The sequence below is a fragment of the Okeania sp. SIO2C9 genome, from assembly GCF_010672455.1.
In the GTDB taxonomy this organism is placed as follows: domain Bacteria; phylum Cyanobacteriota; class Cyanobacteriia; order Cyanobacteriales; family Microcoleaceae; genus Okeania.
This window is the reverse complement of record NZ_JAAHGO010000002.1, coordinates 173,014-284,129: the sequence shown is the minus strand read 5'-3', so window position 1 is coordinate 284,129 and position 111,116 is coordinate 173,014. Positions and strand designations below refer to the sequence as shown.

General features: G+C 34.5%; 77 protein-coding genes and 3 pseudogenes (1 of these 80 running past the window's edge). 44 read left to right on the top strand and 36 right to left on the bottom strand.

All coding sequences use genetic code 11. The features are described from left to right. Window positions 1–223, top strand: a pseudogene (locus F6K23_RS02460) (IS5/IS1182 family transposase); the annotation flags it as partial. A 603-nt stretch (window positions 224–826) separates the two neighbouring features. Here the strand turns inward: F6K23_RS02460 and F6K23_RS02455 are convergent. Together F6K23_RS02455 and F6K23_RS02450 are read right to left on the bottom strand one after the other, a co-directional pair. Next, entirely contained in the window at window positions 827–1,822 is a 996-nt protein-coding gene (locus F6K23_RS02455; RefSeq protein ID WP_293150168.1) for a pentapeptide repeat-containing protein, read from the bottom strand. Window positions 1,823–1,975: 153 nt separating this feature from the next. Beyond that, complete coding sequence (locus tag F6K23_RS02450) at window positions 1,976–3,598, bottom strand: hypothetical protein (protein WP_293150166.1); 1,623 nt, start codon at window positions 3,596–3,598, stop codon at window positions 1,976–1,978. Window positions 3,599–4,766: 1,168 nt separating this feature from the next. On the opposite strand from F6K23_RS02450, the gene F6K23_RS02445 reads away from it, so the two are divergent. From F6K23_RS02445 to hpnA, 4 genes are all read left to right on the top strand, one after another. Next, window positions 4,767–6,266, top strand: a complete 1,500-nt coding sequence (locus F6K23_RS02445) for an NAD(P)/FAD-dependent oxidoreductase (protein WP_293150164.1) — start codon at window positions 4,767–4,769, stop codon at window positions 6,264–6,266. A 51-nt stretch (window positions 6,267–6,317) separates the two neighbouring features. Then, the gene (locus F6K23_RS02440) at window positions 6,318–6,497 is read left to right on the top strand and encodes a hypothetical protein (RefSeq protein WP_293150162.1); all 180 of its coding nucleotides are present in this window, start codon (window positions 6,318–6,320) and stop codon (window positions 6,495–6,497) included. 1,735 nt (window positions 6,498–8,232) lie between these two features. Then, entirely contained in the window at window positions 8,233–9,201 is a 969-nt protein-coding gene (locus F6K23_RS02435) for a ribonuclease T2 (protein WP_293150160.1), read from the top strand. A 3-nt stretch (window positions 9,202–9,204) separates the two neighbouring features. After that, window positions 9,205–10,173, top strand: a complete 969-nt coding sequence (gene hpnA / locus F6K23_RS02430; RefSeq protein ID WP_293150158.1) for a hopanoid-associated sugar epimerase — start codon at window positions 9,205–9,207, stop codon at window positions 10,171–10,173. 429 nt (window positions 10,174–10,602) lie between these two features. On the opposite strand, the gene F6K23_RS02425 is transcribed toward hpnA, so the two are convergent. After that, window positions 10,603–10,944 carry an NfeD family protein gene (locus F6K23_RS02425; RefSeq protein WP_293150156.1) on the bottom strand — a complete coding sequence of 114 codons (342 nt, stop codon included), beginning with the start codon at window positions 10,942–10,944 and terminating at the stop codon, window positions 10,603–10,605. 300 nt (window positions 10,945–11,244) lie between these two features. Here F6K23_RS02425 and F6K23_RS02420 point away from each other — a divergent pair, with 300 nt between their 5' ends. The 4 genes from F6K23_RS02420 to F6K23_RS02405 all read left to right on the top strand — a co-directional run bounded on the left by F6K23_RS02420 (window position 11,245) and on the right by F6K23_RS02405 (window position 15,181). Continuing rightward, window positions 11,245–11,487, top strand: a complete 243-nt coding sequence (locus tag F6K23_RS02420; protein ID WP_293150154.1) for a hypothetical protein — start codon at window positions 11,245–11,247, stop codon at window positions 11,485–11,487. Window positions 11,488–12,161: 674 nt separating this feature from the next. Further along, window positions 12,162–12,896, top strand: a complete 735-nt coding sequence (locus tag F6K23_RS02415) for a tRNA1(Val) (adenine(37)-N6)-methyltransferase (RefSeq protein ID WP_293150153.1) — start codon at window positions 12,162–12,164, stop codon at window positions 12,894–12,896. 25 nt (window positions 12,897–12,921) lie between these two features. After that, window positions 12,922–13,677 (top strand): carboxy-S-adenosyl-L-methionine synthase CmoA, encoded by a 756-nt coding sequence (gene cmoA / locus F6K23_RS02410; RefSeq protein WP_293150151.1) that lies wholly within the window; start codon window positions 12,922–12,924, stop codon window positions 13,675–13,677. Between the two features lie 841 nt (window positions 13,678–14,518). After that, window positions 14,519–15,181 carry a glutathione S-transferase family protein gene (locus F6K23_RS02405; RefSeq protein ID WP_293150149.1) on the top strand — a complete coding sequence of 221 codons (663 nt, stop codon included), beginning with the start codon at window positions 14,519–14,521 and terminating at the stop codon, window positions 15,179–15,181. Window positions 15,182–15,511: 330 nt separating this feature from the next. Here F6K23_RS02405 and F6K23_RS02400 read toward each other — a convergent pair whose 3' ends face one another. After that, window positions 15,512–16,807 (bottom strand): glutamate-5-semialdehyde dehydrogenase, encoded by a 1,296-nt coding sequence (locus F6K23_RS02400; RefSeq protein ID WP_293150147.1) that lies wholly within the window; start codon window positions 16,805–16,807, stop codon window positions 15,512–15,514. Between the two features lie 963 nt (window positions 16,808–17,770). Between F6K23_RS02400 and F6K23_RS02395 the strand changes: the two genes are divergently transcribed. Both F6K23_RS02395 and F6K23_RS02390 read left to right on the top strand, forming a co-directional pair. Next, window positions 17,771–19,549, top strand: a complete 1,779-nt coding sequence (locus F6K23_RS02395) for a mechanosensitive ion channel family protein (RefSeq protein ID WP_293150145.1) — start codon at window positions 17,771–17,773, stop codon at window positions 19,547–19,549. Window positions 19,550–20,335: 786 nt separating this feature from the next. After that, a complete protein-coding gene (locus tag F6K23_RS02390) occupies window positions 20,336–20,845 on the top strand; it encodes an LptA/OstA family protein (RefSeq protein ID WP_293150143.1) in 510 nt (169 codons plus the stop codon). A 327-nt stretch (window positions 20,846–21,172) separates the two neighbouring features. On the opposite strand, the gene F6K23_RS02385 is transcribed toward F6K23_RS02390, so the two are convergent. Beyond that, window positions 21,173–21,565, bottom strand: coding sequence for a hypothetical protein (locus F6K23_RS02385; RefSeq protein ID WP_293150190.1), 393 nt, complete (start codon window positions 21,563–21,565; stop codon window positions 21,173–21,175). A gap of 174 nt (window positions 21,566–21,739) precedes the next feature. After that, window positions 21,740–21,931 (bottom strand): transposase, encoded by a 192-nt coding sequence (locus tag F6K23_RS02380; protein ID WP_293150141.1) that lies wholly within the window; start codon window positions 21,929–21,931, stop codon window positions 21,740–21,742. Between the two features lie 646 nt (window positions 21,932–22,577). Here F6K23_RS02380 and lptB point away from each other — a divergent pair. The 3 genes and pseudogenes from lptB (at window position 22,578) to F6K23_RS02365 (ending at window position 24,190) form a co-directional block, all read left to right on the top strand. Then, complete coding sequence (lptB, locus tag F6K23_RS02375) at window positions 22,578–23,306, top strand: LPS export ABC transporter ATP-binding protein (protein WP_293150139.1); 729 nt, start codon at window positions 22,578–22,580, stop codon at window positions 23,304–23,306. Then, window positions 23,303–23,740, top strand: a pseudogene (locus tag F6K23_RS02370) (IS5/IS1182 family transposase); the annotation flags it as partial. The gene lptB and the pseudogene F6K23_RS02370, both read left to right, overlap by 4 nt. 186 nt (window positions 23,741–23,926) lie before the next feature. Continuing rightward, the gene (locus tag F6K23_RS02365) at window positions 23,927–24,190 is read left to right on the top strand and encodes a transposase (RefSeq protein WP_375340725.1); all 264 of its coding nucleotides are present in this window, start codon (window positions 23,927–23,929) and stop codon (window positions 24,188–24,190) included. Window positions 24,191–24,502: 312 nt separating this feature from the next. On the opposite strand, the gene F6K23_RS02360 is transcribed toward F6K23_RS02365, so the two are convergent. The 5 genes from F6K23_RS02360 to F6K23_RS02340 form a co-directional block, all read right to left on the bottom strand. Continuing rightward, window positions 24,503–25,282 (bottom strand): PP2C family serine/threonine-protein phosphatase, encoded by a 780-nt coding sequence (locus tag F6K23_RS02360; RefSeq protein WP_293150137.1) that lies wholly within the window; start codon window positions 25,280–25,282, stop codon window positions 24,503–24,505. A 246-nt stretch (window positions 25,283–25,528) separates the two neighbouring features. Further along, a complete protein-coding gene (locus F6K23_RS02355; RefSeq protein ID WP_293150135.1) occupies window positions 25,529–26,191 on the bottom strand; it encodes a VWA domain-containing protein in 663 nt (220 codons plus the stop codon). 167 nt (window positions 26,192–26,358) lie between these two features. Next, on the bottom strand, window positions 26,359–26,553 hold the full coding sequence (locus F6K23_RS02350; protein ID WP_293150188.1) for a zinc ribbon domain-containing protein: 195 nt from the start codon (window positions 26,551–26,553) through the stop codon (window positions 26,359–26,361). A 320-nt stretch (window positions 26,554–26,873) separates the two neighbouring features. Beyond that, on the bottom strand, window positions 26,874–27,260 hold the full coding sequence (locus F6K23_RS02345) for a transposase (RefSeq protein ID WP_293150133.1): 387 nt from the start codon (window positions 27,258–27,260) through the stop codon (window positions 26,874–26,876). A 331-nt stretch (window positions 27,261–27,591) separates the two neighbouring features. Continuing rightward, complete coding sequence (locus F6K23_RS02340) at window positions 27,592–27,876, bottom strand: helix-turn-helix domain-containing protein (RefSeq protein ID WP_293150131.1); 285 nt, start codon at window positions 27,874–27,876, stop codon at window positions 27,592–27,594. Between the two features lie 456 nt (window positions 27,877–28,332). Between F6K23_RS02340 and F6K23_RS02335 the strand changes: the two genes are divergently transcribed. The 4 genes and pseudogenes from F6K23_RS02335 to F6K23_RS02320 all read left to right on the top strand — a co-directional run bounded on the left by F6K23_RS02335 (window position 28,333) and on the right by F6K23_RS02320 (window position 33,125). Then, window positions 28,333–30,645 carry a hypothetical protein gene (locus tag F6K23_RS02335; RefSeq protein ID WP_293150129.1) on the top strand — a complete coding sequence of 771 codons (2,313 nt, stop codon included), beginning with the start codon at window positions 28,333–28,335 and terminating at the stop codon, window positions 30,643–30,645. 32 nt (window positions 30,646–30,677) lie between these two features. Continuing rightward, window positions 30,678–30,959 carry a hypothetical protein gene (locus F6K23_RS02330; RefSeq protein ID WP_293150127.1) on the top strand — a complete coding sequence of 94 codons (282 nt, stop codon included), beginning with the start codon at window positions 30,678–30,680 and terminating at the stop codon, window positions 30,957–30,959. 9 nt (window positions 30,960–30,968) lie between these two features. After that, complete coding sequence (locus F6K23_RS02325; protein ID WP_293150125.1) at window positions 30,969–32,195, top strand: hypothetical protein; 1,227 nt, start codon at window positions 30,969–30,971, stop codon at window positions 32,193–32,195. Window positions 32,196–32,522: 327 nt separating this feature from the next. Continuing rightward, a pseudogene (locus F6K23_RS02320) lies at window positions 32,523–33,125 on the top strand (Uma2 family endonuclease). A 10-nt stretch (window positions 33,126–33,135) separates the two neighbouring features. On the opposite strand, the gene F6K23_RS02315 reads toward F6K23_RS02320, so the two are convergent. Both F6K23_RS02315 and serS read right to left on the bottom strand, forming a co-directional pair. After that, window positions 33,136–33,660, bottom strand: coding sequence for a hypothetical protein (locus F6K23_RS02315; protein WP_293150123.1), 525 nt, complete (start codon window positions 33,658–33,660; stop codon window positions 33,136–33,138). Between the two features lie 206 nt (window positions 33,661–33,866). Then, window positions 33,867–35,144, bottom strand: coding sequence for a serine--tRNA ligase (gene serS / locus F6K23_RS02310; RefSeq protein WP_293150121.1), 1,278 nt, complete (start codon window positions 35,142–35,144; stop codon window positions 33,867–33,869). A 1,025-nt stretch (window positions 35,145–36,169) separates the two neighbouring features. Here serS and F6K23_RS02305 point away from each other — a divergent pair. Next, on the top strand, window positions 36,170–36,445 hold the full coding sequence (locus F6K23_RS02305; protein WP_367267593.1) for a transposase: 276 nt from the start codon (window positions 36,170–36,172) through the stop codon (window positions 36,443–36,445). Window positions 36,446–36,824: 379 nt separating this feature from the next. Here the strand turns inward: F6K23_RS02305 and F6K23_RS02295 are convergent, their stop codons facing one another. The 5 genes from F6K23_RS02295 to F6K23_RS02280 all read right to left on the bottom strand — a co-directional run bounded on the left by F6K23_RS02295 (window position 36,825) and on the right by F6K23_RS02280 (window position 40,057). Then, window positions 36,825–37,037 (bottom strand): hypothetical protein, encoded by a 213-nt coding sequence (locus tag F6K23_RS02295; protein ID WP_375340724.1) that lies wholly within the window; start codon window positions 37,035–37,037, stop codon window positions 36,825–36,827. Window positions 37,038–37,054: 17 nt separating this feature from the next. Next, window positions 37,055–37,396: a pentapeptide repeat-containing protein gene (locus F6K23_RS02290; RefSeq protein ID WP_293150117.1), complete on the bottom strand. Its 342-nt coding sequence runs from the start codon at window positions 37,394–37,396 to the stop codon at window positions 37,055–37,057. Between the two features lie 120 nt (window positions 37,397–37,516). Next, a complete protein-coding gene (locus tag F6K23_RS41385; RefSeq protein WP_367267592.1) occupies window positions 37,517–37,648 on the bottom strand; it encodes a pentapeptide repeat-containing protein in 132 nt (43 codons plus the stop codon). A 194-nt stretch (window positions 37,649–37,842) separates the two neighbouring features. Beyond that, window positions 37,843–38,064, bottom strand: coding sequence for a pentapeptide repeat-containing protein (locus tag F6K23_RS02285; protein ID WP_293150115.1), 222 nt, complete (start codon window positions 38,062–38,064; stop codon window positions 37,843–37,845). Window positions 38,065–38,836: 772 nt separating this feature from the next. Continuing rightward, window positions 38,837–40,057 (bottom strand): mechanosensitive ion channel family protein, encoded by a 1,221-nt coding sequence (locus F6K23_RS02280; protein ID WP_293150113.1) that lies wholly within the window; start codon window positions 40,055–40,057, stop codon window positions 38,837–38,839. A 244-nt stretch (window positions 40,058–40,301) separates the two neighbouring features. Here F6K23_RS02280 and F6K23_RS02275 point away from each other — a divergent pair, with 244 nt between their 5' ends. Then, window positions 40,302–41,489: a M20 family metallopeptidase gene (locus F6K23_RS02275; protein WP_293150111.1), complete on the top strand. Its 1,188-nt coding sequence runs from the start codon at window positions 40,302–40,304 to the stop codon at window positions 41,487–41,489. Window positions 41,490–41,838: 349 nt separating this feature from the next. On the opposite strand, the gene F6K23_RS02270 is transcribed toward F6K23_RS02275, so the two are convergent. Next, window positions 41,839–41,997, bottom strand: coding sequence for a hypothetical protein (locus F6K23_RS02270; protein WP_293150109.1), 159 nt, complete (start codon window positions 41,995–41,997; stop codon window positions 41,839–41,841). Window positions 41,998–42,457: 460 nt separating this feature from the next. On the opposite strand from F6K23_RS02270, the gene F6K23_RS02265 reads away from it, so the two are divergent. Beyond that, window positions 42,458–43,378 carry an Hpt domain-containing protein gene (locus tag F6K23_RS02265; protein ID WP_293150107.1) on the top strand — a complete coding sequence of 307 codons (921 nt, stop codon included), beginning with the start codon at window positions 42,458–42,460 and terminating at the stop codon, window positions 43,376–43,378. A 211-nt stretch (window positions 43,379–43,589) separates the two neighbouring features. Here the strand turns inward: F6K23_RS02265 and F6K23_RS02260 are convergent, their stop codons facing one another. The 7 genes from F6K23_RS02260 to F6K23_RS02230 all read right to left on the bottom strand — a co-directional run bounded on the left by F6K23_RS02260 (window position 43,590) and on the right by F6K23_RS02230 (window position 57,818). Continuing rightward, on the bottom strand, window positions 43,590–44,261 hold the full coding sequence (locus tag F6K23_RS02260) for a hypothetical protein (protein WP_293150105.1): 672 nt from the start codon (window positions 44,259–44,261) through the stop codon (window positions 43,590–43,592). A gap of 625 nt (window positions 44,262–44,886) precedes the next feature. Next, complete coding sequence (locus tag F6K23_RS02255) at window positions 44,887–46,509, bottom strand: CocE/NonD family hydrolase (RefSeq protein ID WP_293150103.1); 1,623 nt, start codon at window positions 46,507–46,509, stop codon at window positions 44,887–44,889. A 921-nt stretch (window positions 46,510–47,430) separates the two neighbouring features. Beyond that, complete coding sequence (locus tag F6K23_RS02250) at window positions 47,431–47,859, bottom strand: cupin domain-containing protein (protein WP_293150101.1); 429 nt, start codon at window positions 47,857–47,859, stop codon at window positions 47,431–47,433. Window positions 47,860–48,287: 428 nt separating this feature from the next. Beyond that, window positions 48,288–49,058 (bottom strand): cysteine hydrolase family protein, encoded by a 771-nt coding sequence (locus F6K23_RS02245; RefSeq protein ID WP_293150099.1) that lies wholly within the window; start codon window positions 49,056–49,058, stop codon window positions 48,288–48,290. A 758-nt stretch (window positions 49,059–49,816) separates the two neighbouring features. Beyond that, window positions 49,817–52,729, bottom strand: coding sequence for an ATP-binding protein (locus F6K23_RS02240; RefSeq protein WP_293150097.1), 2,913 nt, complete (start codon window positions 52,727–52,729; stop codon window positions 49,817–49,819). A gap of 1,684 nt (window positions 52,730–54,413) precedes the next feature. Beyond that, entirely contained in the window at window positions 54,414–56,228 is a 1,815-nt protein-coding gene (locus F6K23_RS02235) for a sensor histidine kinase (protein WP_293150095.1), read from the bottom strand. Between the two features lie 228 nt (window positions 56,229–56,456). Next, the gene (locus tag F6K23_RS02230) at window positions 56,457–57,818 is read right to left on the bottom strand and encodes a hybrid sensor histidine kinase/response regulator (RefSeq protein WP_293150093.1); all 1,362 of its coding nucleotides are present in this window, start codon (window positions 57,816–57,818) and stop codon (window positions 56,457–56,459) included. Between the two features lie 460 nt (window positions 57,819–58,278). Between F6K23_RS02230 and F6K23_RS02225 the strand changes: the two genes are divergently transcribed. From F6K23_RS02225 to F6K23_RS02210, 4 genes are all read left to right on the top strand, one after another. Further along, window positions 58,279–59,499 (top strand): glycosyltransferase, encoded by a 1,221-nt coding sequence (locus F6K23_RS02225; RefSeq protein ID WP_293150091.1) that lies wholly within the window; start codon window positions 58,279–58,281, stop codon window positions 59,497–59,499. A 986-nt stretch (window positions 59,500–60,485) separates the two neighbouring features. Further along, window positions 60,486–61,583, top strand: coding sequence for a GTP-binding protein (locus F6K23_RS02220; protein WP_293150089.1), 1,098 nt, complete (start codon window positions 60,486–60,488; stop codon window positions 61,581–61,583). Window positions 61,584–62,377: 794 nt separating this feature from the next. Continuing rightward, window positions 62,378–62,848, top strand: a complete 471-nt coding sequence (dtd, locus tag F6K23_RS02215; protein ID WP_293150087.1) for a D-aminoacyl-tRNA deacylase — start codon at window positions 62,378–62,380, stop codon at window positions 62,846–62,848. Between the two features lie 617 nt (window positions 62,849–63,465). Beyond that, window positions 63,466–63,789, top strand: a complete 324-nt coding sequence (locus tag F6K23_RS02210; RefSeq protein WP_124142980.1) for a DUF1825 family protein — start codon at window positions 63,466–63,468, stop codon at window positions 63,787–63,789. Window positions 63,790–65,090: 1,301 nt separating this feature from the next. Here the strand turns inward: F6K23_RS02210 and F6K23_RS02205 are convergent. Then, window positions 65,091–67,025 (bottom strand): transglycosylase domain-containing protein, encoded by a 1,935-nt coding sequence (locus F6K23_RS02205; RefSeq protein WP_293150085.1) that lies wholly within the window; start codon window positions 67,023–67,025, stop codon window positions 65,091–65,093. Between the two features lie 1,401 nt (window positions 67,026–68,426). On the opposite strand from F6K23_RS02205, the gene tyrS reads away from it, so the two are divergent. The 6 genes from tyrS to F6K23_RS02180 all read left to right on the top strand — a co-directional run bounded on the left by tyrS (window position 68,427) and on the right by F6K23_RS02180 (window position 74,696). After that, window positions 68,427–69,644, top strand: coding sequence for a tyrosine--tRNA ligase (gene tyrS, locus F6K23_RS02200; protein WP_293150083.1), 1,218 nt, complete (start codon window positions 68,427–68,429; stop codon window positions 69,642–69,644). Between the two features lie 1,292 nt (window positions 69,645–70,936). Then, window positions 70,937–71,641 carry an orotidine-5'-phosphate decarboxylase gene (gene pyrF, locus F6K23_RS02195; RefSeq protein WP_293150081.1) on the top strand — a complete coding sequence of 235 codons (705 nt, stop codon included), beginning with the start codon at window positions 70,937–70,939 and terminating at the stop codon, window positions 71,639–71,641. Window positions 71,642–72,300: 659 nt separating this feature from the next. Next, the gene (locus F6K23_RS02190; RefSeq protein ID WP_293150079.1) at window positions 72,301–72,966 is read left to right on the top strand and encodes a hypothetical protein; all 666 of its coding nucleotides are present in this window, start codon (window positions 72,301–72,303) and stop codon (window positions 72,964–72,966) included. Window positions 72,967–73,766: 800 nt separating this feature from the next. Next, window positions 73,767–73,904, top strand: coding sequence for a hypothetical protein (locus F6K23_RS41380; protein ID WP_367267584.1), 138 nt, complete (start codon window positions 73,767–73,769; stop codon window positions 73,902–73,904). Then, window positions 73,879–74,043, top strand: coding sequence for a DUF167 domain-containing protein (locus F6K23_RS02185; protein ID WP_367267583.1), 165 nt, complete (start codon window positions 73,879–73,881; stop codon window positions 74,041–74,043). Before F6K23_RS41380 ends, F6K23_RS02185 begins: the two co-directional genes overlap by 26 nt. Window positions 74,044–74,462: 419 nt before the next feature. Further along, on the top strand, window positions 74,463–74,696 hold the full coding sequence (locus F6K23_RS02180; RefSeq protein ID WP_293150077.1) for a DUF167 domain-containing protein: 234 nt from the start codon (window positions 74,463–74,465) through the stop codon (window positions 74,694–74,696). 97 nt (window positions 74,697–74,793) lie between these two features. Here F6K23_RS02180 and F6K23_RS02175 read toward each other — a convergent pair whose 3' ends face one another. Further along, window positions 74,794–75,522, bottom strand: coding sequence for a uracil-DNA glycosylase family protein (locus tag F6K23_RS02175; protein ID WP_293150075.1), 729 nt, complete (start codon window positions 75,520–75,522; stop codon window positions 74,794–74,796). A gap of 475 nt (window positions 75,523–75,997) precedes the next feature. On the opposite strand from F6K23_RS02175, the gene F6K23_RS02170 reads away from it, so the two are divergent. The 5 genes from F6K23_RS02170 (at window position 75,998) to F6K23_RS02155 (ending at window position 83,849) form a co-directional block, all read left to right on the top strand. Further along, the gene (locus tag F6K23_RS02170; RefSeq protein WP_293150073.1) at window positions 75,998–76,666 is read left to right on the top strand and encodes a phosphoribosyltransferase; all 669 of its coding nucleotides are present in this window, start codon (window positions 75,998–76,000) and stop codon (window positions 76,664–76,666) included. A 1,267-nt stretch (window positions 76,667–77,933) separates the two neighbouring features. Next, window positions 77,934–78,248, top strand: coding sequence for a hypothetical protein (locus F6K23_RS02165; protein WP_367267582.1), 315 nt, complete (start codon window positions 77,934–77,936; stop codon window positions 78,246–78,248). Window positions 78,249–79,204: 956 nt separating this feature from the next. Next, window positions 79,205–79,306 carry a hypothetical protein gene (locus F6K23_RS41375; protein WP_367267581.1) on the top strand — a complete coding sequence of 34 codons (102 nt, stop codon included), beginning with the start codon at window positions 79,205–79,207 and terminating at the stop codon, window positions 79,304–79,306. Window positions 79,307–79,720: 414 nt separating this feature from the next. Then, a complete protein-coding gene (locus F6K23_RS02160; protein WP_293150071.1) occupies window positions 79,721–81,799 on the top strand; it encodes a dynamin family protein in 2,079 nt (692 codons plus the stop codon). A 379-nt stretch (window positions 81,800–82,178) separates the two neighbouring features. After that, the gene (locus F6K23_RS02155) at window positions 82,179–83,849 is read left to right on the top strand and encodes a dynamin family protein (protein ID WP_293150069.1); all 1,671 of its coding nucleotides are present in this window, start codon (window positions 82,179–82,181) and stop codon (window positions 83,847–83,849) included. Window positions 83,850–85,364: 1,515 nt separating this feature from the next. Here the strand turns inward: F6K23_RS02155 and F6K23_RS02150 are convergent. Both F6K23_RS02150 and F6K23_RS02145 read right to left on the bottom strand, forming a co-directional pair. Next, entirely contained in the window at window positions 85,365–86,033 is a 669-nt protein-coding gene (locus F6K23_RS02150; RefSeq protein WP_293150067.1) for a pentapeptide repeat-containing protein, read from the bottom strand. 1,048 nt (window positions 86,034–87,081) lie between these two features. Further along, window positions 87,082–87,867, bottom strand: a complete 786-nt coding sequence (locus tag F6K23_RS02145) for an amino acid ABC transporter substrate-binding protein (protein WP_293150065.1) — start codon at window positions 87,865–87,867, stop codon at window positions 87,082–87,084. 606 nt (window positions 87,868–88,473) lie between these two features. Between F6K23_RS02145 and F6K23_RS02140 the strand changes: the two genes are divergently transcribed. Further along, entirely contained in the window at window positions 88,474–88,908 is a 435-nt protein-coding gene (locus tag F6K23_RS02140) for an ArsC/Spx/MgsR family protein (protein WP_293150063.1), read from the top strand. Window positions 88,909–90,065: 1,157 nt separating this feature from the next. Then, the gene (locus F6K23_RS02135) at window positions 90,066–90,881 is read left to right on the top strand and encodes a PEP-CTERM sorting domain-containing protein (RefSeq protein WP_293150061.1); all 816 of its coding nucleotides are present in this window, start codon (window positions 90,066–90,068) and stop codon (window positions 90,879–90,881) included. 448 nt (window positions 90,882–91,329) lie between these two features. Here F6K23_RS02135 and rsmG read toward each other — a convergent pair whose 3' ends face one another. The 3 genes from rsmG to F6K23_RS02120 all read right to left on the bottom strand — a co-directional run bounded on the left by rsmG (window position 91,330) and on the right by F6K23_RS02120 (window position 99,889). Next, window positions 91,330–92,097 carry a 16S rRNA (guanine(527)-N(7))-methyltransferase RsmG gene (rsmG, locus tag F6K23_RS02130; protein WP_293150060.1) on the bottom strand — a complete coding sequence of 256 codons (768 nt, stop codon included), beginning with the start codon at window positions 92,095–92,097 and terminating at the stop codon, window positions 91,330–91,332. A 696-nt stretch (window positions 92,098–92,793) separates the two neighbouring features. After that, window positions 92,794–98,487 (bottom strand): hypothetical protein, encoded by a 5,694-nt coding sequence (locus tag F6K23_RS02125; RefSeq protein ID WP_293150058.1) that lies wholly within the window; start codon window positions 98,485–98,487, stop codon window positions 92,794–92,796. A 46-nt stretch (window positions 98,488–98,533) separates the two neighbouring features. Next, window positions 98,534–99,889, bottom strand: coding sequence for an ATP-binding protein (locus tag F6K23_RS02120; protein ID WP_375340723.1), 1,356 nt, complete (start codon window positions 99,887–99,889; stop codon window positions 98,534–98,536). A 429-nt stretch (window positions 99,890–100,318) separates the two neighbouring features. Here F6K23_RS02120 and F6K23_RS02115 point away from each other — a divergent pair, with 429 nt between their 5' ends. From F6K23_RS02115 to thiD, 5 genes are all read left to right on the top strand, one after another. Continuing rightward, window positions 100,319–101,155 (top strand): cell division protein FtsQ/DivIB, encoded by an 837-nt coding sequence (locus F6K23_RS02115; RefSeq protein WP_293150054.1) that lies wholly within the window; start codon window positions 100,319–100,321, stop codon window positions 101,153–101,155. A gap of 571 nt (window positions 101,156–101,726) precedes the next feature. After that, a complete protein-coding gene (locus tag F6K23_RS02110) occupies window positions 101,727–102,650 on the top strand; it encodes a transposase (protein WP_293150052.1) in 924 nt (307 codons plus the stop codon). A 21-nt stretch (window positions 102,651–102,671) separates the two neighbouring features. After that, window positions 102,672–102,986: a hypothetical protein gene (locus tag F6K23_RS02105; protein WP_367267580.1), complete on the top strand. Its 315-nt coding sequence runs from the start codon at window positions 102,672–102,674 to the stop codon at window positions 102,984–102,986. Between the two features lie 98 nt (window positions 102,987–103,084). Next, window positions 103,085–104,356, top strand: coding sequence for a cell division protein FtsZ (gene ftsZ / locus F6K23_RS02100; protein WP_293150050.1), 1,272 nt, complete (start codon window positions 103,085–103,087; stop codon window positions 104,354–104,356). Window positions 104,357–104,665: 309 nt separating this feature from the next. Next, on the top strand, window positions 104,666–105,472 hold the full coding sequence (gene thiD, locus F6K23_RS02095; RefSeq protein WP_293150048.1) for a bifunctional hydroxymethylpyrimidine kinase/phosphomethylpyrimidine kinase: 807 nt from the start codon (window positions 104,666–104,668) through the stop codon (window positions 105,470–105,472). Window positions 105,473–105,577: 105 nt separating this feature from the next. Here thiD and F6K23_RS02090 read toward each other — a convergent pair whose 3' ends face one another. Then, the gene (locus F6K23_RS02090; protein WP_293150046.1) at window positions 105,578–106,006 is read right to left on the bottom strand and encodes a late competence development ComFB family protein; all 429 of its coding nucleotides are present in this window, start codon (window positions 106,004–106,006) and stop codon (window positions 105,578–105,580) included. A gap of 234 nt (window positions 106,007–106,240) precedes the next feature. Further along, window positions 106,241–106,633: a DNA sulfur modification protein DndE gene (gene dndE, locus F6K23_RS02085; RefSeq protein WP_293150044.1), complete on the bottom strand. Its 393-nt coding sequence runs from the start codon at window positions 106,631–106,633 to the stop codon at window positions 106,241–106,243. Between the two features lie 1,875 nt (window positions 106,634–108,508). On the opposite strand from dndE, the gene F6K23_RS02080 reads away from it, so the two are divergent. After that, entirely contained in the window at window positions 108,509–110,242 is a 1,734-nt protein-coding gene (locus F6K23_RS02080; RefSeq protein WP_293150042.1) for a hypothetical protein, read from the top strand. A 349-nt stretch (window positions 110,243–110,591) separates the two neighbouring features. Here F6K23_RS02080 and F6K23_RS02075 read toward each other — a convergent pair whose 3' ends face one another. Then, window positions 110,592–111,116 carry the 3' portion of a hypothetical protein gene (locus F6K23_RS02075; protein ID WP_293150040.1) on the bottom strand. The gene runs 171 nt beyond the window's last position, so 525 of the gene's 696 nt are visible here — the last part of the coding sequence; its start codon lies beyond the right edge, outside the window; the stop codon is at window positions 110,592–110,594.

The window sequence follows — 111,116 nt, the reverse complement described above, 5'->3', positions numbered from 1 at the left end:
CCCTTTAGTCGTTGGAGCCATTGCTGGGAGCTGGGAAAGAGTATTTCATGCTTTAGCTGAGGATGCAGATCATGAATATGCCATGATCGATGCCACTATTGTTCGTGCTCATCAACATAGTGCCGGGGCCAAGGATAGTAGTGCACAACAGGAAGATATTGGCCTAAGCATTGGGGGATTGAGCAGTAAAATACATGGGGTAGTAGATGCTCTAGGTAATCCAACTCTTTTTTTTAACTACTCCTCAAACTTCAATCTGGGATGGAGCAGATGTCCTATTACCGAATAATTAATAATTAATAATTAATAATTAAATAATTCGCGCCTTGAAGCCTCCCTTTGGATAGGGGAAAAAAAGCGGTCGAGGGATGGCGAGGTCTCTGAGCCATATCCAATGGACCAAGAAAAGAAATAATATCTCCTGATATTCAATTGCGCAGCGGTTAAAACCCGAGGTAATTATCAATTATCCATTATCAATTAATGAACGATGGTAGAAGCAGAAGCAGTATTAGGGGATAAAGCTGACGATGCTCAGGAGCGGGTGATTTAACTTATGACCCACACAGGGATAGAAGTAGTGATTCCCCCGAAAAAAAACCGCACGTGAACTCCGTGCACCTGTAGTGATCGAAAATTTCTTCGCGCCTTCTCAAACAGTAGCGATCGCGATCGCTACTAGATACGATCAACGTTGAGTTAACTTTCTAGGAGTAATTCCTACAGGTAGCCTCAGTCATTTTATGAGCATAGCGTACGCCATTGACCTAGATCATACAACACCCATTTTGTCAAATTTTTAATTGATGACACACCCTATCAAAAATTAACCGTGAATATCTCCATTAGGCATTACAGCACCTTGCATTTGAGCACCACTTAAATTAGCTGTACTTAATTCAACCCTGGTTAAAATTGAGTCATTCAAACTGGAATTACGGAAATTTGCTTTTGCCAGATAAGCGTCAGTTAGGTCTGCTTTAGTGAGATTGGCCTGACTTAAATTGGCTCTGCTAAGATCGGCCCTCACCAAATTTACTTGAGTGAGATTTGCTTTTATTAACTGAGCTTTGCCCAATTTTACGTCTGCCATGACCGCGCCAGTTAAGTTTGCTTCATTCAGCCGTGTGTCCATTAATCCTGCCCTTTCAATTTTGGCATTAATTAAACTTGCCCCAGATAAGTTAACTCCTGCCAAATTAGATTCTGTTAAAAATGCCCCATCCAAAATTGTTTGAGCTAAGTTTGCTTTTGCTAATTTAGCACCTCTAAGTAAAACTTCACTTAAGTTTGCTCCTCTTAAATCAGCTTTTGTTAAATCTGCCCCAGTCAAATCAACACCACGTAAATCAGCTCCACGCAAGTTTACCCCTCTAAGGTTAGCTATTGCATAAGCTCGCTTTTCATGACGGAGATTTGCTCCACGCATATAAGCACCACGCAAGTCAGCACCCTGTAGATTAACTCCTCGCATATCTGCCCCACTCAGATTAGCATCAATTAAAGTTGCTAATTCTAGATTGGCCTGCCGAAAGTCTGCATTCTGTAAGTTTGCGCCATGAAGATCGACATCAGCCATTTTCACAGATTGCAAATTTCCTTGAGTTAGATATGCACCACTGAGTCTGGCAGTAATTAGGTTAGCACGTTGTAGATTAACTCGGTTAAGGAAAGCTAATACAAAGTCTGCTCCCTGAAGATCTGCTCCAGAGAAATTTGCACCAATTAAATCTGCTCCATTTAACTGTACACCTTTAAGACTAATGCCATGAAAATCAGTATCTCCTGCTGCATATCTTCTCAGAATTTCACCACCACTCATTATAATTTTCCTTTCCTTACTTAAAAAATTAACTCGAAGGAAGAAGTTAGAGGGAATAAGGAAGAAGGTTAGTTAATTGTTTGAAATCAATTCTTACGTCTTACTTCCTTCAGGTTTTACTTCTTATTTCTTACTTCTTTTCATCAAAATATTTTAGCATTCAATTGTTTGCGTCCAAGCAATTGATTTTTCTCCTAGTTTTCTACCATGAATTTTGACATTTTTCAGAGATTCTGATTTCAAACTAGCGATTTTTTGTTGCACTAATGAAGTTACCATTTCTTGATTTGGGATTTGCTCAGATTCTAGGATAAGATGTAGCCAACCATTTCTTCTACCAGCTATTATTTTAATGTCTTGTTGCTGAAGTAATTGATGAATTATTAAGGCAACTGCTTTTGGATTACCTTGGGTTGCTAATTCTATAACTTTTTGTTGATTCTCATCAACACTTTCTTTTTTTTGTTCTAATTCTGTAGCGGTAGTATTGCTAGAATTACTGAAGTTAAGTTTTTTTCTTTCTTCTATTTCTAATTGTTTCAGAATTTCTTTGAATTTTGTGGACTGGTCTTGTATATTACTAATTAAATTTTCTAACGCTGTATATTTTAATAATAAACGTTGTTCTTCTGGCTCAGATTGTAAAAGGTGATTTAAAGTTTCCTCTAAGGAAATAAATTGTGTTTCTACAGTATCCATTACAGTATCTACCCTCTGATTTACCAATGTAGAAATTTCATGCTCTATTTCTAATTTTTGTTTGATTGAATCTAGGATATTTTTTCTTTCTATAGAATCTGTTTGCTCTTGGCCTTGACTATCTATTTTTGGTTGAATAGCAACAGAAGGTATTATTTGTTGTGGATCAATTGAATCGGTAAGATTTTTGGCTTCTTGTTGATTATTATTTTGGTAAATTCTTTTTATTTGGGAATTTTCAAATGAACTTATAGACGATGATTCTTGAGTAAAAATTTCACCTTTCTGAAAAGCACTGTTATTTTCTGGAGCGCTGATTTTTTGCTCTGAATCTTCAACTTGTACTTGACTATTTGTAGGTAGAATAATTTCTGATGAATAGCAAGTACTTAAAGCATTGATAATTACATTTGCTACTTGAGCATATTCATCTGGATCTTCAAAATTATTAGCCGTACTATATAAAGAAGATTCTAAATCTGTAATAGATAGACATAAATTAAATATTTGCCTGATTAGACTATCTAAGTTTTTTGTTTTCAGCAATAACCAATCTCTTTCCCCAAAATTAAATTGATGTTCTACGATTGAAAAAATCAGAATTTTTGTCTTTAATGGATTAGTTCCTTCCATGATTTTTTGCCGCACATCAAACAATTTTCCAGGGTCTCTTTCATAAGATTCTTCTACTACTAATCTCTCTTTAAGAATTGTTTGTTCACCTGAATCTTCCTGAAGACCCCAAATGGGACTAGATTCCATAATTGTCATGTCTTCTTCTTCTTCAGGATATAGTTTACCTACACTGTCAATTATTTTCTGTGCTAATAAACCATATTCTGTTTTTTTGTTAACTTTAGAAACTATTCTAGATAAGCGATGATCTAAGGTTTCTATATTTCCGGTTTTTTTATATAATTCTTCTATTAATTCCTTGAGATTAATTTCTTCTAATTTAGTTTCATCATTTTCCCACCTGCCTTCGCAAGCACAATAGATTACTTTCTTGATTCTGATTAAATCTGCATCTTGTTTGAGTTCATTAACTACTGTATCTATGATTGAAAATGATTCCATACTTTTTATCCCTGAATAATTTGTAATTTTTTTTCTAAGTTATTGAAACTTTAAAATGATTTACTGATAATAGTCAGCTCTTAAACATCAGTTTGGGCAAAAAATAATACTCAAATTGCTGTTCATCAAAAATAGGATTTTATTGGATAATTCAAGATGCTGTGTTTGATTTAGCTCTAGTCATGGATAATAATCAGACCATTATAAATTATATAGTAGTCCTATTTGAGTTGTGCAGAAAATATCTCGAAATTAGGGAACAGGAGTAAGGCTTTTCACTTTTTTATCTACTATTCGATTGTTTACAAATTATTTAAGCTACTATATTACTGTGGTTATAGAATTATTTGAAATACAAAAGTAATATAGTCATCAACTCTACTAGAATATCAAGTCAATTTGTAATTAATTCAGTCACTTTGCTACAGTAGAAAATTATTAAGCTGTTTAAATATTGAACAGCTTATATCAATTTTGGCAAAGGGAACGAGATGGGGAGATGGGGAGATAGTCCGATTTACAGCGGTTTTCATTTGGGTAGACCACAGTAGGGGCGATTCGCGTTTGCGGAGCATTCCGTAGGAAATCGCCCCTACAAAGTTTGATGTGTGAAGATGTGGTTCATCAAGAGCGAAAAGCGCTGTAAGCTTGAAGTGTGGATAGAATTTTAACGAAGTCAGAAGTCAGAAGTCAGAAGCGAGTGTGTAATTCTGAGGGGACCTCAGAATGTAAGACACACATCTGACAGTCAGAAGTTATTTTTGTAACGGGGATTTGAGCCCCGCTCCAAAAATATTTCGCCTTAAAAGGCGAGGTTTTAGACCCAATTATTTTGATAAACATATACTGTATAACCATATTTCATATTAAACGGAACTTACGCAAATGTACTATATATAGTAGATCAAAACTATAGCACTATGGTACATATAGTGTTTTTCTCGGAAAAATGGGTAATATCATGTTTAGCTTAATAACTTTTATAGCGCTACGCATTAAGGTTAGGACATAAATAGCAGCTGAAACCCTTTTGTATATCCTCATGTTGCCTATTGCCTCTCTTGATGCGCTACCAGGTGCGTCTTTCGCCGACGCGGGGTCGCACCGCTGTTGCCTGTTGCCTTGCGTGTAGCACCACAAATATATTTTCAAAAAAAAATAGTATTATATGAAAAATTTTGATGTAATTGTCATTGGTAGTGGTATTGGAGGATTAGTTGCAGGAGCAATGCTAGCCTACTATGGCAAAAAAGTATTAGTTTGTGAAAGCCATGCTATTCCTGGGGGAGCTGCTCATTCTTTCTCCCGCCAAGGCTTCCACTTTGACTCTGGCCCCTCATTTTATTGTGGACTAGCTGACCCCAATAGTCTCAATCCTTTACAAAAAGTCCTAGAAATTTTGGGAGAATCTATTGAGACAGTTGTTTATGACCCTCTGGGACACTATCATTTTCCTGAAGGTAGTTTGCCTATCTATTCCGATGCGTCATCCTACATAGAAGCTGTTGCTAAATTCACAACTCAAGGTGCCCAAGAATTAGAACAATTTCAAGAGCATCTTTTGCAAATATATGACGGCCTCAAAGAAATTCCCACTACAATTTTAAGAGCTGATTTTTGGTTAATTCCTATTTTATTGGGAAAATATGGATTATCTTTGCTGAAGTTGTTGCCTTTTCTACGAGATATTGGAGGTTCTGTTGGGCAAATAATGGACAGATGGGTGCAAGACCCATGGGTACGTCGTTTAATTGACTTGGAATGTTTTCTCCTCTCTGGTTTAAAAGCTGATGGTACTGTTGCTCCAGAAGTGGCCTTTATGTTAGGAGAACGTTCTAATTCGGTTGTTGAATATCCTACGGGTGGTAGTGGTGCCATAGTTGATGCTTTGGTTAGAGGTTTAGAACGTTGGGGTGGTGAGTTACGTTTGAATGCTCATGTGGAACAAATATTGATAGAGTCTGGCAAGGTAATAGGGGTGCGGTTGCGTGGGGATGAAGTTGTCAGGGCGAATATTGTGATTTCCAATGCTACGATTTGGGATACCTATACTAAGTTGTTGCAATTAGAAGATTTACCTCTTTCTTACCGCGAAGCTGCTTTGGCGACTCCTGCTGTAGAGAGTTTTATGCACTTACATTTGGGTATTCGTGCTGATGGTTTGGAGGATTTGACGGGACATCATGTGGTTGTGCTTGATGGGGATGTTGATATTAGCACTCCTGGCAATACTTGTATGATTTCTATTCCTTCGGTTTGGGATTCTCATCTTGCTCCCCCCGGTCATCATGTGGTTCATGCTTATACTCTGGAATCTTTTTCTGGTTGGCAAAAGGATGACTCTTATCAACAACGCAAACGAGAAAAGGCTGAGTCTTTATTTTTGGCTCTGGAAAGGGTTATTCCTGATGTCCGACAACGTATAACTCTGGAGTTAATTGGTTCGCCTCTGACTCATGCTCGTTTTTTACGACGCGATCGCGGTTCTTATGGGCCTGCTATTGTTGCTGGTGATGGTAGTTTCCCTGGGCCTCATACTCCTATTCCTGGTTTGTATCGAGTGGGTGATAGTACGTTGCCTGGTATTGGTGTTCCGGCAGTGGCTGCTTCTGGGATGATTTGTGCTAATACTTTGGTTTCTGTCGATAAGTCTGTGTCTTTGGTTTAACTATTTACTTTTTTCAATTATGGAGAGAGGAGCTATCGCTTGAGAATTTGATTGAATAAAAAATCAAGAGTACGGGCGAACTTCACCCAACAATACAATCTTACTAGGGAAAAAATCTCCTGTCAAATCTTTTTCCCATCCATGGCGCGGATTTTTTTGGGATTTGAATTAGTGGTTTGGATTGAGCGAGCGATCGTAATTATGCTTGGTGTTATTCTTCGTTATCTGTAGCTATTTACTTTTTTCACTTATGGACAGAAGAGCGATCGCTTAGGAATTTGATTGAATAAAAAATCAATAAAATAGGCGAACTTCACCCAACAATACAATCTTACTAGGGAAAAAATCCTTTGTCAAGTCTCTTTCCCATCCATGGCGCGGATTTTTTTGGGGATTTGAATTAGTGGTTTGGATTGAGCGAGCGATCGTAATTATGCTTGGTGTTATTCTTCGTTATCTGTAGGGGCGAATACCATTCGCCCTCATATATAGAATCTGGTGCGTAAGTTCTTTTATAGGGAGAAGAGCGATCGCTTAGGAATTTGATTGAATAAAAAATCAAGAGTACGGGCGAGCTGCACCCAATAATACAATCTTACTAGGGAAAAAATCCTTTGTCAAGTCTCTTTCCCATCCATGGCGCGGATTTTTTTTTGGGGATTTGAATTGGTGGTTTGGATTGAGCGAGCGATCGTAATTATGCTTGGTGTTATTCTTCGTTATCTGTAGGGGCGAATACCATTCGCCCTCATATATAGAATCTGGTGCGTAAGTTCTTTTATAGGGAGAAGAGTGATCGCTTAGGAATTTGATTGAATAAAAAATCAAGAGTACGGGCGAGCTGCACCCAATAATACAATCTTACTAGGGAAAAAATCCTTTGTCAAGTCTCTTTCCCATCCATAGCGTGGATTTTTTTTTGGGATTTGAGGAATCTACGTCAAAGAATTTTCCATGCCAGACAACTTGCTCAGTGGAAGCAGTGGCGATCGCTTTTTTTTAGGTAACGAAAAACGATAAGAGTTTGTGCTTAGTTACTTTTGTTGCGTATGCCGCAATAAGAATTTATGGTTAGTTACTTTTGTTGCGTATGTCTCAATAGGAATTTATGGTTAGTTACTTTTGTTGCGTATGTCTCAATAGGAATTTATGGTTAGTTACTTTTGTTGCGTATGTCTCAATAGGAATTTATGGTTAGTTACTTTTGTTGCGTATGTCGCAATAGGAATTTATGGTTATAGAACCCATTTGAGATCTATATAATTATGGTAGTCAAGTCTTTTCGCGCATCAATTTTGACCGAAAATCTTGGTGTTGGTGTGTTGAATTTTTTGTATTATCTCTCCCCACATCTTCCCTCTTCCCTTTTCCCTCTTAACTCCTGTCTCCTGTCTCCTGTCTCCTGTCTCCTAACTCCTGACTCCTAGCTAAAAAAACTTGATATTTATCAAGATACCAAATGGGTTCTATAGTGCTACTTAGACATTTTTTGGTAGGAAAAATGCGTCAAAGTCAGTCTAGACAAGGGAATTACGTCAAAGCCTTAAAAATGGCTAGAACCCTTGGTAATTCAGGATTTATCCCTTTTCGACGTAAAATCCTCTGCCCATCTATGATTTGAGCCTATTTTCTGCCTTTATTTTGTGTAAGTCCCACTAATCCCTACTTAGGGATTGAAACCTAGTATTGCATGAACGGTTTTGTCTGAACTTGTGATTTCTGGAAACCCTAATCCCTACTTAGGGATTGAAACTCTTTGTGCCATCCAACGGATCAGCACAGAAATATGCTCTGGAAACCCTAATCCCTACTTAGGGATTGAAACGCATAGGGCGAATGCCATTCGCCCCTACAAAAAACCTTCTCAGCAAACCCTATTTTGTTGCCTATTTCTGATCCTTGTGCCCTGTCCCTTTGTTCCGATATATTGAAATAGTTCTGCGACCAAAATAATAAAGGAGACTCAATGAGATTAATCATCGCATTCCTATTATCTTTTCTACTGTTGGGACAAAATCCAGCTTTCGCCTTCTATCAAATTGATGGGGATTTCACAATAAACAATAATTGTGAAGCCTACACCAGCTTCAGAAAGAAAACTGGACCTGTCACTCTTGAAACGGGAAAAGTTTACCCAGTCTTAGGACTAAATAAAGAAACTGGAAATTACCTTAATATCAAAGTAGATGGACAAACTAAATGGGTAAACAAGAGCTGTGGTGAATTTAATCCCGACGGACAAAGTATCAGTGAAGCAGAAGGAGACGACACAGAAACACTCACTGGTCAAAGTTGCCCTATAGAACGTTGTATAGATAAATATGTTCTTGCCATTAGTTGGCAACCTAGTTTCTGTCAAACAAAGCAAAGTAAACCAGAGTGTATTTCCCAAACGGCAGACCGCTACGATGCGACTAACTTTACTTTACATGGCTTATGGCCTGATAGAGTTTCCTATTGTGGTGTGTCTTATGAAGACAAAAGTGATGATAAGCAGGGAGACTGGGATGATTTACCCCCATTGGATCTGGATGAACAAACAACTTCTGAGTTGGCAATATTAATGCCTGGGGTACAGTCTTATCTACATCGTCATGAGTGGGTCAAACATGGTACTTGCGATGGGCGAGATGAGGATACTTATTATGATATTTCCCTAGATTTACTTCGAGAAGTGAATGATTCTGAGGTACAGGAGTTGTTTGCGGAAAATATTGGTAAAACTATTACTCGGTCTCAAATTGACAAAGCTTTTGAAAATTCTTTTGGAGAAGGATCTGCTAAAAGTGTGAAGGTTAGATGTAGGGATGGCTTGTTTTCTGAGTTTCAAATTAAAATGCGCAGACCTCTAGTGGGAGACAAGTTAGCAGATATTGTGCTGCCGACAAAGAGAGGATCTTGCGATGATGTGTTAGTTGATGCTGCTGGGTTTTAGAAGTTGAGAGCTTTTGTTACTGGTAGCAGTGGTTTTGTTGGGGCGAATTTGGTCCGGTTGTTGTTGCAGCAGGGTTATGCTGTTCGATCGCTTGTTCGCCCCACAAGTTGTCTGGATAATCTCTATGGTTTGGATGTGGAGCTTGTGGTAGGTGACTTAAATGACTCCCACTTATGGGAGTTGATGGTGGGGTGTGAGGTTTTGTTTCATGTTGCTGCTCATTATTCTTTGTGGCAAAAAGATGGAGAGTTGCTTTACAGAGATAATGTGTTTGGTACACGCAATGTTTTGGAGGCGGCACGACGGGCAAAAATTCAACGGACGGTTTATACGAGTTCTGTTGCTGCTATTGGGGTGGGGGTTTCTGGTGCGGTTGTTGATGAGGGTTATCAGTCTCCACTGGATAAATTGATTGGTGATTATAAAAAGTCGAAGTTTTTGGCGGAGCAGGAAGCGGTGAAGGCGGTTAATTTGGGACAAGATGTGGTGATTGTTAATCCTACTACTCCTGTTGGTGCTTGGGATATTAAACCTACTCCTACTGGTGATATTATTGTGCGATTTTTGCGTAGGCAAATGCCTGCTTATGTAGATACTGGTTTGAATATTATTGATGTTCGGGATGTAGCTTGGGGACATTTGTTGGCTTTGGAGAGGGGGAAATGTGGCGATCGCTATATTTTAGGAAATGAAAATCTGACACTTAAGGGGTTACTAGATTTATTGGAGGAAATTACGGGTTTAGCTGCTCCTAGACAAACTGTTCCTGTTTGGTTGCCTTTAACTGTGGCAATAGTTGATGAAATAATTTTGGGAAGTTTGGGGAAACGACCTTCTATTCCTGTGGATGGTGTTCGGATGTCTCAGCAACGAATGTATTATGATGCTTCTAAGGCGGTGAAAGAGTTGGGTTTACCTCAGTCTTCGATTAGAGTTGCTCTTCAGGATGCTGTTGATTGGTTTCGGGAGTGAGGGAGTAGGGGCGAATGGCCATTAGCCCTTACACATTGTATGACAAGTATAGCGCTGTGCGCAGGCAACAGGCAACAGGGGCAATAAAAGGCTAATAATATAAGATTTTAGCTATTGGACAGTTCTTGTAATTTGTAAATATTCCAGCGCACATTGCTATAACTGAATTATATTACTGCGAAGCCAACGGATTTGATATTATATCAAATCCGTTTAATTCGGCACGTAAAAAATGTTCCATCTTCAACCATTACCAAATATTTCCCCATCTCCCCATCTCCCCATCTCCCCATCTCCCCATCTCCCCATCTCCCCATCTCCCCATCTCCCCATCTCCCCATCTAATTACACCGATGCTACCGGATTTGATATTATCCCTTCTTCCCTCTTCTTCCCTCTTCTTTCTTCCTTCTTCCTTCTTCCTTCTAATTACAACAAAATAAATAATAGTAGTAAAAATTTACCAGCAAATAATAAAGGTGTTGGTAATGGTAATTTTTTATCGCTTATATCAGGACTGATATTATCGTTATTGGGAATAGTATCTACAATGAGAGTGATACCATCATTACCTAAAACATATACAACTTCTCCTGTATTAACTGTAAGTTCTTGGATACATTTAGCATTCCATAAACTACCCCGATAACGAACTCTACCAAGTTGATTTGGTCGAATTATTTCATCAACTACTGCCTCTTTAGACATAGCTAACAAATATGGGTTATTTGCACTAGAAGTTTTGACAGCACTATTAAAATTCTTTAACATTTATCGCTCCTCTCCTATATATAAAGTTAATTGTGATGATTACCTGTAGAAAAATAGTAATTATTAGTTGATCTATGACTTTTGGTTGAAAGTTTTTAGTATAATATTCTTCTGTAGTCTGTAGTCTGAGTCCGCTAAAAATTTATTTTTTACTTTTGACTTATTCAATATAGATAGTCTTCACCAAATGAAACCTCTAATTGCCAACTACTATTGTTAATTTTTTCTACATTTGAAGCTTCAGTCGTCTAGGTAGTAAATCTGGAACTTTTAGTCAAAATTAGAAATTTTATAAATTCCTTGCAGAAGGAAGAAGGAAGAAGGAAGAAGGAAGAAGGAAGAAGGAAGAAGGAAGAAGGAAGAAGGAAGAAGGAAGAAGGAAGAAGGAAGAAGGAAGAAGGAAGAAAGAAGAAGGAAGAAGGAAGAAGGAAGAAGGAAGAAGGAAGAAGGAAGAAGGAAGAAGGAAGAAGGAAGAAGGAAGAAGGAAGAAGGAAGAAGGAAGAAGGAAGAAGGAAGAAGGAAGAAAGAAGAAAGAAGAAGTAAGAAGGAAGAAGGAAGAAGGAAAAATCTTGAGTTGTCTGAGTTTTAAGTTTTTTATATGTCCGCGTCCTCTTCTTAGACTGCTATACTAGGCAATCAGAATTGATAAATTTCCAGAATGAAGAAAAAATAAATATTTTGCAGGTTAATCCTGAAAAATATAAACTTAATAGATATTATTTGTATTTTTCCGAAATATGGAGATAGTAAGCTGATATACTAGATATTATTTTTTATATTATGTTTGGTTAAATATTTATACTTTGGTAAAATAAAGGCAGTAAAGTAAAAGAAAAGTAGCAAGTTTTTAACGGAGTCAGAAGTCAAAATTTAGATAGAGGAGCCTTCGGTAGTGCAACGTACAGAAGTTATTTTTGTAACGGAGATACGCGAGCAACCCTCCAAATATATTTAGCTAATCAAAGCGGGTTTTACACCCAATTATTTTGATAATGGAGAAAGTTTTCGATCACTAATTATCTAGAATTAATTAGAATTTACGCATAAATACCAAATAAATATAGTAGGGATTAACGGCCGTTAACCCCTACAAATGGTGTATAATTTCGTCTTCTGCATAAGTCCTGTTCAATCCAAAATTTTGGTCAATTTTTTTACCTACCACCTAAAACCTACCAGCTTCTTCAATGATATATATTAAGGAGAGAAATTAGAATATGGGAGGAAATTTATTTCGATTTAAACAGTTTACTATCCTACAAGACCGATGTGCAATGAAAGTCGGTACTGATGGTACTTTATTAGGAGCATGGGTAGATATTTCTGGAGCAGAAAAAATTTTGGATATTGGTACTGGTACAGGCTTAATTTCTCTAATGTTGGCACAGCGTTCGTATCAGCGGTGCAGAACACTATCTCTTGCTCAAATTGATGCTGTAGAAATTGATGTTAACTCATCTATTCAAGCTAGAGAAAATGTGGAACGATCGCCATGGTCAGATAGGATTAAAATTTACAATTCCTCTATTCAGAAATATACGGAATATTGTCAAAAAAAATACGATTTAATAGTATCAAATCCACCTTTCTTTGAAAATGCTTCTAAAGCTGCTAAAAAAGCCAGGACAGTTGCCAGACATACAGACTTTCTTTCGCAAACTGATTTATTACAAGCAGCAGTTAAACTTTTATCTGAAACAGGTAAAATAGCTGTAATTTATCCGGTAGAGCAAGCTAAAAATTTTATGATAAAAGCACGATATTTTGGATTATTTTGTCACAAAAAAATATATGTAAAACCCATGCCAAAAATTCCGACCAAGCGAATCTTGATGGAACTAAGTAAAAATCAATTACCCCCTCAAGAAAATACTATTATTATTGAAGCCACACAATATTTATACACCCCTGAATTTATCGCATTAATCAAAGACTTTTACCTAAAATATTAATCTCCTTCCTTCTTCCTGATTTAATATGACTGAACCACTAGAGACAGAACTATATTTAAGTTCAGAAAAAGACGAATTATTTGAAAAAAGCCCCTGGCCGAAACCTTTTACTTTTAATGCCGAAGTAGTCAAAGTTTTTGATAATATGGTATCTCGTTCAGTGCCTCTATACAGAGAAGTTGTAGCAGGTGCAGTGCATTGGACGCGGGCATATTACCAACCAAAAACACGCATTATTGATGTGGGGTGCTCCACAGGTACTTTCCTAGAATTATTGGGGCGATTTTTGAAACAGCCAGCAATTTTAGTAGGAATTGATAATTCTCAAGATATGCTGGATAAAGCTAAAGAAAAATTAGCTCAAATTCAAGGTTTTCATCAGATAGAGTTAATTTGTGAAAATGCAGAAAATTACTCTTTTGAAAATAGTAGTGTGGTAGTGATGAACTACACCTTACAATTTTTATCTCTCCCTCAACGACAAAAATTATTGCAGGCAATTTATCAAGGTTTAGTTCCTGGTGGTTTGTTATTTATAAGTGAAAAAATCAGGTCTAATTGTCCTCAGTTTCAAGAACAAATTGCCCATCATTATGAAGCTTTTAAAGCTAAAAATGGTTATGCTCAGAATGAAATTGAACGAAAAAAAGAGGCTCTGGAAAATGTATTAGTTCCTTTGACAGAAATTCAACAATTGCAAATGTTGAATGACAGTGGTTTTCAACAAGTAGAATCGCTGATTAAATTTCATAATTTCATCTCGTTTGTGGCATTAAAATAGTTGGATTAAATTAAAAAAGGGAGTAGGGGAGTAGGGGAGTGGGGGAGTGAGGGAGTGGGGGAGTAGTAAACATAAGAGTAATTAATACTAAATGGCTAATAATTATCAAAAATGCTATTCCACCTGTGTTATATCATGTCCGGTTGAATACTTATAAATAAACGACGGAGGAGTCAGGAGTCAGGAGGACCGAGTCAGGAGGGAAGAAAGAAGCAAGAAGAAAGAGGAGGAAAAGGAAAAAGAGGAGAAAGTTTTTTGATCGCTAATTATCCGGACATGATATTAATTACTTAATAATTGAAGTTCCACCTAAGAAAAGCATTCTTTTTTCACCCTTAGTAATCTATATAGACGTTGCATAAGGGCGTCCCTACTATTCTCTGTTCCCTGTTCCCTGTTCCCTAAGCAGGAAAATCATAGCTAAATTCACCAACGCCAATTTTTCCTACTTATTTAGGCTGACTATTAAATATACAATTAAATATACAATTAATTTTATACCAATTTCATCAACTTAGGCTACACTACTTATCTTATTCTTTGTGTGAAATAATTCCCTGAAATTACTGTAGCGTCAAAGTTTTAAGCTTATAAAATCTTACTTTTAACTTTTGACTTTTGACTTTTGACTTCCGTGAAACGGTATTACTTGACTACTTACAGCGTATTTCAGGTTTATGAGGTACACTCGCAACAATTTTACAGCACTTTTTAAGATGGTGAGGTACAGTTCAATATTAATCTATATCCCCTCTTCCCTACTCCCTACTCCCTACTCCCTACTTCCAAAATGTTAATATTAGCAGAACATATACTATTCATCAAACTGTGAGGTTTTCTGATGTTGACCCTTTATCACACCCCAATATCTCCTAATTCCCGTCGCGTCTGGGTGACATTGCTAGAAAAAGGACTTGAGTTTGAGCTGGTAGAACTCAAACTGAGTGATGGAGAACAATTTCAACCGGATTATTTGGCAATCAACCCTTTCCACCACATTCCTGCTTTGGTAGATGATGGCTTTAATGTAGTGGAATCTTTAGCAATTCTAGACTATTTAGAAGCGAAGTACCCTACCCCTACTATGTTACCTCAAGATGTCAAAGACCTAACAGTTGTGCGAATGGTACAAATGGTCAGTGTTAATGAATTATTGCCTTCCATCGATGCATTAGTACCAAGAATCTTTGATTTACCAGGAGAGAACTTAGAAAAAGTTGAGAAGGCGCAACAGAAAATTGCTACAACACTAACGTTTTTTGAGAAATTATTGGGCGATCGCTCTTATTTTGGTAGTGACAATTTAACCTTAGCTGATGTTGTTGCTGGAACAATTATTCCTATCTTCTTAATAAGAGGTAGTATTTCCTTGGATGAATATCCTAAAGTAAGTGCTTGGTGCGATCGCTTAATGGCACGTCCAACATGGCAAACTTCTAAGATTACACCAGAAGCATTTGAAAACTTCAGGTCTATTCTGGTAGCTCGAATGCAAAAAAATTGAAGAAGATGGTAGGTTTTAGGTTTTAGGTGGTAGGTTTTAGGTGGTAGGTGGTAGGTTTTAGGTGATAGGTGGTAGGTTTTATATAGAATCCAATAGAGTTGTCGCTAAATAAAGGAAAAAAATCACTCTCACCTAGACAGAGCAATAATTCCAACCATTTTTATTCTCCAATAGCTACAATCCTTACAGAACAAGGTTTTTGGGGATTTTTTAAGTTATAAAGCGACAAGTCTAATATACAGTATATGTTTATGATTCTATCCACACTTCCATATTCAATCTCCCCTACTCCCCTACTCCCCCGCTCCCCTACTCCCCACCTCTGCCATATTACAAATCTCGGTGAGTAAATGCCTTAGCGCGATCGCCAGAATAAGTAGCAGCAATATGACCATCACCTACAACTTGATATTTATAAGTCACTAACCCTTCTAAACCTACTGGACCTCTTGGTGGCATTTTCTGTGTACTAATTCCTACTTCAGCTCCAAAACCATAACGGAAGCCATCAGAAAACCGAGTCGAACAGTTATGGAATACTCCTGCCGCATCTATTTGAGCCAGAAATAATTCTGCAGTTTCTCTATCCTCAGTTACAATAGCATCTGTATGTCCAGAACCATAAGTATTGATGTGAGCGATCGCTGAGTCTAAATTATCTACCACCTTAATTGACAATACTAAATCGCTATATTCTGTTGCCCAGTCTACTTCTGTCGCCACTTTTACCGACGGTAAAACCTTCCGAGTAGCTTCATCACCTAGTAACTCTACCTGATGCTTTTCCATCATTGGGAAAACCTCTGTCAAAAACTTGTCAGCAATATCAGTGTGAACTAACAAAGTTTCCACTGCATTACAAGCAGCAGGATACTGAGTTTTGGCATCCACAGTAACAGCAACTGCCTTTTGAATATCCGCTGACTTATCTACATAAACATGACATATTCCTTCAGCGTGACCCAAAACAGGAATTTGAGTATTTTCCTGTACAAATTTCACAAAAGAATTAGAACCTCTGGGAATAATTAAATTGACATATTTATCTAACTTCAGTAACTCCAGAGTTTCCTCCCGCGTAGTTAACAACTGTACTGCATCAGGATTAACAGAAGTTGTTGCCAGTCCTTGGCGAATTGCTGTAACTAACTCTTGACATGAATTAGTTGCTTCTTTACCTCCTTTGAGAATGACACCATTTCCTGATTTAATTGCCAAAGCTGAAATTTGAATTACAGCATCAGGACGAGCTTCAAAAACTACACCAATAACTCCCAATGGACAAGTAATACGTTTGAGAATTAATCCTTCATCTAGTTCTCGATGTATTTGCACCGTACCAACTGGGTCAGCCAAAATAGAAACATTCCGTAGACCTGCGATCGCGCCGTTAAGTTTGGCCTCGTCCATTTTCAGTCGATTATAAAGAGGTTTAGCAATTCCATCGGTTTGAGCTATCTGACAGTCAAGTTTATTTGCTGCGAGAATTTTTGGTGCTGCGGTTTCTAGTGCTTGAGCGACTGCTTCAATTGCTTGATTTTTTGCTTCTGTGGATAAACCTGCTGATTTTTGTGCTGCTTGACGGGTTGTTTTGGCTATTTCAGTCAAAGAAACTTCTATAATCATCGTCTTTTTGGGATTTTTTTACGACTTATTTTATCATTATACTGCTTTGGTCTAATAATTATTAATGATATTGTGATTGACATTAATTATTAAATTTGCATATATATTTTCAAGTTAATTTTATCGCAATTCCCATATTGGTGAGGTACAAAATTCGTTTGTTTTAGGGAGCAGGGAGCAGGTAGCAGGTAGGGAGGTTGTATACAACCTCCCTACAGGGTAGTAATCCGAGAAACAGGGGATAGAAAAGAATAAAAACAACTATATCTCACGCTTTTTCAGAAAGGCTATTTTAAGCAAAAAACATATTGATGAAGCATTGAAAAAAAGTGTATTTTCTGTCAAATTACAACATTGATATTGATCGATATTTCTACTCCATATAACTTCAAATTAATCAATAAATATATCTTATTTTTTTTGATAAATACATTATCAATGTACTTGATATACCAAGATTTTACTAACTTATTTTCTACTTAATATATTTGTTGATTAGTAAAAAGCATTTTCTGGAAAAATTTAGAACATATAATTTGACATTTTTATATATATTTTATTCAAAAATAATTAGAGGATAATAATTTCAAAGTCAAGGGATATCATTGAATAGTAGTCTTTGATCCGTAGCATTGCATTAGTAATAGACTGATATGTGATTTGCTAATTGTTATATACGATTAACTAATTACTAAAATATTACAATTTCTGTCCGGATATCTCTCCTTTCAGGCAGAAAGCAATCAATAGACTAATTTTATCTTCAATAACCAAAAAAATCAGTTCTCAAGCCTCCCATTTTAATGGGATAAAAAAGAAAATTCTGCTTTCTATTGCAGCAGGTACTGATAACGCAATTCCTCTCTAAAAAGGCTAAATTTTAACGTTTGCGTAGCATTCCGCAGGAAATTTCCGACCCAGGAGGCTAACTGATAACTGATAACTGATAACTGTAATTGACTTATGCAAATTTATAAATTTATTTCATTCAAACAACTACTCATCAAGCAAAATAACTTCTTTCGTCACTATAAAATCTCAAAAATTATAACTGCGATAATTTTTAGCCTCTTAATCTTGATTCTGATAACTAATCAAACTTTATTAGCATTAGGCCAGACTTCAGAAACATTACAGAATAATAATATTGAAAATATTACTCAACTTCAATCATTAACACCTATCAGTAATATAGTTTATAAACCAATCAAAATCGACAGTAGAGAAATTTTCAAAGTAGCCGCAGTAGCAGGAAAAGAAATCCAAGGAAATAGCAATACATCTCCCCTAAATATTAGAGTTAGACTGTATGAAAATAATCTTAAACAAACAATTAAAAATTGCTTTGATGCTGATACTTTAAAATTAACTATTGAAACCTTAGAAAACCAGACTTTAGTATTTGCCTCAGACGCAGAAGAACTAAAAAATCAATTTATGATTGCCATCACAGATTTAGATGCTCAAATTCATGGCATATCTAGAGAAGATTTAACTAATGAGATTATTGGTTTTATGAAGGATGCCTTAATTAGAGCACAGATAGAGCGACAACCAGACTATTTGATCGAGCAGCTTTTAATTTCTTTCGGAATAATATTAGCTTTGATTCTGTTGAGCTTTCTCATATCAATTTGGCAAAAATACTGCTTAAAAAAGTACCAAAAAATCCAAAAATCTATAGAAAATTTAATAGTCTCTCGTCCACAGATAGATGAATTTAGAAATTATCAAGAATTAACTACAGCAAAAACAGAATTAGCTTTAGGGCAAAAACAACAGTTAATATGGGAACAACAACTACATAAAAATTCTTTTTTGAGAAGTTTTCTGCAAGTAAATCACTTGATTTTATGGTTGTGTAGCATTATGTGGATTTTAGGTAATTTTCCTTATAGTCGTTGGCTACAGATTTTCTTAGTTTCTCACGCCATAGTTATAACCATTATAATTGGTACTTATTTAGCAATTAAAGGCAGTCCGGCGATTGTCAACTGGTTCGCTATCAATAGTTTTAAAAGATTAGAAAATCAAAGTTATGATCATAGAAAAATACCACAAGCAATTACTTTTTCTCATACATTGAAAGGAATTGTGATGTTTACATTAGGTTGTATTGGTATACTTGGGATATTTCAAAATTTTAATGTTTCTATAACTATCGTATTATTAGGTTTAGGTATTATTAGTTTGACAGCTTCTTTAGGTAGTCATAATCTAGTTAAAGATATAATCAGTGGAATGTTAATTTTACTAGAAGATCGGTATGCCATTGGCGATATGATTGACCTAGATTTTACTATGGGCTATGTAGAAGATATGAGTTTTCGTGTAACACAATTACGTGATGCAGGAGGACGTTTAAGTTCAATTCCTAATAGCAAAATTTCTATAGTCCATAATTTCACGAAAGATTGGGCAAGTATTGATTTAAGAATAAAAGTTAATTTAGATTCTAATTTAAGCCAAGCAGTACAATTAGTTAAACAAGTTGCTAATGAGTTAAAAAATGATGCAGAGTGGGGAGATAAAGTTTTAGATTCTGCCAGTATTTTAGGTGTCAATAGTGTTTCTCAAACTGAAGTAGAATTTATGATTAGAATGAAAAGTATACCAAGAGAACAATGGAATGTAGCTCGTGAGTTTTGCTACAGGTTGAAACAAATTTTTGAGTTGAAAAAGATTGCCTTTAATGCCACAATAACTTCAAAATATAGAAGTTCAAATATTTGGCATTGGTAAAGCGCGGGTATGATATTAATCTTAATTACTTAGGAGTCAGGAGTCAGGAGAGAAGAAAGAAGAAAGAGGAGTAGAAGGAGAAAGTTTTTTGTTTGCTGGCACACAACGCATCCTATCGGAATGAAGGGCGCAAACGTTAACGCGGAGCGCGGAAAGAATTTCTATCACACTCTTAGCCGGACATGATATCATACCTCAAATCACCAACGCCAAATATTTTAATTGGTAATTAGCAAACTTTTCAAATAGCTTCAATCTTTAATTTACAGGCTGTTTTTTACCGAATAATTAAGGTTGAAAGCCTCTCCTTTAAAGGAGAAACAAGTGGTCGATCTTCGGAGCTTCCCGTAGGGTGGGATGGCGAGGTCTCCTCGCCATATCCAATCGACCAAGAGAGAAAAAATTTTCACGCTCCGCGTTAATCCTCTTCTGTTCAAGGAGAGGTAATTGTTAATAATTAATAATTAATAATTATTAATTATTAATTGTTGAACTCCTAATATAAAATCCGGTTGAATACTTATTATATAGTTGAGAGTAGGGGGAGTGGGGGAGTAGGAGAGATTAAATATTGAAGTAATTATAGAATGATCAACAGATATTATATAACTGGATTCTATGTGCAATTAACTAGATTTGATATAATACCCAACCCCAAAGGAACGTAGCAATAACAAATAGAATTTCTCAACCATTTTGCGAAGTAAAGTAAAATAATATAAGTACCTAACTTGATACCCAATAGTCAAGACAAACAAACTCTTAACAACTTTCACCCAATTAAAAATGATACTAAACAAAAAAATATCAAAATTACTGATATTAAAAGGATTTGCCCTAATCATACCTTTGGCTGTAAATGCCATAACATATCCTACATCTGCCCAAATTAACCCTAACCCACCCCCACAAAACTCCTCAGGGCGCACTATGACTGTTCGCTCCGACATTCAAGAAGCAGACTCTCGAACAGGAGTTGTTACAGCTCGTGGTAATGTCCAAATTAACTATCCAGCTCGCCAAATTCAAGCTACAGCAGCTCAAGCTCAATACTTTAGCAGAGAACGTCGAATTGTCCTCAGTGGAGATGTATTTATCCTACAGGATGGCAATACAATTCGTGGAGAAACAGTTACTTATCTTATCGATGAAGGACGCTTCATTGTTCTACCACAATCTCAAGGACAAGTAGAATCTGTATATTTGGTGCCTGCAGGTCAAGGTACAGATGGGGGCAGCGATGTTACTGCTCCATTCAATCCAAAACCTGCCTTCAAAAGTCCAATAAGCCCCTAATTATATATAATTAAAAATTATCGCATATTGCAAATTAATGTGATATGCCTTATTTTTGTGTCTGTTCAATGAATGCGTTATTTTTTGTACAATGGGTGTCAATTTCTCAACGTTTATCTTATACATTATCTGGCTAATTAAAATTGTTAATAATGAATAATTAATTATCTGGTAATGATTTTTTTCATCTTTAATATATGGCAAATATCTATATAAACTATGATAATTATTGAGAGCTAGCTTCTAACCCAAATTTGACACTCCACGGGATAAATCCACGTGGATTCTTAAGGGTAACAAATTTACCGGAGTTTAGTCGGGTCAAATTTAACCCTTAATGGTATAGCCAAAGATGCCTAAGCCTCTGTCCAGGGTAAACCCATTCAGGTTACTTTTAATTCCAATATTTGCAGCACCGTTACAGTCAGCATTTATCAATTTTCCCTGCTTAGTTTTATACAAACCTCGCTGAATTCGTTGATAACTAAAACTATATTCAGTAGGGTTATCAGCATTGTAAACAGGTATTTTATCGTTATCTAAAAAGCTAGCTTTAGAAGTATAAGACTCCTCCTGTTCTAAATAAGTTAAGCCATACCTATTACACATAGCTTTTAGCTTTAATCTCAAATTATTGTGTGGTATTTGCACAAACTTTTGATTAGTTTTTTTACCGAAATTGATATTTTGTTTCATCCCTGGATTAACACCTACAACAATAGTAGATATTTTTTTTCCCTACACCAGTTGATTAAATATCGAGCTGCTTGATTTAAGTAATTTCTAACTTTATTGTTTCGATTTACTGTAATGCGCGCCTTGCTTTTTCGTTAAACCTTTAATACCTTCTCTATCCTTTATAGACTCCAATCTAGAATTTTCTTTGTTGTACCACTAGTTAATTGATTTAAGTTTCCTACCGTCCAAAATAAACGATGACCCAGTATTTGATACACAAGTTGCTAGATTGCCTAAACCAAGGTCTACTCCTAGTGCATTATCAGATTTTACTACTGGCTGTGGTTCCTCTTCTGTAATAAATTCTACCTCAAAAAACCTAACATCAAAGCGAGGAATTATCCTCACTTGTTTCAGGTTTTTACCTACTAAATCTTTCTGGGAATAAAATTTTTACTATACCATACTCAGTCTTAAATTTGGGAGACATTGGAATATTAAAATACCCATTTATTACCTTAATTCGAGGTATTATTAGAGGAAAATAGCCTTCTTTATTTAGATATCTAGGTAATCATATTTGTTCAAACCCATATAGACCTTCTTTAGCCTTCTGAATTAAGTTGAAAAATGACTGAAAAGACCTATCTACAACTTTTAAAGTTTGCTGTGCGATGTCAGTTTGAAGTAGCTGGTAATTTGCCTCTGACAGAGGAGCTTCGCTTTCGTTATCTTTGCAGTAATGTTAATTTGACTAGTCTCTTAGATATTCGCCCTCAGCAAAATATAATTTTGGAAACCCTTATATCTACAATTATGAAAATAAACTATACTTTATATGAGTTATGATGATTTTATGATTCAGGCGATCACCTAAATTAGTAAAGACTATACAATTTGTCGTTGCGTAAGTCCTGATCAATATAAGCGCTTATAATGTATGTTATGGCGAAAAATTCTAGGAATATCAAGCTAACTAGGGGTTAAAACCCGCCCTTGTTGTTTTCATCCAGCCGTTAAAACTGGCACTTTTCCAACTACCTGAATTTTTACGATGAAAATTTTTCTTGAGAATATTCACAAAAACTATGGTAAACGCGCCATAGTTAGTCGAGTTAATCTATTCATTGCCCAAGGAGAAATTGTTGGCCTCCTCGGTCCTAATGGTGCAGGTAAAACTACTACATTCTATATCGCAACAGGTATAGAAAAACCTTCCCTTGGCACTGTATTTTTAAATGAGTTAGATATCACAACTCTACCAATTCACAAGAGAGCAAAACTGGGTATTGGCTATCTAGCTCAGGAGCCAAGTATTTTCCGCAACCTTAGTGTTAGAGATAATATTCTCCTAGTCTTGGAACAAACAAAAATTCCTCGTCGCCAGTGGAAAAAGTTCTTAGATTCTCTATTGTATGAGTTTCGTTTAGAAAAGGTTGCTTATACTTTAGGTTCCCAAGTTTCCGGTGGAGAACGGAGGCGAACAGAACTCGCAAGAGCTTTGGCCTCTAGCAAAGATGGACTAAGATTCTTATTTTTAGATGAACCATTTGCAGGAGTAGACCCAATTGCCGTTTCTGAAATTCAAAAGATTGTTGCCAAATTAAGAGAACGAAAAATGGGCATCCTTATTACCGACCATAATGTTAGAGAAACTCTAGAAATTACTGATCGAGCCTATATTATGCGCGATGGACAAATATTGGCATCTGGAACAGCAGAAGAACTTTATAATAATCCTTTAGTACGTCAGTATTATTTGGGTGATAAATTTAAGTACTGAAATACATCTCGAAAAATTTAGCTAGTATAGAGCTTCTCATAGAGAAAGGCGCGAGTCTAGAAAATTTGAGTAAAAGACAGTATAAAATGCTGTGAGTAGTGAGTGAAGTTGATCGTCAGCAACAATGGATGTGGGAGAACAAAAAACATCGAATAGATCACCGCATAGTAAGCTTTAATCAACATCATGTGCGTCCAATAGTTAGAGTAAAAGCAGGAATTAATACAGAATTTGGAGCAAAACTGTCTGCAAGCTGTATAGATGGATATGTATTTTTACACCGATAATTGTTGGTCAACTATAATGAATCAGGAGATTTAAAATCTCAAATAGAAGAATTTAAAAACTACACAGGTCATTACCCAGATTCGGTTCATGCAGACAAGATTTACAGAACAAGAGAAAACCGAAAATTCTGTAAAGAAAGAGGTATTATATAGAATCCGGGTAATTAGTTATCGTATTACTGAGGAGTAATGAGTAATGAGTAATATCAAATCCGGTTGAATACTTAATTGTATTGTTGGGGGAGATGGGGAGATTGAATAATGAACATATACTATATAACCGGATTCTATATTAGAATTAGTAGTCCTCCCAAGGGATGACCACCAAAAAATATTGATAAAAAAAAGAAGAAACAAGGTCAGTTGGATGAAAGATTACGCAACTATATTGAGGCTAAATTTGGTCAAGCAAAAAGAGGATTTAGCTTACAGAAAGTGATGGCCCAACTTTCTGAAACTTCCATGACTGCCTACGCAATTACTTTTTTAGTAATCAACCTTTTCACCCTCTTAAAAGAGGCTTTTTCTCTTTTTTTGTACTTTTTTGCAGAAAAAACTGTTTTTGCGGTGTTTTTAATAACTTCAAATTATACTTGAATTAATAATCATAATAAAAAATCATCTCACGCTTTATTTGAATAAAAATTCAACCAGATTCAGATTTATTCAGCAAACCCTAAGTAGACATCTCCACAAATCCAAAATAAAATCAATTATTATCCATAAACTGGAGAGTACAAAGTTCTGCTAAAAAACAGTTGGCTCTCAAGATTGAAAGTGTTACTGGGAAAGGCTTACAGCACCTACTGTTCTGAATGGATATTTTTTAACCTTGAGTCCGTGAAAGCCTTAGCTAGCAATAGTTATTCCAAGAACTTTGCACTGTCTAGTCCATAAATTATCAATTATTTATTCCTGTTCTTTGTTAAACTGCGCTAATAACAAAGTTAAATCGTCATCAGTTCTACCTGTAACTTTAGGCGATCGCAAAAATTCCTCCAATTGTTTAGTCGCCTCTTGTTCATCTGTCACCACAGTCATAAACTTAAACAATGGTGCAAAAAACGGACAATGAGGCAACCCCCTTGGCATCTTTAAAGCCAGCATTTGTAACCCATCGGAAAAAATTGCTAAATGAACAGGCTTTCCTTGCCAAATCTTGACTTGAGCAGCTTCCACACCTTGCTCTGAAATCAAAAAAGTTGTCTCATTAATATATTCTCCACTTTGAGGAGCAGTCAGCGGAAAGATATTTTCTTCACCATCTCCCACCACAGCCGCACCATCTCCCACCTGAGCAGCAATAGCAAACTCTGGTGTCGCCACCACCAAAATTAAAGTTGCAGCAAACTCCCGTGCCTCAACCTTCCTCACTTGAGACTCAGCCAAAACTGCTGTTCTCGCCGCTCTCAAAGCATCAATTAATTTATACTGCCAATCAACATTATTATCTTTAGACAGCAATTTTTGTTTAGAAATAGTTTCTACTGCAGCACTGACAGCGATTTTTGCTCCTACCTCCCCAAAATTGGATGAACCAGCACCATCAGCAACTGCTGCAACTAAAATATCTTCCGGCAAAATCTCCCAATGATTTGCATCCTGACATGGTTGTCCACGTTTTTCGTGACTCGTACCTGCCACTGACACCGATACCACTCGCCAATGACTTTGTTCTTCTGTTGACATAACCTAACTTTTGTTCAAGAATTAAGAATTTAGAATTAAGAATTTAGAATTACCTCTTCTTATAAACAGGACTTACGCAAATTATTAGACAATGTGCTATTTGTAGGGGGCGTTATTCGGAGCTTTGCAGCAAATGCCATTTGCTTCGCATAACTATCGTTAACGCCCCTACTACATAAGGCGGTTGGTGCGTAAGTATGGTTGAGGAGGAGCTGAAAGCTGACTGCTGACCGCTGAAGTGCTTCCTTAAACTGTTCCCCATCCAGGGGGAGGCAGCGCCACTTGTTCGTCAACTTTAGAATGGGAAACCTGCTGCATACTGGCAGATAACCAAATAAACATTTCTCGAAAGTCAAGTCCTCTCAGTTTTAGCGGTGTTCTCAGAACAATTTCTCCAAGCTTATCCATATTTGCCCCTTCTACACCCACCGCAAAAAAGGCAACGTGCTTGTTATCTTCTTCTTGTCTAATGCGTTCTGCTGCTTCCTTAACAACTTTTTCTGACTCTCCTTGAGGTTCACCGTCAGTAATCAAAAAAATCCAAGGTCGATAGTAAGTTATGCCATTATTCCGATATTCTAACTTCCGAGCTGCAATCATATCTAACCCTTTGTTAATAGCTGTACCCATATAAGTTTGTCCTTGAGCTGTTAATACCGGGTTTTCAAATTGGTCTGCAGTGATAAAATCTTGCACAATTTTTATTTGGTTATCAAAGGAAATAATTGCCACCTCTACTCGTTTTTTAGCCAAATCATCGGTAATTAAATTATCTCTAAAAGTTTCTAACCCGTCATTCAAAGCTTGGATAGGTGTCCCTGTCATTGATGCAGAGGTGTCCAATAGTAGGACACAAGGACAGCGGGGTTCAGGATTTTCTGCAAATTCTACTGCTTCATCAAGTCTCATAGTCGTTTTTTGGCCTTATATTAATATTAGCAATTTATATTTGTTTTCTTTATCTCTGATTCTAGAACTATATTTCTAGTAGCTGTGAAGTTCTCTCCCGTTAAATAAGAGCGATTATAAGGGGAGCTTCTCAAACAAAGAAGTTTCTTGCGAGTGCTGACGCAACGCTACGCGAACACAGGCTGATTAACATCTAAGCCTCCACAAGCAGACAAGATGATACCCACCTTGTTTAACCCTTTATTTAATATGTTAATTGCTGCATTCTCGTCCCTATCCAAAACTGTTTTACATTTAGGGCAAGAATGAGTTCTAACTGATAAAGTTAATGGTACTTTTTGACCGCAATTACTACAATGCATGTGATGTATTATGAGGGTGTAGGGGCGAATGGCCATTCGCCCCTACTTACATGAACACCTTAAATAATTAATAATTAATAATTAATAATTAATAATTAATAATTAATAATTAAAGAATCATATCAAATTCGGTAGTATCGGTGTTATTTAATCTTTAAAGATAAGAGTCTATATTGTCGGGGCTAATGGCCATTTGCCCTTACCGATTGTATGACGATCAACAGAATGATACTACTGTGAAGCCAACGGATTTGATATCATTCATTATTCATTATTCATTATTCATTATTCATTATTCATTATTCATTATTCATTATTCATTATTTACCTACATCATAAATTGATTTTGATAGTTTTGTGTTTTTTGCTAAACCTCTAATATTTAAGTTTTCCACTGCAATTAGGTCATATTCTTTAACTAATTTATGAGCAGTTTTTAAGTGAAAATCTTCTCTTTGTCTAGCTATATGTTGATGTAGTCTAGCTATTCTATTTTGTGCCGCCCTCCAGTTGTTAGACCCAACTTCTTTTCTAGATACTTTTTTTTGCTTTCTTGCTAAATTAGATTGAGATTTTCTATAAAATTTAGGTACAGAAACAGTCTCACCAGTATTAGTAGTCAAAAATTCTTTTAACCCTACATCAATGCCTGCAGCAGTTTTGATATTTTCTGTAGGAATTAAACTAGGTACTGACTTATCTTCCAAACTAAAACTTATATAATAACCATCAGCTTCTTGAGTGCGTCTTACATTCTGGGGTTTCCCCAGAATTACGCACTCGCTTTTTTGGTTATAGTTGCAGTTTTAATCGTAAAACCATCTGGAATTGGTCTATGAACTATGATTGGAATAGCACCAAACCTCGCAGTAATTATTTGTTTTCCATCAAATTTTATTGCTGATGAGCGGATGATTAACTCTACTAAAACACAATGACCTTAACTTTCCTGATTTTTTAAATCTTGGCCTTCCTCGACGTTTACCCTTTTTGTCAGGTATTAGCCAACGTTTCCAAGCTTTATCTAGTCTTTGTAAGTTAATTTGTTGAACTTCGTATGGATATTTCTTTGTAGTCGGGAAATAACTGTTTTGTCTGTAAGAGTGCTGATTGTTGAAAATAATAATCTGGTCTAGTAAAAATTTCACCAATAGGACATGAAATTAATGAGCAACGGCCAACTTGACATCTAGTTCTATTTAACCAATCTAGTCTTTGACCAAGAGCATAATTGTAATGCCTTCGTAACAGTTCTAGCCAATAATCAATTTTGACTGACTGTTCACAAGTGGGCTTAATTTTGTAGCAATGAGTAATTATCATAATTTTATACTACTCTTTAGTGCTGCATTTGAACAGCAATCGACACCCTTTTAATCTACTGTCGGCAATTCCCCTCTCGTTAAATCGAAGATTATAACGGGAGACCCCTTGCCGAATCAAGTTGGAATTAAATACAACTAACATTCAGATGACATAGTATACCATAAGGCATTTTCCGACTCATATAATATCTAAAATGGACAGATAATTCTGGTTTGAGGGCTAGATGAATCAAAGTTTTTCCTAATCTCTATTTCTAGGCTCAAAGATAGAATATAGCAGAAGAAAAAGGGAAGAAGTGAAGTTAGAAGAAGCTTGATTATTGATATTCCCAAGTTTGCAGATATTTTATAAGTTAAATACAGTAATGGCGACTGCTATAACTTAAGTCATGGGAAGAATATCAAATATTTTTTATATAATGTGTATTTAATACAGTAGATATAAGTACCACAAATGACAAAATTTTTATCTAAGAAAAAAAACTGGTTTGAACATTTAGCGGAGGGGGTAAGCGATATTTTTTGGGGAACTAAGTCTGCAAGAATTTCCTCGGAAAGTATGCAGATAAATAATGAGAATTTAATTGAATATTATGAAAGACGGGATAGTATTCAACAACAAATGGAAGCTGGTAAAATGCAGTTACAAGCTTTAATGCAACAGAGGAATTTTGAATTTCAGTATGAGCAAAGTCATCTTAATAGACATTTTCAAGGTCAACAAGGAGAATTAAATCGTGAATTACAAGCTGAGTTAGCAATTATCAATAGTTTATTTCAAGCTCAAGAAGGAAAATTAAACCGGGAGTCACAAGCTGAGTTAGCAGGATTAAATAGAAAGTTTCAAGCTCAGGAGGGTAAATTAAATCGGGAATTACAAACTGAGTTAGCAAGATTAAATAGAGAATTTCAAGCTAAGGAAGGGAAATTAAATCGGGAAAATGCTGTTCAATTAGAAATTTTTCGTGCTAAATTACAAATATTTTTACAGGAAAAACAAAAAGATTTACAATTTCAGCTAAAAGAAATTGATGTGGCATTAGCTAGAGAATTAAAAGCTATTGACTTGCAAAATAATCTCACAGTTATTCGTCAACAACGTCGATTAAATAATTGGCCTCTTACCCTAGACGATGAACAAATTAAGGAAATTATAAAATCTGATAATTTACTAATTTTATTCGTTCCACCTATTCTGAAATATGACCGTGCTGGTGCTGGTGCTAATAATCCCCCTAATACTTTTCCTGATATTGAACAAGGATTATATAGACGGTTAAGAGCTTTTCTAGAAAAGTACAAACAAAGTGGTAGGAAAGTAGATTTTTTAACAGGTTGGACGACAAAAGCTTTATCTGGAGAGGGAGCTTTTAAAACTATTTTTAGTGGTTTAAAAAGTAAACCAATGTTGGTTATTAATGCAATAGTTGAAAGAACTTACTATCACCTCGAATATAGTTATTGGAGTCAAAATTTTGCAGAACCTTATATTGATTCTTTGCCTAAAGAAGAACCTTTATCTTGGCTAGATTTATTATATTTTGCTGCTAAGAAAAGGTTACTAAAATGGGAAGCACAACGAAATCAGGAAAAAATAGAAACAGGAACAACAGAAGAGTTTGATGGAGATTGGGGTGGAGAAGTCGTTAATAAATTTTTGGCAGATTTACAATTAATAAAACGAGAAAATAGACTGCTAGAAAGAGGTCAAGACCCGAACAATTTACCTAATCTTAACTATACGGTTCTAGATTCAGATAAAGAAACTTTTTCTCGTCTCATTGCTATTCAAATTTGTCTATTGATAGGTAGAACTGCCGATGAATATTTTCTCTTAGATGTTCCACCTCAAGAACGTCAACGTCCTTTACTACCTGAATTGTTACCTAATCTTTTAGAGGAAATTCCCTCAGAACATCGAGAAAAAATTATTGAGTATATTGTTGGTTTTTATCAATCTTTATATCAGCAATTAGAAGAAGAGGAGTCGGCTTGGGTGCCAGAAATGCTGATAGATTTGGCGAGTAGTTTGATTCATCTAGATAACAAGTTCTGGGCAAAAGAGCAGATAGAAAAATCTGTAGAATCTTGGTTATTAATGCGTGGGATTAAATCTTTGGAACAGGTTAGTAATTTAGAGATGATGAAATATGTTTTAGCCCCAGGAGATGACGAATATTTAGACAGACTAAACCAATGTATCCCATTACTTGGAAGAGAAAATTATGTAGTTCCAGCAGAAACTTTACTAAACACTTGGCGAAAACTGAAGATTAAGGGTTATATAAGAGTAGACAAGCACGGAGTTAATCCGGCCATCATTCGTGCAAGGCGCACTCGATTAACCTATGGTGCTTCATGCTCTGAGCCATTTGATGAATTGATCGATCCAGAAAGTAAAAAATTTTGGGCTAAAGATGTAGGACGTTATCAATGCGACGATCGCTTTTATACTCTTGTTACTATCGGAGATAGTGTACCTGTCAATAAAGAGATTGTAGTTCAGTACACACAGATAGAAGCAGAAGGTAAAAGTATGTATTTTGAGTTTTATGCAACCTCCAAAAAAGAGGTTCGTTACATAGATGAAAAAGGTCTTGAAAAAATAGGCGAAATGACAGTAGAAATGCCATCTACAGAAGGTGGTGTTAACAGGGTAGTAGACCTATTTTGTTACTTTGGAGATACAGAAATTAAAGTTAAGGCAGTTGACCGTACATCAGGTTCTAGCTGCAAAAGGGTTCTTCGTTTTTTATCTCATTATTAATTTACATATAAATTTGAAGAAGGTTAGTTAATATGAGTTCTTTGCCACCAGAAAGTCAAAATCAAAACCAACTATCTTCAAGCAATAGGGATAGCGTTACAGGACAAGATGAACAGAATGATAATTATGAAAAATGGCAAATTTCGTTGAAAGCATTTCAAAAAGAGCATAGAAATGATTGTTTTTCTTGGTTATTAAAAAAATTTGATATTCCCGAAAAAAAAGACCAGGAAGAAGAGCAAATTAATGATATTCAAAATGCAATTAAAAATTCTCAAGTTTTTCTAGAAACATTTTTGAAAATCTACAAATAAATTTTAAACTTGCAACAGAGTTATCAAATACTGGAAAGAAAGAATCGCGATATAGAGGAAAAAAACCGCTCTCTAAATAATTATAATCCTCATCGAAACCAGAGCAATAATATCAGCAAAGAAAACCAATATCTGAAAAATCTAGTTAACGACCTAAAAGAAGAGAAAAAAAGTCAAGTAATTCAATTACAAACACGAATAGATGACCTTGAGAGTGACAATCAAAAACTCCATAAAAGGGTGAGTTCTCTTTTGAGTAAATTAGACAATCGCGATCGCGACAAAAGTAGCACAATTACTTCTAATGACTCACGCCGTCAAAGAGATGTATTAACTCAGGAATTTATCCAACTTAATACTCAAGAAATCACAGGTCTTGGCAATGAAATATTCAATCATTTATCTCAAATAAATTCAGATTTAAAAGCTCACCGTAAACGAGAGATTGCCAAAATTAAATCTGTATTTTCTAAACACATATTTGGCGAAGGAAGTCAATGTTTTACTCCCGATAATTCAATAGAAGAAGATAAAATTCCTCAACTTATCGAAGACTTTACAAAATCCATCCTAACCGATTTAAAAATTCCAGAAACAGCTAAGATTCCAGAACCTATTCCCACAAATTTAAAGAACTTAGTAGAAAAAGGATTAAAGTTAGTAAAAGAAATTGTTAATGATGACCCTCCTGGTCATTTCTTGATTGCTAACCAAGGAGATGCCTTTAATTCCGAAAAGCATCAACCTGTTGCTGGTTGTGAACCCAATGGAAAGATTGTTTATACAACTTATCCAGGCTACTGTGTAAACGACCGTATTATTGGTGAATCACTCAAAACTTTTGTCTTTACTGAACCTGAAGAAGAAACTTCTCCTGAACCACAAAAACCTTTCGAGACTAATCAAACTAATCAACAGGCAAATTCTACAGATAATGAAGAGCAGCATTCTACAGATGATCAACATCAAAAACAATCAAATTCCACAGATAATCACATTCATTTAAAGTTATTTAGGGGTCAAGTTGTGCAAGGAGCAACTAGTTTATACTATCGCAATAGCTGGAAGTGGCAAGACAAGAATAAGATGAGTGTAATTAATAATGAAGTTATACAATTTGATGCTTGGACTGAAGGAGAGATCGTAGAATATAGAGGACAGAAAAATAATATTTGGTATAGGGAAGTCCACACTCAACTATGGTTGCCCAAAGTTTATATTCAACTCTGTCAATAGATTTTTAGGAAGCGATCGCTCTTTATTTTATTCAAACTCTTTTTCAAAAGCGATCGCTCTTTTTCCACCCTAAGTTCATAATCTGGAAATAAACACAATATTCGGAAGAATGATTGAAGAATATAAAGCAAATATTTAACATTAATTATCAATATAAAATTCAACTATTAGCAAAAAATAAGGTCTCAAGCCTCCCCTTGAAAGAGGATTAAAAAAAATAAAGTTCAATATTTTAATCCCAATACTTTCCTACGGAATGCTGCGCAAACAGGCAGAGGTATTAATAACTGATAACTGATAACTGATAACTGATAACTGATAACTGAAATGACCACAGCACAAACACAAAAACTAACTTTTGATAACTTCTTAGAAAAATGTCCTGAAAAAGGTATTTATGAATTTGTGAATGGAGAAATTATAGAAGTGAGAGCAACCCGAAACCATGATGATGTAGCTAACTTCCTTTTATTCTCTTTTAATGATGAAATTAGAAGACTTAATCAAAATTTGGTTGTCACTAATACAGCAGTCATCAAAACATTAAGAAAAGACGGCCTAGAACAAGGAATAAATCCTGACGTTAGTGTAATTGATCGAACTATTTGGCGTTCCAATCGTTCTGATTATAATGCCTTATAAATGCCCATTCAATTAGCAGTAGAAGTTACTTCTACAAACTGGGAAGATGACTATGTAGATAAATTAGATGAATATCAACGTTTAGGAATTACTGAATACTGGATTGTAGATTATTTAGCTATTGCCTCAAGAGCATATTTAGGAAATCCTAAAGTTCCGACTGTCTTTGTTTTTTCTCTGGATAAAAATGCTAAGTATAGACAAACTCAATTTAGAGGTGCTGAACAAATTACATCACCCACATTTCCAGAATTATCTTTAACAGCAGAACAGATATTAACGGCTTAAAAAAATTGACTTAAGAAACAGCGTTTTTTTGTAATTTACCCTTGATATTTTTGTAAGGTTGCCTAGCAGTCACAGGTTTAAACTGAGTATCGACAAACTGCACCGGATGATATGTCTCAATCCACAAATGAGCTCCACAGCGCAATGGTTTTAGTGGTCTATAAACTATACGACACGGACCATGAATTTCCATTTGATGACCCATATCGTTATGATTTGTTTGCTTCAAAGAGACTACAGGTATCAATTCCTCAATAGACACTTGAGGATTTTCTTTGATTATGTCGATATTTGCTTTGATGATATGTTGATTTACATGAATGATCGTCGGGTTTTCTCGCTTTCTATGACACCATACACCTTTAGGTCCTCTAGAACCTGGTATAACAATAGGCATCTTGCCATAAAGAGGAATTCGCCAAAATCCATTATGTTTATAAGCGCCTTTAATTCTATTCTGAGAAAGTAAAACCCTAACTCGTTGGCAACAGATACCCAATAAAAAAGCTGCTTCTCTAGTTCCAATAATAGTCATTTGCACTATAGCACTATAGTTTTTATTCTTCTAAATTCAATTATAATTTGAACTATACTATATATAAAGATAATCATAAATTAAATAAATTTTGTTACTTTGATTACATTATCTCAATAAAGTTGGGTAACTTTAGGCACATATAATTTTAGGTAAAAAATATGGCGAAAGTAGGGAGCGTATAATCACACCCTACTCGATCGCAATTACAAAAATTCACGCCCCATAAAAGCTTGCAAGACCTCCGGTATTTTCACACTACCATCAACCTGCTGATAATTTTCCAAAATAGCCGCCATAGTTCGTCCCACAGCTAAACCAGATCCATTCAGAGCGTGAACATACTGAGTACCTTTTTTCTTTCCTTCCTTAAACCGAATATTTGCCCGACGTGCCTGAAAATCTTTCACATTAGAACAACTAGAAATTTCTCGATATGTTCCCGATGATGGTAACCACACCTCCAAGTCATAACACTTAGCCGCAGAAAAACCTAAGTCCCCAGTACACAATTCTATAATTCGATAAGGTAACTTCAGTGCTTGTAAAATAGCTTCTGCATCTGCCACAAGTTTTTGATGCTCTTCTTCAGAGCGATCGGGATGCACAATTTTTACCATTTCGACCTTATTAAATTGATGGAGTCGAATTAACCCCCTAGTATCTTTGCCATAAGCACCAGCTTCTCGACGAAAACAAGGAGTATAAGCACAATGATAAATAGGTAATTGTTCCGCAGTCAAAATTTCATCCCGATACAAGTTCATCGTTGAAACTTCCGAGGTAGGTATTAACCATAGATCGTCTGCTTCACACTTAAAACTATCCTCAGCAAATTTCGGCAGTTGACCTGTAGCTGTCAAAGACTGACTATTTACCAATAATGGGGCCATAACTTCAACATAGCCAACTTGAGTATGGCGGTTGAGCATAAATTGAATTATGGCACGTTCTAATGCTGCTCCTGCTCCCATTAATGCCACAAAGCGACTTTGAGCAATTTTTACCCCTCGTTCAAAATCTAGAATACCTAGTTTTTCCCCAATTTCATAGTGGGGAATAATTTTTGGATTTTGGGGAATATATTCATCCCCCCAACGTTTAACTTCGATATTTTCTGCTTCACTTTTTCCTAAAGGTGTAGACTCACTAGGCAAATTAGGAAGAGGTAGGAGCAAAGCTTCTATTTTGGCCTTTATTTCTTTTTCCCTTGGTTCTAATTCGCTGAGTTGGATTTTGATTTGATTTCCCTCATCCTTTAAAGCTTGAACTTCAGCCCCCTTCGGGTCACTGCCTGATTTAATTTTTTCTCCTACCTGTTTACCGATCTGGTTACTACGAGCTTGGAGTTGCGATCGCTCTGTTTCCAGTTGTCGCTGTTGCTCATCCAATTCTAGAATTGGCTGTAAGTCGTAGTCTCCACGACGGTTGAGTAATTCTTGTACAGTTTGCAGATTTTCTCGAATTTGTCTAATATCTAACACAATTTTTCCCTAGACCCTTAATTTATCCCACTTAACAAAATATTACTTTAGCTCAACTATTATTCAAAAAGTAAAAATTTGAAAATCAAAACTCAAAAGTCATAATATCTATATTAATCTGTCAAAGTGAATCCCCACTGTTTTTGTCCGTAGGCAGTGATGACCACAATCTTGACACCAGTATTCGTGATGTCCTTTTCTTATATTACTGCTTCCGCACGCTGGACATTGCAATTTTCGGAAAGTTTTATAAATCTTCATCGGCAACATAAATTTTGGTGTAAGGTCGATAGTTTAAATGTTCTTCTAAAAAGCTCTCTATGTCTCCAATATAAGTGCAGTGACTATTCATGTGTCGGAGAAGATTTTTATCCTTACCGAAAAGCGACGTTGAAAGCCCCCGTATTTTAACCGGGGGATGAAAACAAGCGAGTCCTTTAGACTAGACAACTTTAGTTGTCCTGTGCTATTATTACCTACAATAACTTTTCGGTCTGCCCGTTTCAAATGTACTGTTGTCAGCAAGTTTTAGTAGGTAAAAATCCTGAATTAATTGCTATTTTAACATTCTTATGTGAACAGTCTCACAAGCTTACTAACATGGGAATATATTATGGTCGGCAATTATTTTTTAAGTCTCACAAAACTCTCGGCAAGTTTGACGCAGGAAAAAGTTTATAAGCACAACTATCATTACAAAGTTTTATATTCGCTCTTCAGCACAACAAATATTGAGAACTGTAGCTGAATCATTTCTCTCTTCAGGATGGTCTCATTATTGCCTATAGTTCAGGAAAAATCTCAGACAGACCAAGGATTTCTAACTATAGAAAAAAAGGGGTAATGGCTACAGTTAGTTACCCCAAGCAAGCATTAAAACTTAAAGATAATCAAATTAGAGTACCACGCTTAGAATACCTGTAAACGCTGGTTTGGTTTGGATTGCTGTTTAATTCCAATGCCTAGTATAAGAGCATTTTCTGCTATTAAAGAACTGAGAATATTACCGAGAAACAGATGTTTTTATTGGGAAGCGTGTCTATGAAAAAGAAACCGTAGTTAAACCTCAATTAAATCAAGATAATGTCTTAGGAATAGACCACGGTGTAAATAATTGGTTGACCTGTGTATCTAATGTAGGTACTAGCTTGATAGTAGACGGTAAACATCTCAAATCAATGAATCGTTGGTACAATAAACAGGTATCAACTATCAAAGAAAATAAACCGAATGGATTTTGGTCAAATAAACTAGCTGCAATTACAGAAAAGCGTAACCGCCAAATTCGATTTGGGTATTAATAAAGCAGCCAGAATAGTAATTGGAAGACTGTTTGTAAAACAAATCTTAAGAACAGCCAGATTTTGTAGCACCAAGTCTTCGTAACATGGTAGTCCTGTATAGTAATGGTGAATGGTGGCTGAAATGCTTGCTATACAGTTACCGAAAAAATTACAATGCACCACTACCAATTAGAGATGTATTGCATCTCTCTTGTACGCTGCTCAGGTAAAAAAAACCAAATGGACAACTTTAATAATCATTGATTCACAGGCGGTAAAAAATACTTGTAATGCCAGTATCAAGTCTAAAGGGTTTTGTTTTTACAAAGCTACCAACGGCATTAAAAGACATCTAGCAGTAGATAGTCTGGGGTTTCGTTCTTGCTCCGTCCTGTCCTTACTGTGAGGAAACCGAGAGAGCGGGCGGTGCGCTTTTTTTACTCATTGTACCTACCCATCTCCCCATCTCCCAATCTCCCAACCCCCCCCTCTCCCCATCTCCCCATCTCCCCCTCTCCCCATCTCCCCATCTCCCCATCTCCCCATCTCCCCATCTCCCAATCTCCCCATCTCCCCATCTCCCCATCTCCCCATCTCCCCATCTCCCCATCTCCCCATCTCCCCATCTCAAATGGGTTCTATACAGTCATGATCGCTGATACTTCCATGAGGTAAAATTGTATTGCACAGTTGTATTGTATCCCAGGAAATATATTCTGCTTCAATTCCTTGAAAATTTGCACCCTCTAAATGTGCTCCCTTAAAATTAACACCTGCTAAATTTGCGTTCTCAAAGTCAGCTTTTTCTAAAATTTCTCCCTGTAAATTAGCTCCTCTGAGTATTGCTCCTGTCAAACGACTGTTGCTTAACTCAGCATTTGCTAAATTAGCACCTTCCAAATTTGCATAAGTTAAGTTTGCACCTTGGAAATTTCCATTAATATCATGTCCGGATAAGAGCGTGATCAAAAAACTTTCTCTTCATTTATAGCTTAAAATTCCCTCCTCATAACTCATAACTCATAACTCATAACTCATAACTCATTACTCATAACTCATTACTCATTACTCCTCCATTTTTATTTATAACTATTCAACCGGACATGATATAACCATCTGAGCTGCCTGAAATTTTGCATCTTGAAGATTAGCGTGTTTTAGATTAGCTCGTGTCATATCATGTCCGCTGGGGCGCGTTTGTGTAAATCCAAGGGTGAATATCTACAGGAAATTTAGGTTTTTTCAACAGGACTTACCCAGAGACTCTACATATAGCGAGAAAGAATACTATTTACTCTTACAAATGGTGCTTAAAAATCAATTTGCGTAAGTCCTGTTCAAGCTTTTAAGCCTTCTTCCCTCTTCCTTCTTCCTTCTTCCTTACCTTCGCTAAAATCAATTTGCGTAAGTCCTGTTCAAGCTTTTAAGCCTTCTTCCCTCTTCCTTCTTCCTTCTTCCTTACCTTCGCTATACAATACCGATGCTACCGGACATGATATCAGTTTTGCACCTTGTAAATTTGCCAACATTAAATCAGCATTTTGGAGGCTAGCATCAGTCAAATTAGCCTCTCTAAAATCAGCATCAGGACTTACGAAATTGACCTTTAAACCACCATCTGTAGGGGCAAATGGCATTTGCTAACGCAGAGCTGCTGCTTTATAGCAGAAGAAAGAAGGAAGAGGGAAGAAGGAAGAAGGAAAAGTATTACGTTATCTGAGTTTTAAGCTTTTTATCTGTCCTAACCTTTGCTTCGACTGCTTTATATGTTGCGGAGCAAAACGCCCTCGCTATATGCAGAGTCTCTGCGTAAGTCCTGAGCATACTGAAGTTTCGATTAATTAGGGCTTGCTGATTAAATCTAAAAGCATTGATATATAAAAACTTTAGGATTTTTTGGGTCAAAAAAAGTGCCTGGTATCACGTCTAAAACGCTCAAAAAGCTAGTATTTTGGGACGATTATGGGAGAAAAATCATTCTTACAATTCTTACCCCTACCTCTTCGCTCCCAAGCCATTTATCCCCTCCTGGGAGGGGCGCGCGGGTGGGTTGTCTCTTGTCTCCTGTCTCCTGTCTGCTAGTCCTACTAAAAGACTAGTGAAGCGCAAACCCTAATTATTTGGTAATATTTTTTCTAATAGTTAATCTGAGTTGAAAACATTGAAAACTATGACTCCTGACTCCTGATTCCTGATATCATGTCCGCACTTTATCGTTTGTGTAAACCCAAGGGTGAATATCTACAAAAAATTTCAGGTTTTTTGGACTTTTAAGTCTTCTATTCTAGATAACTAAAGCCTTCTTCCCTCTTCACTTCTTCCCTCTTCCTTCTTCCTTCTTCCTTACCTTGACAATAACGATGCTACCGAACTTGATATGACTCCTAGCTGCCAGGAAAATATTACAACTTAAATAGGATTTATATATTCTCTATTCCCTTGTTCAATCCCTAAATTTTGACTAGACTGCCAACTTTTATAAGTTTCTGTATCACTAATAATATTAATATTAAATAAATCTATTCCCTCTTGCTCCAATAAAGCCAAAATTGCCAAATTTAATTTGTCATAAGAGCTATAATACTTATCTAAATTGTTAGTATATCCAATTACTCTAATCACGCGAGCATTTCTGTCTAATCCATCAAATCTCACCAGACAAGAATCATCTAAAATGTCAATTGATTTAGGAATTTGTCGAATTTTCTCATTAATATCGGCTATTTTCTGAGCTGAAATTCCGTCAATTTTAATGAATAAATCAATAGCTGCTTTCCGATTTTCAATTGGCTGTTGGCAGAAATTTTTGATGTTGCCATCAATCATTTTAGAGTTAGGAACTTTCTGGATAGCTCCCTTAAACTTTAAATAAACTGTTGTACTTCTAATACCAATTTTCGTAACCTGCCCCAAAACACCACTTGGTAGTAAAATCAAATCATTTTCACGATACAAGCTGTCACTGTAAATTACAATTGTAGCTAACCAATCACTAATAACATCCTTAAATAATAAACCTAACGTTAAACCAGCGCCACCGACTAAACCAAAGATTGCAGTAACAGAAGTTCCTAGTAATAATTCTCCTGCTTTTAAGCCAAAAATCAGGATAGCAGTAAACCTAAATAATATCGGCAGATAAGGGCTAATAATATCATCTAATTCAGTCTCAGTTTGAGCTGATAAATTACTAAAAAATTCTCCTAATATCGGAGAGATACGGTAGATAATTAGTGAAAAATTACCTACTATTGCTAAGTTAATAATTCCTGTGACTATTTGATTTAATTGGGGAGAAATAGAATCTGTTAATATTAATTGTAGAATCCACAATCCAAGTATATAGATAAACCACCCTATCGGCTGTTTAACAGATGCAATTAATTGATCGTCAAGGGTAGTTTTTGTATGACGAGTTAAAGCCTCAACTTGCTTAATTAATATTATGCTGAATAGTTCTTTTAATCCTAATATTCCTATTAAAGCCAGAGCAATAAAAAATATTTTTCTTGCTGGTATATCTAGAATTGTAATATTTATCAGACTTTGCCAAAATTTTTCCATGATTAATAAAGTCAGATTCCTTGAATAATTTAGTAGTTTTTCAGTTAATAGATAAGTATTTAGCATTCAGCTATTTTTTAGTTTTAGGCAAACGGTTGGCGATCACTCCTATCTAAATAAAACAAATTTATCTCAAAGTTAAGTAGGATTCAAAAGACACTCAGAGATCGATCCTCATATAATACAACGGTCGGCGATCGCCATTTCCAGCAAAACTTATTGCTTAATAATTTCCAAGGATAATTCCCCTTTGTTATCATCATTTAATGTACTTGAGATAGACTCTATACTACACAAATATAAATTATCTATGCTAACTAAAATTAAAGATTTAACAGCTACCCTGGCCCCCCGTATGATTGAAATTCGTCGTCATATTCACTCTCACCCAGAATTAAGTGGCCAAGAGTACCAAACGGCTGCTTATGTTGCAGGTGTGCTGTCTTCCTGTGGTCTTCATGTACGAGAGTCTATAGGTAAAACTGGTGTTCTGGGAGAACTCAAAGTTAATAGTAATAATCAATGGTTGGCTATTCGTACCGATATGGATGCTTTGCCGATTAAAGAATGTACTAATTTAGATTTTGCTTCCCGTAATACTGGCATTATGCACGCTTGTGGTCACGATGTCCATACAACTGTAGGACTAGGGGCGGCAATGGTATTATCTGAATTGGGAGAACCCTTACCAGGTAATGTTCGGTTTCTGTTTCAACCAGCAGAGGAAATTGCCCAAGGTGCAAGTTGGATGATTGAAGATGGGGCACTTGAGGATGTACAGGGAATTTTAGGAGTCCATGTTTACCCAACTATTCCAGCAGGTTCGGTGGGTATTCGTCACGGGGTACTAACTGCTGCTGCTGATGATTTGGAACTGACAATTATTGGGGAGTCTGGTCATGGTGCCCGTCCCCATGAAGCTATTGATGCAATTTGGATCGCTTCCCAAGTAATTACTAATTTACAGCAGGCCATTAGTAGAACTCATAATCCTTTAAGACCTGTAGTGTTAACAATTGGTAAGATTAGTGGCGGAAGAGCGCCAAATGTGATATCTGACCAAGTAAAAATGTGGGGAACTGTGCGATCGCTTCATCCAGATACCCATAAGGTTTTACCTGCATGGATTGAAAATATTGTGGCTAATATTTGTCATTCTTATGGCGCTAAGTATGAGCTGAATTATCGTCAGGGAGTACCATCTGTGCAAAATGACCCAGCATTGACTCAATTGGTCGAGTCAGTTTCTTTGGAAGCTTGGGGTAGCGATCGGGTTTGTATTTTACCTGAGCCTTCCCTCGGTGCGGAAGACTTTTCTATGTATCTGAAGGAAGTTCCAGGTATGATGTTTCGTTTAGGAGTGGGACACAAAGACAAACCTAACTATCCTCTGCATCATCCTCAGTTTGAGGTAGATGAATCTGCTATTGTAACTTGTGTGGTTACTTTGGCTTATGCTGCTTATAAATATTGGCATAATCGCTATTTAGGCCATTAAGGTCCTGGTTGGGGAAGAGGGAAGGATCAATTTATTATCACCAGAGAAAAAAGGGATGGGGAGTGTGGGGTAGTGTGGAAAGCACAGGATATCAAAAAAATATAGGGTTTTCAATAATGGATAATTGATAATGGATAATTGATAATTACCTCTCCCTTCCCTAAAAGGAAGAGGATTGACCAACTCCGAAAAAATTTATTTTTTTCCCCTTGAAAGGGGAGGCTTCAAGGCGCGAATTATTGAATTATTGAATTATTGAATTATTAATTTTTCGGTAAATATTCTCTAACGACAATGAATTAGCCCTGAGGGAGGAGGGAAGAAGGAAAAATATTGTGTTGTCTGAGTTTTAAGCTTTTGGTCTGTAATAATACCATTTCTGAATAGTAATGCTATATTTTAGCATATCCCTACTCCCCTTAGCCCCCATATCCCCATCTCTCCATCTCCCATCTCCCCATCTCCCCATCTCCCCATATCCCCATCTCCCATCTCCCCATATCCCCATCTCTCCATCTCCGTATCTCCTTCTCCTCATTACAAGATTTGACATAATGTAGGGCACAAAAATCAAAGGGGTTTCCTGACGGAATGCTCCGCAAACGGCAATTGCTGCAGTCAGCATTTCCTCAAAGGAATGCTCGCCAAACAGGGAGCGATCAATAGCTGAAACTGAGATAAATGCACTTGAAAAGGGAATTTTAACCCTTCTTAAATTATCCTACTTGTACAAGTCAGGGATTTCAACCCAAGCTGATAACTGACAGCTAGTTAACATTAAATTATCTGCTAACTCTCAGTCAAAAAAGGATTAAAATAGATGTAGTTAATTACATATAAGATGCTTTTAGAACTCCAGTTATTAATGCTAGAATAGAAGTAGTAACTTCAAGTCAATGGAGTTTTATACTGAACTCCTTTTTTTCTTACTTAATTAGTGAATAATTGTAATTTTTAGGAGAAATATTGTGTCAACAGAACAAGATGATCGGATTAAACAATTATTTATATTAGAAGCAGAAGAACATTTAGTTACCCTAGAAAATGGGTTGGTAGATTTGAAGTCTACAATGTCAGATTCTGAAACTATTAATGATATGTTTAGAGCAGCTCATTCTGTCAAAGGTGGGGCTGCTATGTTAGGAATACACAGTGTACAAAAGGTAGCTCACCGTTTAGAAGATTGTTTCAAAATAATCCGCGAAAATCCTGTTGATATTGACCAAACAGTAGAGTCTCAATTTTTAAAAGGATATGATACTCTCAAAGATTTAGTAGAACGTCTGCAAGGTCCCTATGGTTTGAGGGAAGAAGAGGGACAAGAAATTGTTGATAATGCTTTGCCTATTTTTTCAGAATTAGAAACTAATTTGAATACTTTGGTGAGTGGTGGCACTGTTTCTCAATCTACTGCTTCTGGAAATGGGAAGACAATATCTAAATCTAAATTTGCTCAACAAGTTAAGAGTAAGTTAAAAGAAATGTTGGAAGTGTTTAAACAGGCTGACTCTCCTGATTCGAGAAAACAGCTTACAGAGGTTTGTAATGGTTTGTTGAAGTTGGATAAAAATACAGAAATTTGGAATACTTTAGTTACATATTCTCGACAGGCGATCGCTAGTTCTAAATTGTCTTATCAAATTCTAGCTCCTGTAATTATTAAAGAACTTAATCAAGCAGGTGAGTTGATCCAAGCAGGAAAAGTACAGGAAATAGTGGAGAGTCAAGACCTTAAGGAAATAGCAACAGCTTCTGAACAGAAAAAAGTAACTTTGCCAAAAGACCCTAAAGAGGTAGTTAAATTAATTATTAAAAGTTTTAATCATAAACAGCTCGAAGCGATCGCTCGATTATTAGTTAAGCACGTTAAGTCGTCAAGAAATAATTGATTGATAATGATAATTTTCAGGGGTATCTTAAATTTTATGATATTAATATCTGGAAGATTATTGGCAATTACTTATTTCATTGTTGAGATCTTATAGATGATCATCGAAAAGGGAATAGTCAAATTATAATTAATGATTTAGGATTGCTATATCTTGAAGTTTATTATCTAGTATTGTGAATCTCAATTTAGATTCAATCTGGTCTTTCATATTACAATTGGTTGTAGTTTGAGTCCCCATCCATTTCTTCCTTCTTCCTTCTTCCTTCTTCAACAGTTTCCCTTTTTCCTTCTGCAATACTTTCCTCAAGTTTATGCAAAGCATGATTAACTTTTTCTTCTAACTTTTGAAACTGATGTTGTCGTAGGTCGCTCCACTCTGGTAATTTATTAATAAACTGCTGTAAATCAATAATTACACTTGTTAAATCATTAATTTGCTGTAATTCTGGTCGTTGTTTAAACTGCTGAGAAATCATTTCTAGCTCTGTTTGTAACAGTTTAATAGTTTGCTCCTGAATATTAAATCGATTAGACAAACTTTTCATCGTTTCCAGCAAAGGTTTAATTTTGAGATTTTCCCGATCTTCTTCTAAGTTTTTAGCAGTAGATTCAAAAAAAGCTATACTATTTTGTAACTGGGAAATCATTTGGGAAATTGACTCTTGATATTGCTCTAGTTTTCCAGTAGTATCAAATTTAATTACTTGAATTTGTGCTGCTAATTTATGTCGGTTAGCTAAATTAATTAACAGAGAGATTAAAACACATCCTACTGCATAAATAATTGGTTTATCGAATATATAATTTGCAAAAATTCCTACAACAGAAGCAGTAATAAAAATATATTCAGCAATTTCTAAAAGACTACGATGATAGAACATATTTATATATTTTTTAGTTTACTTCTCAAAATTATTATATAGCAGAAGAAAGAAGGAAGAAGGAAGAAGGAAGAAGGAAGAAGGAAGAAGGAAGAAAGAAAAATATTACTTTATGTGAGTTTTAAACTTTTGAACTGTCTTAACCTTTGCTTCGACTACTATAATAACAGTTCCCAAAAATAATGCTTTACTTCATTAAAGCTTCAGTTCTTAAGCAAGAATAATGGTTCAGCGTTTGTAACGATTATCGGTATTAAACCAAAATATCTTATGTCTTTGAACCCTATTCCCTACCATTTGTAACAAATATTTATCAAATTGGTATGATAAGGTTATGTTTTTGATAATCAAGGAATAATATTATGTCCCCACTTTATTGTTTGTGTAAACCTAAGTGTGAATATCTAGAGGAAATTTAAGTTTTTTTTCAGACTTTTAAGCCTTCTTTTATCTTCCGTCTTCCCTCTTCCTTCTTTCTTACCGAAAAATTCTGGGTATGCGCCTCCCCTTTTAAGGGGATAAAAAAAGAGAATATTTCAGATTTCAAGCCTCCTTATTGCAGAGGTACTGATAACTGATAACTGATAACTGATAACTGAAATGACCCTTACCTTAAAATTATCCCCTAATTTAACTTAGATAAAGAAATTTGTGAAGGATTATTTTTTCCTGAACTAACAGTTATAGTAATAATTTTTGCATCAATTAATCGTACTTCTTTTGGCGGTTTATCTATGCCAGGATTAATTAAATATGCAGGAAAACAAGCTGCACTTAAACTCAGTCTAAGAGCATTACCTTTCTCAATTTTTATACAAGTTGGCTGTAAAGATATTTTCACTGGTAGATCGTTAGAAATAACCTTGATATAACCTTGGGTAAAATTATAAACATTGCCGTTTGGTTTAACTTCAGATAACACAGCCGAAAGGTCAAAACTACTGGTATCTGCTGTACAATATACTTCTACATAAATATCTCCAGCTATGTGTAAATCTTCTGTTAAAAATTCAGAAGTATAAGTCAAAATATCGGTACGACAATCTAATTCTGAACGTTCAAAAGAACCTGCTGGAAATGTGGCATGACCACCTAATGCTGGAACGGGTCGCCAAGGGTCATGTACGAATATATCATCAGTAGAAATGTCAGGACAATTATCGTTGAGTTTCCCTGAATCTTCTCTCATATTTGCAAGTCCTGTACTAGCTAAATAATAAAACTGATCGTTATTACTCGGCCAGGAATTAAAATTACGCCATTCGTTACTTCCCATCTCAAATAAAGAAACAGGCGATCGCTCTAATATTCCTGTATTTATTCCTTTGAGAAATTGGTCAAACCATAATATTTGTAAATCATCTATGGGGTTAGAAGCTGTTAAACCATAATTTATAGTTCCTAGTTTTCTTCCCCAAGGAATATGAGACCAAGGACCTACTATTAATTTTTGCAGGAATTTACTACGACAAGATATTTTTTGATAAAAATTAATTGTACCTCGTAAATAAGTATCAAACCAACCACCAATATGTAGCATTGGTAGGTCTATATTTTCTAAATTTGGTGACAGATTTTGCCAGTATTCACCAGGTTGATAATTTTCTAACCATTGATGATAAAAAGAATCTGGTGCATACTTATTCATTACTTCCAATAAAGCAGGAATTGGAGTAGAAAAAGACAAATTTTTAGCAGCTCGATAGAGTTCTTGATAAGCTTGTTCATCTCCTCGTAAACGGGCAGTTTCTGTTGCTAGTTGAATTGCCCAACCCAAGTTAGTTTGTAAACGAAATGCTCCTCCTTCATAAGCCCATTCTGAATATAAATTATCAGCAATCATAGCAGGACAAATTGTTTTTAAAGCAGGAAGTTTAGCACTAGCAGCATATAGTTGAGTCATGCCTTGATAAGAGAATCCATACATCCCTATTTTGCCATTGCTACCTGGTAAATTTGCTGCCCAATTAATAGTATCAATTCCATCTTCAATTTCATGGGTAAATAGTTGAAATTCTCCTTCAGATGTACCTCTACCTCGTACATCTTGAATAATCACAATATAACCATGAGAAGCATACCATTTTGGATGAGCATAGACTACTGTGGAAGCGATCGCTCTACCATAAGGTTGTCGCATTAATAGTACTGGAAATTCACCTTTTGCATCAGGACGATAAATATCAGCATCTAGACGTACTTCATCTCTGGTAAATATTGAAGCTGTTTCTTTGGGTAAAACTTTCATTTTGGGAGTAGGCAGTAGTTCAATTCAGTTATCAGTTATCAGTAGGGTGCGTTAATGAAATGTAACACACCACCTAAATTTTAATTTTCTTAGTAATTAACAATTAATAATTGCTTCTCTTGAAATATAAGAGAATTAAAAAACAATATTTTTATTCTTTTTTATCTTTTATTCTGTAAAGTTTACCGAAAAATTGTGGGTATGCGCCTCCCCTTGGATAGGGGATAATAAGCGGTCGTTTGTGCAGCATTCCGTAGGATGGGATGGCGAGGTCAAAGGAGCCATATCCAATCGACTCCTGTGAAGAAAAATTTTCATCTCTTTGTCAATCCTCTTCAATTCATGGAGAGGTAATTATTCATTATTCATTATTCATTATTCATTATTCATTATTCATTATTCATTATTCATTATTCATTATTCATTATTCATTATTCATTGTTGAATGTAGATAAATACAGATTTTATTTTTTATTATTGGAGATGTCTTAGGAAAAAAGTATTTTTGCAAATATGAGATGCACCCTTTAATTTCTACTACATTCTCAACCAGATATTCGTACTCTGAAGCTTTGATAAAATTGCCTTTTTCTCCTTTAAAGGTAATAAAGCTGATAGCTGACTGCTGTTTGCGCAGCATTCCGCAGGAAATGCTTACCGAATAATTAATAATTAATAATTAATTATTAATAACTAATAATTAAATAATTCTGGTTTAAAGCCTCCCCTTTTAAGGGGAAAAAACGGTCGATATTCGTAGCTTCCCGTAGGGTGGGATGGATGGGTTTCCTAACCATATCTAATCGACCAAGAGAAGAAATAATATTTCCTTATATTCAATTCCGTAACGGTTTTAACCAGAGGTAATTATCCATTATCCATTATCCATTATCCATTATCCATTAATGAACTTCTTCCTTCTTAAATACAACTTGAGCGAGAAAGAACTTGCATATCTTCTTCGTCTAAATCTACTGGTATTCCACTACGAATTAGTTCGGCAAAATCTTCATTGGGTACCATAATACATAAAGCATAGAGACGAGTTAAGCCAGTATTTTCTATGACATGAATCCCTGTTGGTGGTACTAGAATACTATCACCAGCACGAATATTAACAGATTTTCCATCACATATTGCCCTTCCTTCTCCTTTAATAATAAAGAACATTTCTACCGCTAAATTATGTCGATTTGGAGGAGTTTTTCCCCCCACATCAAAAATTTCTAAACATACAGTTAAAGAAGCATTTGCAATTACAGGGTCGAAAATAATTGCTAATCGATTACTATCATGGGGACTAATACGATATGCTTGATAATCTTGGGGAGACTTAAGGACTGGAATCATGCATTGAGTAATCATTTTCTTATAGGTAATAGTGTTAACTTATTCAGGAAATTATTAGATTATCTAGCTGTGGGTTTGTTTAGACACCAGTGGCATCATAACTACTTATGTTGGCATGAAAAATTATGGTTATTATCAGGCAGGGAAGAAAAGGTTTTTGGCAATTTTATTTTTTGTTAGACCTTGATTTTTTTTTGCCTTCTTAACTTATATATATTTTTGAGTTTCATCTCTTTTTAACCTCCGTTACAAAGTGCCAATTTTTCATAATTAGTATTTGACCGAACATGAGACTTTTCAGAAAAATATTTATCTTTTGATTTTTGCTTTAATACCCCGCCCTCTACACGGTTTTACAATTGGTTGGAGTGTGAGTGACCATCCAATTTTTCTTCCTTCTTCTTTCTTCTTTCTTCCTTCTTCTTTCTTCAATTAATAGCTTCTAAAATAGTATGAGAATTTGTGACAAACCCAAAACATTGTTTCACATTATAAATAGTAGCTTGCCAACAATATTCAGGGGAAGTAGTAGCAGTACAGTCTGAAACTAAAATGCAGTCATAACCAAGAAAATTTGCATCTTGTAATGTTGCCATTACACATTGGTCTGCATTCACTCCCGCAAACAACAGAGTTGTTTTGCCCATATTTCGCAGGATGCTATCAACAGGAGTATCCCAAAACCCACTCATCCTATATTTACTCACGCGAATATCTTCTGGTTGTTGCTCTAACTCATCAACAACTGCTGCTGCCCAACTTCCTTCTATCAGTACGGGGGCTTTATTTTTTGGCAGTGGGTCGCCTAAACCTGTACCTTTACCAGTGGGGTTATACACATGGCGTAACCCAGCGCTGATATTTAGTAAGTCGGGACGGTTTCCCCAGTTTAACCAAATTATCGGGACGTTTTGCGACCGCAATTGTGGTAAGAAATTTATTAGTGGTTGAATGGGAGACCTTGCAGGTGTTACATCTACACCAATATGAGCTAACCAACCGTCAGGATGACAGAAGTCATTTTGCATATCTATGACTAAAATTACTGTTTTGGCTAAATCTAATTTAATGGTTTTGGTTTCTGTTTTGATGACAATGGATTTAGCAGGAAGAGGAGGACGAGTAATATCTGCTGTTGTTTCATCAACTTCCCAAGTATTGGGTTGTATACCTAGAGTTTCAAGAGATAAATTTTGCATAATATTATCTGGTTAATTTATCTATAAAATTACAAAGAGCATAGATGATTGTTATATGCTCTTTCTTATTTTCGTCGATCGTATATTATTAGTTGTATTACTTAATAAATTTTTAATTTCCCTATTATTGTTTGGTTGATTTTTATTTTCAAATATTTGCATTGTAGATTTAGAGAATAAAATTTTTAAGCAACAATAATATTTTTGTCACTTCTCATTACTGGGGAAATATAAAAATTTGAATTTTATCCTATAAAATTTATTTGATAAATATTTGCTATAAATATCTAGGTTATTTATTAGGAGTCAGAATAAATGGCTTCAATATCATTTTTTAGGTCGGAACTTATTTTTTTAGTCAAAGGGACATCTCCTACAGGTGTCTTTTAATCGCTCTTATTATTAGTAACATTCTTTTTTTATGGTATAAAACTTATTTTATTAGGTATAAAAAATTGGCTCTTATACCTGATTGTTAATTCCTAAATTACTGTTTGATACCAAATAAGGTGTTAAAAAATGATTTTTCAAACATTGATTAAATCTTATTATAGCGAGGATTTAAACTCTAAAAATAACAGATGTATGAAAACCAAATTTGGTTTTAGTAGATTGAGAGAAGATTTTTTTTATGCAACAATAATATTTTTGTCAATTATCATTACTGAGGATATACAAAAATTTCAATTTTATCCTATAAAATTTATTTAATTAGCTATAAAAAAACTGCCTCTTATATCTGATTGTTAATTCCTAAATTACTGCTTGACTGGAATCTGAATGATAAACTCTACAACATTATTTGGTTTTGAAATACAGAATAGTTTACCCTGATGTTTTTCAACAATAATCTGATAACTAACAGATAGTCCTAAACCTGTTCCTTTACCTATTGGTTTCGTCGTAAAAAATGGATCGAATAATTTATTTAGTATCTCCGGTTGAATACCAATACCATTATCTGCAATAGAAATTTCTACCCAATTATGCTCTAAAACTTTAGTACTAATTTGAATGATGCCAGAGTAATCTTGAATATTTAAATAAATTTGCTTTCGATTGTATTCATTTATGGAGTCAATGGAATTATTAATAAGATTAATTAATACTTGATTAAGTTGACCAGGATAGCAATTAATTAAAGGAAGTTGACCATAATTTTTAATAACTTCAATAACAGAATTATTAGATTGAGGTCTTAATCGGTTGTTAAGAATTAATAAAGTACTATCAATACCTTCGTGAATATCAACTGTTTTTAATTCTGATTCATCAAGGTGGGAAAAGTTGCGTAAAGATTGAACTATTTGACGAATGCGAGTTGCTCCTACTGTCATTGATGAAATTATTTTAAATAAATCTTCTTTCAAGAATTCTAAATCAATATCCTCAATATATTCTTCAATTTCTGCTTTTGGTTCTGGATAATGTTGTTGATAGAGTTTGACTAAGGTTAGTAATTGTTGAGTATATTCAGATGTAAAGTGAAGATTACCATAAATAAAGCTCACGGGATTATTAATTTCATGGGCAACGCCTCCTACTAATTGCCCCAAACTAGACATTTTTTCTGTTTGAATTAACTGAGCTTCTTTTTGTTTTAATTCCTCCAAGGTTCGTTGAAGCTGTTTAGTTTGTTCTTTTGATTTAGTTTTCGACTGTCGCAGGGAATTTTCTACTTCTTGGCGCTGTTGAATTTCTTGTTCGAGTTGTAAATTTTGAGAGTGAAGTTCTTCTAAGGCTAAATCTCGACTTTCTTCGGTTAATACTAACCACCAACTTCCTATGCCAATTAATAACAACAGAGGAAAATATAATTTTACTAGGGTAATTAGTCGTGACTGTGAATTAGCCCCTAAATATTGAGATGTATCGAGATAATAAACGACTCCAAATATTAATCCTACTAACCCAGAAATAAATAGGAAAATACCTAAAAATTTAACCACTCTTAATCCTAATTGTGGGGAAAATTTACTAGAGATAATTTTCCGAGCAATGGTAAGTAACGGTTTTTCAGTTATGGGAGTTAATGCTGTAGTAGTTTCTTTGCAGCGGTCGCGACAATGGGAATCTAAGCTACAACATAAAGAACAAATCGAACCTTGATAAACAGGACAGTATGCCATGTCTTCCTGTTCATACTTCTGATTACAAATACAGCATTCCAGTGTGTCAGAAAGATTAATTTTTTGATATTGATTTTCTCTGGCAATATAATATTTACCTTTGGTAATAATGGCAATTATTGGAGCAAGAATAAATGCTAAAACTAAGGCAATAAAACTACAATAAGCTTGAGCAACAGAGCCAAATACTCCTAAAAAGGCAGTCATTGATACTGCTGAAGCAATTAGCATAGATCCAAAACCAACAGGATTAATATTATGTAGATAAGCTCGTTTAAATTCAATGTAAGAAGGACTAATTCCTAAGGATTTATTAATTACAAGATCGGCAACTAATGCTCCTATCCAGGCAATCGCTACATTAGAATATAATCCTAATACTGCTTCTAAAGTAGCAAATACATTTAACTCCATTAAAACTAGAGCGATCGCTACATTAAAAATTAGCCAAACAACACGACCAGGATGATTATGAGTTAATCGAGAAAAGAAGTTTGACCAAGCTAAAGAACCTGCATAAGCATTAGTAACGTTAATTTTTATCTGAGAAATAATTACAAACAGAGTTCCTATTATTAAGACTATTTTTTGGTCATCAAATATATCAGTAAATCCTACTAAATACATTTGTATTGGCTGAGTAGCTTTAGCAAAACTAACTCCATGACTAACAGCAATAGAAGCTAAAAATGCGCCTCCCAATTCTTTAGCTACACCAATAATTATCCAACCAGGTCCGGCTAAAATCATTGCTAACCACCATTTAATCTGATTATTTTTTTGTTTATCTGGCAGAAAGCGGAGATAATCTACCTGTTCGCCAATTTGAGGAATTAAAGAAAAACAAACTGTTGCTGCAGCTCCAAATAAAAGTGGATTAAATTCTGCACCATTGACCGTTCTACCTGCAAAATTAAACCAATTTGATAAAGCATTTGGCTCTTTATAAATAATAAAAATATAGGGAGATATCATTAAACTTAACCAGATTGGTTGAGTCCAAATTTGCAGTTGATTAATTACAGTTACCCCAAAAAATACTAGGGGAATAATTATGATGGAACAGACTAAATAGCCAAGGTATAAAGGTAGGTGAAAATATAACTCTAGAGCTTGAGCCATAATTGCTGCTTCTAGGGCAAAAAATATAAAGGTAAAAGAGGCATAAATTAAAGAAGTAATTGTAGAACCAATATAACCAAAACCTGCTCCTCTGGTCAGCAAATCCATATCAATATTATATTTAGATGCGTAATAAGATATAGGTAAGCTAGTCAGAAAAATTATTATCCCTACAGTTAAAATTGCCCAGAAAGAATTAGCAAAACCATAACTAATAGCAATTGAACCACCAATAGCTTCTAAGGCTAAAAAAGAAGTTCCACCAAGAGCAGTATTTGCTACTTGAAATTCAGACCACTTCCTAAAAGATTTAGGAGCAAAACGTAAGGCATAGTCTTCTAATGTTTCTGTTGCTACCCAGGAGTTATAATCTCGCCTAACTTTCTGAATTTTTTTATTTAGGATTGTTTGATTTTTCATATCTGATAATGCTTGAAAATTTTATTTTCAAATTAAACCTTTTGATACTCTGAGTTCAAAGTCTATATATAGCAATTCTATTTAAGTTGCGGGTAAAAATAGCTTTTAATTTAGGGAACGCGCACTCCTGTGAGGGAATAGGAATAAAAGTTTCAGAGTTTTTATGTATCCTGAGATTTTTTACAAATTATTTGGGATTGCTATATAATATCATGTCTGCTTGAATACTTATCAATAAATAGTAATAGATAACACCAGGTATAGAGGGAGGAGGAAAGATATTAAGAGAAAATTTTTACTTGCTAATTCAACAGATATGATACAACTTATAGCAGTCCTAAATCATTTGTGAAATTTTTGTTGCTTAAACCCTTATACTAAGCCTAATAAGTTTTTGTTAAAAATGCTAGGGACGTTCCATGCAACGTCCCTACGGAAAAAGAAAGAGGGAAAAATTCAGAAGTAATAAACAAATCAGAAAAAAAAGGAAAAACAATCGAAATAGGTAGTTTATAGGATTTGATAAGTTTTTTAGGTGCATAATTTTCAGTCTTTTTTGTGTAGTATTCTTTTTTCACGCTTGGTATTACTAGATATAAGTCTTATTTTCACGAGCCATCTAGGACTACTATATATCATATCCAATTAAATAATTATTTTTTCAGTCTGCAATAAGTCATATTATGTTCGGTTGAATACTTATAAATAACTTAGTTCATTAATTGATAATTGATAATTGAAGCGTGGATAATTGATAATTACAAGAAAGTTTTAACCGCTACGGAATTGAATATAAGGAAATATTATTTCTTCACAGGAGTCGATGGTCGGACAGGGAAAAGACCTCGCCATCCCACCCTTCGGGAAGCTCCGAAGATCGACCGCTTTTTTCCCCGATCAAGGGGAGGCTTTAAACCAGAATTATTTAATTATTAATTATTAATAATTAATAATTCGGTAAGGAGTCAAATTAGGTAAGAAAGTCGTCGCTAGAGCGACGTACATGAGTTAGGAGTTAAGGAAAGTAAACGTGATTGAAATATTCCTTCGGTACTGTCAATTCTTAAATTTTATTTATAACTGACCCGTCCGAATATGATGTAAGCATTCAGCTATTAGCAGTCATACCATTTCTCCATGAAGTTGCACTTAATATAAAGATGAGAATAGTCGGTGTAATAAGGTCTGAGCAACAATTATTAAGCGCATTGTTACAGAGAAATGGTATCAGCTATTAGTAATTAATAATGAATAATTACTTCTAAGGTTGGAAAAGGAGACTTTGACAGTAACTTTTTATTCTTTCTCAATTTCAAAGGTTGCTTTTACCTTCCCCAAAATTAATTGCTGAAGGACGGCTGAATGCTAAAGACTTGTTTTGAGTTTTTAACTTATACAATTCAAGCTAATGAAGCTGATAGCTGACTGCTGAATGCTTACAATATGATATAAGAAGGGAAAAAGTTTGCCGTTTTTTTTTACAGATATATTTAACTTTAAATTATCACTAATATAACTTTGATAAAATTCTGCTAAAAAGAGTTTTTTATTCAACTACATTCAGTAGCTATAACTTATTATTCAGGAGTCGAGTGTGGGAAGTGGAGAAGAGAGAGTTAATCGGGGAAAGATTACCAGAAGTAATTTAATTTCAATGCTTGAATCTTTAGTTAATTTACTTAATCTATAATACTAATTGACTAATTTTCTGCCTAATAGGAATCTGAATTATAAACTCTGCTCCCTTTCCTGGTTGAGAATAACATAATAATTTTCCGACATGTTTTTCCACAATAATTTGATAACTAATAGATAACCCTAATCCAGTTCCTTTTCCTGAAGATTTAGTTGTAAAGAAAGAATCAAATAGTTTTTTGTTCACTTCTTCAGGCATACCTAAGCCATTATCTGCAATCGAGATTACTACCCACTCTTTATTTAAAATTTTAGTACAAACTTTAATTTGACTTGGATTTTTCCTGACTTCTTCTGGGGTGCGCTGTTTATTATATTCATCCAACGCATCAATAGCATTACTCAAAATATTCATCAATACCTGATGAAGTTGACCAGCATAAAAATCCACTAATGGTAATTCTTGATATTCTTTTATAACTCTAATTTCTGGGTAAAAAGTTGTTGCTTTCATCCGGTTATCTAAAAGCATCAATGTACTGTCTATTGCTTCATGAACATCAACTTGTTTAAATTCGGCTTTTTCAAACCGATAAAAGTTACGCATTGACTTAATTATTTCATAAATTCTTTCTGTACCTATCTCCATAGACCTGATAATTTTATTCAGGTCTTTCTTAATAAAATTAAGGTCTATTTCTGCTATTTTAATTTTAATTTCTGGTGTAGGATGAGGAAATTCTTGCTGATACATATCTAGCAATTCTAGTATGTCTTGAACATATTCTTGAGCTGGAGTAATATTTCCATGAATATAGTTAATCGGATTGTTAATTTCATGGGCTACACTAGCTACCATTTGTCCTAAGCTAGACATTTTTTCTGTGTGTAGTAATTGACCATGGGTTGTCTGCAGTTTTTCTAGGGTTTTTTGCTGTTCGGCGATTGCTTTTTCTAAACGGTCAGATTGAATTAATGTGGATTTCTCTGATACATCTAATAACTGATTTAATGTTGCATTTTTTGATTGAAGCTGTTCAATAATTCTATCTTTATCTTTTAGTTCGCTCTGACTCATTGCTTGCTCTTGATAATCTGAAAAAATTTTGCCTTGGTCAAAGGGCAAAAGAGCCATTTTAACACTTAGTGCTAATGGTTTTAATAAATCAATAGTCTCTCTTGGTACTTTTACTTTTAAAAACATTAAAACGACAAATATATTTCCTGAAGGTAATAAACCTCCAAATCCGATTACAGATTTAATATTAAAAGGAATGACAAATGATTTTTGCCCTGGAATATAAGGACTTCCCAAGGCATCAGCTACATAAAATACGTTGTACATTTTTTGCTCTAAATCAGCCAATAAATTTAGGTCTGTTTCTACCACTTGACCAGGATCTAATCCTAATTGTTGAATTAGCCTTGATATCATCGGAATTTTAGCGATCGCTGCTTTATTTGCTAAAGGAATTGCTTTGTGCCCAGAAGATTTTTGTCGTAAATTCCATTCTGGTTTTTCTCCAGCAGTACTCAGCAAGGTTAAGCATTTTAAATTAGGAGTTACTGATTGATTATTTAATAATTTAGAAGCATATTCTTGCAGTTCGGAGCTGAGTTTTTTATATGAAATCATCTGAAACATACGGATTAACACACAGGATTTTTCTTTAATATCTTTACTAATTAGATTTTCATAAAGATATTTAATAATTCTATTGCTTACGTCTTCTGTTGTATGAGAATCTTTTCCTAATTGGCGTAAAACTAGCCCACATTCAGACATATCTCTGAGACTAAATTGAGTTAAATCATACATCTTTAATTTTTTGAAGTTCAGTAATGTATAATTTAAGTTTAACATAAAATATGTCTAGATGACTAGAATAAAATTGTTTTGTATTAAGGATAAAATACCTCTAGATAATTAAATTAAAATATAAAAATTATAGGATAAAATATGCCAATTTATTATTGAAGGGAATAAATTAAAGCAATAATTTTAAAAACAATATTTTAGCAGTCTATTGGTATACATCGGAAGTAGATCATCAAGAGCGTTATAAATATATTTATAGTCAAACTTATCAAATTATTTAGATTTTTGTGATCTTTTTTTATTTGGTAGTTTAATCACAAATTCTGTTCCTTTTTCATAAAGAGAATTACATTCAAATTTTCCTCCATGTTTATTTACTATAATTAAGTGACTCATAGATAATCCCAAGTTGCTTATTTTACTGTTAGTCTTGGTCTTTTCAAAAGCTTCATATAGTTTATCTTTTAGGTTTTCCAGTATTCCCAGTCCATTGTTAGCTATTCTAATTTCTACTCCATAGGATTCAATAATTGAAGTAGTAATAGTAATCCGATTTGGATTTTGCAGAATTTCTTGATAAGTTTTAAATTTTTTATAGTTATATTCTTCTAAAGAATCAATTGCATTGACTAACAAATTCATAAAAACTTGATTTAAGGTATTTGGATAACAATTAATCTGAGGTAAATTTCCATAATTTTTGATAATTTCAATTGCGGGACGCTGATGATTAGCTTTTAGTCGATGCTGTAAAATTGTCAGAGTATTATCTATGCCTTCATTAATATCAAAAGCTACTTTTGAGGTACTATCTGCTCTAGCAAAACTTCGCAATGATACGCTAATTTCGCTGATGCGATCGCTTGATTTTTTTATGGAAAATAATATTTTTGGTAGCTCTTCAATCAGAAAATCTATATCCATCTCTTCCGCGTCTTTTTCAATTATTAGACCAGGATCAGGAAATTGTTTTTGATATAATTTAATGTGATTAATAATTGCTGTTAGATATGTTTCCGCCAACTTAACATTACCGACAACTATACTAACTGGATTATTTAACTCATGGGCAATACCAGCAACTAATGCCCCAATATTAGACATTTTTTCACTTTGAATGAGTTGCAATTGAGCTTCTTTAAGTTCTTCTAAAGATTGAGAAAGTTCCGCAGTTCTTGCCTGTATTTTATCTTCGAGATCGGATGCAGATTTTTGCAATGCTATTTCTGCTGCCTTCCGTTCTTTGATCTCTTTTTGTAAGCGTATATGTATATTGATTCTAGATAAAAGTTCTTCTGGTTTAAATGGTTTAACAATATAGTCTACAGCTCCTAAATTTAAACCTTTTATTTTTTCAGTAGATTCAGAAAGTGAAGTCATAAAAATAATAGGAATATTTTTAGTTCTTTCTGAAGCTTGCAAGTATCTACAAACCTCAAAACCATCTATTCCTGGCATGAGTATATCTAGTAAAATCAAATCTGGCAATACATTTTTTACCTTCTCAATGGCAGTTTCCCCATTCTCTAGAACGATGACATTAAAACCAGAAAATTTTAAGAAATTTAACATTAATTTTGCATTTCGATATTCATTATCTACCACCATAATTGTGTGTTCTTTTTTTTGATTCATGGAAGCTCCTTTCATTTTTTTATTAGTTTTAACTACAGCAGTTTTCGACTTGATTCAGGACAAAAACTTATGGGTATTACCAATATAAAACAAGGAACATAAATCAAGATTAAACTGTGCCATTTTTATCAAAAATATGTATTTTTTTCTAGAATAAATACTTTTTCTACAAAAAAAACTAGATTTATTTATAACAAAATCAAAGTAAATATCAGATGATTTATTACTACTTTCACCTGGCCGATATAATTTTCTCATCTACTACTCATACTCATAAAACAATTAATAACTCAAATATTTTTCTTATTGTATTATTAATTATGTTAACATTTTTATTAAAGTAAGAGTAATTCTTTATCAAAACTTTTCATAACAGTATAATTACGATTATATCACTTTTTTTTGTATTGAGAGAGACACAATGCTGTAAAAATCTCAACTATGACTACTAAAAATTAAAATGTCTAGGAGTATTAACCAATTGCGTATTATTATCGAAGGTTGGCGTTTTTTACCCCATTCTTATGCGATCGCAAATCAATTTCAACTACTAGAAATGCTTAACCGAAAGCATCTACAAATTTATCATCAGGATATGCCTTACATTAGTAAAAGTTGGCAACCCGTCAGAGGTTTATTTCCTCCTGATGCAGAAATAGCATTACGCAACATCCCCAAACCATCTCCTCAAAAAACTGCTGATGCCACACTACGGATATATGCTCCCTTTAATCTCAATTTCTCCACGAGTAAACGAACAGCAGTTTTTGCCTGCACTGAATGGGGTATTGTGAGCAAATCTATTGTTAACGGAATGGGTGTAAAATCTTTTTCAGAAGCTCATGCTCAAGGAGATGCAATTATTATTACCCCCTCCCACTGGTCAAAAGATGGGTTTATTCGCAGTGGTGCTCAAGAAAGTCGTGTTGCTGTTGTCCCTCTTGGTGTCAACCCTAATATTTATCATCCTTTACCAACTTCTCAGAGAACTATCCTACGCCAAAAGTTGGGCATTAATAACTATTTTGTGTTTCTCAATATTGGGGTGATGTGCAATAGTAGTCAAGGAGTGGGACGCTTACTCAAAGCATTTGCCACCATTGTTGAGCGCTATCCAGATACCAAACTCATCCTTAAAGGTAGGGATGCTATTTTTCCTTCTCAAGATTCTATTCTCAAAGCTAGCAAACTTGCACTCACTAATACACAGATGGAAAAAGTGAAGTCTAGAATTATCTATGTTGGCGAAACTCTTTCATTTTTTCAACTAGCTCAACTTTATCAAGTTGCTGATGCTTATGTTTCTCCCTATTTAGCTGAAGGTTTTAATTTGCCAGTATTGGAAGCAACAGCTTGTGGTTTGCCTGTAATATGTACAAAAGGTGGCCCAACAGATGATTTTACTAACTCGGACTTTGCTTTAAAAATTGATAGCAAACTCCAAAATAATTATACAAGGGATGGAGATACCCTCTGGTGTGTAGTACCAGAACAAGAGCATTTGATTGAATTAATGCAAACAGTTATTGAAAAACCTTTATTTTTAGAACAAGCTCGTCAAACTGGACCTAAATGGGTTCTTCAGCATTTTACTTGGAAGCAAGTTGTGGATCGATTATTAGATGTGCTTATACCGTCTGTAAAATTTGGTAGACCGACTTTTGAGCCAATTATTCTTTAGAAAAGAGGGAGTAGGCAGTAGGGAGTAGGGGAGTTAGGGAGTTAGGGAGTTAGGGAGTTAGGGAGTTAGGGAGTTAGGGAGTTAGGGAGTTAGGGAGGGAATGTTTTTAACAAAGGGGGTGAATAATCACTTTTATTCAGTATAAATTTTCAACAACCAAACTCCTATTTTTCAGTACTTCTTCCCTAGACAACTTTTTGGAGTTGAATAAAAAGTCATGCATATGGGCGAACTCATCCAAATAACATAATAGTACCACATTTTTTTTGATTGTGGGAATCCTATTGCCTTCCATCCAGGGTTTTTCTGGTGCTTCACAGAATGATGATTTTTACCAGTAGATAAATCTTCAGTTTACCCGCTAGCTTTCTGTGCAACTAAGTCTAAAACTAAGCTCCTATTTCTCAATACTTCTTCCCTAGACAACTTTTTGGAGTTGAATAAAAAGTCATGCGTATAGGCGAATTCACCCCAATAACATAATACTACCACATTTTTTTTGATTGTGGGAATCCTATTGCCTTCCATCCAGGGTTTTTTGGTGCTTCACAGAATGATGATTTTTACCAGTAGATAAATCTTCAATCATAGAAACTCATAATTAATAGACATCTCTAGAAAATAGGGAGCAGGGAGTAGAGAGTAGGCGGAAAGAATTAATGATTTATGTACGAGAATTAATTTGATTTTTTATTATTGGAGATGTCTAATCAAGTTGCACTTGTTAAGCTGATAACTTTATATTTAATTTTTTATTATCAAACAGGATTGGGTCGCGCAACCCCGCCTTTTAAGGCGATCGGGTTTTTGGAGAGTTGCTCAAATCCCCTACTTCCCCTCCTGGGAGGGGGAGGGGCGAGGGGTGGGTTAACTTCTGACTTCTAACTTCGTTAAAGATACCCTCAATTTTAGAGCATGAAAATTGATACTATAATAATTGTACTTCTGCTCAAAAATAAACATTAAAGTAATTTAACAGGACAATTATGCAATCAACAACAACTCAATTAGATACCTCAAATATGGATATGCCAAAATATGGTTTACCAGTGACAATAATTACAGGTTTTCTTGGTAGTGGTAAAACTACTTTACTGAACCATATATTACAAAATCAACAGGGTGTAAAAACTGCCGTTTTAGTAAATGAATTTGGAGAAATTGGTATTGATAATGAATTAATTGTTTCTACCGATGGAGATGACACAATGGTCGAACTTACTAATGGTTGTGTTTGCTGCACTATTAATGAAGATTTAGTTAATGCTGTTTATAAAATTTTAGAAAGACCAGACAAAATTGATTATATGGTAGTAGAAACGACTGGTGTAGCTGACCCATTACCAGTAGCTTTAACTTTTTTAGGTACTGAATTACGAGATATGACTCGCCTAGATTCAATTATTACTTTGGTCGATGCTGCTAACTACAGTCTTGATTTGTTTAATAGTCAGGCAGCACATAGTCAAATAGCTTATGGTGATATTATTTTGTTAAATAAAACTGACTTAGTTGAGGAGAAAAATTTAGAATTATTAGAAGTGAAGATTAGAGATGTTAAAAAAGATGCGAGAATTATGAGAACTAGCCAATCACAAGTAGCTTTGCCGTTGATTCTCAGTGTGGGTTTGTTTGAGTCGGAGAAGTATTTTGAAATAAAAGAAGAAGCTCATAGCCACGACCACGGCCATGACCATGACCATGAACATCATCATCACGACCATGACCATGACCATGAACATCATCATCACGACCATGACCATGACCATGAACATCATCATCATTCCAACCACTTAGAAAATGATGGTTTTACTTCTATTTCTTTTCAAAGTGATAAGCCTCTTTCTCTTAAAAAATTCCAATATTTTTTGGATAATAAATTGCCTGCAAATATTTTCCGAGCAAAGGGAATTTTGTGGTTTGAAGAAAGTCCTCTACGACATATTTTTCATTTGAGTGGTAAGCGGTTTACTATTAATGATGATGAGTGGAAAGGTACTCCTAAAAATCAGTTAGTTTTGATTGGTCAAAATTTAGACCACGATAAGTTGCGATCGCAATTAGAAGACTGTATTTTTGCTTAAAAAGTTAGGCAGAAGGAAGAAGGTAATAGCTTGGAATTCTTTAAGTCTCCTACAAACAAAAATATCTTCTTTCTTCTTTTGTTTGAAGGAAACTGCTTTACATTGCATTTTTTCTACTTATAAAAATGATTAGAGGGAGGTTAAAAGTCATGGTTAAATACTATAAATGAGGAAATAAACTAATAAATTTTACCTGAAATAAATTACTACAAGTAAAAACTATCTTCTCTGTTATTTTTCTGGGAAGTTCTATGCATTGATTCTGCTTAAAAAAGAGAATTATAAATCGGAAAATTTATGACTTAAGATTCACCCCCATCAGAATTGAGGCAACCCAGGTAAGTTGTGGTCTATTAAACAAGGGAAGTGAAAGGAGTAGACAACAGTGAGTATTCTTTACTCCCGACTCTTTTCCATTGAATATTAATTAATACCATTTCTCTGTAAAAATGCACTAAATATTGGCATTTAAAGGAGCGAAACTATTTGTGAAGTTCTTAAAATGAATTGGTGTCACCATAGTAAGTAATTGTCCTCAAGTTAGAGAGGAAGTTAAATGTATAATATTGAGTGGTCAAGGATTTCCTATTAAGGAATTAATGAAAATCTTTAAAGTCAGCAGAAAAACAACTGGAAAAGCTTACTTCAAGATCTCAAAAAAGTGCTCGAACATTTAGACACAAAATATGTAATTAATTTGGCATAGGAACTTATACTAATTTATATTGATTATTTTTCCCTAGTTTATGCTTGGTCAAAAGAAAAAAATATTTTTAACTTTTAACTTTTTTGTTATGCGAGTTATTATCCAAAGAGTGAAATTTTCTCAAGTCAAAGTAAATGGAGAAATTGTCGGTAAAATTGGCAAAGGATTAAATTTACTTGTAGGTATTGCGACTACTGATACAGAAGTAGAAATAGATTGGATGGTGCGTAAATGTTTAGACCTTCGTTTATTTCCTGACCCAGATAGTAATAATAACCGTTGGGAAAAATCAGTAAAAGAGATTAATGGTGAATTGTTAATAATTAGTCAATTTACTCTTTATGGAGACTGTCGCAAAGGTCGTCGTCCATCTTTTGATAATGCAGCATCTCCTGAAGTTGCTAAACAACTTTACCAGCTATTTGTAGAGGGATTAAAATTGAGTTGCTTAAAAGTAGAAACTGGTATATTTGGAGCAATGATGGAAGTTGAAATTGATAATGACGGTCCGGTAACTCTTTTGTTAGAAAGAGAAGCTACTTCAACAATTAATAATTAATAATTAATAATTAATAATTAATAATTAGGGTTTGCGCTCATAAAGTCTTTTTGTTAGGGTAGGAAGTAAGCAGTAGTTAAGAGTTAGGATTTAGGGGAGTTGTAGAAGAGGTAGTCATTCATCATTGCCCCTTAGTTTTTCTCTCATCATTACCCCACGCATCCTCACTTTTTCCGCTCCATCAACTGAAAAGCTGGTACTTTTTCAGTACCTAAAATTATTCAAACCAATATCAGTTAATGCTTTGATATTTAATCAGCAAACCCTATTTAATGAAATATCTATGAATAAAGCTATTTTTTCCACCACAAAAAATATTTCTATACTTAATTCTCTATTATCTGTTGCCTATTTACTTTTTCTCAAAAGGATTTTGACAACTTAAATGTAAACTCTATATAAATGCGATCAATAAAATTTCGGGTTGACGAACCAAGATAGGGGTATTTCCACACCATTTTTTTTCAATGGTCGAGACAAAATTAATGTTATAGTACTATAAGTAATGGATTTACCTAACAAACAAGTGTCATGTTAATATCACAATTGTTAAATTAGGGTATTTCTAAACTTAAAAATTTAGTTAATATAATTTTAGATTTTAAATAAGGAAAGCTATGGGATTTTTTGATTCAGAAGTAGTTCAACAGGAAGCTAAACAATTATTTGAGGATTATCAATCCTTAATTAAAGTAGGAAGTGATTATGGTAAATTCGATCGAGAAGGTAAAAAAATTTATATTGAAAAGATGGAATCTATTATGGAGCGCTACCGCATTTTTATGAAGCGTTTTGAATTATCAGAAGATTTTATGGCTCAAATGACTATGGAACAACTTAAAACTCAGTTAAATCAATTTGGCATTAGTCCTCAACAAATGTTCGATCAAATGCACACAACTTTAGAAAGAATGAAGTCAGAATTAGAAAAACAGTCCTAATTGAATCAAGATAAATAACGATTTAATATATTAAGCACATTATTTCAAACAGTTTTTTGGGAAAATTTTTGAAGTTATAGAAATTATAGAAATTTAGAAATAAGCAGTTTTTTTTGCTTTTCCAAATGACGGTATGATTTGAACCCATCATTAACTCAATTTCAATCTATAATTATACTTACCAATATTACCCATTAATAAAGTTATTTTCTTTAACCCAAACCTTTGATTCTAGGAATTAATAAAAACTAATTATCTTGCATTTTGCTCTTTTGAGGTATTTAGTAGATACATTTTTTTCAAATTATCAAAAATATCAAAACAACTGGATAGTACAAAGTTCTGCAAAAAAAAAGATTTACTTTCAAGGCTGAAAGTATTACTGGAAAAGGCTTACAGTACCTACAACTATGAATAAACAGTTTTTAACCTTTAGACCGCTGAAAGCCTTATATAGTAATAGTTATTCCAAGAAATTCGCACTATCTAGAAAACAAGAATAATTTAGAATTTATTGTTGTACTACTTGATTTTTAATTTATTTTTATTTATAGCATTCTCCATTACTGTATTTTACCATGGTCATTTCATTCTAGATTTTGACAATTAATTTATTGATTTTCAGACAGCGAAAGATCAATTTCCTAAAGCTGTCAATCACGTGGTTTAGTCAATACATAAAATGGCACAGTTTAGAATGAAACAGCCCTGGTATTTTACATATCAAAAGCTTAAAACTCAGACAACTCCAGATTTTTCTTTCTTGCTTCTTCCTTCTGCTATAGCAACAAAAAAATGCTATTTAAGCCTTGATTCAAATCAGGAAAATTCAGAAAATTCAAAATAGAACCTATCTTAGTAGAGATACAAACTTAATAGTGTTCTTTTATTTATTTATCTCAACGTTGGTTGAAGACCTGCGCTCTTCCGAAGGGGAGCAGAAGGATGGAAAAACCAATCAATGTTGCGGTTTTCACAGATTGTGTGCTATAGTTGTTAACCTAAGGCTTATAGGCTATTAGTGTCTAGGGGAGCCGTCGGGTTGGCGACGTACTGTGGAGCCACCTTAAGACCAAAAAGAGGCTAGACCTCGGAGGCAAGTGCTATGTTAGCGCAGATCCTCCGGAGGAGGCAAGAGGAAGCAGAAACCTCTAATCATTGATGGTTAGGAATCATACATTGTCGCTCAAGGGCAACATCGGGAGGATGTCTATTGATGAATCCCCATAAACAATAAATCAATTGAGGGGGTTCCCAACTTTCAAATTCGCTCTTCCTTCTTAATCTTATTATACAGTAATTTATGGCCTCTCAAATTTATATGCTGGGGGAAAATATTCACGACGCTGGCCTCTCAAGGCTTGGTTCATAAAATCACGCCAGATCGGTGCAACAGTAGTACCACCAGTAGCACCATAATTTAGAGGCCGATAATCATCATTGCCCACCCAAACAGCCGTTGCCAACTGAGGTGTATAACCTACAAACCAAACATCTCGTTCAGAAGAAGTTGTACCAGTTTTTCCAGCCGCCTGACGACCAATCTTAGCTCTAGTAGCAGTACCTCGTTCAATTACTCCCACCAATACACTATTAAGTGACGCTACAGCCCACTGATTTAAAACCAACTTAGGTTTAGGAGTATTATCCAACAAGACATTCCCACTGGTATCTGTCACCTGTACAATAAAAGTCGTATCAGAATGCCAACCATTATTAGCAAAAGTCGCATAAGCACCCGCCATTTCCAGAGGTGTCAAATCAACCGAACCAAGTGGTAAAGAAATAACAGGTTCCATCGGACTCTTAATCCCTAAAATCCGACAAACCTCAATTACCTTATTAAGTCCAATATATTGACCAATTTTCACCGCTGGTATATTCAAAGAAGACTCCAAAGCCTTACGAATACTAACAGAGCCAGAATATCCACCGCCATAATTTCGAGGAGTGTAGTAACCATTACCATCTGGATAACTAACTCGAGTATCAGACACAACCGAATATGGGGAATATCTACCCGAAGCAAAAGCAGTGTAATAAACAAAAGGCTTAAAAGCAGAACCTGGTTGCCTGCGAGCTTGAACAGCACGATTATATTGACTACTCTTAAAATCTGCCCCACCAACCATTGCCCGTACAAAGTGGGTGCGTGGGTCAACTGCCACTAATGCCATTTGACCTTTGTCCCAACTCCGATAAACCCGACGGTAATATAAGATTTCATGCCATTCAGTCACAGTTCTTTCAGCCATCCGTTGGAAATTCATATCAATGGTCGTTTGTATCCGCATTCCTCCCTTAAGAACAGCATCTTTACCAAACCTCTCAGTTAACTCCTGAACAACTGCATCAGTAATATAAGGAAGTTCACTCTGACGAAAAGAGGTAACTTTACCCACTAACAATGGTTGCTTGAGAGCCTCAGCTTCCTCTTCAGCAGTAATCCAATTAAGTTCACGCAGTCTTGCTAAAACAGTGGCCTGACGTTGCTTGGACTTTTGGTAATTGATAAATGGACTATACTCTTCTGGGGCAGGAATCATACCTGCCATCAAGGCAGCTTCAGCCAAAGTTAAATCCTTAGAGGATTTATTAAAATAGCTTTTTGCTGCTGTTTCAACTCCATAGAGATTATGACCCCAGTAAATTTGGTTAAGGTACAATTCTAAAATTTCGTTTTTATCGAGAATTTGTTCCATCCTAATTGCCAAAACTGCTTCAGCCACTTTCCTACTTAGTTTGGCTGTTGGGGAGAGAAATAAATTTTTCACCAACTGCATAGTTACGGTAGAACCACCTTCAACAGTTCTACCCCGCTCTAAGTTGGCCACAAAAGCACGCATAATTCCGATAGGATAGATGCCGTAGTGATTGTAGAAGTTACTATCCTCGATCGCTAGAACTGCTCGTTTTAAGTCTGGAGAAATTTGGTTTAGGGGTATTACTTCTCGGTTGGCCTCATCGTGGAGACTTGCCAATGGTCTACCTTTGACATCATATATATGAGTTGTTTCTGAAGGTGTGTAATTTTTTAGCACCCGAACATCCGGAAGATTACGAAAGCTGATTGCTAAACCTACCAGTCCACCAGCAACTAATGAGCTAGTTAGCATGGTAATGCCTAGTACGGTACCTGCTGTTACTTTACTGACAGATTGAACAAATCCGAAGACTGGTGAAATTTCAGACTGAGATTTTGTAGTTTGCTTATGTGGGAGGGCGTTGGTGGACACTTTTATTTAACTTCCTTGACGAAATTTCAAATTTTAGAGCTAGTAATTGTTTAGGTGTTAGATATATTTTTAGAGATTAACTGATTATATTAGGGAATTTTGCTGTTCGGTGTTGTACCAAATCCACTTTAGTAAAGGATGTTCCAAAAAGTTGAACTCTTTGCTATACATTAGGATTTGAGCATAAAACAAGTACCTTTTCATAACCGTATTTAGTATTAGATAATATATTTTGAGAGATTAACCGATTATATTAAGGGATTTTACTGTTAATAGCTGGTAACCTCTCGACGGAATTATTTGCTTAGTTAGGTTTTGCTGATTAAATTTTAAAGCATTGACTGATATTGGTTTTAGCCGTTTTAGGTCTTGAAAAAGTACAAGGTTTTTGCTCCTTAAAGCTCAAAAAGTTAGGATTTTGGGTTGACGCGAGGCATAACAATCTTGGGATAATTCTTCCTCCAGCCTCCTTGCTCATTCCTTACTTTTCCTGTCTCCTGTCTCCTGTCTCCTGACTCCTACCCTCACCCATAAGACTTTTGAGCGCAAACCCTAGTTAGCAGTGAGAGACGGTCGTGTCTTAATATTTATTCAGCTTACAAAACTAAATTTCAATTTTTAGAGCAGAGCTAAGTAGAGCAGGCTAGAAAAAAGATGTTGCATTTTTAAATCAAAAAAACCCTAAAAGCAATGAATATAAACTTTTGAGCTAATTTACAATTTGATAGATACATAGCGCCCAAAATTTACCATGTTCTACTTAGAAATTGTTTAGGTGTTTAGATGTTTAGATATATTTTTAGAGGTTAATTGATTTATATTCTGCAATTCTACTGCTCATAGCTGATAATCTCTTGAGTGAATTACTTGGTCATCTAGCAGCGATAGTCGAGGGTTTCTTAATTTATTCAGCTTACAAAGTATATTAAATATTTGAATAAGGAACAAGTAAGGACTGAAGGACTGGAAAAATGGATGGGATACTGAAAAGTTGTCACTCTGCGCCTACGAAACAACCAATTGTAGACACCAGGGGTGACGGTGGGATATTAAAACCATAGGGAAAAAGATGAAAGGATAAGGTTGAATTATATTCATAAATAATTTACGTTACTTTAGCATTCTTAATTATTAAGGAAGCTTAAACACAATAATTTTTACATCTACTGAATTTTTCTATAACATTTTACTTAGATGCCATTAAGCAGTTGACTTTGTAAACTGTTCAGCGTTTAAACTATATAGTCCAATTTTTTTGTGAAAGGGAATATAGAATATAAAATCTCAATGCGTCTTAGATGACTAAAGACTAAGTATAGGATTTGGATAACTTAAACCATAGTTGCTCTAAATTTAATTTAACCCCCCAAACTAAAGCTATATCAATATAACTAAAACTAAATGATGACTGATAAATTTACATGGCTGCGTCGTGGCATCAGCGAAATTTTTCCAGATAGACCAGATTCTACAAACCCTGATGAAAATTTACTTCAGAGATTGGCCAATTCAGACCGACCTTTGCGAGTTAAATTAGGAATTGACCCCACAGGAGCAGATATCCATTTAGGCCATAGTATCCCAGTTCGTAAACTCCGGGCTTTTCAGGATGCTGGACATACAGCAGTATTAATCATCGGAGATTTTACTGCAAGAATTGGCGACCCTACAGGGAAATCTGAAGTCCGAAAACAGTTAACTTCCGAACAGGTGCGGGAAAATGCTAAAACTTATTTAGAGCAAGTCCGGCCTATATTAGATTTTGACACGCCAGGGCGCTTAGAAATTCGCTACAACTCAGAATGGCTTTCTAAATTAGATTTGGCAAATATTCTGGAACTTTTGGCAACAATGACGGTGGGGCAAATGTTGGCGAAGGAGGGTTTTGCTCTTCGTTATCAGCAGGAAAGCCCAATTTATATCCATGAGTTTCTTTACCCTTTGATGCAAGGTTATGATTCTGTTGCTGTGGATGCTGATGTGGAGTTGGGGGGTACTGACCAAAAGTTTAATATTGCTGTGGGACGAGATTTACAACGGCATTTTGGTAAAAAAACTCAGTTTGGTCTATTGATGCCGATTTTGTTGGGGACTGATGGGGTACAGAAAATGTCTAAGTCTCTGGGAAATTATGTGGGTTTATCGGAAGACCCTCTGAGTATGTATTCTAAGTTGGAAAAAATTCCTGATGACCAGATAGAACAGTATTTTGAATTATTGACTGATTTATCTCTGGATGAATTGCCGGAAAATCCCCGCGAAAGACAAAAGTTGTTGGCTTTGGATATTGCATCTCAGTACCACGGTAGGGAAGTTGCTTTGTCAGCTCAACAAACGGCTATGAAAGTGGTGCTTGAGGGAGATATGAGTCAAACTGAGGCAGTGCCAGAGTTTTCTTTGGCTACTGTGGAGTTTCCAGCGAAGTTGTTTTATGTTGTTAGTGCTAGTGGTTTATGTAAGAGTAGTTCTGAAGCTAGGAAAAAAATTGCCGGGGGAGCTGTACGTTTGGATGAGGACCGTATTTCAGACCAGAATTTGACTTTTGACTCCCCGACAGACCTTGATGGTAAGGTTCTACGGGTGGGTAAGAAAAATTTTGTTCGCTTGGTGAAGGGGTAATCAATACTTTTGCTCAAACTCACAGTCGGAAAAATTTAGTAGACAAAAGTTCTGACTTAGAGGCAGGAGAAAATCTGGAGGTGGAAATCACTCAAAACTACAACGTCTTAGTTTTTTTTGTTTGAATACCAGAAAATAGACCACTGAAAATTAATCAATACTTTTGCTCAAACTCACAGTCGGAAAAATTTAGTAGGCAAAAATTCTGACTCAGAGGGAGGAGAAAATCTGGAGGTGGAAATCACTCAAAACTACAACGTCTTAGTTTTTTTGTTTGAATACCAGAAAATATAGATGACTGAGAATTCATCAATACTTTTGCTCAAACTCACAGTCGGAAAAATTTAGTAGGCAAAAATTCTGACTCAGAGGAAGGAGAAAATCTGGAGGTGGAAATCATTCAAAACTACAACGTCTTAGTTTTTTTGTTTGAATACCAGAAAATATAGATGACTGAGAATTCATCAATACTTTTGCTTAGACTCATAGTCTGAAAAAATTAGTAGATAAAAATTCTGACTCTGATGAAGGGGAAATTCTGTTGGTGCAAATTATTTAAAACTATAACGTCTTAGTTTTTGTTTGATTGCCGAAAATATAGATGACTGAGAATTCATCAATACTTTTGCTTAGACTCATGGTCGGAAAAAATTAGTAGATAAAAATTCTGACTCAGATGTAGGAGAAATTCTCGATGTGAAAATTATTCAAAACTATAACGTCTTAGTTTTTTGTTTGACTGCCGGGAATTAAACAACTGAAAATTTCTCATACTTAATGCTTAGAATCATGGTCTGAAAAAATCAGTAGGGAAAAATTCTGACTCAGATGGAGGGGAAATTCTCGATGTGAAAATTATTCAAAACTATAACGTCTTAGTTTTTTTGTTTGAATACCCGAAAATATAGATGAGTGAGAATTAATCCATACTTTTCCTTAGACTCATGGTCGGAAAAAATTAGTAGATAAAAATTCTGACTCAGATGGAGGAGAAATTCTCGATGTGAAAATTATTCAAAACTATAACGTCTTAGTTTTTTGTTTGATTGCCGAAAATAAAATATAGATGAGTGAGAATTAATCCATACTTTTCCTTAGACTTATGGTCTAAAAAAATTAGTAGATAAAAATTCTGACTCTGATGGAGGAGAAATTCTCGATGTGAAAATTCTTCAAAACTATAACGTCTTAGTTTTTTGTTTGATTGCCGAAAATAAAATATAGATGAGTGAGAATTGTGCAAAATATTCTGCAAGTACTTAAACTATAACTTTTCAATTGTAACGAAAGTGATGAATATTGATAAAATTATTGTCCCGTTGGATGTTCCGACTGAGACAGCAGCGATCGCTCTGATAGACCAATTACCGGAAATAATCTGGTGGAAAGTCGGTCTAGAATTGTTTGTTAGTTGTGGCCCTAAAATTATCTCAATTCTCAAAGAACGTCAGAAGCGGATTTTTCTGGATTTAAAGTTTCACGATATTCCTAATACTGTTGCTGGAGCTTGTCGAGCTGCTGCTAGTTATGGTGTCGATCTGTTGACCATCCATTCTACTGCTGGCAGAGTTGCTTTGACTGCTGCTCAAGAAGCTGTTGTGGAAGGGGCAAAGGCTACAGGAGAAAACCCACCTAGGTTAATCGCTATTACTATTTTGACCAGTTTGACTTCTCGTGATGTGGCTTTTGACCTCAAAATTCCTCTGGAGTTGCCAGAGTATGCTTTGCAGATGGCTTTGTTGGCTCAGGAATCTGGTTTAGGTGGGGCGGTTTGTTCTCCTCAAGAGGTGGAACAGTTAAGACGGGTTTGTGGTGATGATTTTGTGTTGGTTTGTCCGGGAGTGAGGCCAACTTGGGCAGAGAAAGGAGACCAGAAGCGATCGCTTACTCCTGCTCAGGCCATTAAAGCTGGTGCTGATTATCTTGTTATTGGCCGACCTATTACTGCTGCTGCTGACCCAAAAGGGGCTTTGGAGCGGATTTGTCAGGAAATTTAAGGGGCGTTTTATTCAAAGTATTGCTATGTTTGATGCTCGATTGTTTCAAACGTCACTTCAGATAGATAGTACTCTGATTTTAGTTGAATAAAAAGTCATGCATAGGTGCGAACGCCTCCCAATGATTACATACTATCAGGATTTTTGGCAGAATGCAAGGCTAAATATCTTTCGATTTTTTTGAGCTTAATAAAATGAAAGATAGCTTTCACAGGACTTACGCAAAGGCACTATGTATAGAGTTCATTTACTATTGGACAATAGTTTTGATCGCTATATATAGCGTATCTGCGTAAGTCCTATTTCACTTCTAATACCAATTTGATAAATGTTTGCTACAAATAGCTAGGGTATTTCTTAGGAGTCAGAATAAATGGCTTCAATAACAGTTTTAGGTCAGAAATTCTCTTTCTTCTCAAAGGAACATATTTTATATGTGTCTTTTAGTTATACCTATTATTTGTAACATTCTTTTTTTTAATGGTATAACCTACCCCTGATAACAATTACAAAAATATTGCTATAGCAGTCGCTATTAATGTTAGGAAATTCTCAAATCCTCAAACTTATTAAATTATTAGGAAAAACTACTGAAAAGTAAATATTTTTCATACATGATAACTTTCAGGGAAATATCAATCTGAAGATCCTAAAGTTGAATGCTATTTTATTTGAAAATATTCATTTCTATAATCACGATTATTAGTACAGTCAGTGACAATTTATCTTTACCTAATTCCCTATTTTTGACTATTGACAATTATTTGATGGTCAGAAAAAGACGACCTATAAGACCTAGAAAACCTAGAATAGAAAAAATAGAATCAACAGAGCCACCTAAACCAAAATCTACTTGCCCAGAAAACTCTGACGATTTAGAAATTCTAGCCACAGATTTAATATTAGATTTACCTGGTTATGTTAATCGTGAAATTCAACGCGATCGCCAATCAAATGAAGATTATTTAGAACGGAATATAGTTATAGCAGGTCGTCCTGAATTTGAACCTTTACCGATAGATGATATGCCTTTTTTTCAGGAGGATATTAATCAAATTTTTCTGACAACTTTAGAAAGGCAATATCGAGATAGTCAGGTAGTTGAATTACAACAATTTCATTGGCTATTTCTGAGGAAAAGTCAGAGAAAATGGGAGTTAGTTAATATGTTTTCTATAGAAGAAAGTTTCCCAGGAAATTTACCACGACAAGCAGAAGATAGTAGTAATGGAGTATTTGCTAGAGGTATTAGAGTTTGGTTAGAAAAATGTTATTTTGAAGATAGGAGTCAGGAGACAGAAGTCAAGAGCCAGAATGAGGAATGATATGGCAGAAGGAAGAAGGAATAAAAAAGAAGGCTTTAGTTATCTAGGAGATAAGTAAAACTCAGAAGATGTCATATCTTTAAGCTTTTGATATGTCAAATATAGTAATTGTGGCTGCTATATCTTACCTTTACAGTTGAATGTATGGAGATTGTTATTGGTAATTTAATTAGGGTTTGCTAATTAAATATAAAAGCATTAACATATAAAGTTTTTAGCATTTTTTAGTTTAAAAAAAACCAAGCTTTTAGGTCGTAATGGTTGAAAAAATAAGCATTTTAGGCTCATAGTTGTGCAGAATAATCTTGGGAAAATTCTGACTCCTACCTCCTCTATAATTCCCATTTATCCTGTCTCTTGTCTCCTGTCTCCTACCCTTACCCATAAGACTTTTTCAGCAAGCCCTAATTCTGGTTATTTTCCAAGTAAAAGTTTAACGGAATTCTCCACAACAAAGTATTGAATAACAGAAGATTCAGAAGACAGGATGAGGAATGAACTATTAATTTTTTGGTGGATTTTATGAAGATTTTGATTGGCAATTTAATTATGGCTATTTTCCCAGTAAAAGTTTAACGGAATTCTCTACAACACAGTATTGAATAACAGAAGATTTAGGAGATAGTATGAGGAATGAACTATTAATTTTTTGGTGGATTTTATGAAGATTTTGATTGGCAATTTAATTATGGTTATTTTCTAAGTAAAAGCTTAACGGAATTCTCTACAACAAAGTATTGAATAACAGAAGATTCAGGAGACAGGATGAGGAATGAACTATTAATTTTCTGGTGGAATGTATGGAGATTTTGATTGGCAATTTAATTATGGCTATTTTCCAAGTAAAAGTTCCACGGAATTCTCTACAACAAAGTATTGAAGCTGAAGCAGATGGCAGTTTAAATACTTTGTTTGAAGTCTCCGCCAGTAAATGGTAAAGCTAATCAAGAATTAATCAAACTATGGGCAAAAAAGTTGAATGTGAAAAAATTAGAAATGACGATTAAACCGGGTTTATCTTCCAAGAATAAATTGATTGAATTACCTCTACCAGAAACCAAGGCTATTTCATTTTAAATTGTGTCATTTTATGTATTGACGAAACTACGTTATTTCAAGCTTTAAGAAATTTATCTTGAGCTGTCTGAAAATCAATAAATTCATTGCCAAAATCTAATAAGTACTTCTTTTTTACTTAATTAAATCAATTTTCAGCTTTCGTCATAGTACTTTTATTTGAGGAAACTTTGTATTTATTGGGAAAAAGTCGCACACCGAAGCTGTCATAGGTGATAATTCAGAACAGAGGAGGCTAAGTGTTCAACAATTAATAATTAATTACCTCTCCTTGAAAACAGATAGGATTGACACGGAGCGTGATTTTTTTTCTTTCTCCTTTAAAGGAGAGGTTTTAAAACTTAATTATTCGGTAATTATCGACTCTAAATCATATATTCCTGCTCAAATTATCATCAATAAATAACCGCTATCTATAAATGGCTATTTTTCAAGTAAAAATTAAACCAAGTTCTAAACAACAAAGTATTGAAACTGAAGCAGATGGTAGCTTCAAAATATGTTTGAAGTCTCCACCAGTAGATGGTAAAGCTAATCAAGAATTAATCAAATTATTGGCAAAAAAGTTTAATGTGAAAAAATCAGAAATTACAATTAAATCGGGTTTATCTTCAAAGAATAAATTGATTGAAATACCTCTACCAAAAATTTAACAAATTATTCTGTCTCTAGAGAGGCTAATTCTTAAGCCGTCTGGCACAAAGTTTGAATTAGTTGGGGTGAATTCCTCGACTTTTTCTAGCTCCTTGTTCAAAAATCTATAGAATTATTTTCACCTTCTAATTCATCTAATTTTTGTTTAACTGCCTGAATATCTTGCCACATTAACCACTTTGGTTTTCCCGGTTCCCTAGAAGGGTTACGCAAAAGATAAGCTGGATGAAAAATGGGCATACAAAGTCGTCCTTCCCATTCCAGCCATTGGCCTCTAATTTTAGTAATACCTCGTTTCTCACCAGTCAAAGCTTTAACTGCCGTTGCTCCAGTTAAAAGAATAATTTTCGGGTCTACAAGACGTATTTGCTCTAGTAAGTATGGTTTACAAGCTTCTATTTCTTGAGTTGTCGGAGTCCGATTTTCAGGTGGCCGACATCTAATAGCATTAGAAATATAAACGTGGCGATCGCTACTTAGCTCCACCGACTCCAAAATTTTGTCCAGCAGTTGCCCAGACCTACCAACGAATGGTAAACCTTGTTCGTCTTCATTTTGACCGGGTGCTTCGCCAATAATCATAATTTCTGCCTGGGGGTTGCCTCTACCAATGACAGCATTAGTACGGTTTTGTCCTAGTTCACATCTGCAACATTGGTTACAATGGACTGCTATTTGTTCCATTGTTTGATATGTTTCTGATGGAATTGGAATTTTAGCGTCTGTGGGAATGAGGTTGGAGTCGAAGTCTGAATCAGAGGTAGATTCTGAATAATCATTATTATTTGACCAGTCAAAGAGACTAAGTTGTTTTTCGTTAGACATGAAAGGAGATTTAGGAATCAATTGCTACTATATATTTACTCTAAAATTTTGGGTAGAAAGTCTCAACTTAAAGGCCATTCGGTAAAATTTCATTAATTGATAATGGATAATTACCTCGGGTTTTAACCATTACGGAATTGAATATCAGGAAATCTGATTTCTTATCTTGGTCGATGGTCGGACAGCTAGGAGACCTCACCATCCCACCCTACGGGAAACTCAGAAGATAGAACTCCGTTCCGAGATGCGCGTTTCGCGCCAGCGTTGCAAAGCAAACGACCGCTGTCTTGGTTGATTGGATATGGCGAGGAGACCGCTCTTATCAGAGCCGCTCCGCTGTTAGCGCAGCTTTGCGATAGCAAACGCCATCCCTCAACCGTTTTTTTCTCCTTAACAGGAGAGACTTTAAACCCAGATTCGATTAATTATCAATTATCAATTATCCATTGGTAAGTGCCAGTAGCTGGAGAAAATTATGTCATCTATTCCCATATTTCGAGACCGCACTGATGCTGGAGAAAAATTGGCCGAGGTTATTTTTTCAGATTTCTGTCAAATGAATTTGACTACTGAGTTGATGATTAAGCCTATTGTCTATGGTCTACCAAGAGGGGGGTTGCCAGTAGCAGTAACTATTGCGCGTCGGTTGGGTTGTCCTTTGAGTGTGGTGGTGGCGAAGAAAATTACTTTACCGGATAATCCAGAATTGGCTCTTGGTGCTGTGACAGCGGATGGTTGTATTGTGTGGTCGAGGCACAAACCACGCAATTTACAAGTCCAAAAGACTATAATTGAAAGAGCAAGGGAAAAAGCACAGTCTCAATTAGAATGTCTCAGTGGTGGAAAGCCTGAAGTTATTCCTCTAGGTAGGTTAGTAATTTTAGTTGATGATGGAATTGCTACGGGTATGACGATGATAGCTGCGTTAAAGTCTATTAAGTTGCAGAAGCCGAATGCTGTCTGGATATCTGTGCCAGTTGCCCCTCCAGAATTGATTAAATCTTTGGCAGATTGTTGCGATCGCTTAATTGTATTGGAAACTCCTCAGCCTTTTTTGAGTGTGAGTCGATTCTATGCTGAGTTTTCTCAGGTGGAAACTGAGGTTGCTTTGGCTTGTCTTCAGCAACAGACTGAGTGGTTATGAGAGGGCAGAAGAAAAAAAATTTTTGATTTTTGGTTGCTATAGTTTGTATTTTTGATTTTGAATATTGTAGGGTGCGCCATTACGGCTAAAATCTAAGCTGTGAAGGCTATTTAACAATCCATCGCAGGGCACAATTTTAGATGTGTCTGTCCAGTAGGAAAAATTATTTTTAGCTGTGCTGCTCAAGTATATGAGTATATTTTTTATTCTCGACTCCGATATTTTCTACTCCCTACTTACAAATGTTAAATTAATTTGGTGCAGGTAGTGGTATTTATAATTAGGGTTTGCGGAAAAAGTCTTATGGGTGAGGGTAGGAGACAGGATAAAGGAGACAGGAGACAGGAGACAGGAGGAACGGGGAATTTAGAGGAGATAGGGGTAAGAATTGTCCCAAGATTGTTCTGCCCAACTATGCGCCTAAAATACTAACTTTTTAAGCATGAAGAGCTGAAAACCAGGCATTTTTTTCGACAAAAAAATGCTAAAGTCTTTATATGTCAATGGTTTTAGATTTATTTAGCAAGCCCTAATTATTTGGAATTGGAGAAATTTTTTAGATTATTAAATAATCCAAGTTATACTTATTTGATCAATATTTGCTACCAATAAATAGGTTATTTGTTAGGAGTGAATCCTCAGAATAAATAGGTTTGATACTGTTGATTATGTAATTTATCTTTTGAGTCCAAGGCATATCTCCTATCAAGTATTTTAATTGCCCAAATTAATTCGTAACATTCTTTTTTCAAATTGGTATTAGATTTAGCAACAAACCACAATTTTTTAGATATTCAGCTTATGAAAAAGTATTTTTGTGGCACGAGTGGAAATAATTTTTTTGGGTGCATCTCAATGCGTGAATAAAGCCAAAAATTTATCGCTTTTAGGCAACAGCTCATCTGGGAATATATAGGAAAATAGTATTTTTGCAAATATGAGATGCACCCATTTTTTTGCTTTCAAGTACCGTTTTGCTATAAAAAATATCATGTCTGTTGGTATTGTTTAGATAAAAACTTGGGAAATATCTACTTTTTCCTGATTTAAAAATTTCTTTTCTGTTCCTTAATTGCGAGCAAGATGCTTGAATTATTTATAATATTGATGCTGCCGGACTTGATATAACACAAAAAAAATAGTAAAATATATTAAATTTACTACTCCATAAATTTTGTTAATATTAATTGTATCAACCTGTCCGGAAAATAATTGCTAGCAAAGTCAAAATGCTATCCATCTTTTTCTGGCAATTAATGGGAATTTTGTGATTTTATTGAATGCCAAAAATATGAGAATTTTACAACTTTGGTGCCAAAATATTAGGAGTGGAATACAATATAATCCACCGGGCTTTGTCGAGTTAATAATGTTAGTCTTTGCCATAATATTACTATTGTGTTGGAGTCTTACAGATAAATGGCAATATTTAGTATTATGTTTGAGTTATGTAATGGGTTCTTCTATTTCTATTTTGGTGAGAGAAGCACTTGCACCATCTCCTCAAATACAAGCTGCCCAATTCACAGCTTTACTATTATTAATTCTTAGCACTTATAGTTTTGCTGATTTAATTCGTTAGAAAATATTTGATTATAAATAAACAAAAAATATCCTCCTTTATATAATACTGATAAATACAATTCACCTGAGGCAAAAAATAAGTTTAAGTTGAGAAAAATGATGATCCAGGTGAGTAGAATAAATTACAAAGTGAGGGTAAGTTGGCATATTCCACATTTGGGAAATGCGCTGATACAATATCCTTTATCTTTGTTGTGAAAAGGGATAGAAATTATAGATACTTCAGGATTAAGTAATACTGAAACAGGAAATAAATTGTCCCTGAGTTATAGGAATCCGGAATGATTTATGAGAATTTTATTACTTCGGTGTTCCCTATTGCCTATTCCCTCACAGGAGTGCGCATTCCCTATCTTGGTCGGCATTCTCATGGGGAGGAGACCGTTCCCTAAGGGACGCTTTCCTTACAGAATGCTATCGCAAATGCGTTGACGTAGTTGTGCGCTAGCAAACCCCTGGTTCCGACCGCTTGCGACTGTCGTCCTCGCGGGGTCGCACCGCTATTCCTTATTCCCTAAAAGCTACAGTATCTCACAACTCAAATAAGATTGCTATATATCAATAATAGTTATCCAATTTTACTTGTTTTTAGAGCAGCACAACCATGCACTCTAGACGAGGGTCGCTACTTAGAAACTTATATAAAAAATAGGGGATTAACTGTTTTCTTTTTAATCAATACTTGGGACGAAATTAGAAAAGGATTAACCAATGAGGAGGATAGATCGGCATGGTTATACCATTTTTCCATGAAGTTGCGCTTAATAAAAGATAACATCTATTAGTAAAATTCAGGTTTTGGTAAGAATTATTAAGCGCATTGTTACAGAGAAATGGTATTAGAAGTGGAGAAAAATCTGCCGTAGTTTTTTCAAATTAATCTGACTGAATATTATCATAAAGATGGCAATAATATTTATGAGCAAAGAGTTTATAAAAAATCCTAAATAATATTTGGAAGCAAAAAGTTTTCCTCAGTTTCTAGATCCTCTGAATAATTTTTTAACTCAAGAAAGAGCTACCTCTCAACTTAGACAAGCTAAAGTTATATCCTAACAAGTTTATAAGTGCCTTCACGAAGCAGTTGATAGGAGAGTACCATTACTAAGAAAAGATATTAAAGAATTAAAAGTGAGTTATAATTGAGTAAAAATTAAAAAATTAACCATGGTAATAAATAGAATTAATCTTCAGTTTGAAATTATAGGCGCTACTAATTTTTGGCATGATAATAGATGGCGAAAAACTATAAACCACATTAATACATAATGTAGCAAAATCATAGAGTAATTCAGCAACGCCAAATTATGACAACTCTCAACCATAACAACATAAACCAGGTTGATATTACTCAAGACTCCCAACTTAAAAATAATGGTTTGAAATGATTTGCTATAACTGCCTATCAAATTAGCCGAGCAAAGTCACAAACCAATAATTTTGAAGCAAAATTTATTTATTGAAATCAAAATGAGTCATAAAATAGAAGCAGAAAATTTCATCCAAGATTTAGAAAGAGTAGCTAAAGTTCGATCCGAAGTAGCTGCTCATTTAGGCACAATAGCTGAAACTTTAGAAAAAGCAGAATCAGAAGGTAAAAATACTTCTGGAAAATTAGGTTTAGACAGAGAAATAGAAGATATTAAAATTGCTGGCAAAAACCTTCGCCTTGGCGTTTTTCGTCTGATGGTATTGGGAGATATGAAACGGGGAAAAAGCACATTTCTCAACGCTTTAATAGGTGAAAATATTTTACCTAGTGATGTTAATCCCTGTACGGCATTATTAACTGTATTAAAATTTGGATCAGAAAAAAAAGTTACTATACATTTTAATGATGAAAAAAAACCTCTGTCACTAGATTTTAAGAGCTTTAAAAGAAACTATACAATTGATCCAGCAGAGGCGAAAAGATTAGAACAGGAAAAAAAACAAGCATTTCCTGATATTGATTATGCAGTGGTTGAATATCCCTTACCAATTTTAGAAAAGGGGATAGAAATTGTTGATAGTCCTGGTTTAAATGATACAGAAGCAAGAAATGAATTATCTCTTGGCTATATCAATAATTGTCATGCTATTTTATTTGTGATGAGAGCAACTCAACCTTGTACTTTAGGAGAACGTCGCTATCTGGAAAATTATATTAAAGGTAGAGGGTTAAGTGTCTTCTTTTTAATTAATGCTTGGGATCAAGTACAAGAAAGTTTAATTGACCCAGATGACCGAGAAGAATTAAAAGAAGCAGAGGTAAAATTAAGAAGAGTTTTTCAAGCTAACCTCCATGAGTATTGTGTAGAAGAAAATAAAAATATTTATCAAGAAAGAGTTTTTGAACTATCTTCAATTCTGGCATTAAGAAGACGATTAAAAAATCCTTCAGTTTCTCTACAGGGAACAGGTTTCCCAGAATTTTTTGGTGCATTAAATAGATTTTTAACTCAGGAAAGAGCCGCTCAAGAATTTCAACAAGCCAAAACTTTAGCACATCAAGCAGATAGTCATTTACGAGAGGCGATCGCTCGTCGTACTCCTTTATTAGAACAGAATATTGAAGAGCTAAAAAATAAGATTAATTCTGTAGCACCAGAGTTTCATAAACTTGCTGAAATTCGCGACCAATTTCAGTCAGAAATTAGAACAGTTAGAGACAAAGAAGCGACTGAAATTGCTCATTCTTTTCGTTCTTATGTTCTCGACCTGGAACATACATTTGAATCAGATTTTTTGCGTTATCAACCAGATATGAAATTTCTCGATTTTATTAATCCTGGCAAAAGAGAAGCTTTTGAAATAGAACTAAAAAAAGGATTTGAACAATATATTAGTGATAAATTAGCAGCATGGACTATTACTGTTGAAAATAAGATGGATGCAGCATTTTTACAACTTTCCAGAAGAGCTGCTCATTATGGTGCTTCCTATACAAAAGTCACAGATAAAATTACTGAAAAACTAACAGGAAAAAAGGTCAAATCTGTGCTTTCTGTTTCTACTGAAGATAACGCTCCTAGTTGGGCAAAATGGGCTATGGGATTATTTTCATTAGCTAGGGGTAATATCGCAGGTATTGCGATGGCCGGAGCGGGTTTTGATTGGAAAAATATCTTGCTAAATTTATTAGCTGTAGGAGGAATATATACAGCAATTACTTTCTTTACTGGGATAACTTTAGGACCTATTGGTTTAGCTTTGTTAGGTTTAGGTGTGGGTGTAATGCAGGCAGATGAAGCACGGAAAAAAGTAGTTCAAATAGCGAAAAAAGAGTTGGTTAAACATTTACCTGAAGTAGCAAATGAACAGTGGCAACCTATTTATGATGCTATTAAAGAATGTTTTGATACTTATGAAGGGGAAGTTAAAGAAAGGATAGATGATGATATTAAGTCTCGGAAGTCGGAATTAGATAATTTGCTCAAGCAAAAACAGGAACAAGAAATTAATAATGATGCAGAATTAGCTCGTTTTCAAAGGTTAGAAACTGATGTGTCATCTGAGTGTAAAAAAATAGCTGCCATTTATCAGGATTTTATGAAAGCAATTTTATAGCAGAAGGAAGAAGGAAGAAGGAAGGAGGAAGAAGGAAGAAGGAAGAAGGCAGAAATAAAGATTGCTTATGGATATCTTCGACACGCCACTTCCTGTCTTAATAACCCCAAACAATTTTTAGCACCTTTTTGTCAAAAGGACATCTCGTTTAAAATTGTTTAATCACACTTATTATTCGTGAAATTATTTTTTTAAAAATGGTATTAGGACATTATGCTATGAATGGACTTTATTGACCAGAATTTTTCGGTCAATAGCCAGAGTTACTGATAACTGATAACTGATAACTTATAACTGTATTGACCCCTGTTTCCTGTTTCCTAAAATCTACAGTATTTCATAACTCAAATAAGATTGTTATATAAAGGAGGAGTAAGAATTGCAGACTAATTTTGATAACTTGATTCGCTATTTTAATTCTGCTCTTGGAATGTTAGAACTTGAGCCAGACTCTCAATTGAAAAAAGATATAATTTCTATCTGTGAATATCTGAAAAATCCTTCTTTTAAAATTGCTGTTTTTGCTCCGTTTAATTATGGCAAATCTACTTTGCTTAATGCTTTTTTAGGTCAAAGAACATTACCCATTGATTTAATTCCTACTACTGGAGCTGCAATTTATATAAAATATGGCACAGAGTTACAGACTAAAATTAATCTGAAAGATGGAAGTAAAATTTGTGAAACTGGTACAGATATTCTCAAACAATATGCAGTGCTAGATAATAGTCGTCGAATGCGAGATGATGTGACTTCAGTAGAAGTTTATTGCCCTCATCCTTTCTTGAAAAGAGGAGTTGAATTTTTAGATTTACCAGGAACAAATGACCGGGAAGCTCAAGATATTTTGGTGCAGGACAAATTGTTAACCGCCGATCTAGTAGTACAGGTTTTAGATGCCAGAAATTTGATGACTTTAGGAGAACGAGAAAATCTCAGAGATTGGTTGTGGGAAAGAGGTATTAAGACAGTAGTTTTTGTCGTTAATTTTATGAACTTACTCGCGCCAGATGAACAAAAAGAAGTTGACAATAGAATGCGGTTTGTGGCAGAAAGTTTTCGTTCGGAGCTACCAAATAATATTAGTAATTTATATCGAGTTGATGCTTTGCCTGCTTTGCGGGGTCGCTTAAAAGGTGATGTTTCTTTGGCACAAACAACAGGTTTAGTAACTTTTGAATCTGCTTTACAAAATATTGTTGAAACTCATGGAAAAAAGATAGATATTCAATTACCAAGAATACAGACAGTCGCTTCTCAGTTATGTCAAGTCATGGAGGCTAATTCTAAGGAGGTAACTAAAGAGTTAATTGCTATCCAAGAGCAGAAAAGTGAAAAATTTGAGATTCAAAAGCGGGCAGAAAAATTAATTAAACAAGGCTTTCAACAAAGTAGTTTAAATTTCCAAAGTTGGCTATATTTAACTAAACTTTTAGAGCGCCATCAATTTGAATTGGCTATAGTTTTGGAACAAAGAACTTTTAATATTTGGGAGTCGGAAAAATTTCGACCAGAAGCTCTGAAATATAAACAAGAAATTACTGAATGGATAGATAAAGCTTGTGAGTTTTTTCAACAAGAAGAACCAGCAGAATTAATTATCACATTCCCTGAAGCTCCTAAAGTTTTTTTGCCATCTCAACCCCCATCAGAAACCAAAAAATCAGGAGGGGTAAGAAATATAGCGATCGCCACTGGAATAGGTTGGTTATTAGGAGGTCCGATGGGTGCTGCAGTTGCTGGTGGTGCTACCTATTTTTTAAGCGATAATCAACAGAATAAATCACAAAATTTAGATAGTTATCAGCAGCAGGTAAAACAAGCTTATGCTAATGCAGCTAGAGATTATTTAAGTCGTTTTAGTGCTATAGCTTTAAAAGCAGTTGAGGAATATGAAGCAATAGCAGAAAAAGTAATTAAGGTTCCTGTTAGTCAGCAGTCACCGGAGGCGATTAAGTTAAGAAATAAATTACAGTTATTGAATAATTTATCGGCAGAAATAAATCAAGAGTTAGATTTTTTAGGTAAGCATTCAGCCGTCAGCTATTAGCTATCAGCTATTAATTTAATTTTGAGAAAGGTAAAAGCAACCTTTGACATTGAGTTTGAATAAAAGTTGCTGCCAAAGTCCCTTTTGATAACTGTTTGCTACAAATAGTTAGGCTATTTCTTAGGAGTCAGGAGAACCGAGTCAGGAGTCGTATGGGAATAGCTTCAATACCAGTTTTTAGGTCATAAATTCTCTTTTTCTCTTGGTGCGCGTTCCGCAAGCGAGCTGGCGTCGTCGCGGGGTCGCACCGCTTTGTCAAAGGGAGACCTCCTTTCATTAATTGATAATGGATAATTACCTCTGGTTAAAACCGAGAGAATTGAATATAAGGAAATATTATTTATTCTCTTGGTCTATTGGATATGCTTAGGAAACCCATCCATCCCTCGACCGCTTTTTTCCCCTTTTAAGGAAAAAAAAGACAATATTCCTTATATTCTAATCAAGAGCGATTTTAACCAGAGGTAATTATCAATTATCTATGATCCATTATCCATTAATGAATACCCCTAACTTATGGCAGAACAACTGAAAATGGGTATCATATTGGGAAATTTACCAAATTTTTTTGACGGAAAAATGGGAGCAAAATTCCACGAATATAGAATAGTTAGAAATAGATAATCAACACCAAAGTTTAGTTAACAATTTTATTGGTAAAGCTTTAAAAGATTGTTTGTACACAAACATTGGAGATAATTTTCAACCCCATGTTTTATTTATGTTAGAAGCTCAAAATTTTAGGAGTATCCTGAAATGCTTAACTAATCCTAATTTAACTTCAGGAAAATTGCCTTAATAAATTCAGCGAAATTTGCGACTACAGGCAGACCATAACAGATTATCAATTGTGAGAATTCGTACTTATAAAAATCAATAAGCTCCTGTCTTATCTGTGGAAAATCAACCAGGAAGTCGAGCCAGTGATGTATTTCGTTGAGATGATGTTTGTGATGAAAATAATCAATCTATCTACTTCAGTTTAAGAAAAGGTTTAAATACAGAATAAGATGTTCTAAAAATCAAAGAGTATCGACTTGATAAGGGTAAGAAACTAGTCGGAAATCCTCCACTTTTAGAAATAGAAATTTTGGTATTACTTAAATTTTTGCTGGCGGGATAACTATTATTAGTGAGTCTTAATTTGGAATTAAATTTTCGGAAATATTGTCAATTTTTTTAGTTTGGATTGAATATTTTGAAAAGCCCTAGAGACCTGGAAATTATGGCAAAATATGAGAGGGAAAAATAAAGGAGACAATTAATCTTGATCGTGAAATCTAAAAATTATATTCAGATGTAGAAATAGTTACTAATGATTGGAATTCAATCTTTTGATTTGGTATCTCATATCATACATACATATAGCAGGGAACAGTAGGAAAAACATTTCTCTTTATTCGCTTCATCATCAGCATAAGTCAAACGCCAACTCGTTCACGTATTATAATATAAGGCTAAAAATGTAAGAAAGCCTGAGCCATGGAACTTAGCATTGGTGTCAGGCTTTAGGTACTAATCTTGCATACTTCTTTGAAACTCTTCATAACTTGCGCCATCTGGCATTATGACTCCCTGGAGAGCTGCTCCATCTATATTCAAATTGGAAATATTAGCACCCAAGAGACTTGCTTCATTTAAGTCCGCAGCACTCAAAATAGCTTCTGTCAAATCAGCTCTCATTAAACTTGCTCCAATTAAATCTGCTCCTGCCATATCTGCTCTGGTAAGGTTAGCTCCAATTAAGTCTGCTTCATTAAGAATAGCCCGTCGGAAATTCACGCCATATAAGTTAGCCCCATGTAAATCTGTTTCACAGAGGATAGCTCTTGAGAGGTCAGCATTAATCATATTAACTTGGCTAAAATTAGAACGACTTAAGTCTGCTCTAGTAAGTTTTGCCCCTGTTAAGTCAGCTTTGTTGAGTTTAGCCCCTGCCAGAATAGCTCCAGATAAATTTGCCCCACTTAGATCCGCTCCAATTAGATTAGCTCGACTAAGATTAGCTTTGGCCAGATTTACTCGACTGAGATTAGCCCGACTAAGGTTAGCACCGATTAAGTCTGCTTCAAAAAAATTAGCCCCTTCTAATTCAGCTTCTAGCAAATGTACTTCATGTAAATAAACACCACTGAAATTTCTTTCTCCTCTTGCGTACTGCCTTAATAATTCGTCTATTTTCATAATATGTTCATCAAAACTTTACTTTTCTTTGAAATATACTCCCATCAGAATAGATAAACAGGATATTATTGCAGAAGGAAGAAATAAGGAAAAATCTTGTGTTGTCTGAGTTTGAAGTTTTTGATATGTCCGTGCCCTTTCCTTGGACTGCTATTTACCTACCAAATTTCACCCAGAGCAGGGAGTAGGTCAGTAACGAATAAGATTTCTTTACTTCATACAAATAATTGCTAAAAACATTACTAAAATTTACTTATTACTTAATAACTGAAGTGTTCAATATTTTGAGTAATTAGTATTATTTATAGTAATTATTCTACTGATGAAGTACGAGGAATTATATCAAATCCGGTACTATTGGTAGAATTAGATAGTTAATTAGGAGCCAGGTAGGGGAGATGTCGGTAGGGCAACGTACAGAATGAAAGAGAATTTAGAAAGATTTGCTAATAGCTGAAGATGATTTTTTTTATACAAAATTAAACAGATTTGATATGAGGGAGTAGAGCAAAAATAAAGCAAGTTTATTTTATTAATTTGAAAAAGACTATATAGTTTTTTTATTTGAGATTTAAATCTAGCTTAGGGTTTTTTCTAAGAACAAAGCGCGCCGTTCAAGTATATAAGATACTTGTGTTTGCTACTATTTAATGCTGTTTTTCCTCTTTTAATATTCCCTATTTCCTATTCCATTTTTAATAGCATTTGGTCTATACATCCTAGATAAAAACGCTATAGTTAGTTTGGTGACTCAAGTTTATCTTGCTTAAACATTTTTCTACTGGTATTAAAATATTAATTCATAAATTTATGCCAAGTCCAGTTGATAAAATAAATTTAGAATTTACTCTATTTTTTATTCCTCTTTCCCTTTATTTTATCAAAGCTATGTTTTTTTTCACTGGTAGATTTTAAGTGTAGAAAATACTTGCCGTTCAATTGGGTTAAAAATCCCACATTCAATCACACTATCTGTAATTATTTCTGTTTTAATCCCCTAAAAATTCAATCTAAAACCTGATTCAATTTCATAATTTAATTTCATAGATTATCTGAAGCTTTCATAAGGAAATTTACCTTTTTCAGGATCAAACCACTGATGCAAAAGTTGAGTATTTTCATCACTCGCAATAGTAGTATCAACTAATTTATCCCAATCTGGATTTTGTAATGGCAAAATACAACCATAATTTTCAAAAGTAAAAGGAATTTTAGGTATTAGTTCAAACTCACTAATAGTTTTATTTTGTACCCTAATTTCTCCAAGTAATAAAATTCCATCACTAGCAACAGCGTCAATTTTACCATGACCTAATTGACTAATACCTTCAGCTCTGTTGGAAATTGACTGCCAATTTGCATTCGGATAAATAGGACGAAATTCCTCATCAGTAGTTGAGCCTGCTAAAAATCCTATGGATACTTTTCCTGTAGTACCTCTCATGGGGTCAAATCTTTCTACATCTGTTTTTCTTACTAAGAATTGAATACCTGTAGTAAAAAAAGGAATGGAAAAATCTACTATTTCTTCTCTCCTATTATTAATAGTTGTAGCAGCACAGACAATATCTATTTTTCCATTTTGAATTAGTTGAAAACGGTTTTCTAGAGATACTTCTTGCAATTCTAATTTGATTGATTTACTAAGTTTTTGTTCTAGACGTTTATGAATTAATTTAACCAATTCAACGGAATAACCTTCTAATTGATTGGTTTCACTGCTGATATAGCTAAAAGGAGCTGCATCACTTCTAAATCCTGCTTTTAGTACCCTCGTTTGTTGAATTTTTTCTAATACAGTTTTTTCTAGAGTTTCTTCTAGAGTTTCTGCCAAACTTATGACAGGAAAACTGATGAAAAGTATGGAGAGCAAGAAGGAAGAACTAAGAAGGAAGAAGGAAGTAGATAACTTGAACATCAAAATTAATAGATTAATTATTTCAGTGAGTTGATTAAGAACCAAGAAGGAAGAACGAAGAACGAAGTAGATAACTTGAACATCAAAATTAATAGATTAATTATTTCAGTGAGTTGATTAAGAACCAAGAAGGAAGAACGAAGAACGAAGTAGATAACTGGAAGATCAAAATTAATGAATTAATCATTTCAGTGAGTTGATTAAGAACCAAGAAGGAAAAAAGAAGAACGAAGTAGATAACTGGAAGATCAAAATTAATGAATTAATCATTTCAGTGAGTTGATTAAGAACCAAGAAAGAAAAAAGAACAAAATAACTGGAACATCAAAATTAGTGAACTGATAATTTAAGTATTTATATAGAAAAGTTGCCTTTTTGATAAGTATTTTATCTGAAATAAAAATCAGATATTGAATTATACCATACTTGACAATCAAATTTATTGATAATTGGTAACAATATGCTATTTAAGTAGGGATTAAGATAAGAAAATCACCAAAAAACTGCTGAGGAGATAATACAATGACAAAGGTGATTTTTTATGAAAAACCAGGTTGTAAGAACAATACCAAGCAAAAGACTTTGCTAGAAACAGCAGGTCATCAATTAGAAACTCACAACCTGTTGAAAGAAGCTTGGACAAAAGATAATTTGCGTTTATTTTTTGGCGATCGCCCAGTAGTAGAGTGGTTTAATAAAGCTGCTCCAAAAATTAAATCTGGAGAAGTAGTTCCCGAACAGATAGATGCTGAAACTGCTCTAACAATGATGCTGAGTGACCCATTACTTATCCGTCGTCCTCTAATGCAAGTGGGCGATCGTAGAGAAGTGGGATTTGATGTAGAAGTTGTCAATAACTGGGTTGGTTTACAACCTGTAGATGAAACCCAGAGGGAAAAAAGTGAGGAGTTGATGGGTCAAGACTTACAAACTTGTCCAAATAGTCATCGCCATTAGAATCTCATACCGTTTCACGGAAGTCGTAGGGGCGAATGCCATTCGCCCTTACAAAAGCAATATTTAATATTTTATAGACTCGAAACTTTGATTCCACAGTAACTTCAGGAAATTATTTCAGATATGGGGTTTGAAACTATTTGTAACATCTTGAAAGTGAATTGGTATTTTCAACAATTAATAATTAATAATTAGTAATTAATAATTAATTATTAGGGCTTGCTGATTAAATATTAAAGCATTGAATGATATTAGTTGTAGCATTTTTTTGTCTAAAAAAGTGTCAGTTTTTTGGTGGAAAGAGCTGCATAAAGCTAGTATTTTGGGATGATTATGGCAGAAAAATCACTCTTACAATTTTTCCGACTACCTCCTCTATAATTCCCATTTCTCCTGACTCCTCCCTTCACCAAAAGACTTTTTCAGCAAACCCTAATTAATTATTACCTCTCGTTGAAAACGGATAGGATTAACTCAAAGGAAAAATTTTTCTTGTTTTTCCTTGAAAGGAGAGGCTTTAAACTTTAATTATTTGGTAAAGAATCAGAAAGTTTATTTTTATCAATAAATTTGTTGAATCTCTCGTTAGAAAAATTTATGGTGGGAGATATTTTTCATGGCAATTATGACAGAAGGAAGAAGGGTTGTGGTGCATAGTAATGGTAGAGGTAGTAGGGAATAAAGGGAAATTTGTTTGCACAGCATTCATCGCTAAAAAATATTCTCGCTTAGAGAACACCTTTTGCAAAAGTATTAATTAAATCAATTCAAGACTATGAAATAAACAATTTCATCTCTTGATTCTCTATTCCCCATTCCCTATTCTCTGACTTCTGCAACAAGTCTAGAGAAAAACATTTTTATTATGACTAATTAATGAGATTTGATATAATATGATAAGCATTCAGCCCTCAGCCATCAGCTAGCCTCCTCCGGAGGAACTGCGAACTTCAGCTATTGCTTTTAGTTTAGGATAAAAGCAATATTTAATTGTCTTACTACAAAAGTTGCCTCCCTTGCCTTTAAAGTCTATTTTAATTTAAACACTGTCCTATATGAGAGATTCTTGTTGCTGATAGCTGACAGCTAATAGCTGTTTACGCAGCATTCCGCAGAAAATGCTTACATAATATGTCTGATCTAATTAAGTATTAATAATGAAAACAGAAAATAAAGTCTTAAAGTTGTATAATATTTTCCAAAGTTCTTTAATAAATCCACCAATTTTCTTCATCAAATTTCCCTTCTTCCTTCTCACTTCTTGGTTCTTAATTCTTTCTTCTTCAACATTACCTGTCAAAGCAATAACCTTTATTACTGAACGTGCAATGTTGGCAGAAAATGACCAACTTAATTGGTCAAGTTTAGGTCAAATTTTCAACCCTTTTTCACCAGACCCCAGTGCATTTTTACCAAATACATTTTCTGCAATATCTACAGGTGGTACAGGAATAAATGTAGAAATTCCTTTCCAATCTTCCCCACAAATAACTCCTCCTTTTGTGTTTCAAACATCATCCCCACCATTTGGTATTCCCACTAATTTTGCCGATGGTGATTTGATATTATTTACTGGTTTTAATCCTGCAACATTTCCAGCAGTAGGAAATGCCGGACCTATAACTATTAATTTTGATAGTCCTGTCAAGGGAGCTGGTACTCAAATAGCTGTTGATGATACTCTTCAATTTGAGGCATTTATCTCAGCTTTTGACAAAGAAAATAATCTTTTAGGAGCTTTTTCCACTAATGGAACTTCCTCCTTAGTACTAGATAATTCAGCAGTATTTTTAGGAGTAAAAAGCGATATTCCAGAGATTTCAAAACTGGTTTTTAGTAGTTCTATTCCACAGCGTGCTTTGGGAATTAATAATCTTAGTATTAGCACAGTTACTGTTTCTGAACCAAGTACTATTATGGCAATTGGAATCTTGGGTTTTGGTTTGTTTTTAGGGAAAAAACGGAAGTGTTAAAGAAGCAGTCAGTGGTCAGCAATCAGCAATCAGCAGATTTTTTTTTGAAACACCCTCAGCTATGATTTTCTCGTAAATTCTGACTCCTGACTCCTGACTCCTACTAATACAATTTATCAAAAACTTTTCTACATTTTGTTGATCATGGGAGTAGGGGAATATTCAACAATTATTAATTATTAATTATTAATTAGGGCTTGCTGATTAAATCTAAAAGTATTTACAGATAAAGGTTTTAGCCTTTTTTGAGTCGAAAAAAGTGCGTAGTTTTCAGTCTAAAACGCTCAAAAGTTAGTATTTTAGGCTCATAGTTGGGCAGAAAAGTAAAGGGACAATTCTTAGTCCTACTTCCTCGCTCATTCCCATTTCTCCTGTCTTCTGTCTCCTGTCTCCTGTCTCCTACCCTCACCCATAAGACTTTTTCAGCAAACCCTAATTATTAATTATTTCAAACCCTATTGAGATGATTCAAAGGTTTTTGAGTCGGTATACCAACTGAACGAGGATAATTTATCGGAGTTTTATTTACTTTTTGCAAATATATACAGTGACGAATACTGTTAGTTAAGGGAGTTTTAAATTCTTCAATAGTATGTATTTTTCCTCCCAAAATTTTGACAACTTTTTGTAAATTAACCTGTTCATCAGTTGTAAAATTTCCCCGATATAAAATTGCCATGCCACCTATTTTTAACATTGGTAAAGCATATTCAGCACAAACTATTGTAGGTGCAACGGCTCTTAAAAGAGCAAAATCGTAAATTTCTCTGTGTTGAAATATCCGACCAATTTGTTCAACTCTGTTAGTTAAAGTCAAACAATTTTTAATAGCTAAATTTGCCAGAATAGTTTCAATAAAATTAATTTTTTTACGTGTTGAATCTAGTAACGTAACAGTATATTTAGGTAACGTAATAGCAACTGGTAATCCTGGAAAACCTGCACCTGTTCCAATATCAATAACCTTTTTTTCTTCTTGAGAGTTTATCTGATTTTCTAAGATAAATTTAATCCCTCTGAGGGAATCCCAAAAATGTTTTTCCCAAAAATCTTCTGGGGTAGTAATTCTAGTTAAATTTAACTTTTTATTGCCAATAATAATCAACTGATAAAGTTGCTGAAATTGTTGTTGTTGTTCTGCTGTTGGTTGCCAATTTAATGTTTCCTGCCAAAGAGAATTCATCTCTGGTAATATCTGGGCATTATTATCATTCATTTTTACGGAAGTCAAAAGTCAAAAGTTAAAAGTCAAAAATAATATTTTATCCCACATTCCGCACTTCAATTTGTAACATGAAAATTAGTATAAAATTCTTGAGGTTGCTTAGGTATTTATACTATATAAATTATCTTCATTTATCTCGATCAGGAGTCAAATTCTCAGTTAAGCATTAAGCATAAATACTTACCGAATAATTAATAATTAATAATTAATAATTAAATGATTCTGATTTAAAGCCTCCCCGTTTTAAGGGGAAAAAGCGGTCGATCTTCGCAGCTTCCCCGTTGGGTGGGATGGCGCCTATTCGGAGCGGCTCTGTCAAGAGCGGGTCTCCTCGCCATATCCAATCGACCAAGAGAAAAGAAATAATATTTCCTTATATTCAATTCCGTAGCGGTTTTAACCAGAGGTAATTATCCATTATCAATTATCAATTATCAATTAATGAATGAATCTTTGATTTAGATTGACCACGATAATTTTTTTCTAAATTTTAAATTCTTACTTTTGACTTTTGACTTGGCATATTCGTAGCAAACATTTATAAAACAGGTAATTCTAAATTTTAAATTCTAAATTCTTACTTTTAAATTCTTACTTTTAAATTCTTACTTTTGACTTTTGACTTTTGAATTGAAAAGGCTTTAGGTAATTCTAAATTCTTACTTTTAAATTCTTACTTTTAAATTCTTACTTTTGACTTTTGACTTTTGACTTTTGAATTGAAAAGGCTTTTGACTTTTGACTTTTGACTTGGCATAGCTGACGATCGCTATCAGAAACATTAGGATTAGTATGTAAATAATCACTCACCCAACTACAACCTTTCTCTAACAAATCATCCAATGCCAAATTCCACAAAATAATAGTATTATCTCTGCTACCTGAAGCTAACAATTTACCATCAGGACTAAAATTAACACTCATCACACTATCTCTATGACCGCTCAAAGTTTTCAATAAATTCCCATCATTAAGACCCCATAATTTCACTTTACCGTCATAACTAGATGAAGCAATTACCTGACCATCAGGACTAAAACTAACGCTGGTTACACTATCACTAGAACCTTTTAAAAAAGTTTTCAATAACTCGCCATTTATACTCCAGAGTTTGACCATATTATCATAACTAGCCGTAGCTATCGCCTGACCATCAGGACTAAAACTTACTCCCAACACCCAATTATCGTGAGCAGGAATAGTTCTGAGCAACTCACCATCTTGAGTCCAGAGTTTCACAGTACCATCATCGCTGGCAGAAGCAAGCATTTTACCATCGGGACTAAAACTAACACTATTAACCCATTTTTTATGACCAACTAAAGTTTTGAGTAATTTGCCTTTGCGGTTCCACAACTTGACTGTTTTATCTTTACTACCAGAAGCAATAATTTGATTGTTCGGACTAAAGCTGACACTCATTACACTATCACTATGTCCTATAAGATTAATATTCTTAGAGATAGAATAAACAGAATGATAATTTATCTTCCAATTCCAATCAACACAAATATTTCTGATATCCGCTGAACAACATTGTAGTCTGGTTGCAACTCTTGCTTGACGACCTGGGGTGATATTACTCAAACTAATATAGTTTCCTTCTTCAAAAGATTGATTTATCAAAAAATTGAACTGTGGTAGTAGGGTAAAATTCTTGGGAAGTAAGGAAATAATTTTGCTCAAGGGAACTAGACAAACATCACCTACTTTCACAAAACATTCAAGCTCAACAGCAAAATTATCTGTGATTTTTCCATGTTGGCTTAAATATAATTTAATGTTCCCGCTATTGAGATCGAGGAGCTGATTATTTTGACTGTATGGTTGCCAATACCTGGAATAATCAAGTAATTCTGAATTCCAGATTTTCTTTGGATAATTAAGATGCCACAATTTTACTGTATTGTCATAACTACCAGAAGCTAGAATCTCCCCATCTGGACTAAAACTTACACTTGCGACTCTATCTATATGTCCCTTAAGAGTATTGAGTAACTTACCTGTACGACTCCATAGTTTAATAGTGTTATCTTGAGATGCAGAAGCTAAAATATTACCATCTTGACTGAAACTTACACCCAGAACTCTGTGTTTGTGTCCTCGAAGAATCTTTAGAGAACTGTTTTTGAGACTCCACAATTTAATCGTTTTGTCATAACTTGCTGAAGCCAAAGTTTGACCATTGGGGCTAAAACTAACCTGAGTAACCTTGTCTCCATGACCAGCAAAAGTCTTCAACAGACTTCCATCTCGGTTCCAAATTTTGATAGTATTATCCGCACTAGAGGAAGCTATTATTTGACCATCAGGGGAAAAACTAGCACTGAGAACTTCTTGCTTATGCCGGACAATTTTCCTTTCTAAAATAACTCTGTTTCTAGAAAAGCGCCAAATTTTAATTGTTCGGTCTCCACCTCCTGTGACTATGCTGCGACCATCAGGGGAAAAATTGACACTGTAGACTGGATAATTCTGATTGCCATTTCTATGCTTTAAAGTTGCCAATAGTCTGCCTCTGAGATTCCATAATTTGACAGTGCCATTTGCATTAGCAGCTGCAACGACTTGCCCATCTGGGCTAAAACTAACGGAATTGACAGCGGCTTTGGTTTTAATTGTTCTAAGTAATGCTCCTGTTTTGCTCCAAATTTTGATTGTTTTGTCTTGGGAACCTGATGCTAATATTTTACTATCTGGACTGAAGCTGACTGCTGTTACTTCATCCCTATGACTTTTCAAGTTCAAAGGTTTAATTTCTGTTTGCTGAAGGTTCCATATTTTAACTGTGCGATCGTGAGAAGCAGAAGCTAGATATTTTCCATCGGAACTAAAACTAATTCTGCTCACACTACCTGTATGACCTTCTAATGTCTTTTCTAATTTGCCATCTCGTCTCCATAACTTAATAGTTTTATCTACACTAGCAGAGGCAATTAAATTACCTTCAGGTTGAAAAGTTACACTCCAAACTACATCACCATGTCCTTCTAAATGATTATATTCTTTGACTCCATAAACTGCTTGTTGTAGGGAAGCTGCAATTCGATATTCGGTATCATTTGAAAGATGATTTTCACCTAATGATTGTTTGATATTTGTCCATTTTTCACCTGCTCTGAGACTTTCTATCAGAGCATCAAATTTATAATCTGAAAAAAATAATGCTTCGGAAGCAGCAGTCATGCTATTAATATCTGCTCGATATTTTTGAGCATCTGCTACCTGTTTTTGAAATATTGTTCTCTGCCAAAAACCTAGTGTGGCGATGGTTGACAGTGACATTGAAATAATTCCTACAATTGCTACTGCTAGTTGTCGTTTTAAGGCGATATTTAGTTGAGTTTGACTAATTATTTTTTCACTTTCTGCTTGTTTTTTAGCGATTTCTGCTTGCTTAATTTCAACTTCAGCTTGGAGTAATCTCTCTTCTAAATTAAATCTTTGACGGATTGGTTTTACTAAATAATCATGAACTAGCTGGTAGTGTTTTTCATGGGATTCTTTTCTGACAAATAATAATCCTGAGTCTATTAAAATTTCTAAAATTAATTCGGGCAGATTAATTTCTTTATTCTCAGTGAAATTAAGTTGATTTTTGGCAGTTTTATCTAAATGATTATTAGATGTAGATAGTAAATTTTGTTTGGTAAATTGTTCAATTCTTTCTAATAATTCTGTTTGAGTGCGACTAGCTCTGGTTAAATTATCATTAGTCAATGCAAACAAAATTTGCATAGTAGTTTCTTCATTTTCCTTCCCACAATCTACGATTACTTGCTCCAAAAATTTTTTGATCAATTTTTCTTTGGCTTTTTGTGGATTAATGCCAAATTTTTTCTGAAATTGATCTAAGGTTTTAATTGGAGGTTTTTCTTCTTGTAGTTGACTTCCTACTACTTGCAATTCGATGGGACGAATCTTCTCTCTTTCATCTGCCAAACTATCAACAATTACATCAATTAATTTTGGCTCTAAATTAAATTTAGCTCTTTTTGTCAGACATTCTATGACAGTGTAAGCATCTTCTCTAGAAAAATCTCTTAAATGGTAACGAATTTGTTTATCTAAAATATTATTGTTAATGGCATCTAGATAGTTAATAAAGTCACATTCTAATAAATAATGTAAATAATCTTCTCTCATTGATAAAATTATTTTTACAAAGGGCAGATTGAGACAATCTCGCATAAATGTATAGAATGCTTCTCTATCTTCACTGGTTTTGCTAGTAAAAAAAAATTCTTCAAATTGATCGAAGATTATTACTGTTAATAAATTCCTCTCTGCATTGTTTCTTAATTTTTCTAAAATAGATGATTTTATAGCTTTGAATTTATCGGTAATAAAACGCAAGTATGGAGTAATTTCTTCTGCTTCTATACCTGGTTTTATTGAAATTAGAGTAGAGGTTGATTTTTCATTTTCTGAATGATTTATTTCCGGTTTTATTAGATTTTGATCCTGTAGAAATTTTCCTTTTTTATATAAAGCTTTTTGTAAACAATTTGCTAATGTTTCAAGCCACTCAGTATATACTTGTACTACTACTGGTATTGTATCTCTTGCTGAAATACTAATATTGTTTAAAGCTGGCACTAATCCAGCATTAACTAAAGAACTTTTACCAACACCAGAACGACCATGAATAATAGTTAATTTGTAGTCATCTCGACTAATTCTTTCTAAGAGATGATTAATATCTTTTTGCCTACTAGAAGCAGTTATTTCTTCTGGTAAATTTTGATAATAATCCAGTGATTCTTTGAGATAAACTTGTTTTTGTGGTTGTAATTGAGATGCACCAATAAAAGCTATCAGTCCATATTGATGACCAATTTGCCTCTGTGTTTTTTTGAGGCGAAATGCCTGTAGATATTTTCCTTGGTCATAATAAAGCGATCGCAATTCTGTTAAAATCTCTAAATAAATTTTAGGGTCTCTAACTTTTTGAGTTTTTAAACTATTTTGAATTGCATTTTTTTCTGTGACTTCGGCTATTTCTAGATATTCAATAGCTTCTTTTTGGCGATGTAGTTTTTTGAGACTCCTTGCTAGTAAACATAAGTATCTATTTTTTTCTGTTGGTAATGTTATATCCGTTGCATAAAATAAAGTATTAAGCGCTCTTTCAGATAGCTTCAGTCCTTGTTCCCAATTTGATTTTTGTAAAGCAACTTCTGCAAGAAAACCGTAATCTTGTGCTACTTGTAAATCATTTCCATATTCTTGATGTATTTTTAGCCCTTCTATGGCAATAGCTTCTAATTCTTCCCAAGCTTTTTTCTTTTCTATAACTTGCCCTAGTGTTGTAATTACTTGAGCTACTAAACTAAAACAATTAACTTTTTCAAATAACTGTTTTGATTGTTTAAGTTTTAGTTTAGCTTGTTCTAGTTCTGAAAAATTTAGTAGAGAACTTTGAGTAGATTTAAGATAGTAACATAAGGCTATATTATATAAAATTATTCCTTGTTTTTTTAAAATAAATCTGTTGCTAACAATTGACAAACTAGAAGATTTTGCTTGATATAGATAACATTGTTCTCTAACTTCATTTTCCCATAAATTTAGGCTTTCTTGATAGTGAAAAATAGCAGAATCTATCTTTTCATTGTAGTAGTCATCTCGACCAATAATTAATTCTATATTCGCTTTGAGAATTGGTTCTAAATATTGGTCACGATTTTTGAGGTCTTTGAGAGCCAACTCAATTTCTTGACGTTTATTTTTACCTAATCCCTGAAAATATGAACAATTGCATTGAATATCACAATTGTAGGGACGTTGCATGCAACGTCCGTACAAAGTAGAGATTGCATTATTTGTTGATAATGGTATTATTTGTTTTTCATCAGTAGATTCATTTATCCAATAATTTTCTATTTCCAGTCTCAGTAAATTGATTAAATCAGAAGCTGCTAGTTCAAATTTGATTGTAGCTGCTGCCCAACTTTTAAAATCAGGTGCTAGTTTAATTAGTTTAGCTAACAGTTCATCTGTTATCCATAAAACTAAAGGGAAAGTAAATTTTTTCCGGAATTCATCCCTCACCTGATTAGTAGATATCAGTAGTTCATCTATTGCCTCTACTTTCTCTAAATCAAAGACTATTAATGCCGATGATTTAGGGGATTCATCTAGTTGTTTATCAATTGTTGTGTAAAGAGTATTGACAGTTTTTGGTAATACTATTTCTTGAATTTCTACTGAAGATGATTCTCTTAATTGTCTCATGATTTTTTCCTGTAAACATTTATAGTTACAGAAAACTAAAATGAGTGAAAATTGTGCTTGAGAAAGAGTTATAGACCTCATCAATCTTTTGAACGATCGCTGATTGTAGATGATACTTTCTTCAAGATTTTTAAAATCTTTCATATTGACCAAATATTATTACCAAATCTGCTAAAGATGAAACTTTTTACTAATTACTATTGATCCAACCAGCATATTTTTTAGTTTCTGCCAAAACCGGATTAATTCCAAACCAATGACCATCCCGGTCTCGATATTCAAACACAAACATACTTCGCAGTAAAGTTTGACATTCTTCCTCTCCAGTAACTCTTTGATTTTGTACTACTTTAAATAACAATTCCCACTCATCAAAAGTAATAGCTCTGATCAGGTCGTCTCGGTATTCCTGAATCACATTTTCTAAACATTCACGGGAGAAAGGAGGATCTTCTTGCTGTAGACAGCTATAGAGTAACATTAACAGTCGTCGCATATGACCCCCACTAATACGGCAAAGTCGATTGAGGGTTTCAGGGGTGTCAAATAGATTTGGGACTAATTCTATACGTTCTTGGGATGGCGTTTCTGGAAAAGCTCTAGCTAATACCATTTGTTGTAACAATGACATTCCTGGTTCATAATCATTAGGTTCCATCGTCGGTTTTTTGCTCCTGACTTGTACCGGAACCATTGGTAATACTTTTGGCTTAACTCCAAATCTACTGGATAATCTGCCATAATCATTAGAGAACATTAAAGTCAGGGGTATTGTGTAAACTACATGGCAGTTTAGTTTTTTAAGTTGTTCTCCTCGGTCTACAAATAAGTATTCTGGTTGAGTACGTCCCCATGACTTAGGTGAATTATCTACCCGGTCTAGGTTATCAACAATTACTACAAGTCCTTGTTTTCCTCTGCGTTGAAGTTCAATATTAGCTCGTCCGAGTAGTTCTTGATTGATTGATTCTAAAATGGTGCTGGTTCGTGGTTCTAGATATTGTCTTAATTGAGAACGTAGTTTGGGAGAATCTTTTGTTTTGGCAGTAATTTTAGCAATACCAACAGATACCTCTGCTTCTCCTGAAAGTTGGATGGGGGTTTGTAATACGTCTGATATTTCCGTAAATAGTTTTTGGAAGTAACCTGGTTTGAGTTTGATGTTAGCTTGCTCCATATTTTCGCTGACTTGACGAGCGATCGCCAGTAAAATATCACTAATGTCTACATCCCCCATATCTAAGTCTTCAGAGGATTCAAAGTAAACAACATGATAACCTTGTTTTTCTAGTTTATCTTTCAGTCGAAATAGTTCAGTGGACTTGCCACAACCGATGTGCCCTGTAAATAGTTGACAAGTTGGCTGATTTCCAGATAGTAGTGTTATTGTTCTTTCTAATTCTCGAATAATGTCACTACCTCTAACACTGGCAAAATCTATGTAATATTTTTCATCTTCAGGATGTCCTACTATCAGGGTCTTGCTAGGGTTACAAGATTTGTAAAATTTAATTAAGTCAAGAGTTTCTAACACAGTTTTTCTCATAACAAAAAAAAGGCTAAATTATATATTACTTAACTATGTTATTCTCTGGAATTTTTTGGCTATGGGCAAGAGGTACGTCAGCCTCTAGGTGCTTAAGCCTTAGTAGATAGTTAATAGGAAAATTGAGTATACAAATAAACAGAACAGAAAATCAATTAGATATTTTTTCTATCTAAAATTTGATTAATTAGTAAAAACATCTACTTGTGTTGTGTAGATTTTTTTTTATATATTTAAAAGTTATGATTTATAACTACATAAATCTCTATAAGTTATCAATCATCGGCGATCATTTAACTTTTACTTGTTTGCTGAAAATCTCAAATATCTCACAACTAAAATAATATTTGTATAAGTGATTAAATCAAAATGATAATTGTGTAGGGTGGCATTAAAAAATATTAACTAATTAGTGAGTAAATAAATATAATGGCTAATGGTATTGCATCGGTTTCTCGATCAGATTTGTCAAGTCGGCGACAAACATTGCTGCGTCAAAGACGATTAAGATTAGTAGTTATAATATGGCAAATACTAGCAGTTGGTGGTTTAGCAGGAGCTTTACTCTGGGCAATTACTCAGCCAATTTGGCTAATAACTAAACAGGAACAATTAAGTGTAGAAGGCAATCAATTACTTTCAGACCGAGCAATATTATCTCTAATTCCTTTAGAGTATCCTCAGTCTCTTTGGAAAATTCAACCACAAGTACTAGCTAAAAATTTAGAGTCTCACGGTCCAATTGCTCGGGCAAAAATTAGTCGGCAGTTATTTCCTCTGAGTTTAAAGATTGAGATTACAGAAAGACGTCCTGTCGCAATTACTCAATTTAAGAGTAAAGTAGGTGCTGGTAACTCACAAAAAATGGGGTGGTTAGATGCCGAAGGGAACTGGATACCCCTAGAAAGTTTTTCTGCTCTAGAAAGAACTCAATCTTTACCTACTCTAAAAGTAATTGGTTTTACTGAACAGTATCGTAAATATTGGCATCTGCTATACCAAAGCCTAAGTCTTAGCCCTGTTAAAGTGTTCGAGATTAATTGGCAAGATCCAGGAAACTTAATTCTAACAACTGAACTGGGAATAGTTCATCTAGGACAGTACAGTTCTCGATTTAGCGAACAATTAAATGTTCTAGACCAAATGCGGGAATTACCAAATAAAATTGATGCTCGCCGAATTGCCTATATCGATCTGAAAAATCCAGAATCTCCTTTAATCCAATTACCAAATAAATCTAGAGGAATTAAAATTCAGTCGAATTAAATCGACAATAATTTCAAAGTATATTAAAATATTACCTTTAGTTTCAGAAAAACTCCAAAGTAAATTTAATTATATGTCTTTCCAATTTTTAAAGTTGCAAATTGAAATCTCCAAAAAAACAGAAAAATTAGATTAAAGACGCTTAATCATCAGCTAAGTTGCCAATAGAGAAAAATTGATAAATATTCTGAGCAGGTTGGGTTATAATCCAACAAGATTAGGCAAGGAGTCCCCCACTATAATCTCCGATTTAACCGGAAGGGAATTGCCTGTGGTAAATTAAACAGATGTCGATTGATGTTCAAATCTGATTTTAACGAGAGAGAACTTCACCATACTTTAGAATATGACTCATTAATCTATGCTAAGAGCTATTCTGGTAATAAGGTATAGTAAAAGTTATACATAAATATAGTCATATAATGTCAAATATCTTCGTTGATTTGTACAAAAGAGCTACTAAATATTTGACAAAATTTAATAACTTTCGACCATAAGTTTAATAGTATAATGAAATTGGCCTTAAATTCAAGGCTAAAGTCCCGCTCGTCAAGATTAACTCCATGAATTTATGAAATTAGTTGAGAGACATATTATTCAGAAAAATCATCGGTATTATGCTGAAATTGACCGACTATGTTTCTTGTCTAAAAATATCTATAATTATGCCAATTATTTAGTTCGTAAGTCTTGGATATTTGAAAATACTTATCTTTCTTATCATCAGCTTCAAGAGATACTGCAATCTCAAGCAGACTATCAAGCAATGCCAGCTAAAGTATCTCAACAAATATTGATGATAATAGATAGAAACTGGAAGAGTTTTTTAACAGCAAACGAAGTTTATAAACAGAACCCATCAAAGTTTAAATCTCGTCCTCGTCTTCCTGGATATAAAAATAAAATAATTGGAATAAATCTTCTAGTTTATACTACACAAGCCATCAGCAATAAGCAACTTAAGCAAGGAATAATTCATCCTTCTCAAACTGGAATTTATCTCAAAACTATTATACCTACTTCACAAATTAAACAAGTTCGTCTCGTTCCTAGACTTAACCATTATGTCATAGAGGTCATTTATGAAAAATGCGAAAAACAATACGAGTTAGAAGAAAATCGTTGTGCCAGTATTGATATTGGATTAAACAATTTAGCTACATTAACTTTTAATCAAGCCGACATCAAACCGCTCTTGATAAATGGTATACCGTTGAAATCCATCAATCAATACTATAACAAAGTTAGAGGCATTCTTCAAGCTCTGCTCAAGGAAAATCAATCAAGTCAGAGACTGAAAAAGCTATGTAATAAAAGAGAATTTAAAATAAATGATTATTTCCATAAAGCATCTCGTTTGATTATTAATACCCTGGTCGCTCACAAAATAGGAACTCTGATAATTGGCCAAAATACGGACTGGAAACAGGAGATTAACTTGGGAAAAAAGAACAATCAAAATTTTGTTCAGATACCCCATGCTAATTTAATATAAATTTTATCTTATAAAGCAAAAATGGTAGGAGTTAAGGTAATTTTGACCGAAGAATCTTATACATCAAAAGCAAGTTTTATGGATAATGATGTAATTCCTGTTTATAACAATTGTGAGAAAAATCAGTCAACTTTCAGTGGAAAAAGGGTGAAACGGGGTTTGTATCGCACAGGTTGTAGAAGATTGATTAATGCTGATGTTAATGGTTCTTTGAATATCATGAGAAAAGCAGTCCCAAATGTATTTGACCATGGGATAGAGGTTCCAGTGCGCCCTTGCGGGTCTCCCGACTTAAAGCAACTGGCATGGTGTTATAGTTCACGAGCGTCAGGGTAATACCTGCGATCCGAAGGATATGTCTTGTGTAACTATATGTTTATGAATGATAAATTAAATTAAAAGTCAAAAATACTATATATCTACCATCCCCAAAAATGATAGTGAATAATCAACAAGGGGTCAACAATGAAAGTCCCCAGTCCCACGGACAAGGAAATTTTCCATTACCAAAAAATGTCTCTAATCCCTTTCGCAATAGCTCGGGACTTTATGGAGAAACAAGTTATGACCCCAAAGCCACCCCAGAGGAAGAATTTAGGAGTGATGATATTGTGCCAAGTAATACAGCAAAAATTAAAGTAATAGGTGTTGGAGGGGGTGGCGGCAATGCTGTTAACCGAATGATTGCTAGTGAGGTCTCTGGTATAGAATTCTGGACAGTTAATACAGATGCCCAAGCTCTAACTCTGTCCAATGCTCCTAAACGCTTACAACTTGGACAAAAACTCACAAGAGGCTTGGGAGCAGGGGGTAATCCTGCTATTGGCCAAAAAGCGGCTGAAGAATCTAGGGATGAAATAGCTAATGCTTTAGACCACCCCGATTTAGTATTTATTACTGCTGGAATGGGAGGTGGCACTGGTACTGGTGCAGCACCAGTTATAGCTGAAATTGCTAAGGAAGCAGGATCTCTGACAGTGGGCATTGTGACGCGTCCCTTCACTTTCGAGGGAAGACGTCGAATTACTCAAGCTGATGAAGGAGTTGCTGCTTTACAAAGTAGAGTTGATACTTTAATCGTGATTCCCAATAATCGTTTGCTATCTGTAATTAATGAACAAACTCCGGTACAGGAAGCTTTTAGAATTGCAGATGATATATTACGTCAAGGTATACAGGGAATTTCAGATATTATTACTGTGCCTGGGTTGGTGAATGTTGACTTTGCCGATGTACGAGCAGTTATGGCAGATGCAGGTTCCGCATTGATGGGAATTGGTATGGGGTCTGGGAAGTCTAGGGCAAGAGAAGCAGCAAATATGGCCATTTCTTCTCCTTTACTGGAATCTTCAGTGGAAGGAGCTAGAGGGGTTGTATTTAATATTACTGGTGGAACTGATTTAACGTTACATGAAGTTAATACTGCTGCTGAGACTATCTATGAAGTTGTCGATCCTAATGCTAATATTATTTTTGGGGCTGTAATTGATGAGAAATTGCAGGGAGAAATCAAAATTACTGTCATAGCAACTGGTTTTAGTGGAGAAGCACAAATGAATCCTACCCAGGAAATAGCACAGCCAAGAAGGTCGATACCAACTCCAACTCCAACTCCAACTCAAAGCACTGAGCAGCATAAAAAATTACCAGGATTGGATATTCCTGATTTTCTGCAAAGGCGAAGGACTCCACCTACTAATAGATAGATGGTTAAAGCAAGGGAATTTTCTTGATATTGACATCCAGGTCAATTCTGTTAATTGTTATATCAAATCTGTTGGGGTTGCACGGCAGTGCAATTTAAAGGTTTAAGTTAATTAAGTTAATAGTAGTTTAGTTAGAGCTAAATTTAAGTATTCTTTAGTGGTTAACACGTTTATTTATATAGTGTGGCACTATAGGTATAACTATAGTTTATAAATGTTATGCAGTATTTGTGCGTAAGTTCTATTTATTTAAAAATAACTACAGACTATTGACTACTGACTACTAAATTTGATATAATGGATAATTTTATGGCATCAAGTATTCCTGTTGCTTTGACTATTGCTGGATCTGATAGTGGTGGTGGAGCTGGTATTCAGGCAGACCTGCGTACTTTTGCTTTTCATTGTGTTCATGGTACGAGTGCTTTGACTTGTATTACTGCTCAAAATACTTTGGGAGTAAATAGGGTTGACGCTTTGTCTCCAGAAGCGGTAAAAGCACAAATTCAAGTGGTTGTTACGGATATAGGCGTACAAGCAACTAAGACCGGAATGTTATTGAGCCAGGAAATTATCTTGGCCGTAGCTGAAGAGATAGAAGCTTTAAATTTAAATAAATTAGTGATAGACCCAGTGATGGTCTCCCGTGCAGGTGTTCAGTTGATTGATGATTTTGCTGTGGCAGCTCTACAGAATGTTTTGCTGCCTAAGGCGACTGTTGTTACTCCTAACATTTATGAGGCAGAGATTTTTACGGGTCTAGAGATTAACAACCTAGATGATATGCAGATGGCTGCTCAGGAAATTCACAGGTTAGGAGCAAAAACAGTTTTAGTCAAGGGGGGAGCTATGAAGAATGAATTACTAGGAGTAGATGTTTGGTTTGATGGAGCGCAGTTTGAAATTTTAAGGACTGCTACGGTGGAGACTAATAATACTCATGGCACTGGTTGTACTCTCTCGGCAGCTATTGCTGCTAATTTAGCTCAAGGGAAAGATTTATTTTCTGCAGTTAAATTGGCGAAGGATTATGTCACAAATGCTTTGGAGTATGCTTTAGAAATTGGTCTTGGTCAAGGTCCAGTAGGACATTTTTTTCCTTTATTAAAGCAATAAGTAAGAATGTTTTAGCTATCTATCTCGATCTTGCTAGAAAAATTTAAGAAAAAAATTGGCTAAATGGCTAATGGTTAAGTTGGTAATAGCCATTTCAAAATATACTTATTTTCTAGAACTCCCTAAGCGATAGTACTGACTATGCTTCCAATTATAATTTTTACTGCTTTCTTTATTTTCTGCCGTAGATCCTCCTGCTTTTGTTATTGAGGAGGATACTTTTTTGGTTTCATCTCTAAATAGAGGAGTTGAGCTTTTTAACAAGTCTCTTTGTACTGCTGCAAAAGCATGACGTACTACTACCACAATCTCCTTTCTATAATCTTCTTCTGCTTTTTTTGTTTGAAACTTCCAGCCTTCCTGACTAGAAGCATATAAGGGTGGGAGGCGATTCAGTGCATAAGTTTCTACATCAGCTCGCTTAATATATTTCGCTAACTTTTGAGGTAATAAGGTAATTTGGCGATTTACTTCCTGTGCTACCATATCTTCCATGACATTTAGATATTTCTTTTTAGAGTTAGCCTGAATCATTGCATATCTCCTTTTTATTGTTCCAATATTTATTATTTAACCTACCTAGCTGTTGTACCTCAAACTTTAGGATAAGAATGCTTCTATACTATTAACTTAGTTAACTTAGTTTATGACTTGATTGACTCAACTTCTATTATTTATTTACAATTTGATGTAACAATTTAGTTACATAAATCATAGTTGCTCTCCATAACAAGAGATACCTAAACATTTAATGTTTAGAGTTAAAATTTAGTCGAGAGAAGGAATCACAGTTACGATTAAGTCTTCTATCCTTTTGATATTTGGGTTACCAGCTAAATATCCAATACCTCGATGCAAGTGTAGGCGAAACTGAGTGGCCAAAGTTTCCCTTTCTATGCCTATTCGATCATTATAACAACGTTGCTTTAGAGCCAATAAAAAGATGTCAGAAAATTCTCCACCGAAAATTCTCCATGTTAATTCTAAATTACTATCAGCAGGGGTTGGTACTGGAGAGGGAATGCTTGATTCTGCTAAAGAGCAACAAAATGCCCAACGACAAAGAATATTCCATTGGTCTATTTTGGTATTACGCTTCAGCTTAGTTAACTGATCTTTGGCTGTTTGAGAAAGTCGTATTCTTTCAATTGGTGGCTCCATTAAAGGTCTTAAAGCTGCTGATTAAGTAAATGTTATTAGTCTGATTATATCACAATAAATTTTTATGATAGACCTGGCGTTGGCTATACAGTATGGTGTGGAAAATTGCATATAACTTAATCGAGTTATCGTTAGTTATAATCAACAGATTTTTTACTAGGGCGTTTCATCAACAAATTAGGTAGTGCTAAACAAGTAATTATTTTTCTTGTGTATCTTCGTAATGGGACTTATACCATTTCTCAAAAACTTTTCTACATTTTCTTGAGTAGAGGAGTAGGGGAGTAGGGGAGTGTAGGAGAATTCATTAATTGATAATGGATAATTGATAATTGATAATTGATAATTACCTCGGGTTTTAACCGTTACGGAATTGAATATCAGGAGATATTATTTCTTTTCTTGGTCGATTGGATATGGCGAGGTCTCCTCGCCATCCCTCGACCGCTTTTTTTCCCCTATCCAAGGGGAGGCTTCAAGGCGCGAATTATTTAATTATTAATTATTAATTATTAATTATTCGGTAAACATAAGAATAATTAACATTAACTTGACTCAAATTAACAAAAAAATTATTTTACCTGTGTTAATTACTTAATGGCTGAAGTTTTACCTAAGTATAGCATTACTTTTAGGAATTGGTATTACATGCTCGTATAGTCATAAAATAGTCTCAAATATATACAGGTATAGAGTTTGACGTCAAAAAGTATAATTCTTTGACTACCAAGGGTTCCAGGCATTTTTAGGGCATTGACATAATTCCCTTATGCAGAGAGACTTTTCCTGTGGAATGCTGGGCAAATAGGCTTTTTTTGACTAGAAAATGTGTAATTACCACTAATAATTCAAGGAATTTAGCTACTAATATTATTACATATTTAGAACTGCTAAAAATTAAATTTATTACATTTTTATATATATTTTTTAAATTGAAATTATGCTGGTTTTTTTTGATTTTAAATGTTTTAAATTGATCATAATAATATTTGTAATATCTTCCAATCAATCAATCTTTTTGAATTGAATTTTACTATTATAATTATACCTATCAATAATCAGACAAACCTAGTTTTTTATAAAAGCTTGATCAAGCAATTAATACCTTCAAAAATTAATAATTAATAATGAATAATGAATAATTACCTCTCCTTGAAAAGAAGAGGATTGACTAATAATTATTTTTTTTTATTATCCCCTTAAAAGGGGAGGCTTTAAACCACAATTTTTCGGTAATAATATAGCGTTTTTAACCTTTTTAAAGTATAGCCTTTGTATTTTTATTCTGCTAAAATTCCTAGGATAATGTTCTCTGAAAACCAGAATATTGTAACTTACCAGTATGATAATTTTTATAGTGGAAGTTATACAAAATAGAGTTATAAAATAGTCTCAAATCTATACAGACACAGGCTTTAATGTCAAAAAAAAATAAATCCTTAATTACCGAATAATTAATAATTAATAATTAAATAATTCTGGTTTAAAACCTCCCTTTTTAAAGGGAAAAAAGCTGTCGTTAGCGTTTGCGATAGCATTCCGTAAGGAAAGCTTCCCGTAGGGTGGGATGGCGCCATTCGGAGCGGCTCTGATAAGAGCGGGTCTCGGAGCCATATCCAATCGACCAAGAAAAGAAATAATATTTCCTGATATTCAATTCCGTAACGGTTAAAACCCGAAGTAATTATCAATTATCCGTTATCAATTATCAATTAATGAACAAGGGTTCTAGGCATTTTTATGGCATTGACGTAATTCCCTTATATAGACTGAGTATCAGCCATTTTTCGACCATAAAATGTTTAAGTCCCAATAGTATAAACAATTATTTTAAATATCTGTTAAAATCTGCCTATTCAATCAATTTTTGATTATATGTTAATGACAAATATACATAATTTTTTAACTGCTCCTATAGATAAAAAATCTCGTAAAAGGGTTATATTTTGGTTTAATCTCAGCATGACTTTTGCTACAATTTATGCTTTGATGGCACTGAAAAAAGCTTTTGCTAGTGGTCTGAGCGTGCAAGATGATGCTAGACAACATATTTTTTGGATGCAGCGTTTTTTTAATCCAGATTTATTTCCTAATGATTTAATTGCTGATTATTTTCAGTCAGTAGCTCCAGCAGGATATACTTTACTTTATAAAAGTGCAGCAATTATAGGAATTAACCCTTTTATTTTTGCTAAAATTATTCCTTTTATTTTGGGTTTAATTTGTACTTACTATATTTTTCAAATCTGTTTAGAGATATTACCAGTTCCAATGGCAGGATTTATTGCTGCTTTGGTAATGAATCAGGCTATTTGGATGAAAGATGATGTTGCTTCTGCTACGCCTAGAGCATTTGTTTATCCATTTTTTCTGGCTTTTTTATATTATTTACTCCGAGGTTCGTTGGTCAAAATGGGAATAGCGATCGCTCTGGTGGGATTATTTTATCCTCAGTATGTATTTATTGCTTCTGGGATGCTAATTTTGCAATTAATTTACTGGAAAAATGGGAGGTTTCAATTATCATCAGAAAAACGGAATTTTCTATTTTGCGGAGTTGGTTTAAGTACGGCATTTTTTGTTTTATTGCCCTACGCTTTAAGTTCTTCAGAATTCGGACCTGCTATTAGTCGAGAAGCAGCAATGAAATTAAGAGAATTTTATCCAAATGGGAGGAGTACTTTTTTTCACGTTCACCCAAAAGATTTTTGGTTAACTGGCAAACGTAGTGGAATGTTTCCCAAGTCTTTATTTACTCCAGCGACTCAATGTGCAGGATTATTATTGCCGTTTTTATTGACTTTTAAATCTGCTTTTCCTTTAATCAGAAATGTTACTAATAGAATTTGGTTGTTGGTACATCTATTATTGTCATCTTTGGCAATGTTTTTTATTGCTCATGCCTTACTTTTTCGGTTACATCTTCCGAGTAGATATACAGGATTAAGTTTCCGCATAATTATTGCTTTAGCAACGGCGATCGCTCTGACTTTAATTATTGATGCTTTGTTTAATTGGGCAGAAAATAGAGAAAAGTCTCCTGTTAAATTTCAGGGTATTATTTCTTTAGTTTTAACAGGTTTGATTATGGTGTCTCTGGTGTTATATCCTGCTTTTGTTAAAGGTTTTCCTTTGGTTAAATATAAAGTTGGCAGAGCTACAGATTTATATAGATTTTTTCAAGCACAACCTGAAGATATTCTGATTGCTTCTTTGGAGGAAGAGGCAAATTTATTACCTACATTTGCTCAACGTTCTATTTTGTTGGGTAGGGAATATGCTATTCCTTATCAAGTTGGTTATTATAGTCAATTTAGGCAACGAACTATAGATTTAATTGTTGCTCAATATAGTTCAGATTTAACAGATGTGAAAAATTTTATTCAAAAGTATGGAATTGATTTTTGGATGTTACATCGTGGTAGTTTTACTCCGGAATATATTGAGGATAATAGTTGGTTAATGCAATATGAATCTGCACAGGAAGCGGTGACTTTTTTGCAGTTAGGATATATTCCTGCTTTGGCAACAACTATATCTATTTGTACTGTTTTTGAGAATGATAGTTTGTTTGTTTTGGATGCTAATTGTATTTTGGGGAAGGAATAAGAAGGAAGAAGGAAGAAGGAAGAAGGAAGAGGGAGTAAATATTGAAAAAAAGTACAGAGTCCAGTAGGGTCTATTCGCAAAGCGTAACTGAGCGAAATACTTGGGATAGAAATATTTGGGAATAGAAATATTTAGAGACGGTGCGTTACATTTCATTAACGCACTACAAGATGGCTTACTACTCACAATGCTTAATATCTTTTATAGCAATTCCCAAAAAGCGTGAGGTACAGGCATTCGTTTGTTGCGCGGGAATAGGGAATAGGGAACAGGGAAAAGAAATCAAGATAGGTGTACCTCATTACCCTGAGAAACGCTATATCATTTTTAATGAAAAAAAGCTAACTAACTACTCTAACTTTTGCAAAATAGAACCTTCAACAAGTTCAGAATTATCATCAGACCTATAATAAAGTCTTAAAGAATCATCTTCAAATTTAATCACAAGTGACCTTTTTTCCTCACAAGCTTCTATTTGTTCAGTTCGATTATATTCTGTAGAGTCACTGGTAAAAGTATTACCATTTATTTCACCAGTATAACGATAATTAAGTGTACCATATTTTGATTTCAAAGAATGCACAACTAAATTTAATTGTGGCAGATAAACTATTGTCTGTTCTCCTTCAATTATTTCAAAATTATTACTGTTACACCCACCATAAAAATATTTACTTGTAAAATTACCAGTATAATATCCAGTGTATTGATTTTGTTTTAATACTGCATTTAATTCTCGCCTTAATCGATTAGCTTGATTCTGAAACTTTTCACTATTTTCAATAGCCTCATTTCTTTCAGACATGAGTCGAGAATTTGCTGAAGTTAATTCTGAATTCTGTTGCTGAAGCTGCTGATTATTTTCATTTAATCT

What these genes read in the sequence shown, in the direction of transcription:
- F6K23_RS02390 (WP_293150143.1), top strand. Translation starts at nt 20,336, where the DNA reads ATGATACTAAACAAAAAAATATCAAAATTACTGATATTAAAAGGATTT.
- F6K23_RS41380 (WP_367267584.1), top strand. Translation starts at nt 73,767, where the DNA reads ATGGAGATTTTGATTGGCAATTTAATTATGGCTATTTTCCAAGTAAAA.
- F6K23_RS02160 (WP_293150071.1), top strand. Translation starts at nt 79,721, where the DNA reads ATGAGTCATAAAATAGAAGCAGAAAATTTCATCCAAGATTTAGAAAGA.
- F6K23_RS02105 (WP_367267580.1), top strand. Translation starts at nt 102,672, where the DNA reads ATGGTAGGAGTTAAGGTAATTTTGACCGAAGAATCTTATACATCAAAA.
- F6K23_RS02450 (WP_293150166.1), bottom strand. Translation starts at nt 3,598, where the DNA reads ATGGAATCATTTTCAATCATAGATACAGTAGTTAATGAACTCAAACAA.
- tyrS (WP_293150083.1), top strand. Translation starts at nt 68,427, where the DNA reads ATGATGACTGATAAATTTACATGGCTGCGTCGTGGCATCAGCGAAATT.
- F6K23_RS02180 (WP_293150077.1), top strand. Translation starts at nt 74,463, where the DNA reads ATGGCTATTTTTCAAGTAAAAATTAAACCAAGTTCTAAACAACAAAGT.
- F6K23_RS02335 (WP_293150129.1), top strand. Translation starts at nt 28,333, where the DNA reads ATGACAAAATTTTTATCTAAGAAAAAAAACTGGTTTGAACATTTAGCG.
- F6K23_RS02125 (WP_293150058.1), bottom strand. Translation starts at nt 98,487, where the DNA reads ATGAAAGATTTTAAAAATCTTGAAGAAAGTATCATCTACAATCAGCGA.
- F6K23_RS02360 (WP_293150137.1), bottom strand. Translation starts at nt 25,282, where the DNA reads ATGTCAACAGAAGAACAAAGTCATTGGCGAGTGGTATCGGTGTCAGTG.
- F6K23_RS02245 (WP_293150099.1), bottom strand. Translation starts at nt 49,058, where the DNA reads ATGCAAAATTTATCTCTTGAAACTCTAGGTATACAACCCAATACTTGG.
- F6K23_RS02280 (WP_293150113.1), bottom strand. Translation starts at nt 40,057, where the DNA reads ATGCTAAATACTTATCTATTAACTGAAAAACTACTAAATTATTCAAGG.
- F6K23_RS02210 (WP_124142980.1), top strand. Translation starts at nt 63,466, where the DNA reads ATGGGATTTTTTGATTCAGAAGTAGTTCAACAGGAAGCTAAACAATTA.
- F6K23_RS02315 (WP_293150123.1), bottom strand. Translation starts at nt 33,660, where the DNA reads ATGACTATTATTGGAACTAGAGAAGCAGCTTTTTTATTGGGTATCTGT.
- F6K23_RS02425 (WP_293150156.1), bottom strand. Translation starts at nt 10,944, where the DNA reads ATGTTAAAGAATTTTAATAGTGCTGTCAAAACTTCTAGTGCAAATAAC.
- F6K23_RS02225 (WP_293150091.1), top strand. Translation starts at nt 58,279, where the DNA reads ATGTCTAGGAGTATTAACCAATTGCGTATTATTATCGAAGGTTGGCGT.
- thiD (WP_293150048.1), top strand. Translation starts at nt 104,666, where the DNA reads ATGGCATCAAGTATTCCTGTTGCTTTGACTATTGCTGGATCTGATAGT.
- F6K23_RS02090 (WP_293150046.1), bottom strand. Translation starts at nt 106,006, where the DNA reads ATGATTCAGGCTAACTCTAAAAAGAAATATCTAAATGTCATGGAAGAT.
- F6K23_RS02190 (WP_293150079.1), top strand. Translation starts at nt 72,301, where the DNA reads ATGCTATTTTATTTGAAAATATTCATTTCTATAATCACGATTATTAGT.
- dndE (WP_293150044.1), bottom strand. Translation starts at nt 106,633, where the DNA reads ATGGAGCCACCAATTGAAAGAATACGACTTTCTCAAACAGCCAAAGAT.
- rsmG (WP_293150060.1), bottom strand. Translation starts at nt 92,097, where the DNA reads ATGAATGATAATAATGCCCAGATATTACCAGAGATGAATTCTCTTTGG.
- lptB (WP_293150139.1), top strand. Translation starts at nt 22,578, where the DNA reads ATGAAAATTTTTCTTGAGAATATTCACAAAAACTATGGTAAACGCGCC.
- F6K23_RS02395 (WP_293150145.1), top strand. Translation starts at nt 17,771, where the DNA reads ATGCAAATTTATAAATTTATTTCATTCAAACAACTACTCATCAAGCAA.
- F6K23_RS02435 (WP_293150160.1), top strand. Translation starts at nt 8,233, where the DNA reads ATGAGATTAATCATCGCATTCCTATTATCTTTTCTACTGTTGGGACAA.
- F6K23_RS02270 (WP_293150109.1), bottom strand. Translation starts at nt 41,997, where the DNA reads ATGGGGATATGGGGAGATGGGAGATGGGGATATGGGGAGATGGGGAGA.
- cmoA (WP_293150151.1), top strand. Translation starts at nt 12,922, where the DNA reads ATGACTGAACCACTAGAGACAGAACTATATTTAAGTTCAGAAAAAGAC.
- F6K23_RS02220 (WP_293150089.1), top strand. Translation starts at nt 60,486, where the DNA reads ATGCAATCAACAACAACTCAATTAGATACCTCAAATATGGATATGCCA.
- F6K23_RS02175 (WP_293150075.1), bottom strand. Translation starts at nt 75,522, where the DNA reads ATGTCTAACGAAAAACAACTTAGTCTCTTTGACTGGTCAAATAATAAT.
- F6K23_RS02230 (WP_293150093.1), bottom strand. Translation starts at nt 57,818, where the DNA reads ATGAATCAAAAAAAAGAACACACAATTATGGTGGTAGATAATGAATAT.
- pyrF (WP_293150081.1), top strand. Translation starts at nt 70,937, where the DNA reads ATGAATATTGATAAAATTATTGTCCCGTTGGATGTTCCGACTGAGACA.
- F6K23_RS02120 (WP_375340723.1), bottom strand. Translation starts at nt 99,889, where the DNA reads ATGAGAAAAACTGTGTTAGAAACTCTTGACTTAATTAAATTTTACAAA.
- ftsZ (WP_293150050.1), top strand. Translation starts at nt 103,085, where the DNA reads ATGATAGTGAATAATCAACAAGGGGTCAACAATGAAAGTCCCCAGTCC.
- F6K23_RS02135 (WP_293150061.1), top strand. Translation starts at nt 90,066, where the DNA reads ATGAAAACAGAAAATAAAGTCTTAAAGTTGTATAATATTTTCCAAAGT.
- F6K23_RS02255 (WP_293150103.1), bottom strand. Translation starts at nt 46,509, where the DNA reads ATGAAAGTTTTACCCAAAGAAACAGCTTCAATATTTACCAGAGATGAA.
- F6K23_RS02455 (WP_293150168.1), bottom strand. Translation starts at nt 1,822, where the DNA reads ATGAGTGGTGGTGAAATTCTGAGAAGATATGCAGCAGGAGATACTGAT.
- F6K23_RS02115 (WP_293150054.1), top strand. Translation starts at nt 100,319, where the DNA reads ATGGCTAATGGTATTGCATCGGTTTCTCGATCAGATTTGTCAAGTCGG.
- F6K23_RS02285 (WP_293150115.1), bottom strand. Translation starts at nt 38,064, where the DNA reads ATGCCATTTGCCCCTACAGATGGTGGTTTAAAGGTCAATTTCGTAAGT.
- F6K23_RS02340 (WP_293150131.1), bottom strand. Translation starts at nt 27,876, where the DNA reads ATGATAATTACTCATTGCTACAAAATTAAGCCCACTTGTGAACAGTCA.
- F6K23_RS02330 (WP_293150127.1), top strand. Translation starts at nt 30,678, where the DNA reads ATGAGTTCTTTGCCACCAGAAAGTCAAAATCAAAACCAACTATCTTCA.
- F6K23_RS02170 (WP_293150073.1), top strand. Translation starts at nt 75,998, where the DNA reads ATGTCATCTATTCCCATATTTCGAGACCGCACTGATGCTGGAGAAAAA.
- F6K23_RS02150 (WP_293150067.1), bottom strand. Translation starts at nt 86,033, where the DNA reads ATGAAAATAGACGAATTATTAAGGCAGTACGCAAGAGGAGAAAGAAAT.
- F6K23_RS02250 (WP_293150101.1), bottom strand. Translation starts at nt 47,859, where the DNA reads ATGATTCCAGTCCTTAAGTCTCCCCAAGATTATCAAGCATATCGTATT.
- F6K23_RS02260 (WP_293150105.1), bottom strand. Translation starts at nt 44,261, where the DNA reads ATGTTCTATCATCGTAGTCTTTTAGAAATTGCTGAATATATTTTTATT.
- F6K23_RS02235 (WP_293150095.1), bottom strand. Translation starts at nt 56,228, where the DNA reads ATGTTAAACTTAAATTATACATTACTGAACTTCAAAAAATTAAAGATG.
- F6K23_RS02415 (WP_293150153.1), top strand. Translation starts at nt 12,162, where the DNA reads ATGGGAGGAAATTTATTTCGATTTAAACAGTTTACTATCCTACAAGAC.
- F6K23_RS02350 (WP_293150188.1), bottom strand. Translation starts at nt 26,553, where the DNA reads ATGCATTGTAGTAATTGCGGTCAAAAAGTACCATTAACTTTATCAGTT.
- F6K23_RS02405 (WP_293150149.1), top strand. Translation starts at nt 14,519, where the DNA reads ATGTTGACCCTTTATCACACCCCAATATCTCCTAATTCCCGTCGCGTC.
- F6K23_RS02295 (WP_375340724.1), bottom strand. Translation starts at nt 37,037, where the DNA reads ATGGGGAGATGGGGAGATGGGGAGATGGGGAGATGGGGAGATGGGGAG.
- F6K23_RS02140 (WP_293150063.1), top strand. Translation starts at nt 88,474, where the DNA reads ATGACAAAGGTGATTTTTTATGAAAAACCAGGTTGTAAGAACAATACC.
- F6K23_RS02400 (WP_293150147.1), bottom strand. Translation starts at nt 16,807, where the DNA reads ATGATTATAGAAGTTTCTTTGACTGAAATAGCCAAAACAACCCGTCAA.
- F6K23_RS02080 (WP_293150042.1), top strand. Translation starts at nt 108,509, where the DNA reads ATGTTAATGACAAATATACATAATTTTTTAACTGCTCCTATAGATAAA.
- F6K23_RS02240 (WP_293150097.1), bottom strand. Translation starts at nt 52,729, where the DNA reads ATGAAAAATCAAACAATCCTAAATAAAAAAATTCAGAAAGTTAGGCGA.
- F6K23_RS02445 (WP_293150164.1), top strand. Translation starts at nt 4,767, where the DNA reads ATGAAAAATTTTGATGTAATTGTCATTGGTAGTGGTATTGGAGGATTA.
- F6K23_RS02275 (WP_293150111.1), top strand. Translation starts at nt 40,302, where the DNA reads ATGCTAACTAAAATTAAAGATTTAACAGCTACCCTGGCCCCCCGTATG.
- F6K23_RS02110 (WP_293150052.1), top strand. Translation starts at nt 101,727, where the DNA reads ATGAAATTAGTTGAGAGACATATTATTCAGAAAAATCATCGGTATTAT.
- F6K23_RS02355 (WP_293150135.1), bottom strand. Translation starts at nt 26,191, where the DNA reads ATGAGACTTGATGAAGCAGTAGAATTTGCAGAAAATCCTGAACCCCGC.
- dtd (WP_293150087.1), top strand. Translation starts at nt 62,378, where the DNA reads ATGCGAGTTATTATCCAAAGAGTGAAATTTTCTCAAGTCAAAGTAAAT.